Here is a 114,515-nt window from a genome sequence, read left to right as displayed (position 1 = left end):
ACCGCGCAAGGCAGTTGCAGTCGCGTAGCGCGGCACTATTCTAAACCAATGTCGAATTATCCACGTTACGCGATCTACTATGCCCCGGAGCTTGGAAGCGACCTCGATCGCTTCGGCGCACGATTGCTCGGCTATGACGCGTTCGATGGGGAGGAGCTGCCTTTTCCGGATGGCATCCTGCAGGCGGTCCCGTACTGGCGCAACGCGACTGCCGATCCGCAAAAGTACGGTTTTCACGCCACGCTGAAGGCGCCGATGTCGCTGGCGCCCGGCAAATCCGAGGCCAAGCTTCTCGACGCATGTGCTGCATTCGCCTCGGCACCCCGGACAATTCCAGTCATCAGACCAGTTGTCGGTTCAATCAGCGGCTTTATTGCGGTGATCCCGGCCGAGCCGCCACCGGAACTGATCCAGCTTGCGGCCGATTGCGTCAGCGAATTCGATTCGTTCCGTGCGCCGCTCACCGAAGCTGATCGTGCGCGCCGCAATCCTTCCCGATTGACGCCTGTGCAACGCGGACACCTTGAGCGCTGGGGATACCCTTATGTGATGGACGATTTCCGCTTTCACATGACGCTGACCGGTCGGCTCGACACTGAGCGCCGCGACCCCTTGTTGGCGATGTTGACGGAACGCTTTTCCGCAATTGGTCTCAAGACGCTCGCGATCGACGCGATTGCACTGTTCCGCCAGGACAAAGCGGATTCCCGGTTCCGAATCGTCAGACGATACGTGCTCCAGCAGGCACCGGTCAGCGGTACCCGTCTTTAGGGCTGGGTTAGTCGGATCAGATATGCTGGGCCAAAAGCTCGCCCGGCCGCGCGTCCGGCCGCGGTACGATATCCACCGACCATAAATCCCGGTTGTCCACGTCCTTCAGGGTCACCGTCATGACCTCCGACTGGCCATCGACATCGACCCGGCCGAAGAACTGTAGCCCGAAGCAGGGCGCGAGGTTTTCGCCCTGCTCCGGACTGCAGCCCTTTTGAAACGCCACCGCAGGTCCGAACGTATTGTCCAGTTGGCCAGGCGCCCAGGTCCCCGCATGTAGCGGCCCGGAAACGAATTCCCAGAACGGCTCGAAATCCTGGAATACGGCACGGTTCGGATCGTAACGATGTGCGGCCGTATAGTGCATGTCGGCCGTCAACCACACGGTATTCCTGATGCCGGCGCGTTTCATGAACGACAACAGATCGGCAATCTCGCATTCGCGCCGCTCCGGCGGCCCGTCGCCGAGCGCAATTGCATCTTCGCTGATCAATCCAATCGGCATGTCGGCTGCGATGACCTTCCATGTCGCGTCAGAAGCCGCGAGTTCGCGCTTCAACCAGGCCAGTTGCGCCGGGCCAAGAATGCAGGCGTCGCTGCGGTCGTCGCGATTGTTCCATGTCGAATCGCGATAGCTGCGCATGTCGATCAGAAAGACGTCGAGCAGCGGCCCGTACCCGACCCTGCGATAGATTCGACCCGCTTGCGCAGGGAGGTTACGAATCGGCATGAATTCGTGAAACGCACGCGCCGCCCGTCCCACCAGCCGGGAACTGCCGTCCTCGGCGTAACCGGTCTCGTCGGCGGTCCCGATCGGAGACCAGTCATTGGTCACTTCATGGTCGTCCCACTGTGCGAACATCGGCACTTGCGCATTGAAGGCGCGCAGATTTTCGTCCAGCAGGTTGTATTTGTAGTTGCCACGGAACTCCGCGAGGCTATGGGCGACAACGGATTTTTCCTCGGTGACAATGTTCCGCCACACGTCCCCATCCGGTAGCTTCAATTCGGCTTCGATCGGACAATCGGCGTAAATGTGATCGCCGGAATGAATGAAGAAGTCCGGGCGGTTTTCGAGCATGGTCCTGTAGGTCCGCATGCCACCGCGGCCGGGATCGATGCCCCAGCCCTGACCGGCGCTATCGCCCGACCAGACAAATGATATCGAGCGTCGCTCCACGGGTGCGGTGCGAAAATGGCCGACCTGCGCTGCCCCGGAAATCCCGGCCGCTCCGATATCCTCAAACCGCACCCGGTAGAAAATATCCTGCCCGGGCGGAAGACCTTCGAGCAAAAGCTTCGATGTGAAGTCATGGTCCGGCAGTGCATCCGATGATGCAACGCCAATGATGGTCTTGAAGCTTTCGGTGGCCGAGCACTCCACCTGCATGCGAGCAGCCCGATCGGCTCGGGCCCATATGACAGCGGAATCGGTGGAGACATCGCCTGATGCAATCCCGCTCGCTATGTATGGTCGGTCCGCGGCGCGGCTCAGATAGGGCCTGGCGAGGCCTCCCAATCCTGCGAGCGCGACCGTGGATGCCGACCGAACCAGCAATTGACGTCTGGTCAACCCTTGCTTCGCGCGTATCCCAATCGGCATTCCCGGCATCCTCGTCGAATCGTGACGAAGGTTGCCCGTTCAAGTTGACTGTACGTCGAAGGTTTTGCGACAGGCGGATGAATCGCGAACCGCAGCAGGACCGGGGCAGCCGAAAAGCTGCGCTGCCTGACCTCGCCCCCATTTCTGGGAGAGCGCCCGGGTGAGTTCGCGGACAGAACCTCTCATCCGGCGCTACGCACCACCTTCTCGCACAAGATGAGAAGGAAGACGATAAGCCCGCTGAGCATTCGCTCCAAAGGCCTTGTCGCGCACGTGCGGACCAAGCTTCGTCAGGCACTCCTCGAGCGCGTCCTTGGTCGCGCCATAGCTTCCTGCGAGCAAGCACACCGGCCAGTCGGAGCCGAAGATCAGACGATCCTCGCGAAAGCATTTGGCGGCGTGCGCGACGAACGGAAGCAGACGTTCCGCATTCCAGTCGTTCCACCTGGCCTCGGTGGCGAGACCCGAAATCTTGCACCAGACATTGCCGCAGGCGGCGAGTGCGACGAGAAGATCGGCCCATTCACGGCTGAATCCCTTGGCGATCGACGGCTTGGCGACGTGATCGAGGACAAAGCGCCCTTGCGGAAAGGCCTGCGCAGTTGCGATCGCGGCCGGCATCTCACGCGTTCGCACCAGGAGATCGCAAGTGAGATCGTGCGCAAACACCGCGGTCAAGCCGCGCTGCACGTCCTCCCGCAGCAGCCAATCAGGATCGGGCTCGTCGTGCACCTGGTGACGAATGCCGACCAGCCTGTCGCCTCCGCGCGAGCCGCGCAGCCGCTCGAGCGTCTCCCCGACCGCGCCGTCCGTCAGGTCGACCCAGCCGACCACACCGATGACGAAGGGCGTCGCAACGGCGACGCGCAAGAATTCCTCGGTCTCCTCGATCGAGGAACGGCATTGCACCAAGATGGTCCCATCAACCCCGTTGGCGCGAAGCAGCGGCGCGAGATCGGTCGGGCCGAAGGCCCGGCGGATCCGCGCGAGTTCAGGCGCCTCCATCCAGGGATAATCGGCGCGCGCGGGATCCCAGAAATGCTGATGACCGTCGATCACCATGGTTCAGGCTCCACCCGGCAGTGGTGCGGACGCATCGACGAACTTGCGCTCGCGCAGCTCCTGCCAGAAGGAGGACGGCACCAACCGCTCGGCCATCGCGATGTTATCCAAAACCTCCACAGCGGTGCGCGCACCTTGCAGCGCGACCGTTACCGCCGGATGGGTCATACAGAACTGGACTGCGGCCGCCTTGAGCTCCGTGCCATGCTTGCGGCACAGCGCCTCCAGTGCCAGCGCGCGGGCGACGAGAGCCGCATCGGCGTCTTCGTAATTGAATTTCGCGCCGGTGCGCGGGTTCGCGAGGATACCGCTGTTGTAGATGCCGCCGAGAATGATGCCGATGCTCTTCGCATGGCAGATCGGAAACAACGTCGTCAGCGCGCCCTGGTCGAGCAGCGTGTAGCGGCCCGCCAGCAGGAAGCAATCGACCGGCGCGGCTTCGGCGAAGCGGGCGAGCATCTCGGATTGATTCATACCGGCGCCGATCGCCTTGACCGTGCCATCGTCGCGCAAGCGCCGGAGCGCGCGGAACGCACCGGCGACTGCATCCTCATAGTGGTCATCCGGATCATGGACGAGCAGTACATCAACGCGGTCGAGCCCGAGACGGGCGAGGCTTTCCTCAACCGAGCGCATCACGCCGTCGTAGCTGAAGTCGAATTGCGGCCGCTCGGCGGGTGTTCCCTTGTAGTGGTCGTCTTCCGGAGCGGCAGTGGCTGAGCGCAGCAGGCGCCCGACCTTGGTCGAGATCGCGAATGAATCCCGCTTTTGCTGGCGCAAAAAACTGCCCAGGCGGCGCTCGGCCAATCCAAAACCGTACAGCGGCGCGGTGTCGAAGAAGCGGACCCCGAGCGACCAGGCGCGCTCGATTGTCGCCTCTGCATCAGCGTCGCTGACCGGCGAGAACAATCCGCCGAGGGGAGCCGTTCCGAGGCCGATCGCCGTGACGTCGAGCCCCTCCGCAAGCCGGGCGCGCTTCATCTCAAGATCCTTCCGAGGCCGAAAGCAACATTCACTCCCCCGCAAGCTGGGGAGTGAATGCGCCGGAACGTTGGGGCTGCGAACGTTCCTACTTCAACAGCTGAGCGACGTTGTCCTTGGTCACGAGGTCGAGGCCGGTATAAATGACCTCGGGAACCTTCTGGCCCTTCTTGATTGCAAGCAGAGCGTCCATCGCCTTCTCGCCCATCTCGAACGGCCGCTGTCCGGTAAGCGCGTTGGAGTAGCCGTCGCGCAGCAGTTCGAGCTGCATCTTCAGCGTATCGGCGACGACGAGCGTCAGCTTGCCGGCCTCGATGTCCTTCTTGTTCTTGTTGACGAAGGCCTTGTAGCCTTCGGGCGCGAACATCGGCCAGCCGCCAACCGGCACGATCGCCCCCAAGTCCGGCGTCGCGGTGCGCAGGTCCGCCATCTGCTGGACCGCGAGCGCAGGATCGTCATTGCAGAAGGTCGGCGAGCCCGCGACCTCGACCCACTTCGAGCCCTTGAGCGCCTCGCGCACGCCATCGACGCGCTCGGCGAGGTTCTTGGCGCCGGGACCACCGGAGACGATGGCATACTTGCCGCCTTCGGGCTTGAGCTGCAGCAATTGCTTGCCGAGCGCGAGGCCGAAGTCCTTGTTGTTGGTGCCGATATAGGCAATGCGCTTGGAGCCGGGCGCATCCGCATCGAAGGTTATGACGGGAATACCGGCCGCGGTCGCGGCCTCGATCGACTTGGTCATCGCTGCGACATCGGCGACCGAAATCGCAAGGCCATCCACCTTTTGCGTAATGAAATCCTGGATGATCTGCGCCTGCGTCGCCGGCTCATGCTCGATCGGCCCCTTGTAAATGCACTCGACGTTACCGAGTTCCTTGGCGCGCTTCAGGCAACCGTCGCGCGCGACGTCGAAGAACGGATTGTTCATCGCCTTGGGCACGATCACGAACTTGTAGGTCTGGGCGAATGCCGGGGTCGCCATCATCGCGACGGCCATGCCGGCGAGAAGTATCTTCCTCATTGGTTCCCTCCACTTTTGTGCCTATCCTTTTGAATTGAATGCTCCAGAAGGCGGATAGACGGCGCGTTTGTTGCCCTCCCGGAGTAACCTCAAGTGATGCGTGAGCGGATGCGGTCGACCAGCACGGCCAGGATGATGATCACGCCCACGAGCGTCTGCTGCCAGTAGGAGCTGACCTGCGCGAGCACGAGGCCGTTGCGGATCACCTCAAGCAGCACGCAGCCGACGATGGCCCCAAGCGAGCCGCCGACGCCACCGGCGAGATTGGCGCCGCCGATGACCGCCGCTGCAATCACGTTGAGCTCGTAGGATGTCGCCATGTTCGCGGGCGCAGACCCCAGCCAGCCCGAGATGATGATACCCTGCAGCCCTGCGGCCAGCGCGCAGATCATGTAGACTTCGATCTTGACCCGCACCACCGGGATGCCGGTCAATTCCGCCGCCTTCTCGTTGCCGCCGAGCGCGAAGACGTGACGGCCGAAGCTCGTGTGGTGCAGCACGATCGCCATTACCGCCGCGAGGATCACGAGATAAATGAACGGCGCCGGTACGCCGAACAGATCGCCCGATGTCAGCGCGTAGAAGTAGTCGGCGTCTGGTCCGCCTGGAAAGCTGCCGCGCCCGTTGGAGACGACATAGCCGAGACCGCGGACGATCGAGAGCATGCCGAGCGTGGTCACAAAGGGCGACAGCCCGAGCACCGCGATGCAGAAGCCGTTGACGAGGCCGACGATCAGCGCGGTGACAAGTCCCGCCAGGATCGAGACAAGCAGGATCAGTCCCGGTACATTGGCGACTACGGTCTTGCCGTCGGCAGCCAGATGCACGAACAGGAACGCGCCCGGCATGCCCGGCGTCGACAGGCCCGACATCACCATGGAGGTGATCATGGCGGAGAAGCACATCATCGATCCCACCGAGAGATCGATGCCGCCGGTGATGATCACAAAGGTGATGCCGAGGGTGGCGATGGCGATGAAGGAAAAGTTCTTCGCCACGTTCTGCATGTTGCCCTGCGTGAAGAAATAGGGGCTCGCAAAATGCATCGCGATCAGCAGCCCCAGCAGTGCCAGCAGAACGTAGCCGGTTTGGGATGCAAAGATGCCGCGCTGCCACCACCTGATGCGGCCGACATTGGCGAAGGAGATCGGAGATTCCAGCGGCATAGCCATCACGCAGCCTCCTTCGCGCCGGTGATCAGGGCAGTGACTTCCTCGGGGCTGGTATCGCGGATCGACTTATCCGCCCGCTTCTCGCCGCGGCGCATGACGACGACGCGGTCGCAGACCGCGAAGACGTCGGGCATGCGGTGGGAGATCAGCATGACGGCCACGCCCTGCTCTTTCAGCCGATGGATCAGGCTCAGGACCTGCTCGACCTGGCGGACCGAGATCGCCGCGGTCGGCTCGTCCATCATCACGAGCTTGGCGTTCGACAGGCGGGTGCGTGCGATCGCAACCGCTTGGCGCTGACCGCCGGACATCTGCTTGACGAGATCATGTGGTCTGGTCTCGGAGCGCAGCTCGCCGAACAGCTCCAGCGCGCGGGCCGCCATCGCCTTGTGATCGAGGAAGGCGAACGGGCCAAATTTGCGCTTGAGCTCGCGGCCAAGGAAGACGTTGGCCGCCGCCGTGAGATTGTCGGCAAGCGCCAGGTCCTGATAGACGACCTCGATCCCGACCGCACGGGCATCGATGGGACGGTAGAAATGGACTGCATTGCCGTCGAAGCGGACCTCGCCTTGGGTGGGGCGGAAATTGCCGGCGATGATTTTCACGAGCGTCGACTTGCCTGCGCCATTGTCGCCCATCAAGCCGACCACCTCGCCGGGGAAGACCTGCAGATCGACGCCGTGCAGCGCGCGGATCGCGCCGAACTCCTTGCCGATCCCCATCAATTCCAGAACCGGTTGCCCGGCTGCACCTGCGGTTTCCATGCTCAGCCTCGCTCAGACGTACCGGTTGACCAGTGATTCCAGATATTCCTGACGACCCGAGCGCGGCTGCGGATCGAAACCGGGTGCCAGCGCGCGATCAGCGAGATCGGCAAGCGAACGCTGGCCAGCGAGGATCGCGCGTCCGTCAGCATCGGTCCATCCGGCGTAACGTTCCGCAATCGGCGTCGTCAGCGCCTCGGCATCGAGCATGTCGGCGGCGGCGAGGAACGCCCGCGCGCAGGCGTCCATCGAGCCGACATGGGCATGGATCAGATCGTCCGGATCGATCGATTGCCGCCTGATCTTGGCGTCGAAATTGAGACCGCCCGTCGTGAAGCCACCGGCCTTCAGGATGTCGTGGAACGCCAGCGCCAGCTCCGGCACGTTCATCGCGAACTGGTCGGTATCCCAGCCGAGCAGATCGTCGCCGCGGTTGATGTCGAGCGAGCCGAACACGCCGAGCGCCTGGGCCAGCGCGATCTCGTGATGGAACGAATGTCCGGCGAGGATGGCATGGTTCTGCTCGATGTTGAGCTTGACGTCTTTCAAGAGATCGTAGCGCTGAAGGAAGCCATAGCAGGTGGCGACGTCGAAGTCGTACTGGTGCTTGGTCGGCTCCTTGGGTTTGGGCTCGATCAGGATCGGCCCTGCGAAGCCAATCTTGTGCTTGTGCTCGACGACCAGCGAAATGAAGCGACCGAGCTGGTCGAGCTCTTGCCTCATGTCGGTGTTAAGCAGGGTCTCGTAACCCTCGCGCCCGCCCCAGAGAACATAGTTCTGGCCGCCAAGCCGGTGCGTCGTCTCGAGCGCCGCCCTCACCTGCCCTGCAGCGTAGACGAAAACCTCTGGATCCGGATTGGTCGCCGCACCGGCCATGTAGCGGCGGTGCGAGAACAAATTGGCTGTCCCCCAGAGCAGGCGCACTTTGGCCGCCGACATCTTCTGTTCGAACAGATCGGCAATGACGTTGAGGTTCCTGACCGACTCGGCAAGCGACCGGCCTTCCGGCGCAACGTCCGCGTCATGGAATGTGAAGAACGGCACATCGAGCAGGCGGAACAGCTCGAATGCGACATCGGCCTTGGCACGGGCGAGCGCCATCGGATCATCGCCATGGTGCCAGGGCCTGAGAAAAGTCTCGCCGCCGAATGGATCGCTCCCGATCCAGCCGAACGAATGCCAGTAGCAGACGGCGAAGCGCAAATGATCCTCGAGCCGCCGGCCGCGGACGATGCGGTCCTTGTCATACCAGCGGAAGGCGAGCGGCTTGTCCGTCTTCGGGCCGCCATAGGCGACCGGCTCGGTGGTTGCGAAGAAGTTCGTTGATGCGTTCACGCGGACAACTCCTTGAGCGCGGGATAAAGTTTTCGCCACTGCCGATAGGCTTCATCGTAGGCGGCCATCGTCGAAGCGTGCGGCACGAAGCTCGCGAGCCGGCGCGGACGGGTGCATACTTTCGCTGGCTCTTCTCGGGTGGCAGCCAGCCGGCCGAGCCGCGCTGCTCCGAGCGCGGCACCGACGTCGCCCTCCTCGACGCGGTGGACCGGAATGCCGAGCACGTCGGCGATGATCTGCGCCCATAGCGCCGAGCGCGAGCCGCCGCCCACGAGATCGACCTGCGCAATCGCAGGACTGGAGCCGCCCATCGCAGCGAGATTGTCGCGCACCGCGAAGGCCACACCTTCGAGCACCGCCTGAACGATGTCATCGCGTCCGGTCGCGCTGCGCAGACCAACGAAGGCGCCGGCAGCAGTGGCATCATTGTGCGGCGTGCGCTCGCCGTCGAGATAGGGCAGAAATTGCACCGGGCTCGGCCGTTCGACGGCCTCGCCGAGCGGGGCGAGCAATTCGGATTCAGGCGTTGCCAGAATGCGAGCAAGCCAGCCAAGCGAGGCGGCGGCCGACAACATCACGCCCATCTGGTGCCACAGGCCGGGAAGCGCGTGGCAGAAGGCGTGGACCGCCGAGCGAGGTGCCGGCGCAAACCGCTCCGTGACGCGGAACAGCACACCCGAAGTCCCGAGCGACAGGAAGGCATCGCCAGGCGCAATGGCGCCGAGTCCGATCGCACTGGCTGCGTTATCGCCGGCGCCGCCGGCGACCACCACGCCGGGTGCCATGCCCCAACGCCGCGCGAAGTCGGGAGATAGAACTGCACATGGCTGGCTGCCTTCGACCAGTCGCGGCATGTGGTGGAGACCGAGCCCCGTCGCTTCCAGGATCGTCTCGGACCAGCAGCGCCGACCGACGTCGAGCCAGAGCGTTCCGGCCGCATCCGACATGTCCTCGACCATCTCGCCGGTCAAGCGGTAGCGGACATAGGCCTTGGGCAGAAGAACGTGGGCTACTCGCGCGAAGACATCCGGTTCGTGCCGCGCCACCCAGACGAGCTTGGGAGCGGTGAAGCCCGCCATCGCAAGATTCCCGGAGATCGCGTGCAGCGAGGGGCACCGCCGTTCGAGCTCAGCGCACTCGGCATGTGAACGGCCGTCATTCCAGAGAATGGCCGGGCGCAGCGGCTGACCGCCGGCACCGAGCAGCGTGGCGCCATGCATCTGGCCGGCAAGTCCAACGCCGCGAACCTGCGCGGTTTCGCGAGGACGCGCGGCAGCGAGATCGTCGACCGCATCGATCGCCGCGTCGACCCAGGCATCCGGATCCTGCTCGGACCAGAGCGGCGCAGGATGCGACAGCGCAAGCTCGCGGGAAGCCGTCGCGACGATCGCGCCAGCGTCATTCGCGAGCACGGCCTTCACACTGGACGTGCCGATGTCCATTCCCAGATACACGAGCGTTCCTCCCTTTCGGCTCTCACGCGGCGTGCGAACTGCGTCGCCCTTCCCGCAAAAGTGCCGGCTTTTCGAACTCGGTCTGCCGCTCAGAACCGCCTTGTGGTGGTGCGCCTTACGGCAGATTGTCCCTCATCACGATGTCGATCCGGATATTCTCCTGTTCACTCAAGATCGGCTCACCTCGGGCGAGCGCGAGCAGCACGCGAACGGCCGCCCGCGCCTCATGCCCGGGGTTCTGCGAGATGGCCGCATCGATCACACCCTGCAGGAGCAGCTTGCGCGTCACGACAGTCACGTCATGTCCGACGAAAACCACCTGCTTTTCCCGTCCGGATTCGATGAGCGCCTTGGCAACGCCGGGCGTTCCGGCGCCGACATTATAGAGGCCGACAATGTCAGGATGACTGCTCAGCAACCTCATCATGAGGTGTTCCGAACGTTCATCCGCGTCCCGCCCCTCGAGAACGGGCAACACATCCAGTTGCGAAAATTCGGAGGCCATCACCTGATTGAAGCCAAAGATACGTTCGGCGTGGTCACGCAAGCCTTGCGAACCGGCGACGATGGCGACCTTCCCCTGACGAGGGCCGACCAGCCGCCCGACCAGCGTGCCGGCGGTGCGCCCGGCGGCGATGTTGTCGATGCCGACATAGTGATGGCGGCGCGAAGACGGCACGTCGGACACCAGCGTCACGACCTTGGTGCCGCCATCGACGAGATCGTTGATGGCGGCACGGACGCTCGGATGATCGAGGGCTACGACCGCCACACCATCGAAGTCGCCGGCGAGGGATTCAAGGGTAGCCGCGAGAACGGCAGGATCGAACACGTCGGTAGCGACCATCTCGATTGCAAGGCGACGGGCCGAAAGCCAGGTCGACATCTCGCCGAGATAGGACTGGATCTGCTGCATGAACAGATTCGGCCCCGACGGCATCACAAAGGCGAAGCGCCGTGCTCGCCCGCGGGCCAATTCCGCCGCAGCGACATGGGGTCGGAATGCGTTCCGCTCGATCGCCTCCCTCACGCGGCGGGCGGTGTCCGGTCGCACGCCGGCGCGATTGTGAAGGACACGATCGACGGTTGCGAGACTGACCCCCGCCTGGCGCGCGATGTCCCTCAATGTGAGCGGCGCTTCCTGCTCCTTCATGGCCCCCAGCTCTAGCAGAGGCCCTCTGAGGTACGCAACTCATTTCTGAGGGTTTGTACCATCCACTGCCTTTGGGAGGGGCACCGATCGGGATCAGCGGATCAAAAGTGTTGAGCGCGACATCCGCGCGATTCCCACATCGGGAGGCGCTGTGCCAACCGCGAACCTTGTCGTCGATCTCACTGCACAGCCGGGTCAAAGGGCGCCTGAGCAAGGCGGCATTCTTGCGTGATTTTGCATGCGAGTTGCCGGGAGCGAAGGCGAAATTGCTCGGTGCGGTTCAACAAAATCATTCCAGCAAGCTCTCCCCACCGGTAAGACCACGCCGGCCGCGGTGAAATGAAGGCAAGCCACCTGTCACTGATCTCGCATCCCGACGAGGTCACGACTTTGATCCCGGAGGCCGCAGGGGCAACGCACACAGCGTCGATGGCCAGCCGCTGAAGCCACAGTGTGCTTGGTTCAATCTGCCCACACTGGTTGTCTCCAGATTTTCTTTGATCTCTCGGCGCACATATCATGCACACGCCCGCCCCCTCTAGAGAGCCCTTCGGCGTGTTGAGCTTGCCTGCGGAGCGATCTTGGGCGAGATTGACCAGTTGGTGGCATCGAGCCACCTCGATAGTTCTATGAGAATGGGGCAGATCAATCTCATTCCCGATTTCCAAGAGTACGTCCCGGGCGCCGATCTTATGACTACCAAAATCGTAAACCTCGTCAGCCATCCTTTGATCCAGCACAAACTCTCGCTGATGCGCGAGAAAGGTCGCTCCACCAAAGGCTTTCGCGAGCTTCTGAATGAGATAGGTATGCTTCTCTGTTATGAGGTCACCCGGGACTTGCCTTTGGAGATGGTCAACATCGATACGCCGCTCGCTCCGATGATGGCGCCAAAAATCGCGGGCAAGAAACTCACACTCGCGCCAATATTGCGGGCGGGCGTCGGGTTTCTCGACGGTATGCTGGCGCTCGTTCCGTCCGCGCGCGTCGCGCATATCGGCCTCTATCGGGATCCCGACACACTTCAGGCCGTAGAATATTTCTTCAAGGCCCCGCACGATTTGTCGGATCGCACGGTGGTTCTGGTGGATCCGATGCTTGCGACAGGAAATTCAGCTTGCGCCGCGGTCGCCCTGCTCAAATCGCGGGGCGCCCGCGACATCAGGTTTGTCTGCCTGCTCGCGGCCCCCGAAGGGATTGCGCAATTTCAGAAGGAACATCCCGACGTTCCGGTCTGGACTGCCGCTGTCGACGAGAAGCTAAATGATCACGGCTATATCCTGCCTGGCTTGGGGGACGCTGGAGACCGAATGTTCGGCACCAAGTAAGGACATTCAGTCGTCAAACAGCCGGACGATTGCTGCTACGGGGCCGCCGCCAGGCGGCCCCTGATGCTCGGCGCCACCGGAAACATAGACGGCGCCGGTTCCTGACAAACCGGCGATCAATCCGCCGACAGCGGCGCGGGCGTGCCGGGTGGAGCTGATATCCGTATCCTCGAGCATGGTATGACGAAATCCGCGGACGCTGCCGTTTGGCGAGGCTTCCGCCTTGGCGAAGATGTTGACGAGTTGGCGGCTCGCTATCGGCGCGGAGCCGTCTTCCATGCGCAGTCCCACGCTTTTCAACGCATCGATCACAGCCATGGAATCGATGGCGTCGCGCATCACGGCGTGTCCGATCTCGAACGGGGCAGCCGACGATGTCGAATTGCCCAGGACGATGACGACATTATGCATCAGCTCGATACCAGCCGACGTGGACGCCACCGACGAAAACAGATCGAACCTGCGAAGAACGTCCGCATCGTCAATATCGTCCTCGATCTCGCCAAGCGCGACCGCTACGCCGAGCGCCGATGCGCCACGCGAATACGCCATCGAACCGTATGCGCTGTTTGTGACGGTCTTGTTCCCACGGGCTATCGCCGTTTCGATGCGGTCGCTCGTCAAAAGCGGACACTTGATTTGCACAAAATGGACGTCCTGTGGATCGACGATGGCGGCGTCGGCCATGGCGACCAACACCGCCTTTGCCGTTTCTCCAATCTGCACGTCGCGCCCGATCTCCTCGGGCAAAAAATTCCGCGTGTGCGCCATCCCAATGCTGAGGCGCTTCCCGGAAATGCCTTGGGGACCGCGATCAGCGGCACCGTCACGCGTGAAGACGGTGATATGCGGACTAAGCACACCTTCTGTACCGCCCGACATCACGAACGCGATCCGCTGCTCCACGCGGTGCGGTGGCAGATCGACATAGGGCGCCAGGGCAGCGCTGAGAGCGGAAACGGCGTATTCCCGCGTGAAATCGTTGACGCCGCCGTTGCCCTCGGTTTTGCCCAGTATCGCGAGGATCGACTTTGGATCGATTTTTCCGCGCTCGATCAAGCTCAGCAGGCCGGAGACATCACCGGGGCTTTTGGTGGCAATGCGAACGACGTCGACCGATGTTGTACGCATGCTCTGCCCTCGGATGTCTTCGGGCTGGAGAAGCACATTGTGAGCCACAATGGCTGCCGGCCCCCGCGGGCGCGGAAATCTTTTGATCGCATCAGAGCCTTTGTGGTGAAAGCGCCGTTTTTCAACATCGCCTCAATTGCTTAAGTCGAGGAAAATGGCGGCCGCAGAGCAAATCGCCGCTGCGTCACGTCCACCCTGGATCGCAGCCATGCAACCCGAATGCAACCCAATCGGAATTTGCTGACTTTCTGGCGTATCTGGCGCATTTTTTGGCACATCTGTTGCATCTGATTTCGGATAGCGTTCCGGGAGCCTAGGTCGCCCGGGGTCCTCGGCAAGACAATGCGGAATGGTGCGGATGACGACCACGGCGGCGCTCGAACTGGTGCAATTGACGAAGAAGTACGGCGCTGTAACCGCCGTTGACGCCATCAACCTCAAGATTCCCGCCGGCTCCTATTGTTGCCTGCTTGGGCCGTCCGGCTGCGGCAAAACCTCCACGCTGCGCATGGTGGCCGGCCACGAATCGGCGACATCCGGCGACATCCTTGTCGGGCCGAAGAATGTGACGGACCTGCCACCGGCCGAACGAAACACCGCGATGATGTTCCAGTCTTATGCCCTGTTCCCGCATCTTTCCGTCATCGACAACGTTGCCTTTGCCTTGAAGATGAAGGGCATTGTCAAAGCCAAACGCCATGCCGAAGCCAAAAAGCTGTTGGAACTCGTCGATATGCAGGCTTATGCGGCAAGACTGCCTGCGCAGCTTTCCGGAGGCCAGCAGCAACGCGTGGCGCTCGCACGCGCCCTGATTACCTCTCCTCAGATCCTGCTCCTGGACGAGCCCCTTTCGGCGCTCGATCCGTTTCTGCGGCTGCGGATGAGAGCCGAGTTGAAAAAGCTGCAGCGCGAACTTGGGATTTCCTTCATCCATGTGACGCACGGCCAGGACGAGGCGATGGCGCTGGCGGATATCGTGGTTCTGATGAATGGCGGCCGGATCGAACAGCAGGGTTCGCCGCGTGAAATCTTCAATCACCCCAAAACCGAGTTCACGGCGAAATTCATCGGCGGCCACAACGTCATCGCCATCGGCGACGAGATTTTTGCCGTTCGCGAAGATCGCCTCAAGCTGAGAAGACCAGGCGAAGCCGTCAACGGTCCGTCGATGGCAGGAACCGTCAGCGAGGTCGAATACCAGGGGACCTATATCCGCGTCGCAATTGTCGCCGACGGCGGAGCCGACATCTCGGCCCAACTCACGGACATCCAGTTTGACGCGGCCAGCTACGCCGTCGGCGAGCGCGTTCTCGCCACCTGGGACCCGGCGCAGGCAAGCCCACTGAAGACAAGCAGTTCTGTAACCGTCCCGTCACCTGAAAAGGCGGCTTGACACCTTAGGGAGATTATCATGAGCAAATCCTCGAAATCCAATAATGGCGTCAGCCGTCGCGCTGTGCTGAAGGGCGCGGCTGGAGCAGTAGGCCTCGCGGCAGGTTCGGGCGCCATCACCGGGTTTCCTTATGTCCACTCGGCGGACCCGAAAGTGTTGCGTTACCTCGGGACCGCGGTGAACGCGGGAGACGAGATATCGAAGAAATGCCTGGCAGATACCGGCATCAAAATAGAGTACATAACCGTAACGACCGACGATGTGACCAAGCGTGTCATCACCCAGCCGAATTCGTTCGACGTGCTCGATACCGAATACTTCTCGCTCAAGAAGCTGGTGCCTTCGGGAAATATTTTTGCGCTCGATAGCAAGAAGATCAAGGAATTCGACAATATCACCCCGGTCTTCACCAAGGGTCAGTTGCCCAACGGCAAGAAGATCGGCGACCAGGGCTCCGCACCGTGGAAGGTGCTTTACCTTGAGGGAGCGAATTCCAAGAAGTTTTCGACCACGCCAACCGAATTCGTGACGCTGATCCCGACGGTCTACAATGCTGATACGCTCGGCATCCGGCCGGATCTGATCAAGCGGCCAATTTCATCCTGGAGCGAACTGCTCAACCCCGAATTCAAGGGCAAGGCGTCGATCCTCAACATCCCGTCGATCGGCATCATGGATGCCGCGATGGTGGTGGAGGCCACCGGCCAGCATAAGTATGTCGACAAGGGCAACATGACCAAGGCCGAGATTGATCTGACCATGAAGATCATGACGGAAGCCAAGAAGGCCGGTCAGTTCCGCGCCTTCTGGAAGGATTTCAACGAATCCGTCAACCTGATGGCGTCAGGCGAGACCGTCATCCAGTCAATGTGGTCGCCCGCGGTCACCAAGGTGCGCTCGATGGGAATCGCCTGCACGTTCCAACCGCTCAAGGAAGGCTATCGCTCGTGGGCGTCGGGGTTCTGCGTGTCGAAGGCGGTTTCGGGACCCAAGCTCGACTGGGCCTATGAATTCGTGAACTGATATCTGTCGGGCTGGGCAGGCGCCTATCTCAATCGCCAAGGCTATTATTCGGCTGTCCTGTCCACCGCCAAGGCCAACATGACGGCGGACGAATGGGGCTACTGGATGGAAGGCAAGGCCGCTGTCGGCGATATCAAGGCGCCCGACGGCACCATTCTCGAGAAAGCCGGCGCCAAGCGTGACGGGGGATCCTATGACGACCGCATGGGCGGCGTTGCCTGCTGGAACGCCGTCATGGACGAGAACGATTACATGGTGCGCAAGTGGAATGAATTCATCGCCGCTTGATGACATCCAGGGACTAGCCGGGCAACGCGCCGGCTAGTCCTGCTTCGGCTTGATAGAGATCGGCCTTTCAATGGTTCAAGACCGAAAATCCTTCGTTGCGTGGCTCCAGGCCGCGCCGATGATGCTGGTCTTCGCGCTGTTTTTTCTGTTGCCGCTGGTATTTGTGACGATCGTTAGCGCGTGGGACTACAATGAATATGAGATGCTTCCCGCCTTTAGTCTGCGCGGCTACACTGATACGTTCGAGGGATGCATCGCCGAGCTGCCGGGCCTGTGCACGATCCTGAAAACCTACCTGAAGACGTTGAAACTGTGTCTGCTGACCTGGGGCCTGACACTTCTGATCGGTTTCACCGTTGCCTATTTTCTCGCGTTCCACGTCCGATCCAAGACCTGGCAGATCGTGCTCTCCCTGCTTTGCACCATTCCGTTCTGGACCTCGAATGTGATCCGCATGATTGCGTGGATTCCGCTTCTCGGCCGCAATGGACTGGTGAACAAGGGCCTCCAGGGCGCGGGGCTGATCCAGCAGCCGCTCGAATGGCTGCTGTTCTCCGAGTTTTCCGTCGTCCTGGCCCTCGTTCACCTCTTCACATTTTTCACGGTGGTGCCGATCTTCAATTCAATGATCCGGATCGACAAGCGGCTGATCGAAGCCGCCTATGATGCCGGAGCCACCGGCTGGCAGACCTTGGTCAATATCGTCATTCCCCTGGCAAAACCGGGGATCGTGATTGGTTCAATTTTTGTGATCACGATCGTCATGGGTGATTTTGTCACGATCGGCGTGATGGGCGGCCAACAAATCGCTTCCGCAGGCAAGATCATCGAGTCGCGCCTCAATGCGTTGCAATTTCCCGCAGCCGCAGCCAACGCCGTCATCCTGCTCGGCATCACGATCATGATCATTTCGGCGCTGACGCGGATCGTCGATATACGCAAGGAGCTGTGAGATGGGCGACAAGCGGTCGCGATCCTTTTATGTTCTGGCAGCGTTCTTCGCTGCCTATGTGCTGTTTCTTTACGGACCGATGATTGCGATCTATATCCTCTCGTTCCAGGGTCCCGACGGCGGCCTGACCTTTCCAATGAACGGCGTTTCGCTGGTTTGGTTCAGCAAGGTGTTCGCCGGGGCCGGCATCGTCGACATCGGTGCGGCCTTCAAGCGGTCACTCAAGCTCGGCCTCGTCGTCATGATCCTGACGGTCGTGCTTTCGGTTTCGGCCGGCATGGCCTTTCGCAAATCGTTCCGCGGCGCGACCTTCCTGTTTTATGTCGCCATCGCAAGCCTGATCATGCCGTCGATCATCACTTCGCTCGGCATCGCACTGGAATTCCGGCTGCTTGATGACTTCATCATCAAAAGCGGCGCCGAGGGCTGGACGACGGCAATGGGGCTTTTTACCTCAGGCCTTGGTGCGCACCTTACCTGGACCTTGCCGTTTGGCCTTTTGATCATGTTTGCGATTTTCAACCGGTTCGATGGCCGGCTTGAAGAGGCGGCGCGCGACCTCGGTGCAACACCATGGCAGACATTTCGCCATGTGGTGCTGCCAATCATATTGCCGTCCGTCGTGGGCATTGGTCTGTTCGGCTTTACCTTGTCCTGGGACGAACTCGCGCGCTCCAGCCAGGCGATCGGATCCGTCAACACCTTGCCGCTTGAGTTGCAGGGCCTGACGACGACCGTGACGAAGCCGGATATCTATGCGCTTGGAACGTTGACGAGCGCCGTATCCTTTGTCGTCATCTTCTCGGCGCTGATCGTCATTCTCGTGCTGCAGGCGCGACAACGACGTCATGGGTCGGACGCCGGCAAGGGAATGGTCTAGGCGCATCCAATTAATTCTCGTTGCATCAGGGCTGCGGAAAATCCCGCGCCGGTGGCAGACGCTCACGCCTCTTTTGTTGGCACCGGCGTGGCACTCGCGTTTAAGGACGACCAATGGAAATCGCGGCCTGCTCAATGTGGCAGCATGCCTATCCATAATTTGACCCCGACCCTATCGGTCGACGGCACGTGAACAGACGCAAACTTCAGGACAGAGGATCGGCCGCGGATGCAGCCAGTTCCAGCTCGATATGCGGCACGGCTTCGACCAGCTCGCGTGTGTAAGCGGTCTTCGGATTGTCGAACATCGCCCGGCTTTCGCCCTGTTCGACGATGCGGCCGTTTTGCAGGACGATGGTCCGATCGCACATCATGCGAACGACGTTGAGGTCGTGGCTGACAAAGAGGAAGGCCAAGTCATCCTCACGCCGCAACCGGTCGAGCAGTTGCAGCACCACCGCCTGCACCGAGACGTCGAGCGCCGCCGTCGGCTCGTCCAGCACCAATAGGCGCGGCCGGCAGGCGATGGCGCGGGCGATGCCGACACGGGCCTTCTGGCCGCCCGAAAGCTGATGCGGGAACCGCGTCAGCAATTCGATCCCCAGTCCCACGCGCTGCGCGCACTCCTCCACCCGCTGCCGCAAGGCGTCGCCGGGGCGCATGCCGCCAAGCCGCAGCAGCGGATGGGCGATGCAGTCAAAGGCGGTGAAGCGCGGGTTGAGGCTGTCGTTCGGATCCTGAAAGACGATCTGGATATCCTTGCGAAACGGTGACCGGTGAAAATCGCGCGCCGGGATATGGCCGATCGACTGTCCCTCGAACGCGATCTCCCCCTCGCTCGGATCGATCAGCCGGCAGATGATGCGCGACGTCGTGCTCTTGCCGGAACCGGATTCACCGACCAGACCGACGCTCTCGCCGGCGCTGATCATCATGGAAAAGTCTGCCACCGCCGCGGCGCCCTGATCGAACCGCTTTGCGAGTTTCTGCACCTCCAGCAGCGGCGGCGTGCCCGGTGCGCGCTGCGGCCGGGGCGCGACGGGCATCGCAACGTGCCGCCGCCTCTCCTCTTCCGGCACCAAATCCGCGATCCGCGAACTCGCTGTGGGCGAAGCCGCCACCAGACGCCTGGTGTAGGGGTGCTGTGGCGCGCGAAACAGAGTCTTCGGCTTGGCCTCCTCGACCAGCCGGCCCTGCTCCATCACCACGACGCGGCGACAGTAGCGGGCGGCGAGACCGAGATCATGGGTGATCAGGATGGTCGCCATGCCGCGCTCGGCCGCAATCCCGGTCAGAAGGTCCATCACGACCTTCTGCGTCGTGACGTCGAGGCCGGTGGTCGGCTCGTCGGCGATCAAGAGCTAGATCGCCATGGCAATCATCACGCGCTGGCACATGCCGCCCGAGAGTTCGTGCGGGTAAGCGGCCATCCGTTTTTCGGGGTCGCGGATTTGCACGGCGCGCAGCAATTCCAGCGCCTGTGCGCGCGCTTGATCGCGGGGCATTCGCTTATGGGCCGTAATTGCATCGGCGATCTGGTCCCCGACGGCACGGATCGGATTGAGCGCTGCACGCGGGTTCTGGAAGATCATCGCCATCGCCGCGCCGTGCAGATGGCGGAAATCACTCCCCGATATCCGCGTGATGTCCTGCCCGCGAAACCGGATGTCGCCCGCCGTGATCCGCCCGGCCGTATCGAGCAGCCGCGTGATCGCAAAACCGGTGACGGACTTGCCCGAGCCGCTCTCGCCGACGAGGCCGAGCATCTCGCCCTCGCCGAGCGACAGCGTGACGCCACGTACCGCCTCGACAAGGCCACGCCGGGTCGAGAAAGTGACGTGGAGGTCGCTTAAGGCCAGCAGCGATGGGGTCATGTTCGCATGCGGGGGTCGAGAATATCGCGCACCCCGTCGCCGAGCAGGTTGAAGCACAGCACCGTCAGCATCAACGCCAGGCCCGGAAAGGCGACCAGCCACCATTTGCCGGTGGAAATGAAGCGCGCGCCTTCCGCAACCATGATGCCCCATTCCGGCGTCGGCGGTTTGACGCCGAGGCCGATAAAGGAAAGTCCGGCAGCGTTGAGGATTGCCCAGCCGAGGTTGAGCGAGATTTGCACCGCCATCGCCGGCAGCACGTTCGGCAGCAGGAAGCGCAGCACGACCGAGAGGTGGCTGTCGCCGCAGGCGCGCGCCGCTTCCACCCAGCCGACATTACGACGGACATTCACCTCCGCCCGTGCAAAGCGGATGTAGAATGGCAGATTGATGATGGCGGTCGCGATGACGATGTTCTCGACCCGGTTGCCGAGTGCGGCGACCATCGCCATGGCCAGCACGAAAAGCGGAAAGGCCATCACGACGTCGACGAAGCGGCCGACGCCGCGGTCGAGCCGGCCACCGGTGTAGCCACAGATCGCGCCGATGACGGCGCCGATGGCAAAGGAGATTCCGACCGCCGAGATGGCGATGGCGAGATCGAGCCGTGCCGCGACGATAAGGCGGCTGAACACGTCGCGGCCGAGCTGATCGGTGCCGGCGATGTGCGCCGCACTCGGCGGCATCAGGGCCTGCGACACGTTCGAGACGATCGGATCATACGGCACGATCCACGGCCCGAAAATCGCAATCAGCGTGAGCAGGAAGACGCCGGCAGCGGCAACGGCGGTGAGCGGGTTGCCGCGCAGAATCCAGCCGGCATGACGAAGCGTCGCTGAGGTCATCCGATTGTCACCCGTGGATCGGCGATGCCGTAAAGGATATCCACCAAGAGATTGACGATCACGAACACGGTGGCCATCAACAGCACAAAACCCTGTACCGGCGCGTAGTCGGAAGACAGCAACGCATCGAGCGCGTAAGAGGCGACGCCCGGCCAGGAGAACACCTTCTCCACCAGGACATTGGCGCCGAGCATGGTCGAGAACACGATGCCAGCGATGGTGATGACCGGCAGGATGGCATTCCTTAGCGCATAGGTGACGACGACCCGCCACCAGGGAAGGCCCACGGAACGCGCGGTGCGCACGAAATCGCTACCCAGCGAGACCAACATCGAGGCCCGCGTGATGCGCGCCAGCGGCGCCACCACGAACAGCGCCATGCTCAGCGCCGGCAGGACCAGCTGCCTGAACGCGGCCCACCATCCATCGAAATCGCCTGCGAGCAGGAAGTCGACCAGCAGGAAGCCGGTCCGCCTTGGCGGCAGTGACGCAAAGATATCGACCCGGCCGGTCGGGTCGGGCGCCAGCCCGAGCAGATAATAGAAGACATAGATCAGCAGCAGGCCCGAAACGAACGTCGGTACGCAGACGCCGAGCGCGCAGAAAAACCGCACGCCGTGATCGATGACGGAGCCCGGCCTGAGTGCCGCCAGCACGCCGAGCGGCACCGCCGACACCAACGCGATCAGCAGCGCCGTGAAGGTGAGTTCCAGCGATGCAGGCAGCCGCTCGCGGAGATCTTTCGTGACCAGCTGCCCGGTCATCATCGATCGGCCGAGATTGCCGCTGCCGACATCATAGAGATACAGCATCAGTTGTTCCGGCACCGGCTTGTTGAGGCCCATCTGCTTGCGGATAACCTCAATCTCCTCCTTGCCGGCATTCGGCCCGGAAGCGAAGAACACCGCAGGATCGCCCGGCAGCACCCGCATCAAGAGGAAGGTGAAGACGAGCACGCCAAAGAGCGCCGGCAGCGAGGACAGGAAGCGCCTGCCCGCCCGTACCACCGTTGCTCCAAGGGCAGCCATCGGACCTACCGGTTACTTGCGATTGAGATCGCGATAATCGACCTGGCGGTGGAACTGGTAGGTGTAGCCGTCGACCGAGGGCGCCATCACGGCGTCCTGGCTGGGCTGCCAGAGCGGTATCTGCGGTATCTCGCTGAAATGGATGGCGTTGAGCTTTATGCCGTATTCCTCATACTTGGCCGCATCGGACTCAAAACGGGCTTTCTGCGCGATCTCCACCAATTCCGGATTGTTGATCGACGAGTAATTCCAGCGCTGATTGCCGGTGTAGAAGTTGCGGTAGAAGTAGTCGGTCGACGGCAGCCAGGCGACGATGCCCTCGGTGAAGAAGGGAAGCTTCTTCTCATTGATCTGCGTCGACATCTGCGCGTCCGGCAGCTTCTGGATGTCAACCTTGATGCCGATCTTGGCCAGCGATTCCTTCACCAAGGCGGCCATCGGTTCGGCGGTCGAGGCCTGGCCGACGTTGAAGCTGAACGTGGTCGAGAAGCCGTCGGGCATGCCTGCCGCCTTCAGATACTCCTTGGCCTTCTCGAGGTCGAGCTTCACCGGCTGCGGGATTGGATAGGCACCGCTCGATGGTTTGCCATCCGCCCATGTCGCGCCGAACAACGGCGAACCGCGGCCGAACAATGCGGCCTTGAACATGTCGTCATAGGGCAACGCAAAGGCGACGGCGCGACGCACATTGACGTTGTCGAACGGCGGGATCTGGTTGTTCATCGAAACGAAGGTGACGGCATTGTATTGGGGCGTCGAGATCACCTTCAGCTTGCCCTTGGCCTCGAGCGACTGCACGTCGCTCGCCTGCAGATCGATGACGAGATCGGCATCGCCACGCTCGACCAGGTTGGCGCGTGTCGCCGGCTCCGGCACCGACTGCACGATGACGCGCTTGAAGAACGCCGACTTGTCGACTGTGCCGCGATTCCATGCCGCGTTGCGGGTCATGATGACCTGCTCGCCGGGCTTGAAGCTCTCGATCTGATAGGCCCCGCTGCCGGCGGTGTGCTCCTTCAGCCAGGCTGTCGCCCAGGGATCGTCTGCTGTCGCATGTTCCTTGGCGACCTTGGAGTTGATGATGATCGGATAGACGGTGGCGAGATTGGGCAAGGCAAGCTTGTCCGGCTTCGGCAGCGTCACCTCGATGGTCAGGGGATCGATCACCTTGAACTGGTCGGCCGATGTCATCGATCCCGTGAGAAGCTGTGCCTTGCCAAGGACCGGCGCCGTGACGACCCGGTCAAGCGACCATTTGACGTCTTCCGCCGTCACCGGCGTGCCGTCCTGGAACTTGGCGTCCTTGCGCAGGCGAAATGTCATCTTCAACCCGTCCGGGCTGACTTCATAGGATTCCGCCAGCTCCCCGGTGATCTTGCCGAGATCAAACACCCATTTGCCGTTGAGTTGTTTGCGGCCGAAGGAAACCAGCCGGTCGTAGGTGCTGAGACTCACCGCAAAGGCTTCGCGGGTCGACCCCGGAATATTCGGATCAAGCGTATTGACGGATGCACCGGTCACGTAGCGTAACGTTTCGGAGCGCGTTTGCGCCTGCACCGATCCGGCGGCCAGTGAAACCGCGATGAAGGCAACCACCGAAAGCAGACGCCTGGATCCTGTAACGCTCATCGGACTTATTCCCTGTTTTGCCAAGTGTATTTTCTGAATGAGAACATCAACTTAAAGCAAGGGATATGCCAACCGGCCCCGCCAAAGGCACCAGCATAGTAGGTATGAGCCAAGCTTCGCAGCGTCATCGAAAACCGTTCACCGTTCCTCGCCTGCAGCCCGCGTTTGCCGCTCGACGACGGCCTGCGGTACGTCATACGCCTTGAACGAAGCCCAGTGCCGTTCGATGTCCGCGCGAAACAGGCCGCGTGTCAACCCATGCACCAGCTTCGGCACCGCTGTGGTCATCGCATTGATCGATGAGCCCGAAGCACCGAAGCTCATGGTGGAAGCAATCGCGAAGACATGAATGTCCGCAATCCAGGGTGTTTCACCGGCGGCGCGCTCCATCAGCGCATAGTCGTCAGCGAGATAGGGAAAGCGACCGAGCCGCAGGCTGCGCTCGTCCGGCGGCGGCTGGTAGCGATCGGTCCAGGTCGCAATGTTGGCGGCGCAGTTTCGCAGCTCGGGCCGGCCTGCAAAATTCATGTCGATCCCTGTGCCGCAAATCACGAAGTCGGCTGCGAACGTGCCCCTTGGCGTCTGCAATTCGACGCCGCTGGCCGTCTCCCGGGCAGCGTCGATCGGCGCGCCCTCTTGTAGCTGAAAATTGGGATGACGGGCACAGCGATCGTAGGTCGCCTGCGGAAAACCTTCCCGCATTTCCAAAACGGCGCGCATGAAGCGCCAGCGCCAGGCATCGTCCAGATCGCAAAAATGTCGAAGGAAGCCGCGGAAGGTGAGCCAACGGTAGGGCTGGATCACCTGGATCTCCGCCCTGCGGCAGAACAGATCCACCTCGGCCGCGCCTGCCTCCAGTGCCGTCGCAGCATTGTCGAAGGCCGAGGCGCCGGCGCCGATCACCGCAACCTGTTTGTCGCGCAAGCGCGCGAAGTCGATCGGCTGCGCTGCGTGCACGCACACTGAAGTCGGCAGATGGCGCAGAGGCTCCGGAATAGTCCAGTCGCCCATGCCCTCCTGCCCCGTCGCCAGCACAATCTTGCGCGCAAAGACAATGTCGACGCCATCAGCGGTCTGCACCCTGGCCGCGAGCAATCCACCGGCCGCGGGCGAGATTTCGATGACCTCGCAACCATTGCGCACCGGCAGGTCCAGGACGCGCCTGAACCAGAGCAGATATTCCGCCCAAAGCTCGCGCGAAATCAGGTCGAGATTCCGCCAATCCTCCTCGCCGAAGCGCGCCTCGTGCCAGGACTGGTAGGTGAGGCTCGGAATATCAAGATCGGGCCCGGTGAAATGCTTCGGACTGCGCAGCGTATGCATGCGGGCATAGGTGAGCCACGGCCCTTCCTTTCCCTCCTCGGACTTGTCGAGCACGAGGATGTTGCTCACTTGCGAGCGCATCAGCCCAAACGCCGTCGCGAGACCCGATTGCCCGGCGCCGACTACGAGCACGTCCAGCGCCGGCCTGTCGTCCGGCCCGAGCCTGGGCGTAAGCCACGTGGCATCCGGATGCGCGGTCTTGGCAAGATCGGCGCGAACCTGGGCTTCGAGAGCGGTAACGGGGCTGTTCATGCCGCGAGCCAACCGCCATCGACCACCATTACGGTACCGGTCGTAAAGGACGACGCATCGCTGGCGAGATGGAGTGCGGCCTCGGCCACCTCCTCCGCCTTGCCAAACCGTTTCATGGCATGGCGGTTGCGCGACGCTTCGCGCACCGGCTCGGGGTCGGCATGACGGGCAAAACTACGCCGCAGCATCGGCGTGTCGATGGCACCCGGCGCAATCGCATTGACGCGGATGCCGTCGGTCGCGAAGTCGAGCGCCATTGTCCGGGTCAGGCTGATGATCGCGCCCTTCGCGGCGATATAGGCGCTGTTGCCCTTGCCGCCGGCGATTGCTAGTTGCGATGCGAGCGTAATGATCGAGCCGCGGCCCTGCCGCTGCATCTCGGGCACCGCGGCGCGCGACCAAAGCCAGGTGCCGCCAACATTGGTGCGGAACACCGCATCCCAATCGGCGGGATCGGTGGTCAGCACCGTCCCCCCGCAGGAAAAGCCGGCAGCAGCCATCAGCACATCAAGGCGGCCGCGCCGCGCCATGACATCGCCCACGGTATCTTTCGCAAAATCGGCCTCGCCGACATCACCGACGTGGAGCGATGCTTCGCCCTTCGCGCCGTCGATCGCCGCCAGCGTCTCCTGCAAGCCTGCGCGGTCACGATCGACCAGCGCAACAAAGGCGCCTTGTTTCGCAAACAGCACTGCGCTGGCCCGGCCGATGCCGGAGCCGGCGCCGGTCACGATCGCGGTCCGCCCTGTTAGTCGCATGTCAGGCTTCCCCTCGGTGCTCAGTCCACCAGCGGCTCAGATCGGCAGCTGACTCCGCGCAGCCGAACCGCGCACGCCAGCCGAACTCCTCCGCCATGCGCGCAATCGACAGTGGTGCCCGGTCCGCCGGACTATGCAGGTCGATCGTCGCCGCCTCCCTCGCATCAGTCAGCCGACAAACGAAGCCGGGATGCAGGGCGGCAAACTCCTGGCCCCATTGCAGCGCCGACCATTCCACGCCGGTTGAAATGTTATAGAGCTGATGTTCTGGCTTCGCGGCCTCGATCAACAATGTCACGGCCTCCGCGACATCCACCGCATAGATCCAGTCCCTGACGCCCGGACGCGACAGAACGGCCTCGCGCCCGTCTTGCATCGCGGCCAGAATCTGCGCCTGCGGGCTTGGCGTGTCGCGCACCTCGTTGCTCCGCTCCCAGGGCCCGAATACGGCGCTCAGCCGTACGCTGATGATCCCCTGTTGCCAGAGACCGGCCAGGCGCGCAGCGACCTTCTCGGACGCGAATTTGGTGATGGCATAGAGTGAGGCCGGATCGCAGGGAGTTTCTTCATCGAGCAGCACGTTGCGGAATGCGCTCGCGCCGTAGGCTGCCGCGGACGACAGATTGATGATGCGTCTCACGCCGCTGCTTCGCGCCGCGATCAGGATCGGCGTCTGAGTCAGCAGGTTTACCCGCAAAATGGTCTCGGGATCGCGCGCCTCACGCTCCGGTCCGGCAGTGATCGCGGCCCCCAGAATGATGGCGTCATAACCCGTAGCGACAACCGCTTCCACGGCTTGATGATCCGTGACATCGCCGTGGATAGCCGTCAGTCGATCGCCGTGAGAAGCAAAATCTTTCCTTGCGTCAGCTGGCAAGCCCGCGCGGTCGAACAGCGTCACCGTATGGCCGCGCGTCAGCAGTGCCGCGGCGATATTGAGCCCGACGAAACCGGTGCCGCCGAACACAAGGATTCTCATTGCTCAATCCGATATTGCGGCGGGTGGATCACAACAGGGTCGCGCCGAAATTCCGTTCCGGGTCCATATCCGAGACCAATCGACCCGTCGGCTTCGCAGCCTCGCCTCCCGTGCGCGGCAGGAAACGCCCGGAGCCTGCTTCGACCGAACGTTTGCCGTCCGCCACGATGACGCGCCCGCGCGATAGCACCGTAACCGGCCAGCCGCGCAGCTTGCGGCCGACGAAAGGCGTGTAACCGGCGAGATCGTGCATCATCGCGTCGCTCAACGTGACCTCGCGCTGCGGGTCCCAGATCGCAATATCCGCATCGGCGCCAACCGCGATCGAGCCTTTGCGCGGATGCAGATTATAGATCTTTGCCGGTGCGGTCGCGGTCAGTTCGACGAATTTTTCGAGCCCCAGGCGGCCCCCGGACACCATGGCGTCGAACAGCAGCGGCAAGCGGACTTCGAGGCCCGGCAGACCATTCGCCACTTGCTTGAAATTGGGATTGGGGCCGGCGCGCAATTTTCCGGTCTCATCGAACCGGTACGGCGCGTGATCGGACGAAACGGTCTGGAGATCGCCGAGCGCCAGCGCCTGCCACAACGCTTCCTGGTCGGCGACGCGGCGCGGCGGCGGGCTGCACATCCATTTGGCGCCTTCCACGCCGGGCTTGTCGAGATCGTCGGCGGTGAGAAAGAGATATTGCGGGCAGGTTTCCGCGAACACCTTCAGCCCCTGCCCGCGCGCATCGCGGATCACCCTGGTGCCTTCGGCCGTCGACACGTGAAAGATCATGATCGGCTGGTCGATCAGCGCAGCCATGCCGATCAGCCGGTTGAAGGCTTCGGCCTCCGAGACGCGGGCATGGCTGATGGCGTGATATTTGGGATCGGTATAGCCGCGCGCCAGCAACCGCTTCACCATCCAGGAGATGATGCCGTGGTTCTCGGCGTGCGCACAGAGCATTGCGCCGCCGTCGCGCGCCGCAAGCAGAATGTCGAGAAGCGGTTCGTCGTCGATTTTCAGGCGATCGTAGGTCATGAAGATCTTGATCGAGCCATGGCCCTGCTTGATCAACGCCGGCAGATCTTTCTCCAGTGTCTCCCTGGTCGGATCGGCGATGATCATGTGAAAGGCATAGTCGATCACCGCGCCCTTTTTCGCGAGCGCATGATACTCCTCCAGCACCTGCGGCAGTTTCATGCCGACGTGTTGGGCCGCGAACGGGATTACGGTGGTGGTGCCGCCGAAGGCCGCCGAGACGGTCGCGCTTTCGAACGTATCGGCGTTCACGATGCCGGCGGCCGACAGCTGCTCGATATGAGCGTGGCTGTCGACACCACCGGGCAGCACCAGCTTGCCCCGCGCGTCGATCTCCCGCCGCGCGGCCGGCAGCCCGCGACCGACGGCTGCGATCGTCTCGCCGGAAATGGCGACATCGGCCTCGAATACATCGCTCACGGTCGCGACGCGTCCGCCGCGAATGAGAAGGTCGTAGGCGGGCTCGGTCATGGCAAACTCCCCAACTATTGAGTCCTGAATTCCAAGTTCTTGCATTCACCGGACACTAGCATTGACTGCACAAAAGCACAGATCGTGCCGCTACACTCCCTTGCGCTTTCGCAGCAGACAGTGGACCATGCATTACTGGATGGCATGGTCATTGCTTCCATTGTCGTCTTGTTGCGCGCCGGTCTCGCCGTATCGACCGACGCGTCATCCCGCAGGAAAATACCATGTCCCGGCCACGCATTCTCGTCATCAATCCCAACTCCAACCAGCTCGTCACCCAAGGGCTGGAGCAAGCCTTGAAGCCGCTCGACTTTGAAGGCGGACCGGAGATCGTTTGCGAGACGCTGGCTGAAGGCCCTTACGGGATCGAGAGCCAGGCCGACGTCGATGGCGTGGCGATGCCGCTGCGCCGCCTCGTCGAAGGCGACAATCATTCGGCTGCCTTCGTCATTGCCTGCTACAGCGATCCGGGCCTGCATGTCTGCCGCGAAGCCACCGACCGGCCGGTGTTCGGCATCGCCGAATGCGGCGTGCTGACGGCGCTGGCGCGCGCTGAAACCTTCGGCGTCATTGCGATCGCGCAGCGCTCGATCCGCCGTCATGTCCGCTACCTCAGGCAGATGGGCCTGATGGATCGCCTGACCAGGGAACGGCCACTCAACATGAGCGTGGCGGAGACCGCGTCGGGCGAAGGAACGCTCGCCAAGATGATCGAGGTCGGGCGCGCGCTCAAGGACGAAGACGGATCCGGCGCCATCGTGATGGGCTGTGCCGGCATGGCGCGTCATCGCCGGCCGCTGGAGCAGGCGCTCGGGATTCCCGTGATCGACCCGACCCAGGCGGCCGTGACCATGGCGCTGGGCACCGTGCAGTTCTCGCATCACTGACTTTGGTCGGACGTTTCGGCCGCTCCGTTGCGCGCAAGCCACTGCGCGTGGCTTTCGCGCGCCAGCGCGAAGGTGTCGCGCTGGGCGGCGTAGAGATTGCCGAACAGGCGCCCGATCGGCCGGTAGGCATCGAAATCGACATACATCCTTTCCTGGTCGATCAGGCCCTCGCGTGCGTGCAGGCGCAGCACCTCGCCGACAAGAAGCTCACGGCCGGGCCCGAAGGCCAGCGCGACATGCTGCCGGCACTCGAGCGCGAAAGGTGCGGCGGCCAATCGAGGCACGTCGACATCGATCGACGGCAATGTCTTTAGGCCCGTCGCCTCCACTTCGCTGTCGCCGGAGGGAAAATCGATCGCGCAGTCGTTCATCGCTGCCGCCAGCGCCTCGTCCACCAGATGCACGACGAACTGTCCGCTGCGGTGGATGTTGCGCGTGGTGTCCTTTGGGCTGAAATCGGGTTTGTGCTGCAAGCCGAGCACCAGGAGCGGCGGGTCCTCGGAGAAGACGTTGAAGAAGCTGAACGGCGCAGCGTTGACGTTACCATTCTCGTCGAGCGTCGTGACCAGCGCGATCGGCCGCGGCACGACGACCCCGCACAGCAGCTTGTACCGGTCGTGCGGATCAAGTTCGCGGAAGGAGATGCCGGACATCTAGTTTTCCGGAGGCGGCACCGCGCCGGTGCGGCTGGTGATCAGGCCATAGTGCTCGATGCGGCGGTGGAGCGCGAAATTGAAGATCGTGTTCTTGCCGAAGATGGTGGCGTCGAGATCGCAGGGGTGAACCAGCAGTTCGTCCTCTTCGGTCCTGGCCTCGACGACGATCTCGCCGTCGGGATCGACGATCAGGCTGCCGCCGATCAAGGGGTGGCCATCCTCGACGCCGGCCTTGGCGACGCACACGACCCAGGTCGAGTTCTGGTAGGCGCCGGCCTGCGCGGAGAGCCGGTTGTGGAACAGCCGCTTCTCGGGCCCCTCCTCGCTCTTCTCGGCATTGATCGAGGGCGTGTTGTAGCCGATCAGCACCATCTCGACGCCTTGCAGGCCCATCACGCGATAGGTCTCCGGCCAGCGCCGGTCGTTGCAGACCGCCATGCCGAAGATGCCGCCGAGCGCGCGCCAGACATTGAAACCGAGATCGCCCGGCTCGAAGTAGCGCTTCTCCAGATGCTGGAACGCGCGTTCCGTATCGAACTCCGAATGACCGGGCAGATGAATCTTGCGGTACTTGCCGACAATTTTTGCGGACTTGTCGGTGAGGATGCAGGTGTTGAAATGATGCCCATCCGGCGTCAGTTCGGCATAACCAAAATTCATTGCAATCTGGTGATGGGCAGCCCGCTCAAACAATGGCCTTGTCGCCGCATTCGGCATCTCGCGCTCGAACCAGGTGTCGACCTCGGCCTGATCCTCCATGTACCAGCGCGGAAAGAACGTGGTGAGGGCGAGCTCCGGATAGACGATCAGATCGGCACCCCTCGCCTTGGCTTCATCCATCAGCGCGATCATGCGCTTGACGACGGCTTCGCGGCTGTCGGCTTTCTGGATCGGGCCCAACTGGGCGGCGGCAACATTGATGACGCGCATGGATAACTTTCTGGATGCTTCCATTTAAGGCGGCGCTTGCATGAAAATGAAGCAGCCTGCGGAGCTCAGAGTCCTGTCGGGCTCATTCGAAGTCAGCAGTTAAAGTTTTGGTTCACACGAAGTCAATTCCGCAAACAGTCCGCGCAACGCACGTCAGTTCTGCGTTTCTGCTCGCCACCCGCGACCGGCAGCTTTGATGCGGCGACGACCGCGAACGCAACGAAGCGACAGTCGTGGTGCGGGGCCGCGCGATCGTGCTCGATCGAGCGTGTCAGTCGCACGAAGGATGTGGTCCCGCTTCTCGATCTCGTTTTCAGCTACCATCCGCGGCGGCGCTAGAACCAGCAGCGCCCCCTGCGCAAAAAGGGTTAACGGCCGATGCGGCCCAGCGGTGACCGCGTTCAAATCGCCGTTGTGTTCGGTCCAAATCTGATTATACTGCTCTCTCAGCTGCAACCGCTGCTGATTTTATTGTTGGTGACCAGGCCCGTCTATCCAGGCGGGCCGTCGCCGTTTCAGGGTTCGTGGCGATGACTCGTTCCAATCGGATTGATCATATTCGCATTACGTCGCACCCGGCACCGGGTGCCAAGCTTAAATTTCCGATCACCTGGGGCGCACCCAGTGCGCGCGAACGCGGACCGGTGATTGGCACGGTTTCGCGCCCGCAGGACCGCAATGTGATCGGCACGCATGGCGGCTCCTATTCGGTCTATCGCGCACTCGCCGTTTCATCCGGCGCGCTCGACCCCGTCCGCCGCCCGGATCTCACCAATACCCATCCTGCCGAAACCATCGGGCCGTTTCCGCAATGGGCCGAGCCGCAGCGGATTGTCTCGCTCGATCCATGGGGACATCTCGCCGCGGAAAACTTCGCAAACGAGATCGCCGAAGGCGTCGACATCCGTCCAAGCATTGCCATCACGCGCGCTCGTCTCGATCTGCCCGAACTGCAGGCCGCGGTCGAAGCCGGACGACTCAAGCAGGATGGCGATGTCGTGCACAAGAACGGCAGCGTCTCCGTGGTCAAAATTGCGATCGACCCGGTCTGGCATCTGCCCGGCCTGGCGGCGCGCTTCGCCACCACCGAGAACAATCTGCGCCGGCAATTGTTCGAGCAAACCGCAGGCATGTTTCCGGAACTGGTGACTCGGCCCGACCTGCAGGTCTTTCTGCCGCCGATCGGCGGCACGACAGCCTATCTGTTCGGCGACGTTACCAAACTGCCGGACCACAGCACCAGGATAACCTGCCGTGTGCATGACGAATGCAACGGCTCCGACGTGTTTGGTTCCGACATCTGCACCTGCCGTCCATATTTGATTCACGGCATCGAGGAATGCGCGCGCGCAGGCCAAAGCGGCGGCCTCGGCATCATCATCTACAATCGCAAGGAAGGCCGTGCGCTCGGCGAGGTCACGAAGTTTCTCGTCTACAACGCCCGCAAGCGTCAGGAAGGCGGCGATGCCGCGGCCCAGTATTTCGAGCGCACCGAATGTGTCGCCGGCGTGCAGGACGCCAGATTCCAGCAACTGATGCCGGACGCGGTGCACTGGCTCGGCCTCAGGCGAATCGACCGCTTCGTTTCCATGAGCGACATGAAGCACGATGCGCTGACTGGCCAGGGCATCGAAATCGGCGAACGCGTGCCTATCCCCGACGACATGATCCCGGCCGACGCGCATGTGGAAATCGCGGCAAAGAAGGCCGCGGGTTACTACACGCCCGAGCCGCAGCAGGACCCGGACAACCCGGTCGGCCGTTCGCTCGAAAAATATTGAGAGAGGCGGCGGCCTTGTCCCTTGCAAATCCGGAGACGTCAGCCGCTTTGACGTTGTTGAGTGCGAAGGCGGTCCGCGAGCGCGCACATCGCATGCTCGCGATCGGCCTTGAAGGCAGGCTTCCGAACTTCCGCATCGACCTCGACCGCATGGACGGCGCAGTCGATCTGGTGCTGGAAACGACGCGCAAGGCCTATCCGTCGTTAGACGTGCCGTTTCATTCGCGCTGGCGGCACTTCGTCACCAATGGGGATGATCGTTGGGCTGCAGTCGCCAACCGGGCCGGCTGGCCCGATCGCGCGGCCCGCGCCCGGGCCGAATTCGATCTGGCCATCGTCAGCGTCTTCCTCGATGCCGGCGCCGGTCCATCCTGGCGCTACCACGATCCAGAAACCGGATCGGCGATCGGCCGTTCGGAAGGATTGGGGCTGGCCAGCCTTGCGATGTTCACGGCCGGTGCATTCTCGGCTAGTCCCCTCGAGCCCTTGCGCGTCGACGCCGACGCGCTGGCGAATTTTGGCGGTACCGACCTCGAGCGCGGCATGCAGGTCTCGGATGCCAATCCGCTGGTCGGGATGGACGGCCGCGCCGACCTGTTACGTCGCCTGGGTCGGCTGGTGGCTTCGAAACCGGAAATATTCGGCAGCCGCGACACGCCGCGGCCCGGCGGCCTGTTCGACCGGCTTACGATGCTGGCAGATGGTGGAAAGCTGCCCGCGCCTGCGATTTTAACAGAACTGCTGCAACAACTCGGGCCGATCTGGCCATCGCGGCTGACGCTGGGAGGCATCGCGCTTGGCGACTGCTGGCGGCATCCGGCATTGACGACCGCGGATGCGACCAGTGGCCTGGTGCCGCTGCACAAGCTCTCGCAATGGCTGGCCTATTCTCTCATCGAGCCGCTGCAAACATCCGGCATCATCGTGACCGATATCGACGGCCTCACCGGCCTTGCCGAATATCGCAATGGCGGGCTGTTCGTCGATACCGGCGTGCTCGCGTTTCGCGATGCAGAAGATGCGCAGCGAGAGCATGAGGTCGCGTCACCGCTTGTCGTGGAATGGCGTGCGCTGACGGTGGCGCTACTCGACCGCATTGCTGATGGTTTGCGGCACCGGCTTGGACGCGATGCCACATCGATGCCGCTGGCGAAAATTCTCGAGGGCGGCACGTGGGCTGCGGGCCGACGACTGGCACGCGAACGCCGCGCCGACGCGTCGCCTCCGGTGAAAGTCGTCAGCGACGGCACGGTTTTCTAGATCCGAGGTCACAGACATGGACGGCGTTACGATCGTTAATCACCCGCTGGTGCAGCACAAGCTGACGCTGCTGCGGAAGAAGGACATTTCAACCAAATCATTTCGCGAACTCCTCAAGGAGATCGGGATGCTGCTTTGTTACGAGGTCACCCGTGACCTGCCGCTGGCTGATATCGAAATCGAAACGCCGCTCGCGCAAATGAAGTCGCCACAGATCGCGGGCAAGAAGCTGGTGTTCGCGCCGGTGCTGCGTGCCGGCGTGACCTTCGCGGAAGGCATGCTCGATCTGGTGCCAACCGCACGGATCGCGCATATCGGTCTTTATCGCGAACCGGAAACCTTCACCGCCGTGGAATATTTCTTCAAGGCGCCGAGCGATCTGCACGAGCGGCTGGTGATCGTGATCTCGCCGGTGCTGGCAACGGCGAACTCCGCCGTCGCCGCGGTCGACCGGCTGAAGGAGCGCGGCGCGAACGACATTCGACTGGTCTGCCTGATCGGCGCGCCGGAAGGCGTTGAGCGCATGCGCGGCATTCACCCGGATGTTCCGATCTGGCTGGCGGCGATCGACCAGGGGCTGGACGGCAACGCCTATATTGTGCCGGGTCTCGGCGACGCGGGTGACCGTGCCTACGGCACGAAGTAGATCAGCAAGCTACGGTGCCAGACTAGGCAGATCGAGCCCATTGGCCCGGGCGCACTCGATCGCACTTTCATAACCCGCGTCGGCATGACGCATGACCCCTGTCGCCGGATCGTTCCAAAGCACCCGTTCGATGCGGCGCGCAGCCTCCGGCGTTCCGTCGGCGACAATCACCATGCCGGCGTGCTGCGAATAGCCGATCCCGACGCCTCCGCCATGATGCAGCGAGACCCACGTCGCCCCGCTGGCACAGTTGAGCAGCGCATTGAGCAGCGGCCAGTCGGACACCGCATCCGAACCGTCGCGCATCGCTTCGGTTTCGCGGTTCGGGCTCGCAACCGAGCCGCTGTCGAGATGATCGCGGCCGATGACGATCGGCGCCTTCAGTTCGCCGCGCGCCACCATTTCATTGAACGCCAGACCCAGCCGGTGACGATCGCCAAGGCCGACCCAGCAGATCCGCGCCGGCAACCCCTGGAACTTGATCCGCGCTCGGGCCATGTCGAGCCAGTTGTGAAGATGCTTGTCGTCGGGCATCAGTTCCTTGACCTTGGCGTCAGTCCGAAAGATATCGTCGGGGTCTCCTGAGAGCGCCGCCCACCGGAATGGCCCGACGCCGCGGCAGAACAGCGGACGGATGTAGGCAGGAACGAAGCCTGGGAAGTCGAACGCGTTTTTCAACCCCATGTCCTTGGCCATCTGGCGGATGTTGTTGCCATAGTCGAGCGTGGGAATGCCTTGAGCGTGGAAATCCAGCATGGCCTGGACGTGACCGACCATCGAGGTCTTGGCCGCGACTTCGACCGCTTTCGGATCAGCCGCACGTCGGGAATCCCACTCCGCGAGTGTCCATCCTTTCGGCAGGTAACCGTTGATCGGATCGTGCGCGCTGGTCTGGTCGGTGACAATGTCCGGCTTTACGCCGCGGCGCACCAGTTCGGGAAAAATATCGGCGGCATTGCCGAGCAGACCGACCGAGACCGGCTGCTTGCTCTCCGCCGCCTGCGCCATGATCGCGAGCGCCTCATCAAGCGTGCCTGCCTGCCGGTCGAGATAACCGGTGCGCAACCGCATCTCGATGCGGCTCGGCTGGCATTCGATCGCAAGCATCGACGCCCCGGCCATGGTCGCCGCAAGCGGCTGCGCACCGCCCATGCCGCCGAGACCCGCCGTCAGGATCCACTTGCCCGCCAGGCTGCCGCCGTAATGACGCCGCCCCACCTCAACAAACGTTTCATAGGTCCCCTGCACGATGCCCTGACTGCCAATGTAGATCCACGATCCGGCCGTCATCTGCCCGAACATCATCAACCCCTGCCTGTCCAGTTCGTTGAAGTGATCGAGCGTTGCCCAATGCGGCACCAGGTTCGAATTCGCGATCAGCACGCGCGGCGCATCGGGGTGGGTACGGAAAATTCCAACCGGCTTGCCCGACTGGACCACCAGCGTCTGGTCGGCATCGAGCTTGCGCAATGAGGCAACGATGCGGTCGAAACTCTCCCAGTCGCGAGCGGCGCGGCCGATTCCGCCATAGACGACGAGTTCGCTCGGCCGTTCGGCAACGTCGGGATCGAGATTGTTCATCAGCATTCGGAGCGGCGCTTCCGTCAACCAGCTCTTGGCGCTGATCTCGGACCCGCGGGGCGCGCGGATCGTACGCTCGTTGTCCAGTCGGCGGTTCATGACAGGTGACCTCTCTCGGCAAGGTTTGGAAACGGATTGTTCTTGAGCACCGACATCGCGGCGGCCGGCAATGCGCCGGCTGCGACCAGCGCCGTTGCCTTTGCGAGATCGTCGGCCATATAGCGATCGCCGCCTAGCGCCGGCACCTGCTCGCGCAACACCGCAATGACCGCCGCAAGCGCTGGGCTGGTCGTATGTGGCGCGCGCAGCCCGATGCCTTGCGCCGCAACCAGCAGTTCGATGCCGAGAATGGCGGCAAGGTTGTCCGCCATATCAGACAAACGGCGCGCAGCGTGCGCGGCCATCGAAACGTGATCTTCCTGGTTGGCGCTGGTCGGCGTCGAATCGATCGAGCAGGCCGCGGCGCGCTGCTTGTTCTCGGCATAGAGGGCTGCCGCCGTCACCTCCGCAATCATGAAACCGGAGTTGAGGCCGGGATCAGGCGTCAGGAACGGCGGCAGGCCGAAGTTCAGCGCGGGATCGACCAGCGTGGCGATGCGCCGCTCGCTGATCGCGCCGATCTCGGACAGCGCCAATGCGATCTGATCGGCTGCGAATGCGACCGGCTCGGCGTGAAAATTTCCACCCGAGACGATCTCGCCGCTCTCAACCAGCACCAGCGGGTTATCCGTTACCGCGTTGGCCTCGATCGTCAGCGTGCGGGCGGCTTGCATCAATAGGTCAAGCGCAGCACCGGCCACCTGCGGCTGACAGCGCAGGCAATAGGGATCCTGCACGCGCTGGTCGCCTTCGAGATGCGACATGCGGATGTCGCTGCCTTCCAGCAGCGCCGTCAGGGCGACACCGGCCGCGATTTGCCCGTCATGCCCCCGCAGTTGCTGGATCTCCGGGCGGAACGGCGCCGTCGAAGCCATGGCCGCATCGACCGACAAGGCACCTGTCACCAGCGTCGCGCAAAGAAGGCCATGGGCGCGCAACAAGCCGGAAATGGCATAGGCCGTCGAAAACTGCGTACCGTTGATCAACGCGAGGCCTTCCTTCGGCCCGAGCGTCAACGGCGCGAGACCGGCGGCAGTCAGCGCATCAAGGCCCGGTACGATCTTGCCGTCGACAAGCGCCTGCCCTTCGCCGATCATGACGGCGGTCATATGCGCCAGCGGCGCCAGATCACCGGACGCTCCCACCGATCCCTGCTGCGGCACCAGCGGACAAATGCCCCGCGCCAGCATGGCCTGAAGTTGCTCGATGATTTCGCGGCGCACGCCCGACGCGCCTCGCCCCAATGAGACGATCTTCAGCGCCATCATCAGACGCACGATCGGTTCAGGTGTCGGAGCCCCTGCCCCGCAGCAATGCGATACAATGAGATTGCGCTGGAGCAGCGTTGTCTGATCCGGCGGAATGCGTTTCGACGCCAGTTTTCCGAATCCTGTATTTATTCCGTAAGCTGGAACGTCCGAATGCGCGGCCTCCGCAACAATGGCCGATGCTGCCTCCACGCGCGGCCAGAATACCGGATCGAGCACAATGGCCGCGCCTGCGAGTATTTGCGCTAATTCGTCGAGGTTGACCCTCCCCGGCGAAACGACAATGGATGCGTCCCGGTCGCTCATCGCCCCCTCCACACCCTGCGGTGCAACGGGTTGAAGCCCATCCGGTAGATCAGCTCGGCGGGGCGCTCGATATCCCAGATCGCAAGATCGCACCGTTTGCCGGCCTCGAGCGTGCCGGTCTCGCCAAGAATACCCAGCGCGCGCGCACCTTCCCGCGTCACGCCGGCGAGGCACTCGGCAACGGTCATCCGGAACAGAGTCGCGCCCATATTCATCGCCAGCAGAAGCGACGTCAGCGGCGAGCTGCCGGGATTGCAGTCGGTCGCGAGCGCCATGTTCACGCCGTGGGCACGGAACAGTTCGACCGGTGGCTTCATCGTCTCGCGAATGAAATAGAACGCGCCCGGCAGCAGCACGGCTACCGTGCCCGCCCGCGCCATGGCGGCAACACCGGCCTCATCCGTGTGCTCCAGATGATCCGCGGACAAAGCGGAGAATTCCGAAGCCAGCGCCGCTCCGCCGAGGTTCGACAATTGATCCGCGTGCAATTTGACCGGCAGCCCAAGCGCCTTTGCCGCTCGAAAGACGCGCGCCGTTTGATCTTTCGAAAACGCGATGCCTTCCATGAAGGCGTCGACGACGTCTGCAAGGCCGGCCTGCACCACCGCCGGGAGCATCTCGCGGCACACGAGCTCGATGTATCGATCCTTGTCGCCATCGGCTTCCGGCGGCAGCGCATGCGCGCCAAGAAATGTCGTCCGGATGCCGACCGGCCGGTTGCGGCCCACCGAGCGCGCGGCCGACAATTGTCGCATCTCGGTTTCCGTATTCAGCCCATAGCCGGATTTGATCTCGACCGTGGTGGCGCCCTCGGCGATCAAAGCGTCCAGCCGCGGCAGCGCGCCGGCAACGAGTTCAGCCTCACTGGATGCCCGCGTCGCCGCGACCGTCGAGACAATGCCGCCACCCGCCCGCGCGATTTCTTCGTAGCTTGCTCCCTTTAGCCGCAGCTCGAACTCGTGGGCGCGGTTTCCACCGAAAACCAAATGGGTATGACAATCGACCAGTCCGGGCGTGATCCACCGCCCGCCGCAATCGATCCGTTCGGCAGCATCGGCGTCAGATGGAAAGTCGGAGTGGCTGCCCGCAAAAGCGATGCGCCCCTCCCGTGCGGCAATCACGCCACGCTCGATCACGCCGAGGTCGGGCAGATCCCCCCGAACGGTGGCGAGCCGGGCGTTATGCCAGATACGATCAAAGCGCTCGGCCATGCAGCATTTCCCTCAAGGGCAGAAACTTGACGGGGGTATCAATATGTCTATACATATTCCCGTGTCGGTGTTCTGTCCACCCGGTTTGGAAACATGTCCACTCTGCATTTCGGATCAGCGCTGCTTCCCTCCGGGTGGGCTGACGACGTGCAGGTGGTTGTGACCGATAGGACCATCACGAAGGTGACTGCCGGTGCGGCGCCGGGAACTCACGATGAACGCCACCAGTTGGCCATCCCGGGAATAGCGAGCCTGCATAGTCACGCGTTCCAGCGCGGCATGGCTGGCCTCGCCGAAACACGCGGCAACACCGCCGATACGTTCTGGACGTGGCGCGAGACGATGTATCGTTTTGCGCTGGACATGGCCCCCGAAGACACGGAAGCCGTCGCAACGCTGCTCTATGTCGAGATGCTCGAGCAAGGTTATACGCGCGTCGGGGAATTCCACTATCTCCATCACGACCATGATGGCACGCCCTACGCCAATCCTGCCGAGATGGCGACGCGAATTGCGCGGGCCGCCGAGCTCACCGGCATCGGCCTCACATTGCTGCCGAGTTTCTACGCGCACAGCTCCTTTGGCGGAGCCGCACCACATGCCGGCCAGCGCCGGTTCATCTGCTCGATCGACCAGTTCGCCAAGCTGACTGCCGCCACACAGGCGGTCGTCCGCGCGTTGCCCGGGGCCAATGTCGGTGTCGCTCCGCACAGCCTGCGGGCCGTGACTCCGGACGAACTGGCGGCGATCGTGCCACTCGCCGAAGCCGGGCCGGTTCATATCCATGCCGCCGAACAGATCAGGGAAGTCGAGGAATGCATCGCCTGGTCTGGCCGGCGGCCGGTTGATTGGCTGCTCGAACATGCGCCTGTCGATCGGCGCTGGTGCCTGATCCATGCGACCCATTCCACCGCGACAGAGATCGCCGCGCTTGCCAGGAGCGGCGCCGTCGCAGGGCTCTGCCCGGTTACCGAAGCGAGCCTCGGCGACGGCATTTTTCCGACCCGCGAATTCCTTGACGCCGGCGGCCGGTTCGGCGTCGGCACGGACTCCAATGTGCTGGTCGGCGTAGCCGACGAACTGCGTCAGCTCGAATATGGCCAGCGGTTAAAGCATCGGGAGCGTAATGTGTTGTCGGGCGGTCCCGGCATTTCGACCGGCCGTGCGCTATTCGACGCTGCGCTGGCCGGCGGCGCCCAGGCCCTCGTGCAGCCGATTGTCGGACTCCAGCCAGGTGCACGCGCTGATATCGTGACCTTCGACACCACGCATCCCTCGCTCGCCGGGCGCCGCGGGGATGCCATCCTCGACGGCTGGATTTTCGCAGCCGGCTCGGGTGCCGTCGCATGTGTTTGGGCGGGCGGAAACAAGGTCGTCGAAGGTGGACGCCACCGGCTCCGTCAAAAGGCGCGCGACAAATTCAACGCAGCCGTGCGGAGGCTGGTGGCATGAGCCTCTCCACGGATCGCGACAAACTCCCGGCAGCCGACACGCCAACGCTTTACAAGCAGATCCGGCTCGACATCGAGCGCCGCATCCTGACCGGCGAATGGCCGCCGGGTCATCGCATCCCGTTCGAGCACCAGTTGATGACGCGCTATGGATGCTCGCGAATGACTGTGAGCAAGGCGCTGTCAGAGCTGGCGCAAGCCGATCTCATCGAGCGGAGGCGCCGCGCCGGCACATTTGTGCGCCGTCCTAAATTCCTGTCAGCAGTTCTCACGATTCCAGACATCCGCGCGGAGATCACCGCGCTCGGCCGCAGCTACGGCTATCAGTTGATCCGGTGCTCGCGCCGAGCGGCCAACGCCGCCGACCGTGCCCGTCTTGGGGTACGGAAAACCGGCAAGGTGATCGCGATCTCATGCCGCCACAGCGCCGATGGCGTGCCGTTCGCGATCGAAGACAGGCTGATCGATCTCGACGCGGTGCCGGAAGCCGCCAGGGCGGATTTTGCAATCGAACCGCCCGGCACGTGGTTGCTCCATCACGTCCCGTGGACGGAGGCCGAGCATTCGATCAGCGCGATCGTGGCGGACGAGGAGACCGCAACAGCACTGGACATTGCGATCGGCGCACCTTGCCTCGTGATCGACCGGCACACCTGGCGCAGCGCGCGGACGCTGACTGCCGTGCGCCTCGTCTATCCGGGCGAGTCCCACAAACTGGTTGCCCGCTTCAAAGGCGGCTGAGAGGGATATCAATGCAAATAGAGCCCGGCACAATTTATGCAGCGATTTATGAAGCAGTAGGGCGAACAGGATCCAATCGATAAACCGGCAGAAGGAAGACAGTCATGCTTAGTTATAGAATATTCGCCGCAACCGCCGCTCTTCTGGTGTCCGCGCCAGCCGTCGCACAAGACGTCAAGGTCGGCATCGGGATTTCGGGATGGACCGGGTTTGCGCCGCTTACGCTGGCAAACCAGGCGGGCATCTTCAAGAAGAACGGCCTCGATGTGACGATCAAGAAGATCCCGCAGAAGGACCGCCATCTGGCCGTTGCATCCGGCGACATCCAGTGTGCGGCGACCACGGTCGAAACCTGGATTTCCTGGAATGCCAACGGTGTGGCGACCAAGCAGATCTTCCAGCTCGACAAGAGCTACGGCGCCGACGGCATGGCCACGCGAAACGATGTCGCGTCGATCAAGGATCTGAAGGGCAAGACGGTCGCCGCGTCCGCGCCCGGCACCGCGCCCTATTTCACGCTGGCCTGGATGCTCAAGAAGAACGGTCTCTCGGTCAAGGACGTGACCGTGGTGAACCTGGAGCCGGCTGCTGCCGCGCAGGCATTCGTGGCCGGTCAGAACGATGCAGCCATGACCTATGAGCCTTACCTCTCGACGGTGCGCGCGGCACCCGACAAGGGGAAGATCATCGCCACCACGCTCGACTACCCGATGATCATGGACACGTTCGGCTGCACGCCGAAATTCCTGACCGAAAACCCGAAGGCCGCGAAAGCGCTGGCTGACAGCTATTTCGAGGCAGTCGCCCTGATCGAAAAGGACCAGGCAAAATCCTACGAGATCATGGGTTCCGACGTGAAGCAGTCCGGCGAGCAGTTCGGCAACTCGGCAAAATATCTGCGCTGGCAGGACAAGGCCGCGAACCAGAAGTTCTTCGCGGGCGAATTCCAGGCCTTTACCAAGGAAGCCGCAGACCTGTTGCTCGAGATCGGCATCATCAAATCGATTCCGAAAATCGACGACCTCGTTGACACGAGTTTCATCAAGTAGGTTCGTTCGGCGCCGCGCTGGTCCCGCTTCCACACATCTGGAAGCGGGACTGTCCGCGATCGGCGCACCGCTTTGAGGAACATGCCCTGTGATGCGTCCCCTAGATCCCGTGACGTCGAAGCAACGCGCAGCCTATGGCCTTGCGTTCTTCGTCCTGTTTGTCGCCCTGTGGGCATGGGCAACTTTTGGCGGCTACGTGTCCAAGACGTTTCTCGCCAACCCATTGACCATGCTGCAGGAGGGCTTTGAACTCCTGACCAAGCACGGCTTCCTGTTCGACATCGGCATGACGATATGGCGGGTTATCGGCGGCTTCGTGCTGGCGGCTCTCATCGCGGTGCCGCTCGGCGTTCTGATGGGGGCCTACAAGCCGATCGAGGCTTTTCTCGAGCCGTTCGTCTCGTTCGCCCGCTATCTGCCCGCCTCGGCCTTCATCCCGCTGTTGATCCTGTGGGCGGGCATCGGCGAACTGCAGAAGCTGCTGGTTATCTTTATCGGCTCGGTGTTCCAGATTATCCTGATGATCGCCGTGAACGTCGGCAACACAAGGCGCGACCTCGTTGAAGCAGCCTACACGCTGGGCGCCGGCGACAGCGGCATCATCCGCCGCGTGCTGCTGCCCTCATCCGCCCCCGAGATCGCAGAAATTCTTCGGCTCGTCCTCGGTTGGGCGTGGACCTACGTCATCGTCGCCGAACTGATCGGTTCATCGTCGGGCATCGGCCACATGATCACTGACAGCCAGGCGCTGCTCAACACCGGCCAGATCATCTTCGGCATCATTGTCATCGGGTTGATCGGTCTGGTGTCGGACTTCCTGTTCAAGGCCTTCAACGCCTGGCTGTTTCCGTGGAAATTGGCATGACCGAGCTGAAGATCGATCAGGTCTCCCGCGTTTTCCCTGCGCGCCAGGGCAATGCGCCGACGCGGGCGCTGGAACCGACCAATCTCAGCGTCGGCAACAACGACTTCGTCACCATCCTCGGCCCGTCGGGCTGCGGAAAATCCACGCTGCTGCGGATCATCGCCGGGCTTGACCGGCCGACCAGCGGCCGCGTCATTCTGGACGGGCACGAGGTCACGGGACCCGGCGCCGACCGCGGCATGGTGTTTCAATCGTACACGCTGTTCCCGTGGTTGACGGTGCGCGAAAACATCGCGTTCGGCCTGCGCGAGCGCGGGATATCCGAGGCGGATCGCGGCAGGATCGCCGATGGATTCATCCATCGGGTCGGCTTGTCCGGCTTTGAGAACCACTGGCCGAAGCAGCTCTCCGGCGGCATGCAGCAACGCACGGCGATCGCGCGTGCGCTTGCCAACGATCCCAAGATCCTGTTGCTCGACGAACCGTTCGGGGCGCTGGATAATCAAACCCGTGTGCTGATGCAGGAAATGCTGCTCGGCATCTGGGAACGCGACCAGAAGACCGTGCTGTTCGTCACCCATGACATCGAGGAGGCGATTTTCCTCGGCAGCCGCGTCGTCGTCATGAGCGCCCGTCCCGGTCGCATCAAGGCCGAGATCGCGATCGACCTGCCTCATCCGCGATCCTACAAGATCAAAACCGCGCCTGAATTCGTCAGGCTGAAGGAACGGCTCGTCGAGGAAATCCGGGCCGAGGCATTGAAGGTTGCGGTTGACGCCTGAACCGCCGCTTCCCCCGCTCCAAGAGCGAGGGCTTCATGCCGCTTGGTCAGCACTGTATCTGACCAGCCCAGCTTCGGAGCAGCGATCGAGCCTTTAGAGACAGGTGGTGATCCCGCCATCGACATAGAGCGTATGGCCGTTGACAAAGGACGAGGCCTTGCCGGACAGGAACACCGCAGCCCCCACCAACTCCTCGACATTGCCCCAGCGGGCCGCGGGTGTCCGCTTTTCGAGCCAGCTCGAAAATTCCGGATCGTCGACTAGCGCCTGGTTGAGCGGGGTCTTGAAGTAGCCCGGCGCGATCGCATTGATCTGGAGACCGTGTTTCGCCCAGTCGGCGCACATGCCGCGGGTCAGGTTCTTTATCGCGCCCTTCGTGGCCGTGTAAGGCGCGATGCCGGCACGCGCGAGTTCGCTTTGCACGGATGCGATGTTGATGATCTTGCCCCGGCCGCGCGGGATCATGTGACGGGCGACGGCTTGGCCGACATAGAACGCGCTCGAAACATTGGTGGCGAGCAGTTGCTCCCACTTCTCGACGGGAAAGTCCTCGAGCGGCGAGCGGAACTGCATGCCGGCGTTATTGATCAGGATATCGATCGCGCCGGAATTCTTCTCGATCGCCTCGACACCGTCCTTGGCGGCTTGCGCTTGCGTGACGTCGAAACCGGCCACCGATATTCTGTGCCCGGCGGCCGCCAGTCTCGCCGCTGCGGCATCAAGCTTGGCTGCGTCACGGCCGTTCAGGGTGACTTCGGCACCGTGCTCGGCAAGACCTTGCGCGAGCGCGAAGCCAATACCTTGCGAAGAGCCGGTGATGAGCGCTCTCTTGCCCGTCAGTTCGAAGAGCTCAAATGCCATTTGGCGACCTCGTGCTGGCTTCGAGCGCGAAAACTCACCGCCCGAGCGACTTCTTGATACCGTTCAATCCGAGGCGCTGGAAGGGGTCAGAATAGACGTAGGAGAACTGCGCGCCCCTTTCGAGCCTGTACGGCAACTCGTCGGCCGACACTACTCACTACGAGCGCTTTCTGCAGGAGAAGCTCCACCGGATTCAAGACATCCGGCACACGCGATCGACCTTTTCGCTGCGGACTTTGAAGCTCGTGACTTCCGCCGATGCGCTGCTCGACAATGCGAGTGTTTAGCCCGCACCGCAGGCGAAGCGGTGGCAGGCGTCCTGCTCCGGCGATCAGACTACATTATGGTCCGAGCGCGCGTTACCTGGATCGTATCGGCACCTGGCCACTACCCGCAGCGGCCAGGCGCCTGATGCTGCTTCCTCGCAGTCACTTCTTGACAGCGAACACCCAAACGACGCCGCCCTGCGGCACGTTATTCTCCAGGCCGGGGACCTTGCCCACCAACGCATCCTGGATGCGCTGCGCGTCTACGCCCCAGCCCGACTGGACGGCGATATACTGCGTGCCGTCCACCTCATAGGCGATCGGCATGCCCATGATGCCGGAGTTGGTCTTTTGCTCCCACAGCAGTTCGCCGGTCTTGGCATGGAAGGCGCGGAACATCCGGTCATTGGTGCCGCCGACAAGGACGAGGTCGCCTGCGGTCGCGGTCACCGAACCGAACAGCTGTGACTTGGGAAAGTTATGTGACCAGGCCTTCTTGCCCGTGGCCGGATCCCACGCCTGCAGTTCGCCAAAGTGGGTAGCGCCGGGACGAGGCGTCAGGCCGATATCTTCGGGCTTGGTTCCGAGCCAGAGCTGGCCGGCAACCAACGGCACTTTCTCGCCGGTGAAGCCGCCGCAGAAATTCTCGTTGGCCGGAACGTAGACCAATCCGGTTTTCTGACTATACGCTGCCGACGGCCAATCCTTGCCACCCCACAGGGATGGGCAGAATTCAACCCGCTTGCCAATAATCGGCTTGTGAGCCGGGTCGACAATCGGCTTGCCAGTCTCGGGCTCAATGCCTTTCCAGACGTCGGTATGAACAAAAGGCCAGCCGGCCACATATTTGATGCTGTCCGGCTTGCGCTCCAGTATCCAGAAAATCGCGTTGCGTCCCGGATGGATCAGACTCTTGATCGTGCGGCCATCCCTTTGCAGGTCGACCAGCATGGGTGCGTCCACCTCGTCCCAATCCCAGGAATCGTTTTGATGGTACTGGAAGTAAGTTTTCAGCTTGCCGCTATCGGGATCGAGCGCGAGCACTGAACTTGTGTAAAGATTATCGCCGGGGTGAGTGTCGCCCGGCCAAGGTGCGGCGTTGCCGGTGCCCCAATAGACTGTCTTGGTGTCTGGATCGTAGTTGCCTGTCATCCAGGCAGATCCGCCACCCGTTTTCCAGTCGTCGCCTTTCCAGGTTTCGTTACCTGGCTCACCCGTGCCGGGAATGGTGAAGGTCCGCCACAGTTCCTTGCCCGTGTCGGCATCATAGGCAACGACGTAACCGCGCACGCCGAGCTCGCCACCGGAACCGCCAACGATCACCTTGCCGTCAACGATCAGGGGCATCAGCGTCAGATACTGCCCCTTCTTGTAGTCCTGAACCTTGGTATCCCAGACCACTTTGCCGGTCTTGGCGTCGAGCGCTACCAGATGGTCGTCCGTCGTGGCGAGGTAGAGCTTGTCCTGCCACAGTCCCACGCCGCGGTTGGTCGGGTGCAATTGAAAGAGGTCGTCGGGAAGCTGGCGTTTGTATCGCCAGTACTCGTCACCAGTCTTGGCGTTGAGCGCAATCACCTGCCCCGACGGCGTTGCTACGAACATCACGCCATTGTTGATGATCGGGGGGGCCTCGTGTCCCTCGACCACACCGGTCGAGAACGTCCATACCGGCGTCAGGCTTTTCACGTTCGAGGTGTTGATCTGGTCGAGCGGGCTGTATCCCTGGCCGTCATAGGTCCGGCGATAATGCATCCAGTTGCCAGGTTCCGGATTCTTGAGTCGATCGGCAGTCACCAGGCTGTAGTTCTCGATCGGGCCGGCGGCAGCGATCGGAACGAGGCAGGTGGACGCGAGCAAACCCGCCAAGAGCCATTGCTTCAAGGCCATAACGCAACCTCCCCTTTGTTTTCATCTCACGAATTCTGTTTTTCATTGTCGTGGATCGACGGCGGCCCGCCGTCACCTGGCCTGCTGTGCACCTACCTTTCCAACGAATGTTGCGGCCACCGTCAGTGGCCCGTCTTCTGCCGCCAACGGGAGCGCCGGCAGACGCCGGGGCGCTGGTCCGAAGATAACTTGCGCGCTTTGCCTGGGGTCATATTCCGAATTATGGCAAACGCATTTGAACACATCCTTGTCGCTGCTTGTCGCCTTCACCCATGCCGTGATTGGACAACCCGTGTGGACGCAGATGGCCGAATAGGCCACGACGCCGCCGGCAGCGCGCGAGCGCGTCTCTTCATCCAGCTCAGCCGGATCCAGTTTCACGACAAGCACCTCGTTCAGGCGCGAGCCCTTGCGGACAACCGATGTCCTGGGATCCTTTGGCCAGGCCCGCACCGGCGGTCCACCAGCGTTCAGATCCTGCGGCTTGATCACCTCGCCCGCATGTTCCCCTTCGGCGAAAACCAGCACGTCGGCTTTCTGAGGCCGCTCATCGCTGCCCGGCAAATCTTCCTCGGCAACGGAGGACCTGGACGACGCCAGGCAAGCTCCCGTGGCGAGAGCCGTCAGGATGAGCCCGCGTCGCGTCGGATTCTGACACACCGCTGTCGCGAGTTCCGCGTCTGTGCTTGTGATCGACGTTGTGGCCTGATCGGATTTGCACATCACGCAAACTGATGGAGGGACTCGGTCAAAAGAATGGCGACCGACAACTTTGTCTTTCGCGCAATGCGCCTTCCAGTGCATTGGCGATTCTCATAAAAGCCAGCAATAACGGGAGTCCATTGCGTTTCATGGGATCGTAACTGCGGACGAGCGCATCATGCGTATTTCGCAGAACAGCCCAGACTTCTGCGATGTGCAGTGCGTTATTGCGCGTACGGCCAAGATCGAAAACTGCAAGAACCGTCGCCAGGCGCCCGATGGACGCCGATGTCCTCTCAAGCGCAAACGGTGAAAGCCTGTGCTGCGCCGGGCGACGTTTGTCCTGACAACGACGTTCAAGTTTGACGACAATTGCTTTTGCTTATGCCACTGCGTCAGCGCTACTGACCAAATGCAATTCTTTGCCGATGCCCCGCTTTCGCCAAACATACGGACGCAAATATAGAACGCCTTGTGGCGGCCGATCCGCCAAGCGCGGCCTACTGAACAACAGCAAATAATAATGATCAGGAGGATGGCTCGAAGAAATCCCAGCCAGGCAAGACAGCAAGGAATTTCGAAGCGACGGCGTTGAGCGATCAGCCGTAACGTTTTTCGCTCACGTCGGAGCTAACCATCACCAGCTTACGAAGAGCGAGGATCGATCATGATTACTTTGAAGATTAACGGCCAGCAAAAGAACTGGGATGGCGACCCCGATCTTTCGCTACTCTGGTTCCTCCGCGACGAAATCGGACTGACGGGCACGAAATATGGCTGCGGCCAAGCGCTTTGCGGCGCCTGCACCGTGATCGTCGACAAGCAGGCGATACGCGCCTGCATCACGTCGGTTTCCGACGTGGTCGATCGGGAGGTCACGACGATCGAAGGCCTTCATCCGACGGGTGATCACGCTGTTCAGAAGGCCTGGCGCCAGCTCAACGTCCCGCAATGCGGCTTTTGCCAGGTCGGCCAGATCATGCAGGCGGCCGCGCTGCTGATGGACAATCCAAAACCCAACCACGATCAGATACGCGAAGCGATGGCGGGCAACATCTGCCGCTGCGGCTGTTATCAGCGCATCGAGAACGCGGTCCATCTTGCTTCGACGGGGGTCTGACCATGAACATCCGTACCAATCCCAAAAAGCTCCGTGGCTTTGAGCGATACATCAAGATCGACAACGTTTCACGCCGCAGTATCCTGAAGGGTCTTGGGCTGGCCGGCGGCTTCGTTTTGGCCGCCCCCGTGATGTCGCGGCCCAGCCTCGCCGCGTACCAGACCGGCGCGGACAAGATGCCACACGGAACCGTGGTGGACCCGCGCGTGTTCGTCGCGATCGCACCGGACGGCATTGTCACGATCGTCGCACACCGCGCCGAGATGGGAACCGGCGTCCGCACCAGCCTGCCGATGATCGTTGCCGAAGAGATGGAGGCCGACTGGTCGCGCGTTCGCATCCAGCAGGCGCATGGCGACGAGGTCAAATTCGGCAACCAGGATACCGATGGATCGCGCAGCACGCGTCACTACCTGATGCCGATGCGTCAGATCGGCGCTTCGGCCCGCACGATGCTCGAAGCCGCAGCGGCGAAACGCTGGGGTGTGCCGGCGACCGAAGTGAAGGCGGTCAATCACGAGGTCGTCCATAGCGCGAGCGGACGCCGCATTGGCTTCGGCGATCTGGCCGCCGACGCCGCCAAGGAGTCGGTACCGAGTGTCGAAGGCCTGAAGCTGAAAGACCCAAAGGATTTCCGCTATCTGGGCAAAGGCCAGATCAGCATGGTCGATCTGCGCGACATCACGGTAGGCACCGCGCGTTACGGCGCCGACGTCCGCCTGCCCGGCATGAAATACGCCGTCATTGCCCGGCCGCCGGTGACCGGGGGCAAGGTCGCGTCGTTTGACGGGGCGGCGGCGATGAAGGTTTCCGGCGTCGAGAAGGTCATGGAAGTCAAAGGCTGGCCATGGCCTTCAAAATTCCAGCCGCTCGGCGGCATCGCCGTGATCGGGCGCAACACCGGCGCGGCGATCAAGGGCCGCGACGCCCTGAAGATCGTTTGGGACGATGGTGCCAACGGCAAATACGACTCGGTCGCCTACCGGGCCGAACTGGAGGCAGCCGCACGGAAGCCCGGCCTGGTGCTGCGCAAGGAGGGTGACGTGGAAGCCGCCTTGAAGGGCGCCGACAAGGTGATCGTCGGTGAGTACTATCTGCCGCATCTTGCCCATGTCTCCATGGAACCGCCGGTTGCGGTCGCGGACGTCAAGGGCGACAAGGCAGAGATCTGGGGACCGGTGCAAAGCGCGGGCGGAACGCGCGAGGACGTTGCCAAAACGCTTGGCATTCCTCAGGAGAATGTCACCGTCAACGTCACCCTGCTCGGCGGCGGCTTCGGCCGCAAGTCGAAGTGCGATTTCGCCATCGAAGCCGCCCTGCTTTCAAAGGAACTCGGCGCCCCTGTAAAGGTGCAATGGACGCGGGAAGACGACGTTCGCAACGGCTTCCTGCACACCGTCTCGGTGGAACGCATCGAGGCCGGTCTCGACAAGAGCGGCAAGGTGACGGCCTGGCGCCATCGCAGCGTCGCGCCGAGCATCGCCTCGACATTTGCCGCCAATACGGTGCATCAGGCTCCGTTCGAACTCGGCATGGGGCTTGTCGACATGCCCTTCGAGATCGCCAACGTCCAATGCGAGAATCCGGAAGCGGCTGCGCATACCCGCATCGGCTGGTTCCGCTCCGTATCGAACATCCCGCGCGCCTTTGCGGTGCAGTCGATGGTCGCTGAAATCGCCCATGCCACCAAACGCGACCAAAAGGATATGCTGCTGGAACTGATCGGCTCGCCCCGGATCGTCAAGCTCGATTCGGTGAAAGACCTCTGGAACTATGGCGAACCCTATGACAGCTATCCGATCGATACCGCGCGTCTTCGCAAGGTCGTCGAGCTGGTCGCGGACAAGGGTGGCTGGGGCCGGTCCGTCCCCAAGGGTCACGGGCTCGGCATCGCCGCGCATCGCAGCTTCGTCAGCTATATCGCGACCATCGTCGAGGTGGCGGTTGACGACAAGGGCAAGCTCACCGTGCCGCGGGTCGATACCGCCATAGATTGCGGAACCTACGTCAATCCGGAGCGGATCCAGTCGCAGATCGAGGGTGCCGCGATCATGGGCATGAGCCTCGCCAAACATGGCGCGATCACCTTCAAGGACGGCAAGGTGCAACAGAGCAATTTCGACGATTTCCGGGTGATCCGGATCGACGAGTCTCCGGCCGTAACCAACGTCTACATCGTACCTCCCGGCTCCGACACGCCGCCCAGCGGCGTCGGCGAGCCGGGCGTGCCACCCTTTGCACCGGCGCTGATCAACGCGATATTCGCCGCGACTGGCAAGCGTATCCGCGCACTGCCGATCGGCAAGCAATTGGAGGCGTAACGGGAACGTTGGACCGAACGGGCCGTTTCCTTGGTCTGAGAGGAGTTCAGACCGATGAAACCCAGCTCAACGGCGCTCGCGGTGTCGCTACTGTCGAGTGTGCTTCTATTGAATGCTCAGGCGGCGATCGCTCAAACCACGTCGCCGCCGAGCGCGACCGCAACGCGGCCGGCGACGACACCGCCCGGGCAAACCTCCCTTCCAAACGAAAGCCCGCCGGCCACCACCACTCAGACCACCGGCGAAGCCAGTCGCGATCCGGTGGTGAAGAAAATGAACGAGGACGAAAAGCAGAAGGTCGATACCAAAGGCAAGTAGCTCCAGCACTGGCTGCCAGGAGTAATAAAGGGGCGGCGAACAATGGTTGGCCGCCCTTCCCGACGCTAGCCCGCTTCGGCGGATTTTCCACCCTTCCCGAACACGCGGCTGGCCAGCACGTCGGAAGCCTCGATCGACCTGATATCGTCCGCTGTCAGGACACGATCGAGACCAGCGACAAGGCGATTGGCCTGGCGCAGCCGCAGACGATCCAACGCGTTGCGGATCGAGCGCGCGTTGGAGAACAACGGCTGAGTCTTGCGCAATGCGATATAGCGAACGAACTCCGCACGCGCATCTGAGGTGAATCCGTAGTTCATGTCGCGCAGCATCAGCTCTGCGATGGCGAGCAACTCATCGTCGGCATAATCCGGAAAGTCGATATGGTGCGCGATCCGCGAGCGGAAGCCGGGATTGCTCGCGAAAAACTTGTCCATGCGGTCGCCATATCCGGCGAGGATCACGACCAGGTCCTCGCGCTGCGATTCCATCACCTGCAGCAGGATCTCGATCGCCTCCTGGCCATAGTCGCGTTCGTTGTCGGGCCGGTGCAGATAGTAGGCCTCGTCGATGAACAGCACGCCGCCCATCGCCTTCTTCAGGATCTCCTTGGTCTTTGGCGCGGTGTGACCGATATATTGCCCAACCAGTTCGTCGCGCGTCACCGACACTACCTGGCCGCGGCGCACGAAACCGAGCCTGTGCAGGATGCTGGCGATCCGCAGCGCCACCGTCGTCTTTCCGGTGCCGGGATTTCCCGTAAACGACATGTGCAGCGTCGGCGCCTCCGACGCCAGCCCCATACGCTTGCGGATGCGTTCGATCAGAAGCAGCGATGCAATCTCGCGGATACGCGTCTTTACCGGCCTCAAGCCGATCAGCTCGCGGTCGAGCTGCGAGAGAATCTCCTCGATGCCGACGGCTTCGAGTTCGTCGCGCAGGTTGACCGCATCAGTCATGGGGGCGATATCCAGGTCCATCTGCTAAACCTCAAATGCGCTGCACGCGTCGTTTCGGAAAAGTCTCCGTCGCCGCTTCGGCAGCGACGGAGCAGTGCATCCGGCGGACGCAGGCACGTTCAGGGAGAACGCGTCTGCCGGACCGAACGCGTGCCTAGCCGTAGCGCCGGCCCTCCGGACGATCGGCGGCGTATGAGCTGGTCGTGTAGCGGATGTTGCGGCCGGCCACTTCATGCCGATCAAGGCGGAAGCCGGGCTCCTCCTTCGGCCGGTTGACGATGAAGGACAGCCGCACCGATTCCCAGCCGTGACTGGAATCGAACGCCGACAGCCGGATGTAGCTGTTACCATACACCTTGCGGCATTCGTTCAGCTCCATCATCACGCCGGCGGCGTCGCGGAGATCGAACATCGGCAGTCCCCACATTTCCCAGAAATTGTTGCGGGGATGCGGGTCGTCGGTGAACTCGATGTTCACCGCCCAGCCCTGCTCCAGGCAGTACTGGACCTGGCGGGAAATCTGCTCGTCGGTGAGGTCGGGCAGGAACGAGAAGCAGCCTTGGGTAATGCGCATGATTTCCACTCCTTACATCGCGACCGAGGGCGTGGGGACATAGTCCGGCATGTCGGTCGATTCATAGTTGAAGGTGACGTCCTTCCAGACCTCGAGCGCCGCCTTCAGCGGCGTGCAGGTCTCTGCCGCCTTGGCGAGAATCTCGGGGCCTTCGTGCAGATAGTCGCGGCCTTCGTTGCGCGCGAGGATCATCGCTTCCAGCGCCACGCGGTTGGCGGTGGCGCCGGCCTGGATGCCCATGGGATGGCCAATGGTGCCGCCGCCGAACTGCAGGATCACGTCTTCGCCGAGATGATCGAGCAGTTGGTGCATCTGGCCGGCATGAATGCCGCCAGACGCCACCGGCATCAGCTTGTTGAGGCTCGCCCAGTGCTGGTCGAAGAACACGCCATGCTCCAGCCGCGCCGGATTGTAGTCCTCGCGGCAGATGTCATAGTAGCCGCGCGTGGTCGCGGGATCGCCTTCCAGTTTTCCGACCACGGTGCCGGCATGGATGTGGTCGACGCCCGCAAGCCGCATCCACTTCGCGATAACGCGGAACGAAACGCCGTGGCTGCGCTGTCTCGTATAGGTCGAGTGCCCTGCCCGATGCAGATGCAGGATCATGTCGTTGCGGCGCGCCCATTTGGCCATCGACTGGATCGCGGTGTAGCCGATCACGAGATCGATCATGATGATGACCGAACCAAGCTCCTTGGCGAATTCGGCGCGCTCGTACATGTCCTCCATGGTGCCGGCGGTGACGTTGAGATAAGTGCCCTTGATCTCGCCAGACGCGGCCTGCGCCTTGTTGACGGCCTCCATGCAATAGAGGAACCGCTCCCGCCAGTGCATGAAAGGCTGTGAGTTGATGTTCTCGTCATCCTTGGTGAAGTCGAGCCCGCCCTTCAGCGCCTCGTAGACCACGCGTCCATAGTTTCGGCCGGACAGGCCGAGCTTCGGCTTCACGGTGGCACCGAGCAGCGGCCGGCCGAACTTGTCCATCCGCTCGCGCTCAACCACGATGCCGGTCGCCGGTCCCTGGAATGTCTTCACATAGGCCACCGGCAACCGCATGTCCTCGAGCCGCAATGCCTTCAGCGGCTTGAATCCGAACACGTTGCCGATAATGGAGGCCGAGAGATTGGCGATCGATCCGGACTCGAACAGATCGAGGTCATAGGCGATATAGGCGAAATACTGCCCCGGTGAGTTCGGCACGGGATCGACGCGGAAGCATTTCGCGCGGTATTTTTCCGCCGCCGTCAGCCGGTCGGTCCAGACCACCGTCCATGTCGCGGTGGAGGATTCGCCGGCCACCGCTGCGGAGGCTTCGACCGGATCGACGCCGTCCTGCGGCGTCACCCGGAACAGCGCGATGATGTCGGTGTCCTTGGGCGCGTAGTCGGGCTCCCAGTAGCCCATCTTCTTGTATTCCATCACGCCGGACTTGTAGCGATCCTTGCCGTGGATCGTCATCGAGTGCTGGTTCATGTTGGTCTCCTCGTGTTGCGTGCGGCGGCTGGTCGGGATCGAGGCGGTCATCAGTTCATTCGGCGGCATCGGCCATTCCTCCCATGCGTGGATCGAGCGCGCCCGAGCGGTAGCGCTTGGCCATCTCGGCCAACGGAATGACCTTGATCTCTGAGGCGCGGCCCGCGGTCCCGAACTGCTCGAAGCGCTCGCGGCAGAGGTCGCGCAGCGCGTCCATCGCCGGTTTCAGGAATTTACGCGGATCGAATTCGCTTCTGTTTTGCGTCGCCACCTTGCGGAACGCGGCGGTCATCGCCAGCCGGCAGTCGGTGTCGATATTGACCTTGCGGACACCATGCTTGATGCCGCGGACGATTTCCTCGACCGGGACGCCCCAGGTCTGCGGCATCTCGCCGCCGAATGCATTGAAGGCGTCCTGCAGCGGTTGCGGCACCGACGACGAACCGTGCATCACCAGATGCGTATTGGGCAGCCGGCGATGGATCTCCTCCACCACCCGCATCGCAAGAATGTCGCCGTCCGGCTTGCGCGAGAATTTGTACGCGCCATGCGAGGTACCCATCGCAATCGCCAGCGCATCGACTTTGGTGGCGCGAACGAAATCGACCGCCTGGTCCGGATCGGTCAGCAGTTGATCGTGGCTGACCTCGCCCTCGACGCCATGGCCGTCCTCCTGCTCGCCGCCGCCATGCTCGAGCGAGCCGAGCACGCCCAACTCGCCTTCCACCGAGGCGCCGATCCAGTGCGCCATGTCGACCACCCGGCGGGTGATGTCGACGTTGTAGTCGTAGCTCGCCGGGGTCTTGGCATCGGCCTTCAGCGAACCGTCCATCATCACAGAGGTGAAGCCGTGTTGAAGCGCGGTCGCGCAGGTCGATTCCTCGTTGCCGTGGTCCTGATGCAGGCAGAGCGGAATCTGCGGGTACATCTCTTCCAGCGCGTCGATCATCTTCGCCAGCATGATGTCGTTGGCATAGGAGCGCGCGCCCCGCGAGGCCTGGATGATCACGGGCGCATCGACGGCCGCCGCCGCATCCATGATCGCGAGCCCCTGCTCCATATTGTTGATGTTGAAGGCCGGCACGCCGTAGCCGCGCTCGGCGGCATGATCCAGCAATTGCCTCAAGGTAATTCGCGCCATCGGAGCCTCCGTGTCGTTGATCGGCGTATGGGTGTCATGCGTAGGTCGTCGCCATCCGTGAGCGCGCGATGCAGCGCAGCGCGGCCTTTGCGACCTCATCGGCGGTGATGCCGAATTCGCGGTAAAGCGTTTCCGCCGGCGCCGAGGCGCCGAAGCCGGTCATGCCGATGAATTCGCCGCCATCGCCAAGCCAGCGCGCCCAGTCGCCCTCGATCGCGGCTTCGACGCCGACCCTCGGCACGCGTCCCAGAACGGCGGTGCGGTATTCGCGGGATTGCCGGCGAAACAGCTCAAAGCACGGCGCCGAGACGACCGCGGCGCGGACATTGTCTTTCTCCAGCAGGCTTGCCGCCTCGAGCGCGATCGATACTTCGGAGCCGGTTGCGATCAAGGTGACGTCGCGGCCGGCCTCCGGTTCAACGACGACGTAGGCGCCGAACGCGACCAGGTTGGTTTCGTTGGTCTCTTCGCGGAACGTCTGGAGCGCCTGTCGCGACAGACACAGCACCGAGGGATTGGTATCTGCCCGCAACGCGCAGTCCCACGCCTCCGCCGTCTCGACCGCGTCGCCGGGGCGAAATACCAGCAGATTCGGTATCGCCCGCAGCGACGCCAGATGCTCGACCGGCTGATGCGTCGGACCGTCTTCGCCCAGTCCGATGGAATCATGCGTCATCACATGGATGACGCGGATCCCCATCAACGCGGCCAGCCTGATCGCAGGGCGGCTGTAATCGGCAAAGCTGAGAAACGTGCCGCCATATGGGATGAAGCCGCCATGCAATGCGATGCCGTTCATCGCAGCGGCCATGGCATGCTCGCGGACGCCGTAATGGATATAGCTGCCATCGAGCGTATCGGGCCGCACCGGTTGTTGCGTCTTTGCGCGCGTCAGGTTCGAATGGGTCAGGTCGGCCGAGCCACCCAGCAGATTGGGCAGCGCTTCCGCGATCACGTCGATCACCAATTGCGACGCCTGCCGAGTCGCGATTTTCGGCCGTTCGCTACCGAACCGGGTCCGTATCTGCGCCATCACGTCGGCATATCCACAGGGCAGCTTTCGATTCAGCGCGTCGTGGAACGGCGACCGGCCAGCCGAACTGAGGCGTCTGCTGCGCTCGATCCACGCCCGCCGCGCCGCATATCCCTGTGCACCTACTTCGCGCCAGACATCGGCTACGGCGTCTGGAACCTGGAATGGCGCGTGCGGCCAGTCCAATGCGCCGCGCGTCTTCTCGATTTCATCCGCACCGAGCGGCGCGCCATGCGCCTTTTCCGTCCCCTGACGGTTGGGCGCGCCGAAACCGATTACCGTGCGGCAGGCTATCAGGGATGGCCGGCTGTCGTGCCGGGCCTGTCGGATCGCCGCCGCAACCGCCTCGGGGTCGTGGCCATCGATCCGGATCGCCGACCAGCCTGACGCCTTGAAGCGCGCGATCTGGTCGTCCGAGCATGACAGTGAGGTCGATCCATCGATCGAGATTTCATTGTCGTCATACAGCACGATCAAGCGGCCGAGCTTGAGATGTCCCGCCAGCGAAATCGCCTCCTGGCTGATGCCCTCCATCAGGCAGCCGTCGCCGGCGATCACGTAGGTGTAGTGATCGACAAGATCGTCGCCGAAGCGCGCATTCATCAGGCGCTCCGCCAGCGCCATCCCGACCGCAGTAGCGATCCCCTGCCCCAGCGGCCCCGTGGTCGTCTCCACGCCGGGCGTGTGCCCGTATTCCGGATGGCCTGGGGTTTTCGATCCCCACTGCCTGAACGCCTTCAGCTCGTCCGTCGTCACGCCCGCGTAGCCGGTCAGATGCAGCAACGCATACAGCAGCATCGAGCCGTGGCCGGCCGACAATATGAACCGGTCGCGGTCCGGCCACGTCGGATCGGAGGCATCGAATTTGAGGAAGCGCGAAAACAGCACCGTGGCGACATCGGCCATCCCCATCGGCATGCCGGGATGGCCCGACTTCGCGTTTTCGACGGCGTCGATGGCCAGAAAGCGGATCGCATTCGCCATTTCAGCATGCGAGACGGCCGGCTGGGTGGCGATACGGGACAGAGCGGATTCGGTCATAGCATGCGCCTCTTGCGTTCCATCAGTTGCAGGATCAGAGGGGTGAGGATGAGCTGCATCGCGAGATCGAGCTTCGAGCCGTGGATCACGATCGAATTGGCTCGCGACATGAAGCTGTTCGGAATCATCGACAGCAGGTAGGGAAAATCGATGCCGCGCGGATTTTTGAGCCGGATCACCACCATCGATTCGTCTGGCGTCGGTATCCAGCGCGCAATGAACGGGTTCGACGTGTCGACCGTCGGCACGCGCTGGAAGTTGATGTCGGTTTCGGTGAATTGCGGGCAGATGTAATTTATGTAGTCCGGCATCCGCCGCAGGATGGTATCGGTCACCGCCTCGGCGGTGTAGCCGCGGTCGCTGCGGTCGCGATGCAGCTTCTGGATCCACTCCAGATTGATCACGGGAACGACGCCGATCTTGAGATCGGCATGCTGCGCGATATTCACCTTGTCGGTCACGACAGCGCCATGCAGACCTTCATAGAACAACAGATCCGACTTTTCGGGCAACGGCGTCCATTCGGTGAATGTGCCCGGATCTGCGCCATAGAGCCTGGCCTCTTCATGATCGTGCACATAGTGCCTGACGGTTCCGGTCCCGGACTCGCCGTAGTCGCGGAATAATTTCTCCAGTTCCTCGAACAGGTTTGTTTCCGGGCTGAAATGGCTGAAATGCTTGTTGCCGCGCTCGGCCTCCTCAGCCATTTTTGTACGCATCTCAAGGCGGTTGTAGCGGTGGAACGCGTCGCCCTCGACATAGGCGGCCGCGACGTTTTCGCGGCGGAAGATGTTTTCGAACGTCCTCTTCACCGAGGTCGTGCCGGCACCGGATGATCCGGTAATCGATATGATGGGATAGCTGCGCGACATCTGCTCTTTCCGGTCAGAGAAACAGGCCACGCCGCGCGAACAGCGGCGCGTCGCTATTGTCGAACATCGGTTCGATACCTTCGTGAATGGCGGCAACGTCGCGAACGCCGCGCGTCGATCCCATGATCAGCGGCACCCGCTGGTGTGGTGTTTTCGCCGAAAGTTCGAGAATGCGCCGGCGGCCGGTGGTCGCCGCCCCGCCCGCCCACTCCATCACGAGGGCCATCGGATGCGCTTCGTAAAGCAGACGGAGACGTCCGTCGCGATATCCCGGACGCGCGTCCGCCGGGTACAGGAACACGCCGCCACGGACGAGAATACGAAGCGACTCCGCGACCAGCGACCCGATCCAGCGCATATTGAAATCGGCCGAACCGTTGCCGCTCGTGCCGGCGAGGCATTCGTCGATATAGGTCCGCACCGGCCCATGCCAGTGCCGCCGGTTCGACGCGTTGATGGCGAATTCAGGCGTGTCGGACGCGATCGTCACGCGAGGCGCGATCAGCAGGAACTCCCGGGACCGCCGGTCCAGAATGAAGATGTCGACACGCTCGTCGAACGCCAGAACCAGCGTGGTCTGAGGGCCATAGACCACGAAACCTGCGGCGCACTGCGCCGTCCCAGGTTCGAAGAAGGTGGAGATAAGATCGTTGCCGCGCGAACGAATCGAAAAGATGGTTCCGACCGAGATGTTGTTTTCAAGGTTGGCCGATCCGTCGAGCGGGTCGATGGCGACGCAGAGCGACGCCTCGGCATTGAGCACTTCGGGCAGATCCATTTCCTCGGACAGGACGGCAGCGACCGGGGCGGCACGTAGCGCCGCACGCATCATCGCGTCGGCGGCGAGGTCGATATCCTTCTGATGGTCGCCATCGGAATTGACGCCACGGGTTCGTCCGGTAATGCCGGCCAGCGGTCCGTCGGCGATGAGATCGGAAAGGTCGATCGCCGCGGCGGCAATCGCCTCGATCACGGCGGCCACGGCGGGACCGGTCGGCGTCTCCGACCCAGCATGATCGAGATGCGAGCATAAGGTTGTACGTGCGTCCATGGCCGTTCCCCGATTGGCGCCCTCTTCGGAGCCACTCCAACGCGTCATGCCGTTCGGCACGCCGCCGCCTAACAACAACCCAGTTTGCAAAATTAGTGAAATTTTCTTATCTTTGGCTTTGGCAAAGTTTTTCTTATATTGGATGAACCCATGGCAGGCAGGTTTCCGCGGGAATTGACCATTCGCCAGCTGCGCGCGCTCGCCGCGGTTCACAAGGACCGCTCGGTGACTGCCGCCGCCAAACATCTGCATCTCACGCAGCCGGCGGTCACGCTGCAGATCCGCAATCTGCAGGAGCTTGCAGGTCTGCCCCTGATTCAGCGCACCAGTGACGGGATGCTGTTGACCGATGCCGGGCGAGAGGTGCTCTCGCTCTCCGAGCGTATCGAAGCGGCGATTGCGGACTGTGAGACCTCGCTCGAGATGATGGCGGGAAAGACCGCGGGCCGCATCTCGATCGGCGCCGTCAGCACCGCGAAATATTTCGTGCCGTTCATGATCTCCGGATTTTCGAAACGCCATCCGAACATCGATGTCACACTCTCGATCGGAAACCGGCAGGAGATCGGCACCGCGCTACGCGGCTATGATCTCGATTTCGCGATCATGGGCCGCCCACCAGCCGACATCGACATGGACGTTCACCCCATCGGCGATCATCCCCATGTCATCATCGCGCCGACAAGCCATCGCCTGGTGCGAAAATCCCGCATCCCGCTGAGCGACCTTGCTGACGAAACATTCCTGACGCGCGAACCAGGTTCCGGCACGCGCGGCCTAATGGAGCAGCTGTTCGAAACGGCTGGAATCCGGCCGAAAATTGGCATGGCAATGAGCAGCAACGAGACGATCAAGCAGGCTGTGATCGCGGGTCTCGGAATTGCATTCATTTCGGCGCACACCGTCGCCACCGAGCTCGACGAGCGGCGGCTGGTCACGCTCGACGTGGTTGGCCTTCCCGTCATCAGGCAATGGTTCGTCCTTTCCCGGAAGGACAAGATTTTGCTGCCGCCGGCACGCGCCATGCTGGAGTTCCTCAGCGCCCGCGGCGCGCAGTTCCTGCCGCGGACCCATGGCAGGATAAGGATCACCCGCACCTCGGCGCGCGGCAAACGCCGATAGCGCGATATGCGAATGCAAACGGACTGGCTGAACATCAAGCTGGTCGACCTGGCGCTCCAACACAGAAATGCGCCGGAGCCTCTTGAACATGACGGCCACGCAGGGTGCTCGCGATTGAAAACCAAACCAGCGAAACGAAGTTCGCATCCTCCCTTCCGCTATCAGACTTTAGTTGGTGAGCCCCGCTTCCTGCCTGGCCACGCGTTTCCGCCGGCATGAGCAGCCCATGACGCGCGCACAGGTTGACTTCTCGCCGTGTTCTCCAAATACTTGGCCGAGAACTGGAAGAACCAGTCCGGCAATAATAATCAGTGGGAGGACACGATGCCGACTTCACGCAGAACGCTGCTGAAGACTTCTGCCGCGGCGGCCGCCGCATTCAGCCTCGATTGGACACGCGCGCAGGCACAAGCCGAAACGGTGCGCATCGGCCTGATCTACGACTTGACCGGGCCCTTTGCTGCCGGCGGGTCGGTCGCCTCCTCGATCGGCGCGCAGATTGCCATCGACCTCGTCAACGAGAAGGGCGGCATCGGCGGCAAGTACAAAGTTTCCCCCGTCGCCGCCGATTCCCAGAGCAAGCCCGACGTTGCGATCAATGAGGCCAATCGCCTGATCGACCAGGAGAAGATCGACATCATCAACGGCGTTTATGCGAGCTCGCACGCGGTCCCGCTCGCCGCCAAGGTCGAGCAGCAGAAAAAGATCCTTTGGATCACGACCGCGGTTTCGACCGCCGTGTTCAAGGACAAGAACTTGCAATACGTCTTCCGCGCGCAGATCCATTCCGACCAGTACGGCCAGGCCTTTGCGGGCTTCATCAACGAGCACGCCAAAACCAAGCTCGGCATGGAGCCCAAGGACGTCAAGGTCGCGCTGATTCACGAGGACGGCCCTTATGGGGTCGGCGTTGCCGCCGTATTCCAAGGAGGCAGGCCTTCAGGTCGTGCTCAGGGAAGGTTATTCGGCGTCCGCCCCCGACCTCTCGGTGCTGGTCACCAAGCTCAAGCGTGCCAAGGCCGACGTGATCTCGCACGCGGGATACAACCCTGATATCACCCTCTTCCTGCGCCAGGCACGCGAGAACGGCCTCAAGTTCAAGATGCTGTTCGGCGCCGGCGCGGGCTACAGCCAACTCGACAAGTTGCGTGCGACGTTCGCAGCCGACATCGACAATTTCTGCAACATCGATCCGGTGCCCGCACAATTGCTCGATCCCGCCAAACTGGCGCCCGGCATAGGCGACCTCACCAAAACCATGATCGCACGCTACAAGGAGAAGACCGGCGCGACCGACGTTCCGCCGCACTGCTCGATGGGCTTCAACCAGACCTGGATCCTGCTCAACAACGTGCTGCCCGTCGCCAAGGAAAAATACGGCGGTTTCGATCCCGAGGCCATTCGCAAGGCGGCGCTCGACGTCGACATCCCGCCGGGCGGCACCATCCAGGGCTACGGCGTAAAATTCTATCGGCCCGGCACGCCGCTCTCCGGCCAGAACGAGCGCTCGACCCCGGTCGTGATGCAGAATGCCGGCGAGCATATCTCGGTGGTTTAGCCGACCAATATCAGAACGCAGGACCCGGTGTTCCCGCTGCCGAAATCGTCGGTGTACGCGGTCTAGGGCTTTCCAGTTCGGGGCTTCATCCTTCGAGACGCGGCTAACGCCGCTCCTCAGGATGAGGTCTCGCACCGCACGAGGTGATGGACCCTCATGGTGAGGAGCCGCGAAGCGGCGTCTCGAACCATGTGGCCACCGGACGCGCAACAATCGGATCTCATCAAAGCTTCACAACGTAACGCGCCGCCCCTCCTCCGCGGCCCAATAGCCGGCGTAGTTGACCTTGATCGTCTCAAAAGCCAGCGCAAGATCCGAAAGCGGTTGCCGGCCGGTTGCGACGCATTCCATGAAGTCCTGGATTTCCTGCACGTAGCCGCGCGTCCATTCCTCCTCGATACAGACATATTGCCAGCCGGTCTTCCGGTCGACCTTTTCGGTGATGTAGACGCTTGCGAGCTTCTCCTCGCTGGTCTGATAGCTCATCATGTGCGTATTCGGCGTGATGTTGGCGAACAGCGCGCCGCTGCTGGTATAGGTTTCGATCAGATTCCGGACGCCGCCGGGGATCATGTCACCGGAAAAAACCGTGGCCTTGGTGCCATCGGAAAAGGTGGCCGTGAGCATCCCCCAATCCTCGACATCGACGGGATTGGCCTTGAGCACGGCCCGTTCGTCGGTGCGCAGGCATGCCGTGACGTTACCGACGTCACACGTCACGCTTGCGACGCTGATCGCCTCGCCGCGCGCCTTCGCTTCGACCTGCTTGAGATAGAGTACCGCCGAGAGCGGATGGCATCCCATCCGGATCAGCGAGCCGCCGCCGGTCATCGCCCATTGCGCGGCGTGCGCGGCATGCGAGCCGGAGTGACTCTCCTCCCCCTTCATGAACAGGATTTTATCTTTCGTAGCCTTGAGGACCTCCACAGTCTTGGTCACCGCCGGCGCGTAGATCCAGTCCTCCGCATACATGAAGAGCCTGCCGGTCTTGGCGATCGCCGCGCGGGTCGCGGCCATTTCTTCCAGCACCCGCTCGTACATCAGTGCTTTTGGCACATGTTTGCCGATCGGCAGCTTGTCGCCTTCGCGCCCGAAATAGCCTCCAAACGGCTTCTCGCAGATCACATGCTTACCGGCCTGCATCGCCTCGACGATCATCGACGCGTGTAAATTGGGCGGCGTGCAGATGTCGATGACATCGATATCAGCGTCGGCGATCAAGTCGCGAAAGCTGCGATACGCCGTCGGGATCTGGTGGCGACGGGCAAACTCGACGACATGATCGCCTCTTGCCGCAACGGCCCTGACTTCAATATCCACGCCGTAAACACGCCGGTAGGCATGCATGTGCAGCTCGGAGACGAAGCCGCAGCCAGCCAGACCGATCCTGATTTTCGCCATTGCGGAGTGCTTCCCGGTTGTCGTGGCTTGAGGCTAATTGCCGCTTCGGTTGGCGCCCGTGCGGCGCATCAACGCGGCGAAGAGCTCGGTCAGGCCAAATTTCCAGGGTTCGCAATCGCCGCTGTGGCGCATCCGGTTGGTCAGCCGGCCGAGTTTCGGGCTGGCGACCGTCACCAGATCGCCTTCCACATGGGTGAACCCCTGCCCCTTCGCGGCACGGTCCTGGATGGGCGCGAACATCGTACCCAGGAACAACACGAATCCGTCGGGATATTGATGGTTCTCGTTGATCGTCTGCCCGACGATGTCAGCCGGGTCGCGGCTGATCTGGGTCAGCGAGGATGCGCCGTGCAGCACGAAGCCTTCCGGCCCCTTTACTTCCAGCGATATCTCCATTCTCCGCACGTCATCGAGCGTGAAGCTTTCATCGAAGAACCGCACGAACGGCCCGATGGCGCAGGAAGCGTTATTGTCCTTGGCCTTGGACAACAGCAGCGCCGAGCGTCCTTCGAAGTCGCGCAAATTGACATCGTTGCCAAGCGTCGCGCCGACGATGCGGCCGTCGCTCGTCACCACCAGCACCACCTCGGGCTCCGGATTATTCCAGGTCGATTTTGGATGCAGGCCCGCATCCACGCATGTGCCCACCGCCGACAGGACCGGAGCCTTGGTAAACACCTCCGCGTCCGGCCCGATGCCGACTTCCAGATACTGGCTCCAGGCATTCTGGGAAACCAGCACGTCCTTTACATGCTGCGCTTCGGCCGAGCCCGGCTTCAGCCGCGACAGGTCGGTGCCGACGATCCGCGTCACCTCGGCCCGGATCGCTTCCGCCGAATCCGGATTGCCGCGCGCCCGCTCCTCGATCACCCGCTCCAGCATCGACACGGCGAACGTGACGCCGGCGGCCTTGATCACCTGCAGATCGATCGGGGCAAGCAGCCATGGCCTGGTCGGATCGCGGGTGTCGGGCGGCGTGTTGTTCAAAAGATCCTGCAGCGTCCCTACCCGCTCGCCGCGCGCGGCGCGCAGCGCCCGCGCCGGATCGGCAGTGGCGGCGAGCTGGCTGGCGGTGGGGAAATCCTCGGTGATGTCGAACACGCCGTCCTGGCGGATCGCGACCACCGACGGGCCGGCAAGATCGGGACGCCAGATCCGCCCCATCAGCGCGGCGCCAACGTAATCGTCGGGTAGAATGAATGCGGCGTCTGTGGCGATCGGCATCGTGGGAAATCCTCGCGAGGTCACGTCTGTGCGGTCTAGGCAGCATCGTCCATAGAAGGGAACCGCGCGATGGGTCAACACCTTCGGAAGATACCCACCTTAGGCATTGCGGCTGCCACAACAAAGCTCATCGCGCCGCAACATGCAAAATCAGACGGTCGGTCAAGTGCAGCCGATCTTGCACGCGCCGCAACCTGCCATGGACGACATGGCGACTGAGCAAAGAACTCGGAAGGCTTCGATATCAGGGAATTGTCAACGGGGCCGGTCGCGCCAGAGACCTGCCGGCTCGGCATGGTTGCATGACCTCAAGAGCCGGCAGGCTGCTTTACCCACCGGCATCAACGAAGGAATTGCACGACCTCGTGGCGCTCTCGGCGTGCGGCTCCGCTGATGGCGATCGCCATCAGCGCGGGTTCGAAATCGGGCAGGATCAGGCCAGCGCCCGTTTCAGGCCGCCTTGTTCAAGCCGCTTTGGCCTTGGCCTTTGCCACATGGCTGGAGATCGCATCCATCAAGGGCGGTGACAGGCAATCATAAGGCTCAAGCCCGAGTTCCTTCAGCCGAGCCCTGATTCCATCCATCTCGCCCGGTTGGACGCCGGACTCCAGCACGGACGACACGAAAGCGGCAAACCCCGGGGCTGCCCATCCACCTTCCTGGAACAGTTCGGGATGGATGAAGTCGAGGCCATAGAATGGATGCCCGGTGTTCTCGATCCGGCCGTACATATGCGTACCGCAGGCCTTGCAGGCATAGCGCTGGATCGTCGCCGACGCGTCGACAATCTGCAGCTTGTCGCCGTTCTCGAGCACCTTCACATTGTCGCGCGGGACGACAGCGACGACGGAGAAGGTTGCGCCGGCGGGCTTCCAGCATTTGGTGCATCCGCAGGCGTGATTGTGGGCCACATCGCCCGTGATGGCGACCTTGACCGGCCTGTCCGTGCACTTGCAGACAAGGGTTCCGCCGGCAAAACTGCCGGTCCCCTTCTTTACGCCGTTATCGACCGATGGGTGAATATGAACAGTCATGGGCCTATCCTCCTTGTGTTTTAAGTTTCTCTGATTTCAGAACACGACAACCGAGCGGATCGACTTGCCCTGATGCATGAGATCGAATCCCTGGTTGATCTCCTCCAGCTTGAGGACGTGCGTGATCATCGGATCGATTTCGATCTTTCCGTTCATGTACCAGTCGACGATTTTCGGCACATCCGTGCGGCCGCGTGCGCCGCCAAACGCCGTGCCCTTCCAGACCCGGCCGGTCACCAGTTGGAACGGCCGGGTGGCGATTTCCTTGCCGGACTCCGCGACCCCGATAATGACCGAGACGCCCCAGCCGCGGTGGCATGCTTCGAGCGCCTGCCGCATCACATTGGTGTTGCCGGTGCAGTCGAAGGTGAAGTCGGCGCCGCCGTCGGTGAGTCCGACCAGATGCTGGACGATGTCACTGACCTTGGTCGGGTTGACGAAATGCGTCATGCCGAAGCGGCGGCCCCAATCCTCCTTGGAATCGTTGATGTCAACACCGACGATCTTGTCGGCGCCCACCATCTTCGCGCCCTGGATGACGTTGAGCCCGATGCCGCCAAGACCGAACACGACGACATTGGCGCCCGGTGTCACCTTGGCGGTATTGACCACGGCGCCAACGCCCGTCGTCACCCCGCAACCGATGTAGCAGCTCTTGTCGAAGGGCGCGTCCTCGCGGATCTTTGCCACTGCGATCTCCGGCAGCACGGTAAAATTCGAGAAGGTCGAGCAGCCCATATAGTGGTAGATCGGCTTGCCCTGATAGCTGAAGCGCGAAGTGCCGTCCGGCATCAGCCCCTTGCCCTGCGTCGCGCGGATGGCGGTACAAAGATTGGTCTTGCCGCTCAGGCAGCTTTTGCACTGCCGGCACTCCGGTGTGTAGAGCGGAATCACGTGATCGCCTGCCTTGACCGACGTCACGCCCGCGCCCACTTCGCGGACGATGCCGGCGCCCTCATGACCGAGGATCGACGGAAAGATTCCTTCGCTGTCGAAGCCATCGAGCGTGTAGGCGTCGGTGTGACAGATTCCGGTCGCCTTTATCTCGACGAGGACTTCTCCGGCCTTCGGGCCTTCCAGATCGACCTCGACGATTTCAAGAGGCTTCTTGGCCTCGAATGCGACAGCAGCGCGGGTCTTCATCTTAAGCTCCACATTTTCTTTTCAAGTCGCTGCACGGACGTACCGAGACGCGCCCCTCGCATGTTCGGCATATCACTTAGCTCCCATGCAGGACTTTTCCGCCTCAGTATAGGCCTCGGGTTTGTCTTCACGCTTGGCAGGCCGCACGCGGCCCACCGCGTCATGCGCGCGGGCGCGCAGATAGACGTAGAGGTCGTCCATGTAGCAGGCGACATTCGGATTATCGCCGAACGCCGGCATGACGTTCTCTTGCGCGGTACTGATGTTCTTGCGACCGCTGGCGACCACACCGAGGAAATCGCCGTAACTCATCGTCTTCAATGAATCCTGTAGCGCCGGCGCGTAGGTCGATCCCATCCCGTCAGGGCCATGGCAGACATGGCATTCGGAGTGATAACGACGGTATCCGGAATAGGTGTACCAATCGACCGTCCCGTCCTGCGCGACCTTGAAGGTCGGGTTGCCTTCCTTGTCGAGATACTTGCCATCCTCGGACTTGACGGCGGTCGGATCGTCCGCAGCGTGGGCAACCGATCCCGGCGCCACCAGCACGAGAGTGGCTGCAATCAACCAGATTTTACGCAAGAGCTCATCCTCGACGTTCGGTCTAGATCACCGGCGCGTGGAACGAGCCACGCGCCGGACGAGGTGGTCCTGCTTTACTGCGGCAGCGCGAACACCGTGAGCGTGCCGCCGAGCGCGGTATAGTTGCTCAACGCGGCATAACCACCGACCGCGCCGAGTCCCGCAGTCGGATCGGTCAGACCTGCGGCAAGGCCGATACCCGCCCAGCCGCCGACGCCGGACAGCACGGCCACATACTGCCTGCCGCCCTGCTCATAGGTATTGACGTTGCCGATGATGCCCGACGGGGTCTTGAACTTGTAAAGTTCCTTGCCGGTCTTGGCATCGACTGCCTTCAGATAGCCTTCGAGCGTTCCGTAGAACACCACGCCGCCAGCCGTCGCGAGCGCTCCCGACCACACCGAGAACTGCTCCTTGTTCGACCAGACGATCTTGCCGGTCTTGCCATCCCAGGCAATGAAGTTGCCCATGTGGCTTTCGCCCTGGGGCGGATACATCGACAGGGTTGCGCCAACATAGGGCTGGCCCGCGGTGTAGCTCACCTTGAACGGCTCGTAGTCCATGCAGACGTGGTTGGTCGGCACGTAGAACAGTTGCGTATCGGGCGAATAGGCTGCCGGCTGCTCGTCCTTGGTGCCGAGCGCGGCCGGGCAGATGCCCTTGGTGTTCTTGTCTTCGCCGCCCTTTTCGGTCGAATATTGATCGACCACCTTGGGACGCCCGTAGGTCGGCGAGCTCTTGTTCATGTCGACGCCGGTGGTCCAGTTCACCTTCGGATCATACTTCTCGGCGACCAGGAGTTCGCCGGTTGCACGATCCAGCGTGTAAGCCAAACCGTTGCGGTCGAAATGGGTCAACAGTTTGCGCTCTGCGCCGCCGACTTGCTGGTCACTGAGGATCATTTCGTTGACGCCGTCATAGTCCCATTCGTCATGGGGCGTCATCTGATAGACCCACTTGGCCTTTCCGTCGTCCGGGTTGCGCGCGAAGATGGTCATTGACCACTTGTTGTCGCCCGGACGCTGCTTCGGGTTCCAGGTCGAGGGATTGCCCGAACCGTAATAGACGAGGTTCAGACTGGGATCATAGGACAGCCAGCCCCATGTGCAGCCGCCACCAATCTTCCATTGGTCGCCCTGCCAGGTCTTGAGGCTCGAGTCCTTGCCGACCGGCTTGCCGAGTTCGGTGGTACTGACGGGATCGACCATGATCTGATCGTCCGGCCCTTCGGAGAAGGCGCGCCAGGCCTGCTTGCCGGTCTTGAGGTCGTAGGCCGTGACGTGACATTGCACGCCAAACTCGCCGCCGGAAATGCCGACCAGAACCTTGTCCTTGACGACGAGCGGCGCGGAGGTGCCCGTGGCGCCTTTGCCCGGATCTCCGTTCTTGACGCTCCACGCCACCTGCCCGGTCTTGGCATCGAGCGCGACCAGGGTGGTGTCGGCCTGATGCAGGAAGATCTTGCCGTCGCCATAGGCCACGCCGCGATTGACGGTGTCGCAGCACATCACCGGAATGACGTTCGGATCCTGCTTCGGCTCGTACTTCCAGACGATCTTGTTCTCCTGCGAAAGGTCAAGAGCGTAGACCTTGTTCGGGAACGGCGTATGGACGTACATCATGTTGCCGATGACGAGCGGCCCGCCTTCATGGCCGCGCAGCACGCCGGTCGAGAAGGTCCAGGCAACTTGGAGCTTGCCGACATTGGCTGCGTTGATCTGATTCAGTTTCGAGTAGCGTGTATTTGCGTAGTCGCCAGCGGGCATCACCCAATCTTTCGGGTTCTGCGCCATCTTGCTCAGCTCTTCGTTGGCATACGCGACGCCCATGGCGAATGTCGCCATGGTGCCGATACAGGCAGCGGATAGCACCTTGCGCATAGTGGTTTCCTCCCAGATTAAGAGTTTTGGGTTTCCGCCGAGACGGCCCATTTTCCATTCTTGGTCCCTATTCCTATCCCGTTCGGAAATAGGAAACTTGCCCAAGAGCGAACCGCGTTTGCTCAAAAGCGAAACACAATGAACTTTTTAATTTTTGACCGTCGGGAGCCTCTTCTCATGCTGCGAAGCATCAATCGTGGGCTTGTTCCCACAAGCACCCGCGCGTCCCGAGATTGAGGTTCCCCTTGACGCAGCCGAAACTAAGTTGGAGGATTGTCAAAGGGATATTGGGAAGAATCTGCGCGACTTCCCTGGGACCGCCTTAAGTTGAGTCAAATGTAGCGTCCTGTGACCGAAGCTTTTGCGAGGTCGCGGCCTGTTCTCGAATCGGTGCTTGGACCATGTCCCATACAGTCCGCTCACTCAGCACGTCCGGGTTGGCGCCGAAGAAGCAGATCCAAACTTGGTCAGATGCTCTGACCGATCTCTGCGGCCAGTTTGACGTCGATCCGCTGGAAGGTTCTTCGCTCGAGGGGCGGATAAATTACACAACCGTCTCGCAGCTGAAACTGTGTCAGATCGAGGCGAGCCAGCATCGCATCGCGCACACGGTCTCAGGCACAAAACTGAGCGAACATCCCTACGTCAAGATACTGTTCCAGACCTACGGCATCTCGCATTTCGAACAGGGCGGCCGTCGCATCGACATCATGCCCGGCGATTGCCTCGCCTATGACGTCTCGTGTCCGCACACGATCGTCAGCCCCTCGCTGACCCGGCACGAGGTCGTGATCGTCCCAAAGGAACTGCTGCACGAACGCGGCTTCCGCACGGCGAAGATGTTGCCGTGCAAGCTCTCTGCGCGTAACGGCACCGGCCGCATCGCCTACGACTTCGTGCACACCGCGTTTGACGAAGCGAACAGGCTGTCGCCCTACAACGCCATCGGCGTCGCTGATTCGCTGATCGATCTCTTGCTGTTGCCGCTGCGCGAGGCCGACACGATGTTCGATCGCGTCGGTCCCGAGGCGATGTACATCCGGGCTCAGGCCTTCATCCGCGAACATTTGCGCGACCCGGATCTTTGCATCGACCAGATCTCGGCGGCATTGGGCTGCACCAAGCGCTATCTGCACATGCTGTTCAGCGACAAGGGCATGACCGTCAGCGATTACATCTGGCGGGCGAGGTTGATGCACTGCCGGCAGGAGCTGGAGACCCAGCACGGCAAGACGATCACGGATGTCGCATTTTCGTGGGGCTTTTCCAGTTCGTCGCACTTCAGCCGAGTGTTCCGGAAGCATTTCGGGTTCGTTCCCTCCGCCATCCACAAGGCGCACTGCGCCGATCCGGCGCCGGACGTTTCCTGAAAACGGAACGTCCCGGTTGCGGCAACGATGTTTTGCCGCGCATCAACGGCGCCTCTCCCGTCGGGTAATGGAAACGGCAAGCCGTTTCGCTGGCCTAGAGCGCGATGACTTTTCTTCGAATCGTCATCCCGCTCTATCTCTTTGATTTGAGCATGATCTTTTCGGAAAACCGATACCCACTTTTCCGGATCATGCTCTAGAAGGTCGCCTTTAGCCCTGCATAGAAGGCACGCGGGCGCGCCGGGCTTACGGAGCGGGCGTCAGTAAACTGCACGCCGCCATTGGCGAAATTGGGTACGTCACCGGCATCGAAGAACGTCCCGTAGGTCGCATAGCGATTGTCGAAGATATTGTCGATGCGGCCATAGATCTGGAACGTCTTGTTGATCTGGTACGAGGCGTGCAGGTTGAAAACCGAATACCCTGGCAGCCTCGCCGCCTGGTTGGATTCATCGCCGACAAAATACTGGCTGCCGACGAACAACGCGTCGCCGCCGACCTTGAAAGCGTCGGTGACTGAATAGTCGAAGCCAAGCTTGACCCGGTTGCGCGGGATCGCGGGGATGCGGTTGCCCGGCAGGACCTGGATAGTGCCAGTGACGGGATCGGCGAACGGGCTGTGGGAGTTGAGCTCCAAGGCGTCGAGGAAGCGCGCATCCACGAGGGCATAGCTGGCATAGAGTTGCAGCGTCTTCGACGTCAGATTGACTTGGGCCTCGATGCCCTGGCGCCGTGTCCTGCCCACGTTCTGGAAGTAGCCAAAACCCTGCAACGGGACGGGAATCGCCAGGATGTCATCGGCATTGGTCGCGCGGAACGCGCCGACCTTCCACCCGAGCGTTCCGATATTCAGCTCCTTGGTGCCGCGCAAACCGGCCTCAACGGTACGGGATACGACCTGCTTCAGCGGCGGATCCGAGATCAGGAAGGCCCCGATGATACAGGGGCGCGCAGGGTCGGCGCATGCGAGCTCCAGCGGGGTCGGTGCACGATTGGCTTCAGAATACCCCGCATAGGCCGTCAGTTCCGGCGTGATCTTGTAGGTGCCGCCGATCATCGGATTGAAGCGGCTGAACGTATGATTGCCGTTGAGCGCGGTGCCAATCTGATCTTCAAGGTTGATGCTTGCATAGTTGAACCGGCCGCCGCCCGAGATTGAAAACGCGTCCGTCACGTCGAACGTGTCTTGCGCATAGAGTCCGCTGTAACGGTTGGTGGCGCGAAGCGAGACCGGACCGATCGAAATCGGAGTGCCGGACGGTCCGAGAAATACGCCGCTACCGCTGACGACGTAGTTTGAGCCGATCGTGCCCAATTCGGCGCTGGCCCCGAAGCGGGTGACGCCGGAATCGAAACTGGCGCCGACCATGAACTGGTTGTTGTGCCCAAATAGCTGGTCGGTGTTGGTGGCTTGCAACGTCGCCCCGGTCGTCGTCGAACGGGTTGTTGTCCGGTCGATCTGCCCCAGCACGGCGTCGGTTGGGAAGGGATTTACGATCGGAACTCCGTTGACGCCATTTGCAAAGCTGCTGTCGTCGTTAAAGCAAAGCAGCGTGTCGTTGGGGGGCGCACATGGCTGGGTCGCGGTCGGATTGCCATCCACCGTCTTGTGCTGGAATGCCCGGACGTGCGCCGAACCTTCGATCGTCCAGGTCGGCGTAGCCTCGATTTTTCCGGTCAGATTGACATAGCCAACGCGGTTGGCTGTCGTCTGCGGCGTGGTGTAGGTCGCCCCCCAGTAGTTCCGGAGCAATTCAACCGGCACCGTCGCTGCCGCGCCAAAATTGTTACTGGCGACGCCCATGTTGAGATGGAATTCGCTGCTGTCGGTCTTGTAGCCGACATCCCCATAGAAGCGGCGGACCTTTGATTCAGAGAAATTGCGGAATCCGCCGTCGCGCAGTCCCTCCAGCGCCCCATAGACGGAAAAATTGTCGATCTGCTTGCCCCACTGCGCCGAGCTTTGGATACGCCCGAACGAACCGCCCATCGTGTTGATTTCGGCACCCTGGTAATTGAAGCCGTTCTTCATCAGCACGTTGACCGCCCCGCCCAGGGCGTTGAGGCCGAACGCGGGATTGTTGGTCACGACCGTGACCGACCTGATCGCAGCCGTCGGGATCAAGTCCCAGTTGACGGTGTCGCCGAACGCTTCGTTGACGCGCACCCCGTTCTGGTAGACCGCGAGCCCCTGGGGCGTACCGGCGACGGGAGATGCGACAAAGCCACGGAACTGTATGTCCGGCTGAAATGGATTGCCGGTCGTGTCGCTGACGATGATGCCAGGTACCTGTTGCTGCAGCGCATCCGCGATGTTGAGCGAGCCGGTCCGCGCGATCTGCCCTGCCCCGACCGCGTTGACGCTTGCCGGTACTTTGTCGACATCCATCCCCGAACTGGCTGTCGTCGTGGGCGCGGTCGGATAGACAAAAACTCTGCGCAAGTTCCTGGCGGCCTGAGGCGCTCTTTTGCTGCGGCCTGGTTTGGCAACTGTGGCCGGGGCGACGACCTCGATGGCCGGCAAGACCTCGCTATCGCCGGACGCAGTTTGGGCCTGGGCATAGTCGATCCCGGGAACGACGCATATCGAGATTGTCCCGACCAGCAACAAGCGTACGCCCATATGCCCCCACCCCACTCCATCCCCGCTGCATTTCGGATGCCGGTTAGCGGACGATACTAGTGAGAAGGCAACGACGCGCTAGCTGCAAAAGGTCTGGTTCCCGAAATGCATTCCTCCCGAAAGAGACCGGGAGAAATTCCCGGATGGCGCTTCGACCCATCAATGCTGCGATCCGTGGGGAACGACCGCTTCTACCGTGACACCTCCGTTGCCGGAGACGACATTCAGCGTACCGCCCAGCGCCAGTATTCTCTCGCGCATACCGATCAGGCCGAAGCCGAACTTGTGATCCGGCGCCAAACCGCGACCGTTATCGCTGACGCGCACCAGGGCGCAACCACGATTTCCATGCATTCCCGCAGCCTGTTCGACCGTGACGGTGACGGAGGTCGCGTCGGCGTGGCGGAAGGCGTTTGTCAGGGCTTCCTGAACGATGCGGTAAACCGTCAAGTCGGTGACTTCTCCGGTCTCATCAGGCGCGGACGCAATGTTCGCATCAATAGTTACGTCGGGACGTGATTCCCGCCACAACCGCAAGAGCACGCCGAGCGCCTCGCGCAATCCAAGCTCCGCCAGCCCGACGGGCCGCAGCTTCTCCAGTATCCTGCGGTTGAACTGCTGCAGCGCATTGATCTGCTCCAGGATGGCGGTGCTATGTTTGCGCAGTGCATCCGCGCCGGGCGCGCGCCCGTCCTCCGAAAGCCGCATCAGGGCGCCGGCGTGGGCGCGCAGCGTAAAGAGATATGGCCCGAACTCGTCATGCAATTCGCGCGCGATCTCCTTGCGCTCGAGATCCTGCAGCGAGACCGTGCGTTCGGCGAGCCGTCGCTTGTCTTCGACGGCCTCGCCGAGGGCGCCAGCAAGGTGGTTCAGCTTGGCACAGATCGCCGCCAGTTCGGGCGCGCCGCCGGGCTCGACGCGTGAACCATAGTGCCCGGCCTCGATATTCGCCATGGCTTGCGAAAGTGCCCGCAGCGGCGCCAGCGCGCGGCCAACCACCATCATGGTAATCAGAAAGAGTGCGATGGCGAGGGCGGAACTGACCGCAAGCTGGGTGATGATTCCGTCCCATATCTCGGCCATTTCATCGTTCGGGTGCGACGTGATCACCAGCGACTGCGGCCTCCCATGGATGGTGATCGGCACGCTCACGGCGGTCGTTTCCGGATGAACGAGCGCGATGAACCAGGCCGGCGGCGACCGTTCGTCGTCGCCGTTACCGGAGCGCTCGCCTGTGGAGGTATCGCCCTGCCGCGTGATACTGACGTGCCGAAGCCGGCTCAGGTCGCGAACGATCTGGTTCAGCCGCGCGTCCGGGTCCGGCGCCTCGTTAAGGCCGGGAACGATCGTCTCCACGAATTCGCGCGCCAGCCGTATGACACTTTGATCTTCGGCTCGAACACGAGGGCCCGCCTCCACCACCAGCCGCGCGATATTGATGGCCAGGCCGAGCGTCAAACCCAGCGCCAGCAGCAAATTGATCCGGGCCCGCAACGATAATTTCTGCCACATGAGGTTTGCCCCAATCGCGTCGCAATCAGCTCCCCGGTCGAGAGGACCGTTGACAGTCGAAAAACCGACGATCAGATTGAAGCGTACAGCAATCTCGCTGGCGTTGCATGGTCGGCCTCGCGCCGGCGCAGGTACCGCCTGACGCAATGCAGCAACGAAACTGAAGCAGCTCGGGGATCGATGCAATGCGTGTTCTGATCGTCGACGATCATCCCATCGTTGCTTCGGGCTGCCGTACCGTGTTTGCCGACGAGCCGGAGATCGTGCTGCTGGAGGCCGCCGACGCTGAGAGCGGCGAACGCGTGTTCGTCGCCGAGCACCCCGACATCTGTGTGATCGATATCAACCTGCCGACCGTGTCGGGGTTCGAATTGGCGCGGCGCATTCTTGCGCACACCGCTTCCGCTCGGATCATCATGTTCAGCATGAACGACGATCCGGTCTTCGCCGCGCGCGCCATTGAAATCGGCGCCAAGGGTTATGTCGCCAAGACCGGTGATCCGCAGGATCTGGTCGAGGCCATCCATGAAGTCGGCAAAGGCGGGGTCTATCTGCCCTCCGCGATCGCGCGAAGCATCGCGTTTGCCGGACCGGCATTTGCCCGCAGCCCGCTTTCCAAGCTCACCTCGCGGGAGATGGAGATCCTGCGCCTGCTCAGCGCGGGCAAGAGCCTTTCCGAGATCGCGTGGATGGTTCATTCCTCGTACAAGACGGTTGCCAATACGTCGTCGATCATGCGCCAGAAGCTCGGTGTACGAACTTCCGCCGAACTGGTACGGCTGGCAATCGAAAGCGGCGTAGCGTGAGAGAATTGCCGCGCGGCGCAGGAGTCCAGAGATCATGACCATGCAAACCGTTTCGCTTAACAAGTCATATGGCGGAACGCAGGGCGTCTATCGACACGCCAGCCGCGAAACCGGGACCGACATGACCTTCTCGGTCTATGTCCCTCCGTACGCCGCCGGCGCCAGGCTGCCGGTGGTCTGGTATCTCTCGGGCCTGACCTGCACCCACGCCAATGTGACGGAAAAGGGCGAATTCCGCAGCGCCTGCGCTGAGCTTGGACTGGTCTTCGTTGCGCCCGACACCAGCCCGCGCGGCGAAGGCGTGCCCGGCGATCCCGCCAACGCCTACGATTTCGGGCTAGGCGCCGGTTTCTATGTCGATGCGACGCAGGCGCCGTTCGCGCGCAACTACCGCATGTGGAGCTATGTCACCGAAGAATTGCCGAAACTGGTCGCCGAAAATTTTCCCGTCGACCCTAACCGACAATCCATTCTCGGCCACTCCATGGGTGGCCATGGCGCACTGACGGTCGCGCTGCGCCATCCCGACCGCTATCGCGCAGCAAGCGCGTTTGCGCCGATCGTCGCTCCCTCGCAGGTGCCATGGGGCATCAAGGCGCTCGGCGGCTATCTCGGCAGCGACCGGCAAGCATGGCGCAAGCACGATACGGTTGCGTTGATCGAGGATGGCGCCAGAGTATCCGATCTATTGGTCGACTACGGCGATGCCGATCCGTTTCTGACCGAACAGCTCCGCCCGGAACTGCTGCAGGCCGCATGCGAGAAAGCCAGGATCCCCCTCAACCTGCGCCGGCAACCCGGCTATGACCACAGTTACTACTTCATCTCCACGTTCATGTCCGATCATCTGCGCTGGCACGCGGAGCGCCTGAAGGGCTAAAGCCGTCCCGACAGAATTGAGTTGCAAGCCAAGACAATTCGGTCATGGTTCAAGCCAACGGTCTTCGATGCGGGGAAGTCGAGAAGACCTGTCAGGGAGGAGCCATGATCCGATGGTTGGTCGCTGCGATCAGTTTGAGCATCGCGGCTACCCCCGTGCTCGCGGCCGACCCTATCGAGATCGGCATCGGCTATCTCGGCCGTGCCGGCGTCAAGGCGAAATTGTCACTCGTCGAACTGCCGGCCGAGAACGACGGCCTTGCCGGCGCACGCCTTGCCACCGAAGACAACAACACCACGGGCAAGTTCCTCAATCAGCATTTCACGCTGGAGGAAGTCCGGCTCAAGGACAATGAGGACGTCGCCAAGTCAGCAGCAGCGCTTGCCGGGCGCACCGGCTTCATCATTGCCGACCTTCCGGCGGACGATTTGTTGAAGGCAGCTGATGCGCTTCGCGACCGCGGAACGCTGCTGTTGAATGCCGGCGCGATCGACGACCGGCTGCGCGAGCAGGATTGTCGTCCCAACGTGATCCATGTCGCACCGACGCGCTCGATGCTCGCGGATGCGCTCGCCCAGTATCTGGTGTGGAAGCAATGGAAGCGCTGGCTGTTCGTCGTCGGCTCGCATGAACCGGATAAATTGTACGCCGACGCATTGCGCCGTGCTGCGACGCGCTTCGGCGCCAAGATCGTTCAGGAGCGGACCTTCGAAGATACGGGCGGTGCCCGCCGTACCGATAGCGGCGTCACCTTGATCCAGCGGCAAATGCCGGTATTCACCCAGCAGGCGCCGGCCTATGACGTCCTCGTCGCTGCCGATGAAAGCGAGGTATTCGCGTCCTACCTGCCCTACCGTACCTGGGACCCGCGGCCGGTCGCCGGCTCGGCAGGTCTAGTTCCGACCAGTTGGCACGCCGCCCAGGACCAATGGGGCGCGATCCAGATCCAGAACCGGTTTGTAAAATTGAATTCGCGACACATGACCGCACTGGACATGCAGGCCTGGACGGCAGCGCGTATGATCGGCGAAGCGGCGTCGCGCACGAAGTCCGGTGATCCAAAGGCGGTATCGGAGTTTCTCAAAGGGCCCGACTTTTCCATTGCGGCGTTCAAGGGACGGCGGTTGACACTGCGGGACTGGAACCTGCAGCTTCGTCAGCCGATCCTGCTGGTCGATGGACGCATGGTAGTCTCGGTTTCCCCGCAGGAGGGATTTTTGCACCAGGTGTCGGAGCTCGATACGCTTGGCGCCGATCGGCCCGAAACCAAGTGCAAGCTGCAATGAAAGAGGATGGATTGCGTATGTGGCATCGCTGCCTGCTTTCCGGAATGGCTGTCTGGCTCGCGGCGGCGACCCCCGCTTCGGCTTTCATCGCCTATGTGTCCAACGAGAAGAGTAACACGGTAACCGTCATCGATACGGAGAGTTGGACCGTCACCAAGACCATCAAGGTCGGCCAGCGGCCGCGCGGCATCGAGTTCACGAGGGACGGCAAGTTCGTGTTCGTCGCCGTCGGCGACGACGACAGCATTCAAGTGATCGACGTTGCGAAGCAGGAGGTCGTCGACACTTTGCCGTCCGGCCCCGACCCCGAGCTGTTCGCCCTGGATACCGACGGCAAGGTCCTCTACGTCGCCAACGAAAACGACAACACGGTAACGATCATCGACGTCGAAAAGCGCGCCCGTCTCGGCGAGATCCAGGTCGGCGTCGAGCCGGAGGGCATGGCCCTCAGTCCGGACGGAAAAATCCTGATCAATACGTCCGAGACCACCAACATGGCGCATTTCATCGACACCACGACGCGCCAGATCGTCGCCAACGTTTTGGTCGATGCGCGCCCGCGCTTCGCCGAGTTCAAGCGTGACAATTCCGAAGTGTGGATATCGTCGGAGATCGGCGGCACCGTTTCGATCATCGACCCGGCCAAGCGGGCGGTGACGGACAAGATTTCATTCAACATTCCCGGCTTGCGGAGCGAAGCCATCCAGCCGGTCGGCATCGGCATGACCAAGGACGGCAAGACTGCTTTTGTCGCGCTCGGTCCCGCCAATCGCATCGCGGTCGTCGATGCCACCAGCCACAAGGTCACCAAATATCTCTTGGTGGGTCAGCGGGTGTGGCACATGGCATTCACCCCGGACGAGAAATATCTGATGGTTACCAACGGCGTGTCGAACGACGTCTCGGTGATCGACGTCGCCGCGCAAAAGGTCATCAAGACGATCCAGGTCGGCGAGCTGCCCTGGGGGATCACGATTGCACACCATGACGGCCACTGACGCATTTTCCGCCGGTCAGAACACGCCGGACATCCCCTCCCGGCCCGAAGCCGTGGAGATGCCGGCATTGTCGATCGACGGCGTCAGCCATTCCTATGGCGCTCGTCAGGCGCTGATCGACGTCGGCTTCACCGTCGCTCCGGCAAGCTTTACGGCATTGCTTGGCCTGAACGGCGCCGGCAAGAGCACCCTGTTCTCGCTCATCACACGGCTGTTCGGAATCCAGCGCGGACATATCGGCATTTTCGGCCACGACGTCGCGCATGCGCCCGGCGAAGCATTGCGGTTGCTCGGGGTGGTGTTTCAGCCCCGCACGCTCGATCTCGACCTCTCGGTGACGCAGAACCTGCTCTATCATGCCGCGCTGCACGGCATTGCCAGGCGCGATGGCCGCGAACGCAGCCGCGAGGTGCTGGCGCGCATTGGCCTTGCCGACCGCGCCGGCAGCAAGGTGCGTGACCTCTCCGGCGGCCAGATGCGGCGATTGGAAATCGCCCGCGCGCTGCTGCATCGTCCGCGCCTGCTGCTGCTCGACGAGGCAACCGTCGGCCTCGACGTCAAGGCGCGCGCCGATATCCTCAATCATGTCCGCCAGCTCGTTACCGAACAGGGAATAAGCGTGTTATGGGCGACGCATCTGTTCGACGAGATCGGTTCGAACGATGATCTGGTTGTCCTGCATCAGGGCCGGGTTCTGGCCCAGGACAAAGTAGCGCGGGTTATCGCCGATACCGGCGGCGGCGATATCAATACGGCGTTCATGCGGCTGACCGGCTCCACCGCACAGAGCGGGAGCCCAACGTCATGACATCAGCAACCATCAGGCCAATCCGGAGCGGCTTCTCGCTTGGCGAATATCTCACCTGCCTGAACGGCATTGTCTGGCGCGAGGCGCTTCGCTTCCTGCATCAACGCGAACGCTTCATCTCCGCACTGGTGCGGCCTCTGGTGTGGCTGTTCATCTTTGCCGCCGGCTTCCGTCAGGTGCTCGGCCTCTCCATCATCCCGCCCTACGAAACCTACATCCTGTACGAGGTCTACATTGCACCCGGCCTGATGGCGATGATCCAGCTCTTCAACGGTATGCAGTCCTCACTCTCCATGGTCTATGACCGCGAGATGGGCAACATGCGGACGTTGCTGGTGAGTCCGCTGCCGCGATGGTTTCTCTTGTCCTGCAAGCTTCTGGCGGGAACCGCCGTCTCGCTGCTTCAGGTGTATGCCTTCCTGCTGATTGCCTGGTTCTGGGATATCGCACCGCCGCCGGCCGGCTATCTCACGGTGCTGCCGGCGCTGGTCCTGTCGGGCCTGATGCTCGGCGCATTGGGGATGCTGATCTCCTCCGGCATCAAGCAGCTTGAGAATTTCGCCGGCGTGATGAACTTTGTCATCTTTCCGATGTTTTTTGCTTCCTCAGCGCTCTATCCGCTGTGGCGCATCCTGGAGAGCAGCCCGATGCTCTACTATGTCTGCCTGTTCAATCCGTTCACCCACGCCGTGGAGCTGATACGTTTTGCGCTGTATGGACAAGTGAACTGGACGTCGCTCGCGGTCGTCGGCGGCTGCACGATCGCCTTCATGGTCGGCGCGATTTACGCCTACGATCCATCGCGCGGCCTGATCCGCCGCGGACCGGCCGGAGGCGAGACATGAAATATCGAACCGCGATCGCAGTATGGCTTGCCGTTACGGCGACGATCAGGTTCGCCCATGCCGCCGATCCGCGCTATCCGGACTGGCCGTGCGCCCAGGCCAAGGTGCCCGAGATATCGCTTGCCGCGGTTTGGGCAGGCCCGCCGCTCGACGATGTCTCCGGCAAGTGGAAGGACGATGCCAAGGTCAGCGCGCTGGTAGCCAAGCTGGCGGCGCGGCGGACCCCGCTCGAGGAAGCGCAAAAGGCAATCACCGAATATCTGAACGGTGCAGCCGACAAGACCGGAAGCGGAAAACTGCTGTTTGCCGGCCTGTTCGATTCCCTCAACGCCCAACGCTCCCAGGTCCTGAACGGGCTGGAGCGCGTCACCCGCAAGCAGCGCGAGGCGGCGGACAAAATACGCGCTGACACGCTTTCCCTGCAGGCGCTGCAGGGTGAGTCCCAGCGCGATCAAGCCAAGATCGACGACCTCGGAAATCAGCTTGTTTGGCAGACACGCATCTTCGAGGACCGGCAGCGCATTGTCAAATTCGTCTGCGAGGTGCCGACGGCGATCGACCAGCGTCTGTTCGCCCTCGGCCGGACGATTCAGCAGGAAATCGAATAATCGCCAGCAGGATGAGATTAGGTCGGGCTGTGACGACGGACTCTCTCGTGCCCCGGACGCAAGCGGCCTGAGTGCTGCGAGCCCCGGGCCCATTCTACTTTGCATGGGGTTGTTTTCGCGATTTTGTGTCCCGATCTAACGCGGCGACGGCGCCGCCTCACCTGCCCGTGGTTCCGGTTGCGACTCCGTCAGAGCCAGGCCAGCCCGTTCCCAGCCATCCGTTCCTTCGGGGTACCACGCCACATTGGAATAGCCGTAGGCCAGGATTCGCTTTGCCGCGTTCCAGGACATCCAGCAATCGGCCAGACAGTAAACCACCACCAGCGCGGTGGTGTTGCCCGCCGTCGCGCGGACGAGCCCTCGCCGCAGGTAATCTTCCGTCGCGGCCGCCAGCCTTCCGTAGCCGGTGTCCGGCAGCCACACGCTGCCGGGAATGTTGAGCCGCGGCATGTCACGCCAGACCGTGCCTTCGGGAAGGTTTTGCGGTTTTGGCGCGCGGGGCAGCACGTCGATGAACACGCCCGCTTTGGCTCGCCAGGTCGATGCCGCCTCCGCGGTCGTCAGAACACGCACGCCGGCAAGGGTCGTAGGGACCGGCGCACGGTAGTCTTCCATGCGGTACCCGTCGGGCTCGGGAGGCCTTTCCTGCGCTGATGTCGAGACAATGAAGGTGAATGCCGCAAGGATCAGGCCTGCGAGCGTTTCCCTCATGGCGCTTTCGTTGCCGTCGCCGCGCCGAGCGGCCGGTCGTTCTCGTCGAGCAAGGGCACGCCGAAGTCCAGCAGTATCTTGTTGATGCCGGGCTGGTTCTCCTGGATCAGGCGGTTGAGCTGCCGCTTCCAGTTCTGGTCAGCCCCGCGCACCCCCATGCCGATGCGGAACGCCAATCGCGGGCCGGTCTTTTCCTTCACGAGAGGCGTGACATGCAGCGGCGGGTTCGCCTTCTTCGCATAGAAGCCCGCCATCGGTCCCCACAGAATGCCGGCGTCGATCTGGCCCGACATCAGGTCGGCGATCATGGCCTCCGCGGACGAGTCCAGGCGGGTATCGACCATCAACTGATATGGTTTGGCGTTCGCCATCAGGCCGTTGACCGCCATGTTCGTGGCAGGCGGCGTGCCGGCCACGATGCCGATATGCTTGCCTTTCAGGCGTTCGTCTTCCAGCGTCGCCACGTCTTCGAGGCCGCTGCCCGGCTTGGCGACCAGCGCATAGGCGGTGCGGTAATAGGGATTGGTCCCCTGAACCAGGTCGTCGCCTTGCGGGAAGCCCATGATGACATCGCAACGGTGGGCGCCAAGGGTCATCCGGACGAAACCGGTTGCCTGCGGAAAATACATGTAGTCCAGCTTCTTGTTCAGCTTCTCGGCGAACAGTTCTGCGAGCCTGTTCTCGAACCCCTCACCCTTCTCGTTGGAAAACGGCAGATTGTGCGGATCAGCGCAGACGCGCAGCACGTTGGGATCGACGAGTTCGATCGAGAGATCGCCCGTTTCGTTGATCTGCGCGCGCGCGCAATCGCGCCCGACGAGTATGGCGAGGACCGCCAATACTACGATCGCCAGCCAGCGCTTCTGCCCGGCATATGTCATCAAAAGCTGCTGCACTTCCGGCCCACCATGGTTGCCAACTTCGGAAAAATATCGGCAACCCCGACGAACCAAGTTCCGTTGAAGCCGCAGACCAGCAAAATGCTAAGCTTGTCATTTGGAGCCTGCAACAGGAATAATCCCCATAGCGGAGTCGTCGCCCGTGCTGCGGCGCAAACCGAACCGCGATGACACATGGAATTTCCGATAGCGCTTCGTGATGAGACGGAGGCCGAAATATGGCTCGTGCCGCATTGATCATGGCCGCGCTCGCGATGCTCGCTACAGCAACAGCCTCGCGCGCACAGCAACAGGAGTTGCCCGTCAATTCCATTGTGGATGGCGTGTTCGTGCACAACGGCCAAACCGCGCAGATGACGCGTGAGAACGGCGGCGCGATTGCCAATGTCGGTTTCATCGTCGGCGAGGACGCGGTCGCGGTGATCGATACGGGTGGCAGCCTCCGCGAGGGGCGACAATTGATGGCGGCTATTCGTGCCCGGACCGGCAAGCCAATCCGGTACGTCATCAATACACACGGCCACCCCGATCACGTTTTCGGCAACGGCGCTTTCGTGCAGAACGGAACGACCTTTGTCGGCCATGCGAACCTGCCACGCGCGCTGGCCGCGCGCGGACAGTTCTATCTCGATGCATTTCGCCGGACCATGGGCGATCAGTTGATCGACGAAATACGCATCGTGCCGCCAACGCTGCTGGTCAGCGGCAGCCTCAACCTGGATCTCGGCGCACGAACCCTTGTGTTGCGGGCGTGGCCCGCCGCGCATAGCGATTGCGATCTCACGGTACTCGATGAAAAAACCGGAACCCTGTTTGCGGGCGATCTGGTGTTTCTGGCCCACACACCCGTGCTGGACGGCAGCATCCGCGGCTGGCTGGGCGTACTGGGCGAACTCGGCGCCCTGCCCGCGCAACGCGTGGTCCCCGGTCACGGTCCGGTGAGCGGATGGCCGGCCGCCCTCGCCGACGAGCGCCGCTATCTCCAGACGCTGGCGTCAGACGTACGCGGGCTCGTCACAAGCGGCAAGCCGATCACGGCGGCGGGCACCGCAGCGGGCTCCGAGCGATCCCGATGGGAGTTGTTCGATGACTTCAACACCCGCAACGCAACCGCAGCATTTTCGGAAATTGAATGGGAATAGCACGCGCATTGCCCTATATTGCTTTCGTTGCTTCCATCCGCATAAAGGTGGTGCATGCCCGGATCTCTTTTCCGCCTGTCCGTCGTCGCTGGCTTGTTCCTGTTCGGCGCGCCGCCGGCGCGTGCGGCAGAGGCGAACGACCCCTGGCCCGGCCTGGTTCAGGACATCTTCAACAACCGTCCGATGAACGATGGCAGCGACGTGATCGCCGTCGAAATGCCGTCCCGCGCCGAGGACGCCGCCATCGTGCCGGTGACCTTGCGAACGAAGCTGTCGCCCGGCGACAGCAGGCAGGTGCTGAGCATTACGCTGGTCATCGACCAGAACCCCGCGCCGATGGCGGCCAAATTCCAGCTCGGGCCGGACGCCAAAGTGTCTGAGATCTCCACCCGCGTCCGCGTCAACAATTACACCGATGTTCATGCGGTGGCCGAACTCAGCGACGGCAAACTTTACATGACCAAGACCTATGTGAAGGCGTCCGGCGGCTGCTCGGCGCCCGCCGCCAAGAACGCCGACGAAGCCAAGGGCAGATTAGGCCAGATGCGCTACCGGCAGTTCGGAAGAGCCGGTGAAGGCTCCGCCAGCGGCGCGCGCGAGGCCCAGATCATGATCGGACATCCCAACAATTCCGGCCTGCAGATGGACCAGGTCACGCAACTCTATGTCCCGGCATTCTTCGTCAACGAACTGCGGCTTTGGCAGGACGACAGCCTGGTGTTGACGATGGAAGGCGGCATTTCAATTTCGGAAGATCCCAATATCAGGTTCACCTACGTCTCGAATGGCGCGAAAACTTTCCGCGCCGAGGCCAAGGATACCGAGGGACACGTCTTCCAGCGCGAATGGAAGATCGACGATTCCGGGATTTGACGCAGGCCGCGTGCAGCACCTCAGAAGCAACGCACTTCCGCTTCGGCCTGGGCCCGCCTGAGTTCGTTGAGCGCGCTTGCCGCCTGCTCTGATGTGCGGAACTGCCCGCCCAGATTTCCCCGGACCTGCGACATGCTGAGCACGGTTTCGGCCGTGACATAGCGCTCAAAAGGCACGAGCGAAGCGATAACATCGATCGAACAGGAGCATTGCTCGATCGCCTGCCGCGTCTCGCCATTTGCTTTCAGGCAGCCAAACGCGTATTCGACGCGCGCCGACGTCGGATAATCGTTGAAGTCCTGGGCGTGCGTGGCCACTGCCATCGTCATCAGCGCCATCAACGCGGCGACAATAGGTCGTACCGATCCGACAAGCGTCATCGTTTCCTCCCGCTGGTAATTGTGGAAGCTATGCTATGACTGTCCCACAGAAAAGCGGACGTTCGAAGAAACGGCTCAAGGGACCATGAATTTTATTGTTCGCATGCTGCTCGCCACGATTGTCTCGGTCTTGCTCGGCACGTGCTGCAGCGCCGAGGCTTTACGCGTTGCGGTGCAGAAGACCGGAACATTCGCCTGGGAACTCGCAGTCATCCGTGCGCACGGCCTCGACAAGCAGGCCAACCTTTCGGTTGACGTTCTCGAGCTGGCGAGCCCCGAGGCGGGCAAGATCGCGCTTCGGGCCGGGAATGCCGACATTGTAGTCACCGACTGGCTTTGGGTGTCACGCGAACGCGGGCTTGGCGCCAAGCTGACCTTCTATCCTTATTCGAGCGCGCTCGGCGCCGTGATGGTACCTGCCTCATCGCCGATCCAGAGCTTGGCCGAACTCAAGGGCCGCAAGCTCGCCGTCGCGGGGGGTCCGATCGACAAGAGCTGGCTATTGCTGCTGGCGTGGTTGAAGCAGGGCGGCATCGACCTGAAGTCGGACGCGACAATTGCGTACGGTGCGCCACCGCTGCTGGCTGCGAAGACGCTCAGCGGGGAAATGGATGCGACCTTGAACTACTGGAATTTCTGCGCCGCACTGGAAGCGAAGGGTTTTCGCCGCATCGCCGGCATCGAGGACCTGCTGCCGAAACTCGGCGCCAAGGGCCGCACCGCGATGATCGGCTACGTCTTCGACGAAAAATGGGCGAACGCAAACCAGGACAAAATTGCCCGCTTCATCGCCATGACCCGCGCGGCGAAAGAGATCCTGTCGACTTCGGATGCGGAGTGGGAGAAAATTGCGCCACTCACCGGCGCTGCCGACGCCGCAACGTTGCGCGCCTATCGCGACCGCTATCGGGAGGGAATTCCGCGTCGCCCGGTGGCGGACGAGGAAGCCGACGCGCGCATTCTCTACCGCGTGCTGGCTGACATCGGCGGCCGCGAACTTGTCGGGCCGGCGCCTGAACTCGATCCCGGAACATTCTATCACGCGATCCCGGGAGGCTGAGGTGCCGCGCCTGCTGTCATTCGCCGTGCTGCTTGCAACCTGGTGGATCGCCTCGCTGTTTGCCGGCGACGCGAAGCTGCCACCTCCCCCCACCGTCTTCACGGCCATGGTTTCGGAAGCGAGGTCAGGTGACTTATTCTTCCATCTCGGCGTGACATTGGCGCGCGTTGCGCTCGCCTTCACGCTGGCGATGACACTGGGCGCCGCCATCGGATACCTGATGGGCCGGGCACGGCTTGCCGATCGGCTGGGCGACCCCTGGCTGATCCTGCTGCTCAACCTGCCGGCGCTCGTGGTCATCGTGCTCGCCTACATCTGGGCTGGATTGACTGAAGTCGCCGCTATTGCGGCAATCGCCATCAACAAGCTCCCGACCGCCGTCGTTACGCTGCGCGAAGGGGCGCGTGCCCTCGACGCGGCGCTTGACGAAATGGCGACGGTATTTGCGTTGCCACGCTGGAAGAAGTTCCGGCACGTCATTTTACCGCAACTGTCGCCCTATATCGCAGCCGCCTCGCGATCAGGACTTTCCCTGGTCTGGAAGATCGTCCTTGTTGCGGAATTACTCGGACGTCCGAACGGTGTTGGTTTCGAGATCGGCGTGGCGTTCCAGCTGTTCGACATTCCGCTATTGCTTGCCTATTCGCTGAGCTTCGCAGCGGTCGTGCTCCTTATTGAAACCTTGTTGGTGCAGCCATTTGAGGCCCGGCTATCCCGGTGGCGTCCCCGTGCGGCTTGAGGTCGATATCGCCAGCAAGACGTTCAAGAACGCGGCGGGCGAACAGCACGACGTGATCGCCGGCGTCTCCTTTGCGCTTGATGCCGGAGAAGTAGGCGTCTTCGTCGGTCCATCCGGCTGCGGCAAGAGTACGATGCTCAGGATTCTCACCGGCCTCGACCCCGACTTTCAAGGGCGCGTCTCGCGCCCCCCCGGCGCGCGGATCGGCTTCGTCTTCCAGGAACCGCGGCTGTTGCCCTGGCGGTCGGTCGAAGAAAATGTGCGACTTGTTGCGCCCTTGGCCGATGAAGCGAAGCTTTCAGCGCTGTTCGAGATTCTGGAATTGAAAGCGCATCGCAACCACTTTCCCGGCGAACTATCGCTAGGTCTGGCGCGGCGCGTTGCGCTCGCCCGTGCGTTCGCCGTCGAGCCTGATTTCCTCATTCTCGACGAACCGCTGGCCTCGCTCGATGCCGCCCTCGCCGCCCGTATGCGCGATCAGATTGCCATGTTGATGGACAACCGCTCCATGATAACGCTGCTGGTTACCCATGACGTGGACGACGCGGTTCGCCTCGGCGACCGCCTGTTCCTGCTGTCGCCGCGCCCGGCTCGGGTTCTCGCCGAACTGCCTATCCGCACACCGCGCGGCGAGCGCGGAGACGCCGAGATCGCCGCCATCAAACTGGACGTCATGCGGCGGATCAATGGCGATCTCCCCAAGCGGGATAGCGCATAGGCAGCGCTTGAGGCCGGTGCTAGGATACATCATCGGAGAGGTTGACGATGAAACGCTCGATCGGAACCGCAGCCCTCGGTCTTGCTCTTGTGACCATGACGGCAATGGCGCAGGACATGATGCGTCATGTGGACCTGTCGTCACCCGATATGGTCTCGGCCGAAATGACCCGCGGAGAGGTCGAGGCAGCGCTCGCCGCGGCGACCATCGCCGCGCCCGCCGATTTCACGGGGAAGAAATTATCCGGCCTCGACCTCTCCGGGCTCAATTTGTCCAGCGCAATTTTCCGCGCGGCACGGCTCAACAGGACAAAGCTCGCCGGCGCCAGACTCGACCGTGCCATCCTCGACCAGGCATGGCTACTCGAGGCGGACCTCACCGACGCAAGCCTGAAGGGCGCAAACCTGTTCGCCGCGCAGATGGTTCGCGCCCGCCTCGACGGTGCCGATCTCTCGGAAGCACGCATCGCTGCCGATCTCACCGGCGCGAGTCTTGTCGGAGCTTCGATCGCAGGAGCAAATTTGGGCGCCGACATGCGCAACCAATCGATGGGCCTGATGCGCGCAATTCTGAAGTCCGCCAATCTGGAACGGCTGAACGCGCGCGGCGCCGACCTGTCCCGCGTCGATCTTGAGTTTGCCACGCTGAAGGGCTGTGACCTCACGGGTGCTTCTCTCAAGGGAGCCCAGCTCGGGGGAGCCGACTTGACCAGTATCACCGTCATCGATACCGATTTCGATGGCGCCGATCTCGATTCAGCCAAGTTGATTGCCCCCATCGGCCTCGACCGGGCAAGAAATTTCGATAAGGCAAAAAATCGAGACCGCCTGATCAAGCAGTGACGGCTCTAAACGCGCCGCGATGAAAGGATTGCCCGATGCGATGGCCCCTGGCTTTGGTGGCCCTGTTGTCAGCGAGCGCCGATGAAGTGGCCGCGCAGGGAAAAGGCATCCGATTGTGGAATCTGACCACCGCGACCATTTCGGAGTTTCAGCTTTCCCCGGCCGGAAAGAACGACTGGGGCCCCAACCAGACCCTGAACGACAAGGACAAGGAAGTCGACCACGACGAACGCCTGCGCATCACGGGGGTGGAGCCGGGACGCTATGATGCCAGGGTCGGCTATCGCGGCTCGAAACATTGCTTTGCGCGCGGCATCGAGATCAAGGCCGACGCCGTGTTTTCGATCGCGGACAAGGATTTGAAGGACTGCAACAAGTAGCCGCGACAGCCTTCTCGCCAACGATTATTCAGCCTGCGGACCACACGGCATCCTGGAATGCCTTTTGGTTGTTACGTGGATATTCGCAACGCCATTTGACCGCGGTCCATTTCGGATGCTCGCCAACCCACTGCGCGATGTAGGGCTGCGCAGCCATGACGCACTGCCGCAATGAAACATCTGAAGAAAAGACCAGATGGGTTTCCTCGCAGGTGGTCGGCGAGAGCACCGCACAGACGGTCACGATCAAATCTATCGCAGTCATGGCAGACACCCCTTGAATTGCTCCCGAATTGATAACGCAAAAAAGCTACGGTAGCGGGTGGGTCAAAGTTTCACTACCCCGTGAAAGTCGGGAACCGGGCCGCGCAGACGCGGCCGGCTCCAAGTCGCCGCCAGCCCTAGAAATTAACGCCGAACACCAGCCGGGCCTGATGGCGCTCGAAATTGACGTGATCAAGGCTGGCAAATGACCCCGCCGGACGCCCCCACGCCTGAACGCTCCAGCTTGCGGTCAGCCGCGAGCGTTTCGACAATTGGAAATATGCCGTTGGGCCGACAAACAACGCCTGCCCTGCCAGTTCCTCCAAACCGGTCCCTTCGTATTTCCGCAGGTAACGCGCTTCACCACCCAAGAGGAAACCTGGACGCACCTGCGCCATGACCGCAAGCGCCGCTCCTGCGGTGGATTCCCGCTCCATCACGCCAGTGCTGATAACGCGCGTCCACTCCGGTTCGTAGATCAGGTTGAACGCCGCGACGACACGGTTCGGCACGAGCTCCCGGTCGAACGCCAGCCGGAATTCCGTCCCGAAACTGCGGACCGTTTCCGCCGTCGTCTCGTCGACCCGATGCGCGTGCGCTTCCGCCGCAAAAGTAAGCCCGAATAGCGCCGTTTCCCGATCGAGAAACCGGTAGCGGAGATCAAGCGACCCGCCCTGCCACGATAGCCGGCGCTGATCGTCAAGGCCCGGCACGCCACTGATCAGATGCGACGCAAACGTGCTTCCGATCTCAATGCGAAAATTCCGGGCCGGCACGAACTCCAGTTCGAACTCCTGGCCGACGGCCCGATAACGGCCGCCGTTCTTGCCGAAGCGTCCTGTCGTCTCGCTTTGAAACTCCCGTTCGCCGACATTGCCGACGTCGGTGCCGATCATGAAGCCGAACAGATGCTCGGTATCGATGCCCTCGGCGTGGACGCAGGCCGGCAGCAGCGCTGCAAGAGACACGACCGCCGCCTGGAAAGTCTTTGCACGCGGAGGCATTCGCATTCAGCGGGTCACGGGGTTGAACGGGCAAGTCCGTCGGCGTCAGCCGACGACACACCCTAGCATGATGCGGGGACCGTGGGCGAGCCATGGGAACATGTGGATACAGGCGGGAGAGAGACCGGATCGCCTTCCGGCGGCCGTCTACAGGGATTCCTGTCCACTTTTTTGGCAGGATCCGCGTTCTGCTCTTGCTGGAGGCTGAAGAACTTCCCGGGGGATCGTACAGCTTGCCCGACCCGCGGCAACAGACTGTTGCCGGAGCCGGGCAGACCGTTTCGACGCGTCTATTGACGCGCCGCGCAGGCGTACATGTTGATTTCCATGCCCACCGGCACTTCCACAATCTTCGGAGTTTTCCAACTCATCAGGGTTTCTCCCAAGCAGTGCTGGCACGAGGTTCGTGCCAGCATCAAAACTAGGTTGACCTCGAACGTAGCGCAAGCACGGAACATCCGATGTTGACGGCATACCGACGCATCTGACGCCAGAAACTTCCCTCTTGGGCAAAGCCACTTCGCTCTTGGACAAGGCGAGCGAATGAAAGCGACGGATCGACGCATGAGTCACGTCGAGCCGGCCGAAGCGCCGACAATCCGAAACCGCCTCAGCTTCACGCCTCAGCAATCCTTGTCAGTGGTCTTGCTGTCAGCCTTGGCGCCTTCGGCCTGCTGTGCAGCCGTCGGCTCACCTTGCATCTGGCGCTGCGTATCCTGCGAAGACGCGGCAACGTCTCCGGTCTTTTGATTCATCGTGTCGGTCGGCGGATGTTGACCGGTGTTGCCGGCCATACCTGTTGTCTGGCTTTCGCCCATTTTGGCCGGCCCGGAGCCTGCGTCCTTCAGGTTGGCGGAGCGGCCTGTGTCACAGGGACCAGCCAACGCTGCGCCGGTGCTCAAAACCAGGATGGAGCAACCAGCAATCATGAGCTGTTTCATTTTCATCTGCCTCTCCTGTTCTCGTGAAGCATGCACAACGTGATGAGAGGCAACCGATCCGTTGCCTGCAGGTTCCGGGTGGCTACGTAAATCTCGGCATGTTTAATCTGACGTCCGAGCTTTTGTGAGGACAGCCGATGGAACCGATTCACCGAGGGTTGATCAGTTTTATCTTCATGGTGTGCCTGGCGTCGGGTGCATTTGCGCAGGACAGGCAGCTTGACCAAACCGCACCAGGGGCCGAGACCGCTGTGCCCGCCAACGGGCCGTCACTGACTGGAAAAGAACGCATGGGCAGGAAGTGGATGGACGAGCAACGGATCGACAATTGCAATGTGCCGATCGACAAGCGCGGGAGCAAGCCGCGATCCAGCACCTGCCCGCATGTTCCGTCGGGATGATCAGCGACGACGGTGCAACGGCGCGGCTGCGCACTGCGATCCAGCGCCGTCGCTCTGTCCGCGACACGACGACACCGACCAGCTGAACTCATGCAGTGCCACGGTTCAGCCGCACGGCATCAGCCGTGCGATGGAGGCCAAGCACCGACGGGCTCGTCCGTGCCCGCCGCGGCTAATCCCAGGCGGTTAATCCCAGGACCAGGCGGAGAAGTCGTTCTCGAATTGCGGGACTTCCTTCCACACGCCCTTCAGCTTCTTGCTCGCAATGGTGATCCATTGCGGCTGGAACAGGAAGCCGGCGACCGCGTCGGTCGCAAGCATGCGCTGCGCGTCACCGAGCAGTTTGGCGCGCTCGGCCTCGGCCGGCGTTGCCGTGATCTGCTTGTAGAGCGCGTTGAAGGCTTCGTTGTTATAGCCGAGATAGTAGTCGGACTCGGTTATCTTCACGAGATCGAACGGCTCGACATGCGAGACGATGGTGAGATCGAAATTGTGCGGGCCGTTACCGGCGAACACCTGCGACAGCCACTGCGCCCATTCGACGTTCTCGATCTTGGCGATGATGCCGACCTTGGCGAGCTGGGCTGCGAGGACTTCGCCGCCCTGCCGCGCGTAAGGCGGCGGCGGCAGCTTGAGGCTGAGCTCAAGCGGCGTCTTCACGCCAGCTTCCGCGAGCAGCTTCTTGGCCTTTTCAGGGTCGTAGGGATTGATGCCGGTGGTGTCGACATAGCCCAGCGATCCCGGCGTATAGAAGCTGCCAATCGGCGTGCCGAAGCCGTCGACGGCGCCGTCGATCATCGCCTTGCGATCGATGGCGGCGAGAATGGCACGGCGAACCCGCACATCATCGAGCGGCTTCTTCCGTTCGTTGATGCCGACGATGGTCTTGGCCCTGGAGCCGCCGATCAGCACATTGAAACGCGGATCGGCCTTGAACTGCGCAACGCTGCGCGCCACTGCGGCGCGCGGAAACACGTCGACGTCACCCGACAACAGCGCCGCAACCTGGGCTGCGGGATCGCCGATGAAGCGGATGGTCACCTTGGAAAGCTTGATCGCCGCGGCGTTGCGATAGTCGGGCCATTTGTTCAGGGTGATCGACGATCCCTTGGCCCAGGCGCCGAGCGTATAGGGTCCGGTGCCGACCGGCTGCGTCGCATTGGTCGGCGCGCTCTTCGGCTCGACGATCGAGCCGCCCGCCTGACCGAGCAGGAACGGCAGGTTCGGTTCGGAATATTTCACAGCGATGACGATCGTCTCCGCATCGGGCGCGGTGACGGACTCAAACGCCTGGTACAGGCTCTTGTCCTTGTTGGTGCTGGTCGGCGCCGCGTTGCGATCAAAGGAGAACTTTACCGCCACGGAATCGAACGGCTCGCCATTGTGGAATTTGACGCCTTTGCGGAGCTTGAACGTATAGGTCTTCAGGTCGGCCGACGCCTGCCAACTCTCGGCGAGCAACGGCGATACCGAACCGTCCTCGTTGATTTTGGTCAGTGTCTCATAGAGGTTATAGAGCGTGACCTCGGCAATCGCCGCAGCGGCTGCGTTGGTGGGATCGAGCCCCGGCGGCTCCAGCGTCATACCCATGACGACGCCGTCCTTCTTGCCCTGCGCCAGGCTCGGCAGCGGCGCGGCGGCGAACGCGGCGATAAGTGCAAAAACAGCTAGTTTCCTAAACATTCGCTTGCTCCCCTGACATATCGCGTGACCAAACTAAGCCAGTCCCGCACAAAAGGCTAACTCTCCTCCGCCGACACCGGCGGCAGCGCCATCACGGCCTCGGCGTGGTGGCAGGCGGCAAGGTGCGCTGGGCCAACGTTGCGTAGCGCGGGCGCGGTGTCGCGGCAATGCTGGTCGGCCAGTGGACAGCGCGATGCGTAGGCGCATCCTGTCGCGCCGATCGACTGGGACGCGATCGACTGGGCGCCGCGGCGGCGGCGTACCCCGCCGGCGCGGGCGCGCGGCACGGCCTCGAGCAACGCCCGCGTGTAGGGGTGGGCGCAATGCGCGAACAGATTCTCAGGGCTCCCCTGCTCGACGATCCGGCCGAGATACATCACCGCGATCTCGTCGCAGAGATAATCCACCACCGCGAGATCGTGGCTGATCAGGATGTAGCTCAACCCGAACTGATCCTGCAGGTCCTGCAGGAGATTGAGCACCTGCGCCTGCACGGAGACGTCGAGCGCGCTGACCGGCTCGTCGGCGACAATCAGCTTTGGCTGGGTGATCAGCGCCCGCGCGATCGCGATGCGCTGGCGCTGGCCGCCGGAGAATTCATGCGGAAACTTGTCCATGTCGGCGTCGCGCAGTCCGACCTGCCGCAGCACGCCGGCAACGCGCTGGCGTAGCGTGGCGCGGTCCATGCGTCCGAGCGCGGTCAAAGGCTCCGCGACGATGCGCGCAACGGTCTGTCGCGGGTCCAGCGAGCCATAGGGGTCCTGAAACACCATCTGAAAATCACGCCGGGCGCGGCGCAACTCGTCAGCCGGCATCCGGTGCAGGTCACGGCCCATCAGCGACACCGAGCCTGACGACGGCTGTTCCAGCGCCATCACCAGCCGCGCGAAGGTCGACTTGCCCGATCCGGACTCGCCGACCACGCCGAGGCTTCGGCCTGCCATCACCTGCGCGGTGACGCCGTTGAGCGCATGCACCTGCCCGGCCGGCTTGAACATGCTTTCGCGCGGCATTGTGTAGCGCTGCATCAGATCCTTGACATCGAGCAGCGGCTGCTCGGCGGGTGGCGGTGTCTGCTCAAGCATGATCATGCGCCCAAAACTCCGACCGCCTCAGCCATTGAAACATCCGTCCTGACGCAGCGCACGCCATGGCCGGCGCTGACGTCCACCACGGCCGGTAGCGCCACGCGGCAGCGGTCCTCGACGATCGCGCAGCGGCCGGCGAAGGTGCACCCCGAGGGCAGATCGGCAAGCTCGGGCACGGTGCCGGCGATGGTCTTCAGCCTTGTACCCTTCCGCGCACCAAGGCGCGGGCGAGCGCGAAACAGACCCTGCGTATAGGGATGTCCCATGCGCTTGAACACGGCATCCGTCGCGCCGCTTTCGACGACGGTGCCGCCATACATCACCATCATGCGCTGTACATTTTCGGCGATGACGCCGAGATCGTGCGAGATCAGAATCATCGACATGCCGCGCTCGGCAACGAGGTCTGCGATCAGATCGAGGATCTGTCCCTGGATGGTGACGTCGAGCGCCGTGGTCGGCTCATCGGCGATCAGCACGTCGGGCTGGCAGGCCAGCGCCATGGCGATGGTAACGCGCTGGCGCTGGCCCCCGGAGAATTGGTGCGGATAGGCATCGACGCGCTTCGCCGCATCGGGAAGCCCGACGCGATCGAGCAAGGCGATGGCTTCCTTGCGTGCCTCGCCCGCCGAGCAATTGGTGTGGCGCCGCAACGGCTCGGCCACCTGACGGCCGATCGTGTGCATCGGATTGAGCGCGGTCATCGGCTCCTGGAAGATCATGCTGATGCGATTGCCGCGCAGCTTGCAGTAATCCGGATCCGACAGGCCCACCAACTCGCTGCCGTCGAGGCGGATGCTGCCGCTGATGACGGCACTGTCGGGCAGCAGTCCCATCAGGGCGAGCGCGGTGACGGATTTGCCGCAGCCGGATTCGCCGACGAGACCCAGGGTCTCACCGCGCCTCAGCGAAAAACTGACGCCGCGAACGGCCTGCGCCGGACCGCGGCTGGTATTGAGCCGGACACCGAGATCCCTGACTTCGATCAAGGGCGCGTTAGCTGATACGCTCATGTTCAACGCTCCCGCGCCAGCCGGGGATCGAGCAGATCGCGCAACCCGTCTCCGAGCAGATTGAGGCCAAGCACGGCGACTGCGATCGCAGCGCCCGGATAAACCGCGAGCATCGGCGACTGGAACAGCAGCGTCTGTGCGTCGTTCAGCATGCGGCCCCAGGACGGTTGCGGCGGCTGCGTGCCGAGCCCGAGATAGGACAACGCCGCTTCGGCCAGGATCGCGAGTGCGAACTGGATCGTCCCCTGCACGATCAGGATCGGCAGGACGTTCGGCAGCACGTGCTCGATGGTGATGCGGAAGCCACCCTTGCCGGAGGCGCGCGCGGCCAGCACGAACTCCCGCGCCCAGATCGCATTGGCCGATCCACGGGTTAGACGAACGAGGGTTGGAATTTGGAAGATGCCGATTGCGATGATCGAAGTCACCATGCCCGGGCCGGCGACGGCCGCCAGCATGATCGCCGAGAGCACCGCGGGAAACGCGAAGGTGAAGTCGCTCATCCGCATGATGAGCTCTTCGGTCCAGCCCTTGCGCGCGGCGGCGATCAGCCCGAGACACACCCCGAAAGTAAGGCCGATCCCGACGGCTATGACGCCGACCATGATGGTGGAGCGAGCACCTACCAGCAGCAACGAGACGATATCGCGGCCGAGCACGTCGGTGCCGAGCCAGTGCGCGGCCGACGGTGGCCGCAGCTTGGCGGCCACGTCGATCTCATAGGCTGACCACGGCGTCCAGACCAGCGACAGCAAGGCGGCACAGAGCACCATCAGGCTGAGCGTGCCGCCCGCGACAAAGCTGCGATGGCGCAGCGCGCGGCGCCAGAAGCCGCTCGCGGCCTGCGGACGCGCGGTCCCAGCCTCGGCCAAAGCGCTCAGCGGGGGGCTCATAGGTTGTGTACCTTGATGCGCGGATCGATGAAGGCATAGAGCACATCGACCACGAAGTTGACGATGACGACGATGGCCGCCAGCAGCATCACGCAGTTGCGCACCACGATCAGGTCACGATTGGCGATCGACTGGAAGATCAGCCGGCCGAGACCCGGCAGATAGAACACGTTCTCGATCACGATCGTGCCCGCCAGCAGATTGGCGAATTGCAGGCCCATCACGGTCATGACAGGGATCATCGCATTGCGCAGCACATGCCGCCACAATACGTCGCGCTTGCTCAAGCCCTTGGCGCGCGCGGTGCGAACGAAATCCTCGCGCAGCACCTCGAGCACCGCCGAGCGCGTCACGCGCGCGAGGATCGCCGCCTGCACCACCGATAGCGAGATCGCGGGCAACAGCAGCGACTTGAATCCGGCAATGATGCTTTCGTCCCAGCCCGCAAATCCGCCGGCCGAAAGCCATTGCAGCTTCACCGAAAACAGTAGGATCAGCAGGATCGCGAACCAGAAGTTGGGAAGCGCTATGCCGAACTGCGTCAGCGACATCACGCCCACATCTCCGAGCTTGTTGTGATTTGCCGCCGTATAGATGCCGGCAGCCAGGGCCAGCACCGCCGTCATGGACATGGACATGATCGCCAACGGAATTGTCAGCGTGAGGCGCTCCGCGATCAATCCTGCAACGGGCGTGCCATAGGCATAGCTGTTGCCGAGATCGCCCGTCAGCAGCCCCTTGATCCAATGGACGTAGCGATAGTGCAGCGGTTGATCCAACCCGAGCTTGACCATCAGCGCCCGGACTGCATCGGGCGAGGCATCCGCGCCCATCAGCATCTGCGCAGCATTGCCAGGCAAGGCATCCAGAACAAGAAAGATGATCAGCGACGCGCCGACGAGCGTCGCGATCAGCGTCAGAAAGCGGCGGAAAATGAAGACGCTCAAGTCCCGATTCCCTTGTAAGCAGCCAGTCCCTTGTCAGCGATCAAGTGTGATGGCAGCCGCATTTTCGCTTAGCTGGCCAGGTTCGGCCAGCGGCCGAGAAGATCTTGCGAGGCCTCAAACAGCGCGCTGACGCGCAGCAATTCGACGTCTCCACGGAACTGCCCGACCAACTGGATGCCGATCGGCAGGCCGTCCGTATCGAAGCCGCAGGGCAGACTGACGGCGGGATGACCGGTCATGTTGAACGGCATTGTCCAGGGAAACCAGCTCGGCCGCACGTCGCTGAATACCCGCCCGTCGATTTCTATCGTGCCGAACAGGTCCTGGTCGATCGGAAGCGCGGTTCGGGTGATGGTTGGCATCGCGAGAATATCGACCCTCTGCAACAATGTCTGAACGCGCCGGAACAGCGCCGCACGGTCAAACATCGCCCGCTGATAGTCAACACCGCTGACCTTCGTGGCCAGCGCCAGTTGCTTCATGAACGTCTCGCTCAGCTCGCCGCCATGATCGGCCGCAAGCTTCTCGAACCGCGCGCGCCAGACGGTGTGATTGATGGCGCGCCAGATCGGCTCCACCTCAAATCCGTCAGCGGACATTTCCTCGACCTCGGCCCCGAGGGCCTCCAGCCTGGCAAGCGCGACCTTGAATGCAGCGACGACATCGGCCGCAACCGGCCGGCCGAGCGGCGCGAGGCAGAATGCAATCCTGCGCCCGCGCAGATCGCCGTTTGGCGCCGATCCTTCGACAAAATTCCATTGCGAAAATCCGATCGACCACGGATCGGACGCGTCTTCTCCCGATATCGCCTGCATCATCAAGGCGGTGTCTGCGACGGTGCGCGTCATCGGGGTCACGTAGGTCTGGTTGCCGAACGCATCCTGCACCTGACTGTGGGGAATAACGCCGTTGCTTTGCTTCAGCCCGACCACCCCGTTGCAGGCCGCCGGAATCCGCGTCGAGCCGCCGCCATCTGTCGCGATGGCAAGCGGCGCGATGCCGCTGGCAACCGCAACCGCCGCCCCCCCGCTTGAACCACCGCTCGAGCGCGCGCCACTCCAGGCATTGCGTGTGCGGCCGAACAGCGGCGAATCCGTCAGGCACTTGGTGCCGAACTCCGGCGTCGTGGTCTTGCCTATAAGGATGGCACCCGCTGCCCGCATTCGCGCCACGGCGACCGCATCATGGTCAGGAACGTTGTCCTTGTAGGGGATCGCCCCGAAAGTCGTTCGCACCCCCTTGGTGTTGATAATATCTTTCACGGTGAACGGAATGCCGTGAAGCAGGCCGAGCTGCCCCCCGGCCATGACTTCACGCTCCGCCTTCCTCGCTTCGGCCATCGCCTGATCGCCGCACAGCGTGATGAAGCAGTTCAATTCGGGCTGCATTCGCTCGGCACGCGCAAGAACGGCACGCGTAATCTCGACCGGTGAAACATCCTTGCGGACAATCCGCGCGCGAAGTTCAGTGGCAGGCAGGAAGCACAATTCATCGCTCATCGCGCTAAAGTCCCCAGGGTCGCATGACGCAAGGATGACATCCAGATTGACTCTCCGTCCAATACCATCGCACAACTCACCCATACGAGTTCGGTATGGCAAAAATGGACCTCCGGCGTCTCCGCTATTTCGTTGCCGTCGCAGAAGAGCGCAGCGTTGGCCGGGCGGCCGTCCGCCTGCGCATGGCGCAGCCGCCATTATCGGTCCAGATCCGCAAACTGGAATCGGAAGTAGGAACCCCGCTGTTTCGCCGCGGCACGCGGGGAATGGAGCTGACGGCGGCCGGTCGCGCCTTGCTGTCGCGCGCGCGTGAAGCGCTGGCCCTGACGGCTGAAGGCTTCGAGGCAGCCCGCGCGGTGGCGGCGGGGCGGCGGGGAAGATTGTCGGTCGGCTACATGTTCGCGCTGGCCCACGCCGTGTTGCCGAGGCTCGTTCCGGAACTCCGAAGGTCCCTTCCCAAGGTCGATCTGGAGTTCATCGAACTGAGCGCATCGACGCGTGAGGCGCGGCTGCTGGATCACAGCGTGACTGTCGCGCTGTGCATGCCCGCCATTCGCCACAGCGAGATTGAGGTCTCCACGATCGGAAAGCAGCGATTGATGCTGGCCATGCCGGCCGGTTCGCAGCTGGCGCGCGCGGCGGCCGTGCCGGTGAGAAAGCTGCAGGGCCGCCCGCTGATCAGTTTGCCCGGGCCTGCCGAGGATCCAGCGACCTCCGTTGTGACATCGCTGCTCCGGCGGCATCAGGTCAGCATGCCGGTCGCGAACCGGGTCGAGACGGCGCATTCGGCGCTCAGCCTCGTCCTTGCCGGAGAGGGCATGGCGATCCTTCCCGCCTGCGCCCAGCTCGGATGCCCGACCGGTGTCGTGTTCAGGCCCTTTCTCGACGCCGACGATGCCATCGACGTCGCGGTTTGCTGGCGCCGGGATTCTCTCAATCCGCTGGTCCGGAACTTTCTCAAATGCGCAGAAAAGGTGATCCGCCAGGCCTGACACCATCGGCTGCCAGATCGCGATGCGATATCAGCGCATCACCACATCGTCTGCCGCGCGCGCACTGGAAGTAAACCTCCTCCACTGTCATGACGATGACGGTGCGCGGCGCCTTGCCCTCCATCTTGAACGAGGCGAGCAGATCCAGCTCGGCCGAGACATGCGCGCGGCCGTTGATGCGCAGCGTGCTGCCGGAGCCCGGCATGAGAAACAACAGCGCCCCCCTCGGACCGCGCACGATGTTGCGCAGCGAGTCGCAGCGGTTGTTGCCGAGGCGATCCGGCATCATCAGCGTCCTCTCGTCGTGGATGCGAACGAAGCCCGGCAGAGCCGCCGGTGCCCTATCGGCGCTGGTTATAGACGTCGAGGCAGACGGCGCCGAGCAGCACCAGCCCCTTGATCACCTGCTGGTAATCGATGCCGATGCCGAGGATAGACATGCCGTTGTTCATGACCCCCATGATCATGGCCCCGATCACCGCGCCGCCGACCCGGCCGACACCGCCATAGGCGGATGCGCCGCCGATAAAGCAGGCCGCGATGACATCGAGCTCGAAGCCGGCGCCGGCCTTTGGCGTCGCCGTATTGAGCCGCGCGGCGAACACGAGGCCGGCGAGTGCGGCCAGCACCCCCATGTTGACGAAGGTCAGAAACGTCAGCCGTTCGGTCTTGATGCCGGACAGGCTTGCTGCCCTGGCGTTACCGCCGATGGCATAGATGTGGCGGCCGATCACGGTGCGGGTGGTGACGAAGCCATAGAGCGCGATCAGCGCCGTCATGATCACCAGCACGTTGGGCAGGCCGCGATGCGAGGCGATCAGGCCGGCGAAGAACACGATCGCGGCGAACAGCACCGTGCTCTTGGCGACGAAGAAGCCAAAGGGCTCGACCTCGATGCCGTGCGAGGCCTGCCGCGCCCGGCTCTTGGCGCTGGTATAGACCAAAGCCACCGCCAGTACGGCACCGATCAACAGCGAGGTGGGATAGAGCGTGCCGGCGCCGGGAAACAGTTCCGGAATGAAGCCCGAGGACAGTTTCTGGAAGGTCGGTGGGAACGGTCCGACCGACTGGCCTGCCAGGATCGCGAGCGCAAGCCCCTTGAATACCAGCATGCCCGCCAGCGTCACGATGAAGGACGGGATCTTGAAGTAGGCAACCCAATAGCCTTGCGCGGCGCCGATCAGCGCGCCAACCAGCAGGCAGGCGACGAAGGCCAGCGGATAGGCAATGTGATAGCGCACCATCAGCACCGCGGCGACGGCGCCGACGAAGCCCGCGACCGAGCCGACCGACAGGTCGATATGACCGGTAACGATGATCAAGAGCATGCCGAGCGCCATGATCACGATGTAGCTGTTCTGCAGCACCAGATTGGTCAGGTTGAGCGGCTGCAGCAGGGTGCCGTCGGTCATGACCTGGAAGAACAGCATGATCGCAAACAGCGACAGCAGCATGCCGTAACTGCGCAAATTGTTCTTGATGAAACCGGTGTGCCCGGGCAGCGCAACTGCCTTGTCGGTCATGGCCGCAAATCTCCCTGAAGTACCTTCTTGTCCATTTCCTTGTTGCGCATGATGGCGCGCATGATCCTTTCCTGGGTGGCCTCGGCGGCGGCGAATTCCCCGACAAAGGCGCCATCATTCATCACGCAGATGCGGTCGCAGACGCCGAGCAGTTCCGGCATTTCCGACGAGATCATCACCACCCCCTTGCCCGCCTCGGCAAGCTCGTTGATGATACAATAGATTTCGTATTTTGCCCCGACATCGATGCCGCGCGTAGGCTCGTCGAGGATTAACACTTTCGGATCGGTCATCAGCCATTTCGACAGCACCACCTTCTGCTGGTTGCCGCCGGAGAGTTGGCCGGTCTCCTGATAAACATCGGAACAGCGGATCCGCATCCGGTTGCGATAGTCGCTTGCAACGCGCAATTCGGACATGTCATCGATGATGCCCTGCCGCGCCACGCGGCCGAGGCTTGCCAGCGTGATGTTCTTGCGGACGTCGCTGTCCAGGATCAGGCCAAGCTGCTTGCGATCCTCGGTGACGTAAGCGAGGCCGGCATCGATTGCCGCCGCCACACTCGACAGGTTGACTTCCCTTCCATCGAGCCAGACACGTCCGCTGATCCGGTCTCCCCAGGCACGGCCGAACAGGCTCATGGCGAATTCGGTACGGCCGGCCCCCATCAGCCCGGCGATCCCGACCACCTCGCCGCGCCGGACCTCGAAATCCACGCCCTTGATCACACGGCGTTCCCGATGTTGCGGGTGATACACCGTCCAGTCCTGGACGGCGAAGACCGGTGTCCCGATCGTGGCCGTGCGTTGCGGAAAGCGATGGGCAAGGTCGCGGTCGACCATGCTGCGGATGATCCGGTCCTCTTCCACCGGCTCGGCCCGGCAATCGATGCTGTCGACCGTGCGGCCGTCGCGCAGCACCGTGATCCGGTCGGCGACGCGGGCCACCTCCGACAATTTGTGCGAGATCAGGATCGAGGCGATGCCCTGGGCGCGGAACGCAAGCAGGCGATCCAGCAATGCAGCGCTGTCGTTCTCGTTCAGACTGGCGGTCGGCTCGTCGAGGATCAATAGTCGCACACGCTTGGACAAGGCCTTGGCGATTTCAACCAATTGCTGCTTGCCGACGCCGAGGTCCGTCACCAGCGTATCGGGCATCTCGGTGAGGCCGACCTGGGCGAGCAGTTCCTGGGTCCGGCGGTAGACCGTATCGCGGTCGATCACGCCAAGACGCGACGGCGGATGCGACAGGAAGATGTTCTCCGCGATCGACATCAAAGGAATCAGCGCCAGTTCCTGGTGGATGATGATGATGCCGAGCGCTTCGGAATCATTGACGTCACGAAAGCGCCGCTCCTCGCCGTCGAAGATGATGCTGCCCTCATAATCGCCGTAGGGATAGACGCCGCTGAGAACCTTCATCAGGGTCGACTTACCGGCGCCATTTTCGCCGACCAGCGCATGGATCTGTCCCGCCTCCACCGTAAAGTTCACATCGCGCAGGGCCTGCACGCCGGAAAAACTCTTGCTTACGCCGCGCATTTCGAGAATTGCGGTCATCGCGCCATCACATCCATTGTCTGTCTATCTCGCTGCGGTCGCATACAGGCAGGTGGCGGCGCCGGTGATCGCCGGCGCCGCCGTTCCGTTCAGTCGAACTGCGAACGCTTGTAGTAGCCGCCGTCGATCAGCACCTTCTCCCAGTTGCTCTTGTCGACGACGACAGGCTTCAGGAGATAGGAGGGTACCACCTTGACGCCGTTGTTGTAGGTCTTGGTGTCGTTGACGGTCACTTCCTTGCCGCTGAGGGCGGCGTCCACCATGTCGGCGGTGACGCGGGCGAGATCGCGGGTATCCTTGAAGATGGTCGAATACTGCTCACCGCGCTGCATCGACTTGATCGACGGCACCTCGGCATCCTGGCCGCTGACGACCGGCATCGGCATGTTGCCGCTGCCATAGCCGACGCCCTTCAGCGAAGAGAGAATGCCGATGGACAGGCCGTCATAGGGAGAGAGCACCGCATCGACCCGCTTGCGGCCGTAGAATGCGCTCAGGAGGTTGTCCATGCGTGCCTGGGCGGTGGCGCCGTCCCAGCGCAGGGTCGAAACCTTGTCCATGCCCTTCTGGCCGCTGCCGATCACCAGCTTGCCGCTGTCGATATAGGGCTGCAGCACCGACATCGAGCCATTGTAGAAGAAGTAGGCGTTGTTGTCGTCCGGCGAGCCGCCGAACAATTCGATATTGAACGGCCCCTTGCCTTCCTTCAGCCCGAGCCCCTGCTCGATCGACTGCGCCTGCAGCACGCCGACCTGGAAATTGTCGAAAGTGGCGTAGTAGTCGACATTGGGCGTGTCACGGATCAATCGATCATAGGCGATGACCGTGATCCCCTTGGCCTTGGCCTGCTTCAGCACGTCCGACAGCGTGGTGCCGTCGATCGCCGCGATCACCAGCACCTTGGCGCCCTTGGTCACCATGTTCTCGACCTGCGAGAGCTGATTCGGAATGTCGTCCTCGGCATATTGCAGGTCGGTGCCGTAGCCGCGCTCCTTCAGGATTTTGACGATGTTGTTGCCATCGTCGATCCAGCGTGCCGACGATTTGGTCGGCATGGCGATGCCGACGGTTCCCTTGCTCTGGGCGTAAGCGCCGGTCACCGCCGCTGCGGCCATAGTTGCTGCCAGCGCAACGGCCGACAATGTAGTCTTCAGATTAGTCATGCTTCACTCCCTTTGATCATCGAGGATCTATGGTTCCTGGATCGTCAGACCGCTGAATGCGGCTCTTGAAACTCAGTCATTCTGCGCGTTTGCGCGCGCCTCGTCTTCCTCCATCAACCCGTTGCAAGTTTTACGTCTGGTTCAGGACGGCCGTGCGCGGCAACATCGAGCACGAAGGTGCGGCCATGATCGGGATCAGCGCGTTTCGCATCCTCCGCCATCCCCTGCCAGGCCGAGGTAACGAGCAGGCGTGAGAAATCCTGCCCGACAAAGGCAGGACAACTCGCCTGCCGTGCCGGGACGCGCAGCGTGCGCAGATGCTCGCCTTGCGGGCTGTAAACATCGATGCAGCCGCCGCCCCAGCGCGCATTCCAGATCAATCCGTCGGCATCGACCACCGCGCCGTCGATGCCGCCGTCACCCCGCCGGGTCACCAGCGCGGCGGGCGTGCCGCGCGGCAGGCCGGTCGCCGCGTCGAGATCGACGCGGAACAGCACGTTCTTCCCTGTGTCGGCGAAATACCCGATAGTCCCGTCCGGCGAGAAGCAGATCGCGTTCGGGATCGTGATCTGGTCATAAAGGCGCGACAGCTCACCGCGATGCAGCGCATAGATGGCGCCCAGCCCCCGCTCGGCCTGACGGCCCATGGTGCCGATCCAGAAGGTGCCGGACGGATGAACCCTTGCATCGTTCGAACGCGTCGCGGCATTGTCGACTTCGAGCGGACGGAACAGTGTCATCCTCCCGTCCGCCGGCTCGCGGATATAGAGGCCATCGTCGGCGACGAGGAGCTGTCGATGCGCGTCGATCCGCCCAAGCGCGCTCCCCATCACATCGAGCGAATGGATGGTGATCCGCCCGGTGTCGAGCCGCGCCTCGAACAGCCGGCGTTCGACGATGTCAAACCACCAGGCCGTTTCGGTGGTCGCGTCGTAGGTTGGTCCCTCGCCAAGATGGCACCGTTCGCCACAGAGAACGTTCGTCGGTACCTCTTCCATTTCGCAGCCGCCGCTCATCGCCCCGCTCCCTCAGGCAACTCTACCGCGGATTGTGTCTCGATTGCGCCCTGGATCGCATGCGTGAAGCGGTACAGTGTGGTGTGGCGATAGACCTCGCCCGGGGAAAGCCGTGCGGTCGGGAAGTCAGGCCGATTGGGCGTATTGGGCCACGCGTGCGGCTCGAGGCAGACGGCGTCGGACTGCCGGTAAAGGCGGCCACCCTTTCCGCCGGTGGAGCCATCGAGAAAGTTTCCGGAATAGACCTGCAGGCCGGGCTGGTTGGTGAACAGTTCGAGCACGCGACCGGACGCAGGCTCAGCCAGCCGCGCGGCAAAGCGAGGTTCGCCGCTTGCCGGGCCGAGACAGAAATTGTGATCGTAGCCGCGGCCAACGCGGAGCTGCGGATGGTCGTTGCGAATCCGCGCGCCGACCTCGACGCCCGCGCGGAAGTCGAATGGCGTATCGGTCACCGCGCAGGCCGGCTGCGGCAGCGGGATCGCGCCGGCATCGATGGCAAGAAAATGATCCGCCGCCACGGTGAGGTGGTGATCGAGAATATTCCGGCCCGAGCACGCACCGGCCAGGTTGAAAAAGCTGTGGTTGGTAAGGTTGACGACGGTGGGGCGATCGGTCCGCGCTGTCATGTCGAGCCGGAGCTCCATCGGTCCGGCAAGGCGCCAGGTCACCTCCACGTCCAGCGTGCCGGGAAACCCCTCCTCGCCATCGGCGCTGGTATATGCGAGCGTCACGGCCGGATGGTCCCCGTCCTCGATCGCGACAATCCGCCAGTTGCGGCGATCAAACCCCTCCAGCCCGCCATGCAACGCATTGACCCCGTTATTTGCCGCGAGTTGCACCTCGGTCCCGTCGAGCATGAAGCGCGCGCCGGCGATGCGGTTGGCATAGCGGCCGACGGTTGCGCCGAAGAACTGCCGGCGGGCGAGATATCCCTCGAACGTCTCATGACCGAGCACGATGTCGTCGCGGCGACCGGCGGCATCCGGCACCAGCAATGCCTGCAGCGACGCGCCATAGGTCATGATGCGCGCTTCCAGTCCATCTGCAGCCTGCAAGGTCACGCGCTCGACTTCGGTGCCGTCGGGTAGCAGTCCGAAGGTGGAACGCGCGACATGAGGAATGGAAGACACGTTCATGCCGCCTCCTCGAATGGCTCCACCGTACGGCGTCGTCCCAGCAGGAACGCGTCGGCGACGAGCTGGAGCGGCGCGAGATCGACGTCGGACTCGCCGGTTGCGGCCAGTTCGCGGAAGCGGTGATAGAGCCCGGCATATTCGGCGTCCGCGGCATCGACGAGTTGCTTGCCCCCTGCCCGCAACCTTGCCCCGCCCATGGACAGGGTGACCGGGCCACCATCCGTGTCGAGATCGATGTCCCAGCTCTGCGGGCCGGTCTGGCGGAAGTCGAATTCGGCTGTGATCTTCAGCCCCTGCGCATCGCTGAGCGCAAGCGTAGCGGCGATCGGCGCGTCGCGATTGGCAGGGAACGCAAGATCCGCCGACGTCACGAACAATGGCTGCGGCAGGATGCGCGTCAGGATCGAAAGCGCGTTGATGCCGGGGTCGAACACGCCGAGCCCGCCCGCCTCAAAGATCCAGGCCTGTCCGGGATGCCAAACCCGCACGTCTTCCTTCCAGGCAATTCTGACTGATGTGACCTGCCGGCCGGCCAGCAATTGCCGCGCCGGCTCGACGGCGGGTGCGAACCGCGAGTGCCACGTGGCGAACAGCGTGCGTTGCGCGGCCCTCGCAGCGGTCACCAGCGGATTGATTTCAGCTACTGTGGCTCCCGGCGGCTTTTCCAGCATCACATGCTTGCCGGCGGCAAGCGCCATCGCCGCCTGTGCGTGGCGAACCTGCGGCGGGGTGCACAGCGCCACCGCGTCGATCGGCGGGCCGTCGCGCAGCAGTTCATCGAGCGTCGCCGCATGCGGCACGCCGGGAAGCGAGGCATTGCGGCTTGCAACGGCAACCAGCTCCACGCCGTCGGTCGCGGCGATCGCCGGCACATGCTGGTCGCGCGCGATCTTGCCGAAGCCGACGATGGCGACGCGAAGCGGACTCATGATTGCTCTCCAGACTCGACTGCCGTGGGGGCCGCAGGCGCAGCGCCGGATGATGCCGGCGTTCCCTCATGACGGCGCAATCCATTGTGGATCACCTCGATCATGGCGGCGCTGGCTGCCTCGGCATCGCCGCTCTCGATCGCATCGACAATGCGCTGGTGCCACGACAGCACCGTCTCGCGGTCCTGCGTTTCGACCGGCGCGCTGAGCAGGAACGAAGCGCGCAACGCCGCCTCGATGACGTTGCCGATCGAACGCATGAACAGATTGCCGGAGGCGTTGGCGACGGCCAGGTGCAGGGCAAGATCGCCATCGGCAAAACCAACGGAGTCGGAGGCCTCCGCCCGCATTCGCGCCATGCTCCGGCGCAGTTCTGCGATGTCGGCCTCCGAGCGCCGGCCAGCCGCGAGCGCCGCGGCGCGCGGTTCGACCGCGAGCCGGATTTCGGCAAGATCGTTGAGAAAGCGCCGGTCGATGCCGGCATCGAGATGCCAGGCCAATACGTCGGCGTCGAACATGTTCCAGGCGCCGCGCTCGCGCACCACGGTGCCGACCCGCGCCTTGGTGGTGAGCAGACCTTTCGCAACCAGGGTCTTGACGCTCTCGCGCAACACCGGCCGCGATACGCCGAACATCGCCGTGAGTTCGGCATCGCCGGGAAGGCGTCCGCCTTCGGCGTAACGGCCGGCGATGATGTCGACGCCGATGCTGCGGGCAACCTCGGCGTGGTTGGAATGCGCGCGCCGCGTCGGGATGACGACAAGCCGGGACGTCATGATGTGAGGACTCCTGCCTTACGAGGGCCGGCGCGGCGGGCGATGCCCAGCATGGCCTGTTGCAGGGCAATGAAAGCGAAAAGAAGAACACCGGTCACGATCTTGGTCCACCAGCTCGACAAGGTTCCATCGAAATTGATGTAGGTCTGGATCAGACCCTGAATCAGCACGCCGAGCAACGTGCCGACCACCGACCCCTGGCCGCCGGTCAGCAGGGTGCCGCCGATCACCACGGCCGCGATGGAATCGAGTTCGACGCCGACGGCCGACAGCGAGTAGCCCGCCGCGGTGTAGAAGGAGAACACAATGCCGGCGAGCCCGGCAAGGACGCTCGACAGCATGTAGATGCGCACCGTCATCGATCCGACCGGTATGCCCATCAGGGCCGTGGTCGCACGGCTGCCGCCGAGCGCATAGACGTTGGCCCCGAAGCGGGTGAAATGCAGCAGCACGGCTCCCGCCGCGACCACCGCGAGCATGATGAGGGCGATGGCGGTGAGCCGGCCTCCCCCGGGCAGCCGCAGTGCGAAATCCGACACCGTCGAATAGAGCGGCGCCGATATCGGCGTCGATTCCGTCGACATCAGAAAACTGGCGCCGCGGGCGAGGAACATGCCCGCCAGCGTGACGATGAAAGGCGGCATGTCGAAGAAATGGATGATGGCGCCCATGGCCGCGCCAAAGGCGGCGCACAGCAAGAGGATCGCGGCGAAGGCGATCAGCGGCGGCACGCCGAGGCGCTCGATCGCCAGCGCGACGAACACGGTGGTGAAGCCGATCACCGAACCGACCGACAGGTCGATCCCTCCGGAAATGATCACGAAGGTCATGCCGGTGGCGACGATACCGAGAAAGGCGTTGTCGGTCAGCAGATTGGCGGCCACCCGGGTGGAAGCGAAATTGGGAAACTGCACCGTACAGAGCGCAAATCCGACGACGAAAACAATGGCCGTGATCGCGGCTGGCGGCAGACCCCTCATTGGCGGGCCCTCCCCAGCACGGCCCCGGCATCGGCGAAGCGCGGCGACTGCAGCAGCAGAACGATCAGCACGACGGCCGCTTTCACCACGAGATTGAACTCCGGCGGATAACCCGACAGCAGGATACCCGTGTTCATGGCCTGGATGATCAGCGCGCCGACCATCGCCAGCACCAGGCTGAAACGCCCGCCGAACAGCGAGGTGCCGCCGATCACCACCGCCAGGATGGCGTCGAGCTCGAGCCAGAGCCCGGCATTGTTGGCATCCGCCCCCATGATGTCGGCGGCAGCAATGACGCCGGCGAGCGCCGCGCACAGGCCGCACCAGACATAGACCGCGAGGATCATGCCGCGCGTGCCGATCCCCGCCAGTTCGCTCGCCCGTGCATTGCCGCCGGTCGCCTCGATCAGCAGGCCGAGCGCCGAGCCACGAACCACCGCACCGGTGACGATCAGCATGCCGAGCACGACCGCCACCGGCGCCGGCACGCCGAGCACGGCGCCGTTTCCGAGCCAGACCAGGTCGGGTGCGGTGAAGGTGACGATCCGCCCCTCGGTAATAAGCTGCGCGACGCCGCGGCCGGCCACCATCAGGATCAAGGTGGCGACGATCGGCTGGATGCCGAGCACCGCAACGAGAAAGCCGTTCCACAGCCCGCATAACAGCCCGGTGCCGAGGGCTGCGGCGAGCGCCAGCGGTAGGCCGTGGGCATCGGCAAGGCTGGCGGCAATCGCGCCTGATATCGCCATGACCGCGCCTACCGATAGATCGATGCCCCGCGTGGCGATGACCAGCACCATGCCCAGCGCCAGCAGCGCGACCGGTGCGCCGCGGTTCAAGACGTCGATCAGGCTGCCGAACAGCCGCCCGTCCTGCATCCGCAGATCGAAGAATTGCGGCGAGACGGCGCGGTCGACCGCAAGGATCACCAGCAAGGCGACGATCTGGGCAAGGCCACGGCCTTGCAGCAGTCTTTGCAGCAGACTTGTTTGCAGCAGGCTTGGCATCATGATGGCCCGGCTTCCGCTCCGGCGGTGCCGGCGAGAGCAATCGCCGCAAGAATATTGGAGACGTCGATGGCCTCCCCTTCCAGCTCATCGACATGGGCGCGATCGCGCAGCACGATCACCCGGTCCGAATAGGTCACGATCTCATCGAGCTCGGAAGAAATCACCAGCAGCGCCAGGCCGTCGTCGCACAATTCGCGGATCAGGCGGATGATCTCGGCGTGGGCGCCGACGTCGATGCCACGGGTCGGCTCGTCCAGCACCAGAAGGCGCGGCGCGGTGGCGAGCCAGCGGGCGAGCAGCACTTTCTGCTGGTTGCCGCCGGACAACAACCCGATCGGCCGCTCCGGCTCCGGCGGGCGGATGTCGAGCAGCTGGATGAAACGCATCGCGATCTCCTCCTGCTCGGAGCGAGACAGGGGTTTGGCGAGGCCGCGTCTGGCCTGCAGCGCCAGCACGATGTTTTCGCGCACGGTGAGATCGGCAATGATGCCCTCGGTCTTGCGCTCTTCGGGGCAATAACCGAAGCCATGGGCGACGGCATCACGCGGCGATTGCAGCCGGACCGGCTTGCCGTCGACGCTGGCGCTGCCGCTGTCGGCGCGCTCGGCGCCAAACACCAGCCGCGCGGTTTCGGTGCGCCCCGAACCTAGCAGGCCCGCCAGCCCAACCACCTCGCCGCGGCGAAGCGCGAGATTGAACGGCGCGACATAGCCGGCCTTGCCATAGCCCTCGAAGCGCGCGCAGATCTCGCCGACCTGCCGCACCTGCGCCGCCGCGCGCTCACTGGTCGTCTCGGCAAGCTCGCGGCCGAGCATCATGCGGATCAATTCGATCCGCGGAAGCTCGGCGGTCGCCCGCTCGCCGATCAGCCGGCCGTTGCGCAGGACCGTGATGCGGTCGCAGATCTCATAGACCTGATCGAGAAAATGCGTGACGAAGACGACGCCGATGCCGCGCAGCGCGAGCTTGCGCATGACAGCGAAAAGGATCTCGACCTCGTGGCGATCGAGGCTCGCGGTCGGCTCGTCGAGGATCAGCACCCGCGCCGACTGGTCGACAGCGCGCGCGATCGCGGCGATGTGTTGAACCGCGACCGAATAGTTTCCGAGGGGTTCGGCGACGTCGATATGCAGATCGAACTCCGCAAGCAGTTCGGTGGCGCAGCGGCGCATCTCGGCCTCGCGCACCAGCCCGAACCGCGTCGGCTGCCTGCCGAGATAGAGGTTTTGCGCCACCGACAGGTTCAGGAGCAGATTGACCTCCTGATAGACGGTCGCGATCCCTGCATCGACCGCGGCCTTGGCCGAGCGCGGCGCGACCTCGGCACCACCGAGCCTGACGATACCGGCGTCGCGCGGGAAGACGCCGGTCACCGCCTTGATCAAAGTGGACTTGCCCGCGCCGTTCTCGCCGAGCAGCGCGTGAATTTCGCCGGCCCGCAAGGTGAAATCCACCTCCTGCAGGGCGCGCAGCGTGCCAAAACTCTTGCTCAGGCCGCGCACTTCCAACAAAGCGGGGCCAGGGTCGGAATTTGCATTCATGCCGGCATCACTCCCACCGACGTTCGCGTCAACGCGAACGCCCGGCATGTTCGCCTCGTGAGGCGGATTCGTCGAGAAGGCTTTTGCCGCCGGGCCCCGGGGCTGGCTTGAGACCCGGCGGCGTGGCGCCGGCTGATCAGTAGCCGAGGCCCTTCTTGCTGTCGTAGATCTTCTGCGGATCGTCAGCGGCCGTGTAGAGCTTCGACTCCGTCTGGATCCACTTCGGCGGCACCGTTCCCTTCGCCTTGAAGGCCATGATGGCGTCCAGCGCCGGACCTGCCATGTTCGGCGTCAGCTCCACGGTGGCATTGGCTTCGCCGGCAGCGATCGCCTTGAAGATATCGGGCACCGCATCGATCGACACCGTCAGGATGTCCTTGCCCGGCTTCAGGCCGGCTTCCTTCATCGCCTGGATCGCGCCGACCATCATGTCGTCGTTATGGGCGTAGACGGCGCAGATCGTCTTGCCGCCGCCTTCGGCCTTGATGAAGCTTTCCATCACTTCCTTGCCCTTGGCGCGGGTGAAGTCGCCGGTCTGGCTGCGCACCACCTTGAGATTGGCGTTCTTGGCGACGACGCTGTCAAAACCCTTCTTGCGGTTGGTCGCGACGCTCGCCCCGACCGTGCCCTGCAGTTCGACGACGTTGCATGCCTTGCCGGCCACGGCCTTCGCCAGCCATTCGCCGGCGACGGCGCCTTCGTGCACGCTGTCCGAGGTGACGGCGGTGAGATAGAGCTCCTTGCCCGAGGGATCGATGTCGCGATCGAGCAGCACGACCGGAATCTTGGCTTCCTTGGCTTCCTTCAACACCGCGTCCCAGCCGCTCGACACGACAGGCGCGAGGAAGATGGCGTCGACCCCTTGCGCGATGAAGGAACGGATCGCCTTGATCTGGTTCTCCTGCTTCTGCTGGGCGTCGGCGATCTTGAGCGTGACCTTGCGCTTGGTGGCCTCCGATTTGGAGACTGACGTCTCCGCCGCCCGCCAGCCGGATTCAGAGCCGATCTGGGAAAAGCCGACGGTGAGTTCAGCGGCGGTTGCGGGAAGCGAAAGGGTGATGGCGACCAGCGCTGTGGCCACAAGGAAGGCTTTGGAGGTCATGAGGCGCATTCTCCCAAGAATGTTGTTCAGGTGCCTGCATCCCCGAAATCAGTATCAGGGCACCTTTTGAGCTGTCCATTGGCGGCAGCGCGGGCAATATTTCACGGAAGATTGGTTCTGACTAGTAATATTATTTGACTATTGATTCCAGCCAGCACCCCTCGTCGGCGTAGGATTAATTCCCCATACAACCGGCGGCCGAGCTCATAACCGCCGGCTTCGTGTCCGAAGAGCCGGTTGGTCGCGTGAGCGGTTTGACCTTGATTGCCTCGATCATGCGGCGCAGTTACGCGTTGCCTGATGCCGCCCGTGAACAAGGATTCGACATGCAGCCTGTCACCGCGAAACCGCTCTACATCCGCATGCACGCGGACGATAACGTCGCGATCGTCGCGAACCGCGGAGGCCTGCAGCCGGGTGCTGAGTTCGCGTGCGGTTTGCGGCTGGTCGAACAGATTCCGCAAGGCCACAAGGTTGCCCTCGAAGATATCGGACAGGGCGAAATCATTCGCCGCTATGGCGAGGTCATCGGTCGTGCCGCAGCGCCGATCGCTCGCGGCAGTTGGGTCAAGGAATCGCTGGTGAAGATGCCCGACGCGCCGTCGTTCGACAATCTGCCGACGCCGAACGGCGGCGCGATCAGGCTGCCGCCGCTGGAAGGCTATACGTTCGAAGGCTATCGCAATGCCGACGGTTCAGTCGGCACCCGCAACATCCTCGCGATCTCGACCAGCGTGCAATGCGTCGCCGGCACGGTCGAGTTCGCGCTGGACCGGATTCGCAAGGAGCTGTTGCCGAAATATCCCAACGTCGACGACGTGGTGGCGATCACGCATGCCTATGGCTGCGGGGTCGCGATCAACGCGCCGGGTGCCGCCGTGCCGATCCGCACACTGCAGAATCTTGCCCGCAATCCCAATTTCGGCGGCGAGGTGATGATCGTTGGGCTCGGTTGCGAGAAGCTTCAACCTGAACTGTTGCTGCCCGAGGGCATGAGCGCCGACGACGAAATCATGCGCATGCAGGACGAAGGCTTCACCGGCTTCGGCGAGATCGTCGAGGACATCGTGCAGATGGCCGACGCGCGCCTCAAGATATTGAACCAGCGCCGCCGCGAAACCTGCCCGGCGTCGGCACTGGTGGTCGGCATGCAATGCGGCGGCAGCGATGCGTTCTCGGGCGTGACCGCCAATCCGGCGCTGGGCTTTGCTGCTGATCTTCTGGTGCGCGCCGGCGCTACCGTGATGTTTTCCGAGGTCACGGAAGTGCGCGACGCCATCCATCTGCTGACGCCGCGCGCGGCGAATCAGGACGTTGCGGACGCGCTGGTGCGCGAGATGGCCTGGTATGACCGCTATCTCGCCGGCGGCGAGGCCGACCGCAGCGCCAACACCACGCCGGGCAACAAGAAGGGCGGCCTCTCCAACATCGTCGAAAAGGCGATGGGTTCGGTGATCAAGTCCGGCACCAGTCCGATTGCAGGCGTGCTCGCGCCGGGTGAGCGGGTAAGCCAAAAAGGGCTGATTTTTGCGGCAACGCCGGCAAGCGATTTTGTCTGCGGTACGTTGCAATTGGCCTCGGGCATGACGCTGCACGTCTTCACCACCGGCCGCGGCACGCCCTACGGGCTTGCCGCCGTGCCGGTCATCAAGGTCTCGACGCGCAGCGATTTGAAGCAACGCTGGCACGATTTGATCGACGTTGACGCCGGCAGCATCGCGACCGGCGATGCGACGATTGAGGACGTCGGCTGGGAACTCTTCCGTCTCATGCTTGACGTGGCGAGCGGCCGCGAGACCTGGGCCGAACACTGGAAGCTCACCAACTCGCTTGCGCTGTTCAATCCGGGCCCGGTGACATAACGACGGCCCGGTCGCCCCATCGTCGCGAGGCTGCCAGCGCAATGGCCCCAGCCGATACGTGACTAGTGGTTCATCATAGTGATTTTGACGTTTTGATACCGAGCCATTGGAGGATCGGCAAGCTTTCGGGCGGCACGAG

Annotated in this window: 102 protein-coding genes and 5 pseudogenes (1 of these 107 running past the window's edge); 41 read left to right on the top strand and 66 right to left on the bottom strand. The window is 62.6% G+C overall.

The genetic code is table 11. The annotated features are described in order from the left end of the window. Both JQ624_RS19450 and JQ624_RS19445 read left to right on the top strand, forming a co-directional pair. Window positions 1-28, top strand: the final stretch of a protein-coding gene (locus JQ624_RS19450; RefSeq protein WP_212420508.1) for an alpha-D-ribose 1-methylphosphonate 5-triphosphate diphosphatase. It extends 1,166 nt beyond the left edge of the window; the window shows 28 of its 1,194 coding nt (coding positions 1,167-1,194); its start codon lies off the left edge, out of view; the stop codon is at window positions 26-28. Between the two features lie 20 nt (window positions 29-48). Beyond that, complete coding sequence (locus JQ624_RS19445; RefSeq protein WP_212420507.1) at window positions 49-771, top strand: DUF1045 domain-containing protein; 723 nt, start codon at window positions 49-51, stop codon at window positions 769-771. 16 nt (window positions 772-787) lie between these two features. Here the strand turns inward: JQ624_RS19445 and JQ624_RS19440 are convergent, their stop codons facing one another. The 9 genes from JQ624_RS19440 to JQ624_RS19400 all read right to left on the bottom strand — a co-directional run bounded on the left by JQ624_RS19440 (window position 788) and on the right by JQ624_RS19400 (window position 11,316). Continuing rightward, window positions 788-2,374, bottom strand: coding sequence for an alkaline phosphatase (locus tag JQ624_RS19440; protein ID WP_212420506.1), 1,587 nt, complete (start codon window positions 2,372-2,374; stop codon window positions 788-790). Between the two features lie 192 nt (window positions 2,375-2,566). Continuing rightward, window positions 2,567-3,436 (bottom strand): amidohydrolase, encoded by an 870-nt coding sequence (locus tag JQ624_RS19435; protein WP_212420505.1) that lies wholly within the window; start codon window positions 3,434-3,436, stop codon window positions 2,567-2,569. A gap of 3 nt (window positions 3,437-3,439) precedes the next feature. Beyond that, window positions 3,440-4,417 (bottom strand): aldo/keto reductase, encoded by a 978-nt coding sequence (locus JQ624_RS19430; protein ID WP_212420504.1) that lies wholly within the window; start codon window positions 4,415-4,417, stop codon window positions 3,440-3,442. An 88-nt stretch (window positions 4,418-4,505) separates the two neighbouring features. Next, window positions 4,506-5,438: a sugar-binding protein gene (locus JQ624_RS19425; RefSeq protein WP_212420503.1), complete on the bottom strand. Its 933-nt coding sequence runs from the start codon at window positions 5,436-5,438 to the stop codon at window positions 4,506-4,508. An 89-nt stretch (window positions 5,439-5,527) separates the two neighbouring features. After that, window positions 5,528-6,610: an ABC transporter permease gene (locus JQ624_RS19420; RefSeq protein ID WP_212420502.1), complete on the bottom strand. Its 1,083-nt coding sequence runs from the start codon at window positions 6,608-6,610 to the stop codon at window positions 5,528-5,530. Continuing rightward, the gene (locus JQ624_RS19415; RefSeq protein WP_212420501.1) at window positions 6,610-7,374 is read right to left on the bottom strand and encodes an ATP-binding cassette domain-containing protein; all 765 of its coding nucleotides are present in this window, start codon (window positions 7,372-7,374) and stop codon (window positions 6,610-6,612) included. The genes JQ624_RS19420 and JQ624_RS19415 overlap by 1 nt, the downstream gene beginning before the upstream one ends. 12 nt (window positions 7,375-7,386) lie before the next feature. Then, complete coding sequence (xylA, locus tag JQ624_RS19410; protein WP_212420500.1) at window positions 7,387-8,709, bottom strand: xylose isomerase; 1,323 nt, start codon at window positions 8,707-8,709, stop codon at window positions 7,387-7,389. After that, window positions 8,706-10,163: a xylulokinase gene (gene xylB, locus JQ624_RS19405; protein ID WP_212420499.1), complete on the bottom strand. Its 1,458-nt coding sequence runs from the start codon at window positions 10,161-10,163 to the stop codon at window positions 8,706-8,708. The genes xylA and xylB overlap by 4 nt, the downstream gene beginning before the upstream one ends. A gap of 115 nt (window positions 10,164-10,278) precedes the next feature. After that, window positions 10,279-11,316 carry a LacI family DNA-binding transcriptional regulator gene (locus JQ624_RS19400; RefSeq protein ID WP_212420498.1) on the bottom strand — a complete coding sequence of 346 codons (1,038 nt, stop codon included), beginning with the start codon at window positions 11,314-11,316 and terminating at the stop codon, window positions 10,279-10,281. 197 nt (window positions 11,317-11,513) lie between these two features. Between JQ624_RS19400 and JQ624_RS38630 the strand changes: the two are divergent. Both JQ624_RS38630 and upp (JQ624_RS19395) read left to right on the top strand, forming a co-directional pair. Beyond that, window positions 11,514-11,760: pseudogene (locus JQ624_RS38630) on the top strand (hypothetical protein); the annotation flags it as partial. Window positions 11,761-12,008: 248 nt separating this feature from the next. After that, window positions 12,009-12,644, top strand: a complete 636-nt coding sequence (gene upp / locus JQ624_RS19395) for a uracil phosphoribosyltransferase (RefSeq protein ID WP_212420599.1) — start codon at window positions 12,009-12,011, stop codon at window positions 12,642-12,644. A 6-nt stretch (window positions 12,645-12,650) separates the two neighbouring features. On the opposite strand, the gene JQ624_RS19390 is transcribed toward upp (JQ624_RS19395), so the two are convergent. Next, entirely contained in the window at window positions 12,651-13,775 is a 1,125-nt protein-coding gene (locus tag JQ624_RS19390) for a ring-opening amidohydrolase (protein WP_212420497.1), read from the bottom strand. A gap of 358 nt (window positions 13,776-14,133) precedes the next feature. Between JQ624_RS19390 and JQ624_RS19385 the strand changes: the two genes are divergently transcribed. The 4 genes and pseudogenes from JQ624_RS19385 (at window position 14,134) to JQ624_RS19370 (ending at window position 18,311) form a co-directional block, all read left to right on the top strand. Next, entirely contained in the window at window positions 14,134-15,168 is a 1,035-nt protein-coding gene (locus tag JQ624_RS19385; protein ID WP_212420496.1) for an ABC transporter ATP-binding protein, read from the top strand. An 18-nt stretch (window positions 15,169-15,186) separates the two neighbouring features. After that, window positions 15,187-16,479, top strand: a pseudogene (locus tag JQ624_RS19380) (PotD/PotF family extracellular solute-binding protein). Window positions 16,480-16,549: 70 nt separating this feature from the next. Further along, window positions 16,550-17,431, top strand: coding sequence for an ABC transporter permease (locus tag JQ624_RS19375; RefSeq protein ID WP_249129917.1), 882 nt, complete (start codon window positions 16,550-16,552; stop codon window positions 17,429-17,431). A 1-nt stretch (window position 17,432) separates the two neighbouring features. Continuing rightward, complete coding sequence (locus tag JQ624_RS19370; protein ID WP_212420495.1) at window positions 17,433-18,311, top strand: ABC transporter permease; 879 nt, start codon at window positions 17,433-17,435, stop codon at window positions 18,309-18,311. A 205-nt stretch (window positions 18,312-18,516) separates the two neighbouring features. On the opposite strand, the pseudogene JQ624_RS19365 reads toward JQ624_RS19370, so the two are convergent. The 8 genes and pseudogenes from JQ624_RS19365 to hydA all read right to left on the bottom strand — a co-directional run bounded on the left by JQ624_RS19365 (window position 18,517) and on the right by hydA (window position 28,496). Next, window positions 18,517-20,184: pseudogene (locus JQ624_RS19365) on the bottom strand (ATP-binding cassette domain-containing protein). Then, a complete protein-coding gene (locus JQ624_RS19360; RefSeq protein WP_212420494.1) occupies window positions 20,181-21,029 on the bottom strand; it encodes an ABC transporter permease in 849 nt (282 codons plus the stop codon). Before JQ624_RS19360 ends, JQ624_RS19365 begins: the two are co-directional and overlap by 4 nt. Further along, window positions 21,026-22,057 carry an ABC transporter permease gene (locus JQ624_RS19355; protein WP_212420493.1) on the bottom strand — a complete coding sequence of 344 codons (1,032 nt, stop codon included), beginning with the start codon at window positions 22,055-22,057 and terminating at the stop codon, window positions 21,026-21,028. The genes JQ624_RS19360 and JQ624_RS19355 overlap by 4 nt, the downstream gene beginning before the upstream one ends. Before the next feature lie 12 nt (window positions 22,058-22,069). Then, complete coding sequence (locus JQ624_RS19350) at window positions 22,070-23,686, bottom strand: ABC transporter substrate-binding protein (RefSeq protein ID WP_212420492.1); 1,617 nt, start codon at window positions 23,684-23,686, stop codon at window positions 22,070-22,072. A 138-nt stretch (window positions 23,687-23,824) separates the two neighbouring features. Next, window positions 23,825-25,261, bottom strand: coding sequence for an NAD(P)-binding domain-containing protein (locus JQ624_RS19345; protein ID WP_212420491.1), 1,437 nt, complete (start codon window positions 25,259-25,261; stop codon window positions 23,825-23,827). Continuing rightward, entirely contained in the window at window positions 25,258-26,019 is a 762-nt protein-coding gene (locus JQ624_RS19340) for an SDR family oxidoreductase (protein ID WP_212420490.1), read from the bottom strand. Before JQ624_RS19340 ends, JQ624_RS19345 begins: the two co-directional genes overlap by 4 nt. 1 nt (window position 26,020) lies before the next feature. Beyond that, a complete protein-coding gene (locus JQ624_RS19335; protein ID WP_212420489.1) occupies window positions 26,021-26,998 on the bottom strand; it encodes an NAD(P)-dependent oxidoreductase in 978 nt (325 codons plus the stop codon). 28 nt (window positions 26,999-27,026) lie between these two features. Further along, the gene (gene hydA / locus JQ624_RS19330; protein WP_212420488.1) at window positions 27,027-28,496 is read right to left on the bottom strand and encodes a dihydropyrimidinase; all 1,470 of its coding nucleotides are present in this window, start codon (window positions 28,494-28,496) and stop codon (window positions 27,027-27,029) included. A gap of 224 nt (window positions 28,497-28,720) precedes the next feature. On the opposite strand from hydA, the gene JQ624_RS19325 reads away from it, so the two are divergent. Continuing rightward, window positions 28,721-29,383, top strand: coding sequence for an aspartate/glutamate racemase family protein (locus JQ624_RS19325; RefSeq protein ID WP_212420487.1), 663 nt, complete (start codon window positions 28,721-28,723; stop codon window positions 29,381-29,383). On the opposite strand, the gene JQ624_RS19320 is transcribed toward JQ624_RS19325, so the two are convergent. Together JQ624_RS19320 and JQ624_RS19315 are read right to left on the bottom strand one after the other, a co-directional pair. Continuing rightward, complete coding sequence (locus JQ624_RS19320; RefSeq protein ID WP_212420486.1) at window positions 29,377-30,036, bottom strand: flavin reductase family protein; 660 nt, start codon at window positions 30,034-30,036, stop codon at window positions 29,377-29,379. The two genes, JQ624_RS19325 and JQ624_RS19320, sit on opposite strands and share 7 nt — an antisense overlap. Continuing rightward, entirely contained in the window at window positions 30,037-30,969 is a 933-nt protein-coding gene (locus JQ624_RS19315) for an N-carbamoyl-D-amino-acid hydrolase (RefSeq protein WP_212420485.1), read from the bottom strand. Window positions 30,970-31,499: 530 nt separating this feature from the next. Between JQ624_RS19315 and JQ624_RS19310 the strand changes: the two genes are divergently transcribed. The 3 genes from JQ624_RS19310 (at window position 31,500) to upp (JQ624_RS19300) (ending at window position 34,655) form a co-directional block, all read left to right on the top strand. Beyond that, window positions 31,500-32,750 carry a GTP cyclohydrolase II gene (locus JQ624_RS19310; protein ID WP_212420484.1) on the top strand — a complete coding sequence of 417 codons (1,251 nt, stop codon included), beginning with the start codon at window positions 31,500-31,502 and terminating at the stop codon, window positions 32,748-32,750. 92 nt (window positions 32,751-32,842) lie between these two features. After that, window positions 32,843-34,009, top strand: coding sequence for a URC4/urg3 family protein (locus tag JQ624_RS19305; RefSeq protein ID WP_212420598.1), 1,167 nt, complete (start codon window positions 32,843-32,845; stop codon window positions 34,007-34,009). A 16-nt stretch (window positions 34,010-34,025) separates the two neighbouring features. Continuing rightward, a complete protein-coding gene (upp, locus tag JQ624_RS19300) occupies window positions 34,026-34,655 on the top strand; it encodes a uracil phosphoribosyltransferase (RefSeq protein ID WP_212420483.1) in 630 nt (209 codons plus the stop codon). A 9-nt stretch (window positions 34,656-34,664) separates the two neighbouring features. On the opposite strand, the gene hutU is transcribed toward upp (JQ624_RS19300), so the two are convergent. From hutU to hutI, 3 genes are read right to left on the bottom strand one after another with little or no spacing between them, the layout of a single operon-like run. Beyond that, window positions 34,665-36,335, bottom strand: a complete 1,671-nt coding sequence (gene hutU / locus JQ624_RS19295; protein WP_212420482.1) for a urocanate hydratase — start codon at window positions 36,333-36,335, stop codon at window positions 34,665-34,667. Continuing rightward, on the bottom strand, window positions 36,332-37,909 hold the full coding sequence (hutH, locus tag JQ624_RS19290; protein ID WP_212420481.1) for a histidine ammonia-lyase: 1,578 nt from the start codon (window positions 37,907-37,909) through the stop codon (window positions 36,332-36,334). The genes hutU and hutH overlap by 4 nt, the downstream gene beginning before the upstream one ends. Next, window positions 37,906-39,120 carry an imidazolonepropionase gene (gene hutI, locus JQ624_RS19285; protein WP_212420480.1) on the bottom strand — a complete coding sequence of 405 codons (1,215 nt, stop codon included), beginning with the start codon at window positions 39,118-39,120 and terminating at the stop codon, window positions 37,906-37,908. The genes hutH and hutI overlap by 4 nt, the downstream gene beginning before the upstream one ends. A 93-nt stretch (window positions 39,121-39,213) precedes the next feature. Here hutI and JQ624_RS19280 point away from each other — a divergent pair, with 93 nt between their 5' ends. From JQ624_RS19280 to JQ624_RS19260, 5 genes are all read left to right on the top strand, one after another. Further along, on the top strand, window positions 39,214-40,572 hold the full coding sequence (locus JQ624_RS19280; RefSeq protein WP_212420479.1) for a formimidoylglutamate deiminase: 1,359 nt from the start codon (window positions 39,214-39,216) through the stop codon (window positions 40,570-40,572). Continuing rightward, complete coding sequence (hutC, locus tag JQ624_RS19275; protein ID WP_212420478.1) at window positions 40,569-41,312, top strand: histidine utilization repressor; 744 nt, start codon at window positions 40,569-40,571, stop codon at window positions 41,310-41,312. Before JQ624_RS19280 ends, hutC begins: the two co-directional genes overlap by 4 nt. 104 nt (window positions 41,313-41,416) lie before the next feature. Continuing rightward, entirely contained in the window at window positions 41,417-42,361 is a 945-nt protein-coding gene (locus JQ624_RS19270; protein WP_212420477.1) for an ABC transporter substrate-binding protein, read from the top strand. A gap of 91 nt (window positions 42,362-42,452) precedes the next feature. Beyond that, complete coding sequence (locus JQ624_RS19265; RefSeq protein ID WP_212420597.1) at window positions 42,453-43,226, top strand: ABC transporter permease; 774 nt, start codon at window positions 42,453-42,455, stop codon at window positions 43,224-43,226. Next, window positions 43,223-44,008: an ABC transporter ATP-binding protein gene (locus JQ624_RS19260; RefSeq protein WP_212420476.1), complete on the top strand. Its 786-nt coding sequence runs from the start codon at window positions 43,223-43,225 to the stop codon at window positions 44,006-44,008. Before JQ624_RS19265 ends, JQ624_RS19260 begins: the two co-directional genes overlap by 4 nt. 93 nt (window positions 44,009-44,101) lie before the next feature. Here JQ624_RS19260 and JQ624_RS19255 read toward each other — a convergent pair whose 3' ends face one another. Next, window positions 44,102-44,869: an SDR family oxidoreductase gene (locus JQ624_RS19255; RefSeq protein ID WP_212420475.1), complete on the bottom strand. Its 768-nt coding sequence runs from the start codon at window positions 44,867-44,869 to the stop codon at window positions 44,102-44,104. 125 nt (window positions 44,870-44,994) lie between these two features. On the opposite strand from JQ624_RS19255, the gene JQ624_RS19250 reads away from it, so the two are divergent. Then, window positions 44,995-45,156 (top strand): Lrp/AsnC ligand binding domain-containing protein, encoded by a 162-nt coding sequence (locus tag JQ624_RS19250; protein ID WP_212420596.1) that lies wholly within the window; start codon window positions 44,995-44,997, stop codon window positions 45,154-45,156. A 141-nt stretch (window positions 45,157-45,297) separates the two neighbouring features. Here JQ624_RS19250 and JQ624_RS19245 read toward each other — a convergent pair whose 3' ends face one another. Next, window positions 45,298-47,022, bottom strand: coding sequence for a methanol/ethanol family PQQ-dependent dehydrogenase (locus tag JQ624_RS19245; RefSeq protein WP_212420474.1), 1,725 nt, complete (start codon window positions 47,020-47,022; stop codon window positions 45,298-45,300). A 72-nt stretch (window positions 47,023-47,094) separates the two neighbouring features. Beyond that, window positions 47,095-47,826: a ubiquinol-cytochrome c reductase iron-sulfur subunit gene (locus JQ624_RS19240; protein ID WP_409334349.1), complete on the bottom strand. Its 732-nt coding sequence runs from the start codon at window positions 47,824-47,826 to the stop codon at window positions 47,095-47,097. Window positions 47,827-48,391: 565 nt separating this feature from the next. Here JQ624_RS19240 and JQ624_RS19235 point away from each other — a divergent pair. From JQ624_RS19235 to JQ624_RS19225, 3 genes are read left to right on the top strand one after another with little or no spacing between them, the layout of a single operon-like run. After that, complete coding sequence (locus JQ624_RS19235; protein ID WP_212420473.1) at window positions 48,392-48,844, top strand: (2Fe-2S)-binding protein; 453 nt, start codon at window positions 48,392-48,394, stop codon at window positions 48,842-48,844. Between the two features lie 2 nt (window positions 48,845-48,846). Then, window positions 48,847-51,165 carry a molybdopterin cofactor-binding domain-containing protein gene (locus JQ624_RS19230; protein ID WP_212420472.1) on the top strand — a complete coding sequence of 773 codons (2,319 nt, stop codon included), beginning with the start codon at window positions 48,847-48,849 and terminating at the stop codon, window positions 51,163-51,165. 54 nt (window positions 51,166-51,219) lie between these two features. Beyond that, window positions 51,220-51,483, top strand: a complete 264-nt coding sequence (locus tag JQ624_RS19225; RefSeq protein ID WP_212420471.1) for a hypothetical protein — start codon at window positions 51,220-51,222, stop codon at window positions 51,481-51,483. 65 nt (window positions 51,484-51,548) lie between these two features. Here the strand turns inward: JQ624_RS19225 and cbbX are convergent, their stop codons facing one another. The 7 genes from cbbX to JQ624_RS19190 all read right to left on the bottom strand — a co-directional run bounded on the left by cbbX (window position 51,549) and on the right by JQ624_RS19190 (window position 59,627). Further along, a complete protein-coding gene (gene cbbX, locus JQ624_RS19220; RefSeq protein WP_212420470.1) occupies window positions 51,549-52,442 on the bottom strand; it encodes a CbbX protein in 894 nt (297 codons plus the stop codon). A 154-nt stretch (window positions 52,443-52,596) separates the two neighbouring features. Then, complete coding sequence (locus JQ624_RS19215) at window positions 52,597-53,016, bottom strand: ribulose bisphosphate carboxylase small subunit (RefSeq protein WP_212420469.1); 420 nt, start codon at window positions 53,014-53,016, stop codon at window positions 52,597-52,599. Between the two features lie 12 nt (window positions 53,017-53,028). Beyond that, window positions 53,029-54,489, bottom strand: a complete 1,461-nt coding sequence (locus JQ624_RS19210; protein WP_212420594.1) for a form I ribulose bisphosphate carboxylase large subunit — start codon at window positions 54,487-54,489, stop codon at window positions 53,029-53,031. A 55-nt stretch (window positions 54,490-54,544) separates the two neighbouring features. Then, the gene (fba, locus tag JQ624_RS19205) at window positions 54,545-55,630 is read right to left on the bottom strand and encodes a class II fructose-bisphosphate aldolase (RefSeq protein WP_212420468.1); all 1,086 of its coding nucleotides are present in this window, start codon (window positions 55,628-55,630) and stop codon (window positions 54,545-54,547) included. 34 nt (window positions 55,631-55,664) lie between these two features. Then, window positions 55,665-57,704 carry a transketolase gene (tkt, locus tag JQ624_RS19200; protein WP_212420467.1) on the bottom strand — a complete coding sequence of 680 codons (2,040 nt, stop codon included), beginning with the start codon at window positions 57,702-57,704 and terminating at the stop codon, window positions 55,665-55,667. Beyond that, the gene (locus JQ624_RS19195; RefSeq protein WP_212420466.1) at window positions 57,701-58,576 is read right to left on the bottom strand and encodes a phosphoribulokinase; all 876 of its coding nucleotides are present in this window, start codon (window positions 58,574-58,576) and stop codon (window positions 57,701-57,703) included. Before JQ624_RS19195 ends, tkt begins: the two co-directional genes overlap by 4 nt. Before the next feature lie 13 nt (window positions 58,577-58,589). Next, window positions 58,590-59,627 carry a class 1 fructose-bisphosphatase gene (locus JQ624_RS19190; RefSeq protein WP_212420593.1) on the bottom strand — a complete coding sequence of 346 codons (1,038 nt, stop codon included), beginning with the start codon at window positions 59,625-59,627 and terminating at the stop codon, window positions 58,590-58,592. Between the two features lie 150 nt (window positions 59,628-59,777). On the opposite strand from JQ624_RS19190, the gene JQ624_RS19185 reads away from it, so the two are divergent. Then, window positions 59,778-60,749 (top strand): LysR family transcriptional regulator, encoded by a 972-nt coding sequence (locus JQ624_RS19185; RefSeq protein WP_212420465.1) that lies wholly within the window; start codon window positions 59,778-59,780, stop codon window positions 60,747-60,749. A gap of 324 nt (window positions 60,750-61,073) precedes the next feature. Continuing rightward, window positions 61,074-62,307: pseudogene (locus JQ624_RS19180) on the top strand (ABC transporter substrate-binding protein). Between the two features lie 231 nt (window positions 62,308-62,538). On the opposite strand, the gene JQ624_RS19175 reads toward JQ624_RS19180, so the two are convergent. The 6 genes from JQ624_RS19175 to xoxF5 form a co-directional block, all read right to left on the bottom strand. Further along, window positions 62,539-63,708: a Gfo/Idh/MocA family protein gene (locus JQ624_RS19175; RefSeq protein ID WP_212420464.1), complete on the bottom strand. Its 1,170-nt coding sequence runs from the start codon at window positions 63,706-63,708 to the stop codon at window positions 62,539-62,541. A 33-nt stretch (window positions 63,709-63,741) separates the two neighbouring features. Beyond that, window positions 63,742-64,932: a fumarylacetoacetate hydrolase family protein gene (locus JQ624_RS19170; protein WP_212420463.1), complete on the bottom strand. Its 1,191-nt coding sequence runs from the start codon at window positions 64,930-64,932 to the stop codon at window positions 63,742-63,744. Between the two features lie 464 nt (window positions 64,933-65,396). Continuing rightward, window positions 65,397-65,966 carry an S-(hydroxymethyl)glutathione synthase gene (gene gfa / locus JQ624_RS19165; protein ID WP_212420462.1) on the bottom strand — a complete coding sequence of 190 codons (570 nt, stop codon included), beginning with the start codon at window positions 65,964-65,966 and terminating at the stop codon, window positions 65,397-65,399. Between the two features lie 36 nt (window positions 65,967-66,002). After that, entirely contained in the window at window positions 66,003-67,109 is a 1,107-nt protein-coding gene (locus tag JQ624_RS19160; RefSeq protein ID WP_212420461.1) for an S-(hydroxymethyl)glutathione dehydrogenase/class III alcohol dehydrogenase, read from the bottom strand. A 72-nt stretch (window positions 67,110-67,181) separates the two neighbouring features. Then, window positions 67,182-67,661, bottom strand: a complete 480-nt coding sequence (locus JQ624_RS19155; RefSeq protein ID WP_312014453.1) for a c-type cytochrome, methanol metabolism-related — start codon at window positions 67,659-67,661, stop codon at window positions 67,182-67,184. Between the two features lie 107 nt (window positions 67,662-67,768). Next, window positions 67,769-69,574, bottom strand: a complete 1,806-nt coding sequence (gene xoxF5 / locus JQ624_RS19150) for a lanthanide-dependent methanol dehydrogenase XoxF5 (protein WP_212420459.1) — start codon at window positions 69,572-69,574, stop codon at window positions 67,769-67,771. Between the two features lie 401 nt (window positions 69,575-69,975). On the opposite strand from xoxF5, the gene JQ624_RS19145 reads away from it, so the two are divergent. Next, a complete protein-coding gene (locus JQ624_RS19145; RefSeq protein WP_212420458.1) occupies window positions 69,976-70,944 on the top strand; it encodes a helix-turn-helix domain-containing protein in 969 nt (322 codons plus the stop codon). 196 nt (window positions 70,945-71,140) lie between these two features. Here the strand turns inward: JQ624_RS19145 and JQ624_RS19140 are convergent, their stop codons facing one another. After that, window positions 71,141-73,333, bottom strand: a complete 2,193-nt coding sequence (locus JQ624_RS19140) for a TonB-dependent receptor (RefSeq protein ID WP_249129916.1) — start codon at window positions 73,331-73,333, stop codon at window positions 71,141-71,143. A gap of 393 nt (window positions 73,334-73,726) precedes the next feature. Continuing rightward, a complete protein-coding gene (locus JQ624_RS19135) occupies window positions 73,727-75,079 on the bottom strand; it encodes an ATP-binding protein (RefSeq protein WP_212420456.1) in 1,353 nt (450 codons plus the stop codon). A gap of 185 nt (window positions 75,080-75,264) precedes the next feature. On the opposite strand from JQ624_RS19135, the gene JQ624_RS19130 reads away from it, so the two are divergent. The 7 genes from JQ624_RS19130 to JQ624_RS19100 all read left to right on the top strand — a co-directional run bounded on the left by JQ624_RS19130 (window position 75,265) and on the right by JQ624_RS19100 (window position 81,310). Continuing rightward, window positions 75,265-75,885 (top strand): response regulator transcription factor, encoded by a 621-nt coding sequence (locus tag JQ624_RS19130; protein ID WP_212420455.1) that lies wholly within the window; start codon window positions 75,265-75,267, stop codon window positions 75,883-75,885. Between the two features lie 34 nt (window positions 75,886-75,919). Further along, on the top strand, window positions 75,920-76,765 hold the full coding sequence (fghA, locus tag JQ624_RS19125) for an S-formylglutathione hydrolase (protein WP_212420454.1): 846 nt from the start codon (window positions 75,920-75,922) through the stop codon (window positions 76,763-76,765). 104 nt (window positions 76,766-76,869) lie between these two features. Continuing rightward, window positions 76,870-78,051 carry an ABC transporter substrate-binding protein gene (locus JQ624_RS19120; RefSeq protein ID WP_212420453.1) on the top strand — a complete coding sequence of 394 codons (1,182 nt, stop codon included), beginning with the start codon at window positions 76,870-76,872 and terminating at the stop codon, window positions 78,049-78,051. 17 nt (window positions 78,052-78,068) lie between these two features. Next, window positions 78,069-79,049 (top strand): YVTN family beta-propeller repeat protein, encoded by a 981-nt coding sequence (locus tag JQ624_RS19115; protein WP_249129921.1) that lies wholly within the window; start codon window positions 78,069-78,071, stop codon window positions 79,047-79,049. 58 nt (window positions 79,050-79,107) lie between these two features. Then, complete coding sequence (locus tag JQ624_RS19110; protein WP_212420592.1) at window positions 79,108-79,857, top strand: ABC transporter ATP-binding protein; 750 nt, start codon at window positions 79,108-79,110, stop codon at window positions 79,855-79,857. Then, a complete protein-coding gene (locus JQ624_RS19105) occupies window positions 79,854-80,702 on the top strand; it encodes an ABC transporter permease (protein ID WP_212420451.1) in 849 nt (282 codons plus the stop codon). The genes JQ624_RS19110 and JQ624_RS19105 overlap by 4 nt, the downstream gene beginning before the upstream one ends. Next, complete coding sequence (locus JQ624_RS19100) at window positions 80,699-81,310, top strand: hypothetical protein (protein WP_212420450.1); 612 nt, start codon at window positions 80,699-80,701, stop codon at window positions 81,308-81,310. Before JQ624_RS19105 ends, JQ624_RS19100 begins: the two co-directional genes overlap by 4 nt. Window positions 81,311-81,445: 135 nt before the next feature. Here the strand turns inward: JQ624_RS19100 and JQ624_RS19095 are convergent, their stop codons facing one another. Continuing rightward, complete coding sequence (locus JQ624_RS19095) at window positions 81,446-82,021, bottom strand: PQQ-dependent catabolism-associated CXXCW motif protein (RefSeq protein WP_212420449.1); 576 nt, start codon at window positions 82,019-82,021, stop codon at window positions 81,446-81,448. Then, window positions 82,018-82,902 (bottom strand): substrate-binding domain-containing protein, encoded by an 885-nt coding sequence (locus tag JQ624_RS19090; RefSeq protein WP_212420448.1) that lies wholly within the window; start codon window positions 82,900-82,902, stop codon window positions 82,018-82,020. Before JQ624_RS19090 ends, JQ624_RS19095 begins: the two co-directional genes overlap by 4 nt. Before the next feature lie 236 nt (window positions 82,903-83,138). Between JQ624_RS19090 and JQ624_RS19085 the strand changes: the two genes are divergently transcribed. Continuing rightward, on the top strand, window positions 83,139-84,062 hold the full coding sequence (locus JQ624_RS19085; RefSeq protein ID WP_212420447.1) for a quinoprotein relay system zinc metallohydrolase 2: 924 nt from the start codon (window positions 83,139-83,141) through the stop codon (window positions 84,060-84,062). A gap of 54 nt (window positions 84,063-84,116) precedes the next feature. Continuing rightward, window positions 84,117-84,935 (top strand): quinoprotein dehydrogenase-associated SoxYZ-like carrier, encoded by an 819-nt coding sequence (locus JQ624_RS19080; protein ID WP_212420446.1) that lies wholly within the window; start codon window positions 84,117-84,119, stop codon window positions 84,933-84,935. Window positions 84,936-84,955: 20 nt separating this feature from the next. Here the strand turns inward: JQ624_RS19080 and JQ624_RS19075 are convergent, their stop codons facing one another. After that, complete coding sequence (locus JQ624_RS19075) at window positions 84,956-85,315, bottom strand: hypothetical protein (protein ID WP_212420445.1); 360 nt, start codon at window positions 85,313-85,315, stop codon at window positions 84,956-84,958. An 85-nt stretch (window positions 85,316-85,400) separates the two neighbouring features. On the opposite strand from JQ624_RS19075, the gene JQ624_RS19070 reads away from it, so the two are divergent. From JQ624_RS19070 to JQ624_RS19050, 5 genes are read left to right on the top strand one after another with little or no spacing between them, the layout of a single operon-like run. Continuing rightward, a complete protein-coding gene (locus tag JQ624_RS19070) occupies window positions 85,401-86,375 on the top strand; it encodes an ABC transporter substrate-binding protein (protein ID WP_212420444.1) in 975 nt (324 codons plus the stop codon). Window position 86,376: 1 nt separating this feature from the next. Then, window positions 86,377-87,114, top strand: a complete 738-nt coding sequence (locus JQ624_RS19065) for an ABC transporter permease subunit (protein ID WP_212420443.1) — start codon at window positions 86,377-86,379, stop codon at window positions 87,112-87,114. Further along, the gene (locus JQ624_RS19060; RefSeq protein ID WP_212420442.1) at window positions 87,104-87,832 is read left to right on the top strand and encodes an ABC transporter ATP-binding protein; all 729 of its coding nucleotides are present in this window, start codon (window positions 87,104-87,106) and stop codon (window positions 87,830-87,832) included. The genes JQ624_RS19065 and JQ624_RS19060 overlap by 11 nt, the downstream gene beginning before the upstream one ends. Before the next feature lie 47 nt (window positions 87,833-87,879). Beyond that, on the top strand, window positions 87,880-88,674 hold the full coding sequence (locus JQ624_RS19055) for a pentapeptide repeat-containing protein (RefSeq protein ID WP_212420441.1): 795 nt from the start codon (window positions 87,880-87,882) through the stop codon (window positions 88,672-88,674). Between the two features lie 35 nt (window positions 88,675-88,709). Continuing rightward, complete coding sequence (locus tag JQ624_RS19050; protein ID WP_212420440.1) at window positions 88,710-89,054, top strand: hypothetical protein; 345 nt, start codon at window positions 88,710-88,712, stop codon at window positions 89,052-89,054. A 28-nt stretch (window positions 89,055-89,082) separates the two neighbouring features. Here the strand turns inward: JQ624_RS19050 and JQ624_RS19045 are convergent, their stop codons facing one another. The 4 genes from JQ624_RS19045 to JQ624_RS19030 all read right to left on the bottom strand — a co-directional run bounded on the left by JQ624_RS19045 (window position 89,083) and on the right by JQ624_RS19030 (window position 91,269). Next, a complete protein-coding gene (locus JQ624_RS19045; RefSeq protein WP_212420591.1) occupies window positions 89,083-89,319 on the bottom strand; it encodes a hypothetical protein in 237 nt (78 codons plus the stop codon). Window positions 89,320-89,455: 136 nt separating this feature from the next. Continuing rightward, entirely contained in the window at window positions 89,456-90,328 is an 873-nt protein-coding gene (locus JQ624_RS19040; RefSeq protein ID WP_249129914.1) for a hypothetical protein, read from the bottom strand. 284 nt (window positions 90,329-90,612) lie between these two features. After that, entirely contained in the window at window positions 90,613-90,693 is an 81-nt protein-coding gene (gene pqqA, locus JQ624_RS19035; RefSeq protein WP_108512900.1) for a pyrroloquinoline quinone precursor peptide PqqA, read from the bottom strand. Window positions 90,694-90,945: 252 nt separating this feature from the next. After that, window positions 90,946-91,269: a hypothetical protein gene (locus tag JQ624_RS19030; RefSeq protein ID WP_212420438.1), complete on the bottom strand. Its 324-nt coding sequence runs from the start codon at window positions 91,267-91,269 to the stop codon at window positions 90,946-90,948. 131 nt (window positions 91,270-91,400) lie between these two features. Here JQ624_RS19030 and JQ624_RS19025 point away from each other — a divergent pair, with 131 nt between their 5' ends. Beyond that, on the top strand, window positions 91,401-91,664 hold the full coding sequence (locus JQ624_RS19025) for a hypothetical protein (protein ID WP_249129913.1): 264 nt from the start codon (window positions 91,401-91,403) through the stop codon (window positions 91,662-91,664). A gap of 186 nt (window positions 91,665-91,850) precedes the next feature. Here the strand turns inward: JQ624_RS19025 and JQ624_RS19020 are convergent, their stop codons facing one another. The 6 genes from JQ624_RS19020 to JQ624_RS18995 form a co-directional block, all read right to left on the bottom strand. After that, window positions 91,851-93,347: an ABC transporter substrate-binding protein gene (locus JQ624_RS19020; RefSeq protein ID WP_212420437.1), complete on the bottom strand. Its 1,497-nt coding sequence runs from the start codon at window positions 93,345-93,347 to the stop codon at window positions 91,851-91,853. 56 nt (window positions 93,348-93,403) lie between these two features. Continuing rightward, the gene (locus JQ624_RS19015) at window positions 93,404-94,432 is read right to left on the bottom strand and encodes an ABC transporter ATP-binding protein (protein WP_212420589.1); all 1,029 of its coding nucleotides are present in this window, start codon (window positions 94,430-94,432) and stop codon (window positions 93,404-93,406) included. A gap of 2 nt (window positions 94,433-94,434) precedes the next feature. After that, window positions 94,435-95,448: an ABC transporter ATP-binding protein gene (locus tag JQ624_RS19010; protein ID WP_212420436.1), complete on the bottom strand. Its 1,014-nt coding sequence runs from the start codon at window positions 95,446-95,448 to the stop codon at window positions 94,435-94,437. 2 nt (window positions 95,449-95,450) lie between these two features. Then, window positions 95,451-96,341 carry an ABC transporter permease gene (locus tag JQ624_RS19005; protein WP_212420435.1) on the bottom strand — a complete coding sequence of 297 codons (891 nt, stop codon included), beginning with the start codon at window positions 96,339-96,341 and terminating at the stop codon, window positions 95,451-95,453. Continuing rightward, a complete protein-coding gene (locus JQ624_RS19000) occupies window positions 96,338-97,288 on the bottom strand; it encodes an ABC transporter permease (protein ID WP_212420434.1) in 951 nt (316 codons plus the stop codon). The genes JQ624_RS19005 and JQ624_RS19000 overlap by 4 nt, the downstream gene beginning before the upstream one ends. 68 nt (window positions 97,289-97,356) lie before the next feature. Further along, window positions 97,357-98,787 carry an amidase gene (locus JQ624_RS18995; protein ID WP_212420433.1) on the bottom strand — a complete coding sequence of 477 codons (1,431 nt, stop codon included), beginning with the start codon at window positions 98,785-98,787 and terminating at the stop codon, window positions 97,357-97,359. 104 nt (window positions 98,788-98,891) lie between these two features. Here JQ624_RS18995 and JQ624_RS18990 point away from each other — a divergent pair, with 104 nt between their 5' ends. Beyond that, window positions 98,892-99,779, top strand: coding sequence for a LysR family transcriptional regulator (locus JQ624_RS18990; protein ID WP_212420588.1), 888 nt, complete (start codon window positions 98,892-98,894; stop codon window positions 99,777-99,779). Between the two features lie 55 nt (window positions 99,780-99,834). Here JQ624_RS18990 and JQ624_RS18985 read toward each other — a convergent pair. The 12 genes and pseudogenes from JQ624_RS18985 to ytfQ all read right to left on the bottom strand — a co-directional run. Then, a pseudogene (locus JQ624_RS18985) lies at window positions 99,835-100,107 on the bottom strand (pyridoxamine 5'-phosphate oxidase family protein); the annotation flags it as partial. Between the two features lie 13 nt (window positions 100,108-100,120). Then, window positions 100,121-101,302, bottom strand: a complete 1,182-nt coding sequence (mmsB, locus tag JQ624_RS18980) for a multiple monosaccharide ABC transporter permease (protein WP_212420432.1) — start codon at window positions 101,300-101,302, stop codon at window positions 100,121-100,123. Then, window positions 101,299-102,861 (bottom strand): multiple monosaccharide ABC transporter ATP-binding protein, encoded by a 1,563-nt coding sequence (gene mmsA / locus JQ624_RS18975; RefSeq protein ID WP_212420431.1) that lies wholly within the window; start codon window positions 102,859-102,861, stop codon window positions 101,299-101,301. Before mmsA ends, mmsB begins: the two co-directional genes overlap by 4 nt. Before the next feature lie 89 nt (window positions 102,862-102,950). Continuing rightward, window positions 102,951-104,024, bottom strand: a complete 1,074-nt coding sequence (gene chvE, locus JQ624_RS18970) for a multiple monosaccharide ABC transporter substrate-binding protein (RefSeq protein ID WP_283816933.1) — start codon at window positions 104,022-104,024, stop codon at window positions 102,951-102,953. A gap of 113 nt (window positions 104,025-104,137) precedes the next feature. Beyond that, window positions 104,138-105,022, bottom strand: coding sequence for an SMP-30/gluconolactonase/LRE family protein (locus JQ624_RS18965; protein WP_212420585.1), 885 nt, complete (start codon window positions 105,020-105,022; stop codon window positions 104,138-104,140). Between the two features lie 14 nt (window positions 105,023-105,036). Beyond that, a complete protein-coding gene (locus tag JQ624_RS18960; protein WP_212420430.1) occupies window positions 105,037-106,176 on the bottom strand; it encodes an aldose epimerase family protein in 1,140 nt (379 codons plus the stop codon). Beyond that, window positions 106,173-107,105 (bottom strand): Gfo/Idh/MocA family protein, encoded by a 933-nt coding sequence (locus JQ624_RS18955; protein ID WP_212420429.1) that lies wholly within the window; start codon window positions 107,103-107,105, stop codon window positions 106,173-106,175. The genes JQ624_RS18960 and JQ624_RS18955 overlap by 4 nt, the downstream gene beginning before the upstream one ends. Further along, window positions 107,102-107,881, bottom strand: a complete 780-nt coding sequence (locus JQ624_RS18950; RefSeq protein ID WP_212420428.1) for a FadR/GntR family transcriptional regulator — start codon at window positions 107,879-107,881, stop codon at window positions 107,102-107,104. Before JQ624_RS18950 ends, JQ624_RS18955 begins: the two co-directional genes overlap by 4 nt. Then, window positions 107,878-108,861, bottom strand: coding sequence for a galactofuranose ABC transporter, permease protein YjfF (gene yjfF, locus JQ624_RS18945; RefSeq protein WP_212420427.1), 984 nt, complete (start codon window positions 108,859-108,861; stop codon window positions 107,878-107,880). Before yjfF ends, JQ624_RS18950 begins: the two co-directional genes overlap by 4 nt. Further along, window positions 108,858-109,868: an ABC transporter permease gene (locus JQ624_RS18940; protein ID WP_212420584.1), complete on the bottom strand. Its 1,011-nt coding sequence runs from the start codon at window positions 109,866-109,868 to the stop codon at window positions 108,858-108,860. The genes yjfF and JQ624_RS18940 overlap by 4 nt, the downstream gene beginning before the upstream one ends. Continuing rightward, a complete protein-coding gene (locus tag JQ624_RS18935) occupies window positions 109,868-111,412 on the bottom strand; it encodes a sugar ABC transporter ATP-binding protein (RefSeq protein WP_212420426.1) in 1,545 nt (514 codons plus the stop codon). Before JQ624_RS18935 ends, JQ624_RS18940 begins: the two co-directional genes overlap by 1 nt. A gap of 136 nt (window positions 111,413-111,548) precedes the next feature. Beyond that, a complete protein-coding gene (ytfQ, locus tag JQ624_RS18930; RefSeq protein WP_212420425.1) occupies window positions 111,549-112,514 on the bottom strand; it encodes a galactofuranose ABC transporter, galactofuranose-binding protein YtfQ in 966 nt (321 codons plus the stop codon). Window positions 112,515-112,840: 326 nt separating this feature from the next. Between ytfQ and garD the strand changes: the two genes are divergently transcribed. Further along, window positions 112,841-114,376: a galactarate dehydratase gene (gene garD, locus JQ624_RS18925; protein WP_212420583.1), complete on the top strand. Its 1,536-nt coding sequence runs from the start codon at window positions 112,841-112,843 to the stop codon at window positions 114,374-114,376. The last annotated feature ends 139 nt before the right edge of the window (window positions 114,377-114,515 follow it).

The organism is Bradyrhizobium sp. AUGA SZCCT0283 (assembly GCF_018130385.1).
Lineage (GTDB): Bacteria > Pseudomonadota > Alphaproteobacteria > Rhizobiales > Xanthobacteraceae > Bradyrhizobium.
Note: the sequence above shows the minus strand (reverse complement) of the source record. Positions and strands in the feature narration are given on the sequence as shown.

Bases quoted from the DNA above. Each gene is read 5' to 3' on its own strand.
- JQ624_RS19445 (WP_212420507.1), top strand. From the start codon at position 49: ATGTCGAATTATCCACGTTACGCGATCTACTATGCCCCGGAGCTTGGA.
- JQ624_RS19440 (WP_212420506.1), bottom strand. From the start codon at position 2,374: ATGCCGATTGGGATACGCGCGAAGCAAGGGTTGACCAGACGTCAATTG.
- JQ624_RS19435 (WP_212420505.1), bottom strand. From the start codon at position 3,436: ATGGTGATCGACGGTCATCAGCATTTCTGGGATCCCGCGCGCGCCGAT.
- JQ624_RS19430 (WP_212420504.1), bottom strand. From the start codon at position 4,417: ATGAAGCGCGCCCGGCTTGCGGAGGGGCTCGACGTCACGGCGATCGGC.
- JQ624_RS19425 (WP_212420503.1), bottom strand. From the start codon at position 5,438: ATGAGGAAGATACTTCTCGCCGGCATGGCCGTCGCGATGATGGCGACC.
- JQ624_RS19420 (WP_212420502.1), bottom strand. From the start codon at position 6,610: ATGGCTATGCCGCTGGAATCTCCGATCTCCTTCGCCAATGTCGGCCGC.
- JQ624_RS19415 (WP_212420501.1), bottom strand. From the start codon at position 7,374: ATGGAAACCGCAGGTGCAGCCGGGCAACCGGTTCTGGAATTGATGGGG.
- JQ624_RS19400 (WP_212420498.1), bottom strand. From the start codon at position 11,316: ATGAAGGAGCAGGAAGCGCCGCTCACATTGAGGGACATCGCGCGCCAG.
- upp (WP_212420599.1), top strand. From the start codon at position 12,009: ATGACTACCAAAATCGTAAACCTCGTCAGCCATCCTTTGATCCAGCAC.
- JQ624_RS19390 (WP_212420497.1), bottom strand. From the start codon at position 13,775: ATGCGTACAACATCGGTCGACGTCGTTCGCATTGCCACCAAAAGCCCC.
- JQ624_RS19385 (WP_212420496.1), top strand. From the start codon at position 14,134: ATGACGACCACGGCGGCGCTCGAACTGGTGCAATTGACGAAGAAGTAC.
- JQ624_RS19375 (WP_249129917.1), top strand. From the start codon at position 16,550: ATGGTTCAAGACCGAAAATCCTTCGTTGCGTGGCTCCAGGCCGCGCCG.
- JQ624_RS19370 (WP_212420495.1), top strand. From the start codon at position 17,433: ATGGGCGACAAGCGGTCGCGATCCTTTTATGTTCTGGCAGCGTTCTTC.
- JQ624_RS19360 (WP_212420494.1), bottom strand. From the start codon at position 21,029: ATGACCTCAGCGACGCTTCGTCATGCCGGCTGGATTCTGCGCGGCAAC.
- JQ624_RS19355 (WP_212420493.1), bottom strand. From the start codon at position 22,057: ATGGCTGCCCTTGGAGCAACGGTGGTACGGGCGGGCAGGCGCTTCCTG.
- JQ624_RS19350 (WP_212420492.1), bottom strand. From the start codon at position 23,686: ATGAGCGTTACAGGATCCAGGCGTCTGCTTTCGGTGGTTGCCTTCATC.
- JQ624_RS19345 (WP_212420491.1), bottom strand. From the start codon at position 25,261: ATGAACAGCCCCGTTACCGCTCTCGAAGCCCAGGTTCGCGCCGATCTT.
- JQ624_RS19340 (WP_212420490.1), bottom strand. From the start codon at position 26,019: ATGCGACTAACAGGGCGGACCGCGATCGTGACCGGCGCCGGCTCCGGC.
- JQ624_RS19335 (WP_212420489.1), bottom strand. From the start codon at position 26,998: ATGAGAATCCTTGTGTTCGGCGGCACCGGTTTCGTCGGGCTCAATATC.
- hydA (WP_212420488.1), bottom strand. From the start codon at position 28,496: ATGACCGAGCCCGCCTACGACCTTCTCATTCGCGGCGGACGCGTCGCG.
- JQ624_RS19325 (WP_212420487.1), top strand. From the start codon at position 28,721: ATGTCCCGGCCACGCATTCTCGTCATCAATCCCAACTCCAACCAGCTC.
- JQ624_RS19320 (WP_212420486.1), bottom strand. From the start codon at position 30,036: ATGTCCGGCATCTCCTTCCGCGAACTTGATCCGCACGACCGGTACAAG.
- JQ624_RS19315 (WP_212420485.1), bottom strand. From the start codon at position 30,969: ATGCGCGTCATCAATGTTGCCGCCGCCCAGTTGGGCCCGATCCAGAAA.
- JQ624_RS19310 (WP_212420484.1), top strand. From the start codon at position 31,500: ATGACTCGTTCCAATCGGATTGATCATATTCGCATTACGTCGCACCCG.
- JQ624_RS19305 (WP_212420598.1), top strand. From the start codon at position 32,843: ATGCTCGCGATCGGCCTTGAAGGCAGGCTTCCGAACTTCCGCATCGAC.
- upp (WP_212420483.1), top strand. From the start codon at position 34,026: ATGGACGGCGTTACGATCGTTAATCACCCGCTGGTGCAGCACAAGCTG.
- hutU (WP_212420482.1), bottom strand. From the start codon at position 36,335: ATGAACCGCCGACTGGACAACGAGCGTACGATCCGCGCGCCCCGCGGG.
- hutH (WP_212420481.1), bottom strand. From the start codon at position 37,909: ATGAGCGACCGGGACGCATCCATTGTCGTTTCGCCGGGGAGGGTCAAC.
- hutI (WP_212420480.1), bottom strand. From the start codon at position 39,120: ATGGCCGAGCGCTTTGATCGTATCTGGCATAACGCCCGGCTCGCCACC.
- JQ624_RS19280 (WP_212420479.1), top strand. From the start codon at position 39,214: ATGTCCACTCTGCATTTCGGATCAGCGCTGCTTCCCTCCGGGTGGGCT.
- hutC (WP_212420478.1), top strand. From the start codon at position 40,569: ATGAGCCTCTCCACGGATCGCGACAAACTCCCGGCAGCCGACACGCCA.
- JQ624_RS19270 (WP_212420477.1), top strand. From the start codon at position 41,417: ATGCTTAGTTATAGAATATTCGCCGCAACCGCCGCTCTTCTGGTGTCC.
- JQ624_RS19265 (WP_212420597.1), top strand. From the start codon at position 42,453: ATGCGTCCCCTAGATCCCGTGACGTCGAAGCAACGCGCAGCCTATGGC.
- JQ624_RS19260 (WP_212420476.1), top strand. From the start codon at position 43,223: ATGACCGAGCTGAAGATCGATCAGGTCTCCCGCGTTTTCCCTGCGCGC.
- JQ624_RS19255 (WP_212420475.1), bottom strand. From the start codon at position 44,869: ATGGCATTTGAGCTCTTCGAACTGACGGGCAAGAGAGCGCTCATCACC.
- JQ624_RS19245 (WP_212420474.1), bottom strand. From the start codon at position 47,022: ATGGCCTTGAAGCAATGGCTCTTGGCGGGTTTGCTCGCGTCCACCTGC.
- JQ624_RS19240 (WP_409334349.1), bottom strand. From the start codon at position 47,826: ATGCACTGGAAGGCGCATTGCGCGAAAGACAAAGTTGTCGGTCGCCAT.
- JQ624_RS19235 (WP_212420473.1), top strand. From the start codon at position 48,392: ATGATTACTTTGAAGATTAACGGCCAGCAAAAGAACTGGGATGGCGAC.
- JQ624_RS19230 (WP_212420472.1), top strand. From the start codon at position 48,847: ATGAACATCCGTACCAATCCCAAAAAGCTCCGTGGCTTTGAGCGATAC.
- JQ624_RS19225 (WP_212420471.1), top strand. From the start codon at position 51,220: ATGAAACCCAGCTCAACGGCGCTCGCGGTGTCGCTACTGTCGAGTGTG.
- cbbX (WP_212420470.1), bottom strand. From the start codon at position 52,442: ATGACTGATGCGGTCAACCTGCGCGACGAACTCGAAGCCGTCGGCATC.
- JQ624_RS19215 (WP_212420469.1), bottom strand. From the start codon at position 53,016: ATGCGCATTACCCAAGGCTGCTTCTCGTTCCTGCCCGACCTCACCGAC.
- JQ624_RS19210 (WP_212420594.1), bottom strand. From the start codon at position 54,489: ATGAACCAGCACTCGATGACGATCCACGGCAAGGATCGCTACAAGTCC.
- fba (WP_212420468.1), bottom strand. From the start codon at position 55,630: ATGGCGCGAATTACCTTGAGGCAATTGCTGGATCATGCCGCCGAGCGC.
- tkt (WP_212420467.1), bottom strand. From the start codon at position 57,704: ATGACCGAATCCGCTCTGTCCCGTATCGCCACCCAGCCGGCCGTCTCG.
- JQ624_RS19195 (WP_212420466.1), bottom strand. From the start codon at position 58,576: ATGTCGCGCAGCTATCCCATCATATCGATTACCGGATCATCCGGTGCC.
- JQ624_RS19190 (WP_212420593.1), bottom strand. From the start codon at position 59,627: ATGGACGCACGTACAACCTTATGCTCGCATCTCGATCATGCTGGGTCG.
- JQ624_RS19185 (WP_212420465.1), top strand. From the start codon at position 59,778: ATGGCAGGCAGGTTTCCGCGGGAATTGACCATTCGCCAGCTGCGCGCG.
- JQ624_RS19175 (WP_212420464.1), bottom strand. From the start codon at position 63,708: ATGGCGAAAATCAGGATCGGTCTGGCTGGCTGCGGCTTCGTCTCCGAG.
- JQ624_RS19170 (WP_212420463.1), bottom strand. From the start codon at position 64,932: ATGCCGATCGCCACAGACGCCGCATTCATTCTACCCGACGATTACGTT.
- gfa (WP_212420462.1), bottom strand. From the start codon at position 65,966: ATGACTGTTCATATTCACCCATCGGTCGATAACGGCGTAAAGAAGGGG.
- JQ624_RS19160 (WP_212420461.1), bottom strand. From the start codon at position 67,109: ATGAAGACCCGCGCTGCTGTCGCATTCGAGGCCAAGAAGCCTCTTGAA.
- xoxF5 (WP_212420459.1), bottom strand. From the start codon at position 69,574: ATGCGCAAGGTGCTATCCGCTGCCTGTATCGGCACCATGGCGACATTC.
- JQ624_RS19145 (WP_212420458.1), top strand. From the start codon at position 69,976: ATGTCCCATACAGTCCGCTCACTCAGCACGTCCGGGTTGGCGCCGAAG.
- JQ624_RS19140 (WP_249129916.1), bottom strand. From the start codon at position 73,333: ATGGATGTCGACAAAGTACCGGCAAGCGTCAACGCGGTCGGGGCAGGG.
- JQ624_RS19135 (WP_212420456.1), bottom strand. From the start codon at position 75,079: ATGTGGCAGAAATTATCGTTGCGGGCCCGGATCAATTTGCTGCTGGCG.
- JQ624_RS19130 (WP_212420455.1), top strand. From the start codon at position 75,265: ATGCGTGTTCTGATCGTCGACGATCATCCCATCGTTGCTTCGGGCTGC.
- fghA (WP_212420454.1), top strand. From the start codon at position 75,920: ATGACCATGCAAACCGTTTCGCTTAACAAGTCATATGGCGGAACGCAG.
- JQ624_RS19120 (WP_212420453.1), top strand. From the start codon at position 76,870: ATGATCCGATGGTTGGTCGCTGCGATCAGTTTGAGCATCGCGGCTACC.
- JQ624_RS19115 (WP_249129921.1), top strand. From the start codon at position 78,069: ATGTGGCATCGCTGCCTGCTTTCCGGAATGGCTGTCTGGCTCGCGGCG.
- JQ624_RS19110 (WP_212420592.1), top strand. From the start codon at position 79,108: ATGCCGGCATTGTCGATCGACGGCGTCAGCCATTCCTATGGCGCTCGT.
- JQ624_RS19105 (WP_212420451.1), top strand. From the start codon at position 79,854: ATGACATCAGCAACCATCAGGCCAATCCGGAGCGGCTTCTCGCTTGGC.
- JQ624_RS19100 (WP_212420450.1), top strand. From the start codon at position 80,699: ATGAAATATCGAACCGCGATCGCAGTATGGCTTGCCGTTACGGCGACG.
- JQ624_RS19095 (WP_212420449.1), bottom strand. From the start codon at position 82,021: ATGAGGGAAACGCTCGCAGGCCTGATCCTTGCGGCATTCACCTTCATT.
- JQ624_RS19090 (WP_212420448.1), bottom strand. From the start codon at position 82,902: ATGACATATGCCGGGCAGAAGCGCTGGCTGGCGATCGTAGTATTGGCG.
- JQ624_RS19085 (WP_212420447.1), top strand. From the start codon at position 83,139: ATGGCTCGTGCCGCATTGATCATGGCCGCGCTCGCGATGCTCGCTACA.
- JQ624_RS19080 (WP_212420446.1), top strand. From the start codon at position 84,117: ATGCCCGGATCTCTTTTCCGCCTGTCCGTCGTCGCTGGCTTGTTCCTG.
- JQ624_RS19075 (WP_212420445.1), bottom strand. From the start codon at position 85,315: ATGACGCTTGTCGGATCGGTACGACCTATTGTCGCCGCGTTGATGGCG.
- JQ624_RS19070 (WP_212420444.1), top strand. From the start codon at position 85,401: ATGAATTTTATTGTTCGCATGCTGCTCGCCACGATTGTCTCGGTCTTG.
- JQ624_RS19055 (WP_212420441.1), top strand. From the start codon at position 87,880: ATGAAACGCTCGATCGGAACCGCAGCCCTCGGTCTTGCTCTTGTGACC.
- JQ624_RS19050 (WP_212420440.1), top strand. From the start codon at position 88,710: ATGCGATGGCCCCTGGCTTTGGTGGCCCTGTTGTCAGCGAGCGCCGAT.
- JQ624_RS19045 (WP_212420591.1), bottom strand. From the start codon at position 89,319: ATGACTGCGATAGATTTGATCGTGACCGTCTGTGCGGTGCTCTCGCCG.
- JQ624_RS19040 (WP_249129914.1), bottom strand. From the start codon at position 90,328: ATGCGAATGCCTCCGCGTGCAAAGACTTTCCAGGCGGCGGTCGTGTCT.
- pqqA (WP_108512900.1), bottom strand. From the start codon at position 90,693: ATGAGTTGGAAAACTCCGAAGATTGTGGAAGTGCCGGTGGGCATGGAA.
- JQ624_RS19030 (WP_212420438.1), bottom strand. From the start codon at position 91,269: ATGAAAATGAAACAGCTCATGATTGCTGGTTGCTCCATCCTGGTTTTG.
- JQ624_RS19025 (WP_249129913.1), top strand. From the start codon at position 91,401: ATGGAACCGATTCACCGAGGGTTGATCAGTTTTATCTTCATGGTGTGC.
- JQ624_RS19020 (WP_212420437.1), bottom strand. From the start codon at position 93,347: ATGTTTAGGAAACTAGCTGTTTTTGCACTTATCGCCGCGTTCGCCGCC.
- JQ624_RS19015 (WP_212420589.1), bottom strand. From the start codon at position 94,432: ATGCTTGAGCAGACACCGCCACCCGCCGAGCAGCCGCTGCTCGATGTC.
- JQ624_RS19010 (WP_212420436.1), bottom strand. From the start codon at position 95,448: ATGAGCGTATCAGCTAACGCGCCCTTGATCGAAGTCAGGGATCTCGGT.
- JQ624_RS19005 (WP_212420435.1), bottom strand. From the start codon at position 96,341: ATGAGCCCCCCGCTGAGCGCTTTGGCCGAGGCTGGGACCGCGCGTCCG.
- JQ624_RS18995 (WP_212420433.1), bottom strand. From the start codon at position 98,787: ATGAGCGATGAATTGTGCTTCCTGCCTGCCACTGAACTTCGCGCGCGG.
- JQ624_RS18990 (WP_212420588.1), top strand. From the start codon at position 98,892: ATGGACCTCCGGCGTCTCCGCTATTTCGTTGCCGTCGCAGAAGAGCGC.
- mmsB (WP_212420432.1), bottom strand. From the start codon at position 101,302: ATGACCGACAAGGCAGTTGCGCTGCCCGGGCACACCGGTTTCATCAAG.
- mmsA (WP_212420431.1), bottom strand. From the start codon at position 102,861: ATGACCGCAATTCTCGAAATGCGCGGCGTAAGCAAGAGTTTTTCCGGC.
- chvE (WP_283816933.1), bottom strand. From the start codon at position 104,024: ATGACTAATCTGAAGACTACATTGTCGGCCGTTGCGCTGGCAGCAACT.
- JQ624_RS18965 (WP_212420585.1), bottom strand. From the start codon at position 105,022: ATGGAAGAGGTACCGACGAACGTTCTCTGTGGCGAACGGTGCCATCTT.
- JQ624_RS18960 (WP_212420430.1), bottom strand. From the start codon at position 106,176: ATGAACGTGTCTTCCATTCCTCATGTCGCGCGTTCCACCTTCGGACTG.
- JQ624_RS18955 (WP_212420429.1), bottom strand. From the start codon at position 107,105: ATGAGTCCGCTTCGCGTCGCCATCGTCGGCTTCGGCAAGATCGCGCGC.
- JQ624_RS18950 (WP_212420428.1), bottom strand. From the start codon at position 107,881: ATGACGTCCCGGCTTGTCGTCATCCCGACGCGGCGCGCGCATTCCAAC.
- yjfF (WP_212420427.1), bottom strand. From the start codon at position 108,861: ATGAGGGGTCTGCCGCCAGCCGCGATCACGGCCATTGTTTTCGTCGTC.
- JQ624_RS18940 (WP_212420584.1), bottom strand. From the start codon at position 109,868: ATGCCAAGCCTGCTGCAAACAAGTCTGCTGCAAAGACTGCTGCAAGGC.
- JQ624_RS18935 (WP_212420426.1), bottom strand. From the start codon at position 111,412: ATGAATGCAAATTCCGACCCTGGCCCCGCTTTGTTGGAAGTGCGCGGC.
- ytfQ (WP_212420425.1), bottom strand. From the start codon at position 112,514: ATGACCTCCAAAGCCTTCCTTGTGGCCACAGCGCTGGTCGCCATCACC.
- garD (WP_212420583.1), top strand. From the start codon at position 112,841: ATGCAGCCTGTCACCGCGAAACCGCTCTACATCCGCATGCACGCGGAC.